Source organism: Cupriavidus sp. SS-3 (assembly GCF_035818815.1).
GTDB lineage: Bacteria > Pseudomonadota > Gammaproteobacteria > Burkholderiales > Burkholderiaceae > Cupriavidus > Cupriavidus taiwanensis_C.
The window spans coordinates 1-114894 of sequence record NZ_JAYLVT010000009.1; the positions used below are offsets into that span (position 1 = coordinate 1).

93 protein-coding genes and 1 pseudogene (1 of these 94 only partly in view) are annotated in these 114894 nt (G+C 68.4%); 38 read left to right on the forward strand and 56 right to left on the reverse strand.

Translation table 11 applies throughout. The features are described from left to right. The 4 genes from U9J39_RS15295 to U9J39_RS15310 all read left to right on the forward strand — a co-directional run. On the forward strand, positions 1-1242 hold a 1242-nt coding region (locus U9J39_RS15295), incomplete at its 5' end, for a thioesterase domain-containing protein (RefSeq protein WP_326347430.1). Between the two features lie 177 nt (positions 1243-1419). Continuing rightward, positions 1420-3549: a TonB-dependent siderophore receptor gene (locus U9J39_RS15300; RefSeq protein ID WP_240987829.1), complete on the forward strand. Its 2130-nt coding sequence runs from the start codon at positions 1420-1422 to the stop codon at positions 3547-3549. Between the two features lie 96 nt (positions 3550-3645). Then, positions 3646-4806, forward strand: a complete 1161-nt coding sequence (locus tag U9J39_RS15305) for a PepSY-associated TM helix domain-containing protein (protein WP_326347431.1) — start codon at positions 3646-3648, stop codon at positions 4804-4806. Beyond that, positions 4803-4997, forward strand: coding sequence for a hypothetical protein (locus U9J39_RS15310; protein ID WP_115713255.1), 195 nt, complete (start codon positions 4803-4805; stop codon positions 4995-4997). The genes U9J39_RS15305 and U9J39_RS15310 overlap by 4 nt, the downstream gene beginning before the upstream one ends. Here the strand turns inward: U9J39_RS15310 and fhuF are convergent. Next, entirely contained in the window at positions 4939-5730 is a 792-nt protein-coding gene (gene fhuF, locus U9J39_RS15315; RefSeq protein ID WP_326347432.1) for a siderophore-iron reductase FhuF, read from the reverse strand. The genes U9J39_RS15310 and fhuF overlap by 59 nt on opposite strands. A 154-nt stretch (positions 5731-5884) precedes the next feature. Between fhuF and U9J39_RS15320 the strand changes: the two genes are divergently transcribed. The 4 genes from U9J39_RS15320 (at position 5885) to U9J39_RS15335 (ending at position 11064) form a co-directional block, all read left to right on the forward strand. Next, positions 5885-7525, forward strand: coding sequence for a cyclic peptide export ABC transporter (locus U9J39_RS15320; protein ID WP_326347433.1), 1641 nt, complete (start codon positions 5885-5887; stop codon positions 7523-7525). A 26-nt stretch (positions 7526-7551) separates the two neighbouring features. Beyond that, positions 7552-8577: an alpha/beta hydrolase gene (locus U9J39_RS15325; RefSeq protein WP_326347434.1), complete on the forward strand. Its 1026-nt coding sequence runs from the start codon at positions 7552-7554 to the stop codon at positions 8575-8577. A 61-nt stretch (positions 8578-8638) separates the two neighbouring features. Continuing rightward, the gene (locus U9J39_RS15330; protein ID WP_326347435.1) at positions 8639-9709 is read left to right on the forward strand and encodes a GNAT family N-acetyltransferase; all 1071 of its coding nucleotides are present in this window, start codon (positions 8639-8641) and stop codon (positions 9707-9709) included. After that, positions 9706-11064: a lysine N(6)-hydroxylase/L-ornithine N(5)-oxygenase family protein gene (locus tag U9J39_RS15335; protein ID WP_115713250.1), complete on the forward strand. Its 1359-nt coding sequence runs from the start codon at positions 9706-9708 to the stop codon at positions 11062-11064. The genes U9J39_RS15330 and U9J39_RS15335 overlap by 4 nt, the downstream gene beginning before the upstream one ends. Here U9J39_RS15335 and U9J39_RS15340 read toward each other — a convergent pair. Next, on the reverse strand, positions 11028-11801 hold the full coding sequence (locus U9J39_RS15340) for a 4'-phosphopantetheinyl transferase family protein (protein ID WP_326347436.1): 774 nt from the start codon (positions 11799-11801) through the stop codon (positions 11028-11030). The genes U9J39_RS15335 and U9J39_RS15340 overlap by 37 nt on opposite strands. Positions 11802-12022: 221 nt before the next feature. Here U9J39_RS15340 and U9J39_RS15345 point away from each other — a divergent pair, with 221 nt between their 5' ends. Further along, positions 12023-12574 (forward strand): RNA polymerase factor sigma-70, encoded by a 552-nt coding sequence (locus tag U9J39_RS15345; RefSeq protein ID WP_115713248.1) that lies wholly within the window; start codon positions 12023-12025, stop codon positions 12572-12574. 22 nt (positions 12575-12596) lie between these two features. Here the strand turns inward: U9J39_RS15345 and U9J39_RS15350 are convergent, their stop codons facing one another. The 3 genes from U9J39_RS15350 to oxlT form a co-directional block, all read right to left on the reverse strand. Further along, entirely contained in the window at positions 12597-13346 is a 750-nt protein-coding gene (locus U9J39_RS15350; protein WP_115713247.1) for a dienelactone hydrolase family protein, read from the reverse strand. A gap of 82 nt (positions 13347-13428) precedes the next feature. After that, positions 13429-14256, reverse strand: coding sequence for a helix-turn-helix domain-containing protein (locus tag U9J39_RS15355; RefSeq protein WP_326347437.1), 828 nt, complete (start codon positions 14254-14256; stop codon positions 13429-13431). Between the two features lie 157 nt (positions 14257-14413). Next, entirely contained in the window at positions 14414-15736 is a 1323-nt protein-coding gene (gene oxlT / locus U9J39_RS15360) for an oxalate/formate MFS antiporter (RefSeq protein ID WP_115713246.1), read from the reverse strand. Between the two features lie 1046 nt (positions 15737-16782). Here oxlT and U9J39_RS15365 point away from each other — a divergent pair. Next, positions 16783-18306: a Fic family protein gene (locus U9J39_RS15365; RefSeq protein WP_115713245.1), complete on the forward strand. Its 1524-nt coding sequence runs from the start codon at positions 16783-16785 to the stop codon at positions 18304-18306. 22 nt (positions 18307-18328) lie between these two features. On the opposite strand, the gene U9J39_RS15370 is transcribed toward U9J39_RS15365, so the two are convergent. The 4 genes from U9J39_RS15370 to U9J39_RS15385 form a co-directional block, all read right to left on the reverse strand. Further along, entirely contained in the window at positions 18329-29005 is a 10677-nt protein-coding gene (locus U9J39_RS15370; protein ID WP_326347438.1) for an LWXIA domain-containing protein, read from the reverse strand. Between the two features lie 184 nt (positions 29006-29189). Continuing rightward, positions 29190-29993, reverse strand: a complete 804-nt coding sequence (locus U9J39_RS15375) for a putative hydro-lyase (protein ID WP_115682471.1) — start codon at positions 29991-29993, stop codon at positions 29190-29192. A 119-nt stretch (positions 29994-30112) separates the two neighbouring features. Next, positions 30113-31063, reverse strand: coding sequence for a LysR family transcriptional regulator (locus U9J39_RS15380; RefSeq protein ID WP_115713243.1), 951 nt, complete (start codon positions 31061-31063; stop codon positions 30113-30115). 152 nt (positions 31064-31215) lie between these two features. Then, positions 31216-31821 carry an SRPBCC family protein gene (locus tag U9J39_RS15385; RefSeq protein WP_115713242.1) on the reverse strand — a complete coding sequence of 202 codons (606 nt, stop codon included), beginning with the start codon at positions 31819-31821 and terminating at the stop codon, positions 31216-31218. A 537-nt stretch (positions 31822-32358) separates the two neighbouring features. Here U9J39_RS15385 and U9J39_RS15390 point away from each other — a divergent pair. After that, positions 32359-33651: an MFS transporter gene (locus tag U9J39_RS15390; protein WP_115714237.1), complete on the forward strand. Its 1293-nt coding sequence runs from the start codon at positions 32359-32361 to the stop codon at positions 33649-33651. Between the two features lie 390 nt (positions 33652-34041). Further along, a complete protein-coding gene (locus U9J39_RS15395) occupies positions 34042-35016 on the forward strand; it encodes a helix-turn-helix transcriptional regulator (RefSeq protein WP_116314445.1) in 975 nt (324 codons plus the stop codon). 223 nt (positions 35017-35239) lie between these two features. On the opposite strand, the gene U9J39_RS15400 is transcribed toward U9J39_RS15395, so the two are convergent. The 13 genes from U9J39_RS15400 to sctV form a co-directional block, all read right to left on the reverse strand. Further along, the gene (locus tag U9J39_RS15400; RefSeq protein ID WP_116314446.1) at positions 35240-36274 is read right to left on the reverse strand and encodes an EscU/YscU/HrcU family type III secretion system export apparatus switch protein; all 1035 of its coding nucleotides are present in this window, start codon (positions 36272-36274) and stop codon (positions 35240-35242) included. A gap of 26 nt (positions 36275-36300) precedes the next feature. Then, a complete protein-coding gene (gene sctT, locus U9J39_RS15405) occupies positions 36301-37116 on the reverse strand; it encodes a type III secretion system export apparatus subunit SctT (protein WP_025584980.1) in 816 nt (271 codons plus the stop codon). Next, positions 37109-37621: a type III secretion protein HrpD gene (locus U9J39_RS15410; protein ID WP_326347439.1), complete on the reverse strand. Its 513-nt coding sequence runs from the start codon at positions 37619-37621 to the stop codon at positions 37109-37111. The genes sctT and U9J39_RS15410 overlap by 8 nt, the downstream gene beginning before the upstream one ends. Then, positions 37618-39000, reverse strand: coding sequence for a FliI/YscN family ATPase (locus tag U9J39_RS15415; protein ID WP_326347440.1), 1383 nt, complete (start codon positions 38998-39000; stop codon positions 37618-37620). Before U9J39_RS15415 ends, U9J39_RS15410 begins: the two co-directional genes overlap by 4 nt. A gap of 17 nt (positions 39001-39017) precedes the next feature. Beyond that, positions 39018-39626, reverse strand: coding sequence for a type III secretion system stator protein SctL (gene sctL, locus U9J39_RS15420; protein ID WP_012356073.1), 609 nt, complete (start codon positions 39624-39626; stop codon positions 39018-39020). Continuing rightward, the gene (locus U9J39_RS15425; RefSeq protein WP_326347441.1) at positions 39608-40459 is read right to left on the reverse strand and encodes a type III secretion system protein SctK; all 852 of its coding nucleotides are present in this window, start codon (positions 40457-40459) and stop codon (positions 39608-39610) included. Before U9J39_RS15425 ends, sctL begins: the two co-directional genes overlap by 19 nt. Next, positions 40456-41253, reverse strand: a complete 798-nt coding sequence (gene sctJ, locus U9J39_RS15430) for a type III secretion system inner membrane ring lipoprotein SctJ (RefSeq protein WP_326347442.1) — start codon at positions 41251-41253, stop codon at positions 40456-40458. The genes U9J39_RS15425 and sctJ overlap by 4 nt, the downstream gene beginning before the upstream one ends. Next, positions 41250-41726: a hypothetical protein gene (locus U9J39_RS15435; RefSeq protein WP_115713235.1), complete on the reverse strand. Its 477-nt coding sequence runs from the start codon at positions 41724-41726 to the stop codon at positions 41250-41252. The genes sctJ and U9J39_RS15435 overlap by 4 nt, the downstream gene beginning before the upstream one ends. 58 nt (positions 41727-41784) lie before the next feature. Beyond that, positions 41785-41985, reverse strand: coding sequence for a hypothetical protein (locus U9J39_RS15440; protein WP_018007336.1), 201 nt, complete (start codon positions 41983-41985; stop codon positions 41785-41787). A 105-nt stretch (positions 41986-42090) separates the two neighbouring features. Further along, positions 42091-43227, reverse strand: coding sequence for a type III secretion system protein SctD (locus tag U9J39_RS15445; RefSeq protein WP_115713234.1), 1137 nt, complete (start codon positions 43225-43227; stop codon positions 42091-42093). Next, positions 43227-44999, reverse strand: coding sequence for a type III secretion system outer membrane ring subunit SctC (gene sctC, locus U9J39_RS15450; protein WP_326347446.1), 1773 nt, complete (start codon positions 44997-44999; stop codon positions 43227-43229). Before sctC ends, U9J39_RS15445 begins: the two co-directional genes overlap by 1 nt. 53 nt (positions 45000-45052) lie before the next feature. Next, complete coding sequence (locus tag U9J39_RS15455) at positions 45053-45319, reverse strand: EscS/YscS/HrcS family type III secretion system export apparatus protein (protein WP_018007333.1); 267 nt, start codon at positions 45317-45319, stop codon at positions 45053-45055. 1 nt (position 45320) lies between these two features. Beyond that, positions 45321-47468 carry a type III secretion system export apparatus subunit SctV gene (sctV, locus tag U9J39_RS15460; RefSeq protein WP_326347447.1) on the reverse strand — a complete coding sequence of 716 codons (2148 nt, stop codon included), beginning with the start codon at positions 47466-47468 and terminating at the stop codon, positions 45321-45323. Between the two features lie 204 nt (positions 47469-47672). Here sctV and sctQ point away from each other — a divergent pair, with 204 nt between their 5' ends. Together sctQ and sctR are read left to right on the forward strand one after the other, a co-directional pair. Beyond that, positions 47673-48860 carry a type III secretion system cytoplasmic ring protein SctQ gene (sctQ, locus tag U9J39_RS15465; RefSeq protein WP_326347448.1) on the forward strand — a complete coding sequence of 396 codons (1188 nt, stop codon included), beginning with the start codon at positions 47673-47675 and terminating at the stop codon, positions 48858-48860. A 43-nt stretch (positions 48861-48903) separates the two neighbouring features. After that, entirely contained in the window at positions 48904-49563 is a 660-nt protein-coding gene (gene sctR / locus U9J39_RS15470; protein WP_115682486.1) for a type III secretion system export apparatus subunit SctR, read from the forward strand. An 18-nt stretch (positions 49564-49581) separates the two neighbouring features. On the opposite strand, the gene U9J39_RS15475 is transcribed toward sctR, so the two are convergent. From U9J39_RS15475 to U9J39_RS15490, 4 genes are all read right to left on the reverse strand, one after another. Then, positions 49582-49968: a type II toxin-antitoxin system VapC family toxin gene (locus tag U9J39_RS15475; protein WP_326347449.1), complete on the reverse strand. Its 387-nt coding sequence runs from the start codon at positions 49966-49968 to the stop codon at positions 49582-49584. Then, the gene (locus U9J39_RS15480; protein ID WP_115713229.1) at positions 49965-50225 is read right to left on the reverse strand and encodes a type II toxin-antitoxin system Phd/YefM family antitoxin; all 261 of its coding nucleotides are present in this window, start codon (positions 50223-50225) and stop codon (positions 49965-49967) included. Before U9J39_RS15480 ends, U9J39_RS15475 begins: the two co-directional genes overlap by 4 nt. Before the next feature lie 88 nt (positions 50226-50313). Further along, the gene (locus tag U9J39_RS15485; RefSeq protein ID WP_326347450.1) at positions 50314-50832 is read right to left on the reverse strand and encodes a GNAT family N-acetyltransferase; all 519 of its coding nucleotides are present in this window, start codon (positions 50830-50832) and stop codon (positions 50314-50316) included. A 65-nt stretch (positions 50833-50897) separates the two neighbouring features. Beyond that, the gene (locus U9J39_RS15490; RefSeq protein ID WP_115713227.1) at positions 50898-51545 is read right to left on the reverse strand and encodes a TetR/AcrR family transcriptional regulator; all 648 of its coding nucleotides are present in this window, start codon (positions 51543-51545) and stop codon (positions 50898-50900) included. Between the two features lie 69 nt (positions 51546-51614). On the opposite strand from U9J39_RS15490, the gene U9J39_RS15495 reads away from it, so the two are divergent. Beyond that, on the forward strand, positions 51615-53090 hold the full coding sequence (locus U9J39_RS15495) for a phytoene desaturase family protein (RefSeq protein WP_326347451.1): 1476 nt from the start codon (positions 51615-51617) through the stop codon (positions 53088-53090). Between the two features lie 58 nt (positions 53091-53148). On the opposite strand, the gene U9J39_RS15500 is transcribed toward U9J39_RS15495, so the two are convergent. The 17 genes from U9J39_RS15500 to U9J39_RS15580 all read right to left on the reverse strand — a co-directional run bounded on the left by U9J39_RS15500 (position 53149) and on the right by U9J39_RS15580 (position 74637). After that, a complete protein-coding gene (locus U9J39_RS15500) occupies positions 53149-54354 on the reverse strand; it encodes an MBL fold metallo-hydrolase (protein ID WP_326347452.1) in 1206 nt (401 codons plus the stop codon). Positions 54355-54390: 36 nt separating this feature from the next. Beyond that, a complete protein-coding gene (locus U9J39_RS15505; RefSeq protein ID WP_326347453.1) occupies positions 54391-55347 on the reverse strand; it encodes a Bug family tripartite tricarboxylate transporter substrate binding protein in 957 nt (318 codons plus the stop codon). Between the two features lie 151 nt (positions 55348-55498). After that, positions 55499-56305 carry a TetR/AcrR family transcriptional regulator gene (locus U9J39_RS15510; protein WP_326347454.1) on the reverse strand — a complete coding sequence of 269 codons (807 nt, stop codon included), beginning with the start codon at positions 56303-56305 and terminating at the stop codon, positions 55499-55501. An 84-nt stretch (positions 56306-56389) separates the two neighbouring features. Then, positions 56390-57649: an MFS transporter gene (locus tag U9J39_RS15515; RefSeq protein WP_326347455.1), complete on the reverse strand. Its 1260-nt coding sequence runs from the start codon at positions 57647-57649 to the stop codon at positions 56390-56392. Positions 57650-57712: 63 nt separating this feature from the next. Next, positions 57713-58471 carry a maleate cis-trans isomerase family protein gene (locus tag U9J39_RS15520; protein ID WP_326347456.1) on the reverse strand — a complete coding sequence of 253 codons (759 nt, stop codon included), beginning with the start codon at positions 58469-58471 and terminating at the stop codon, positions 57713-57715. 19 nt (positions 58472-58490) lie between these two features. Continuing rightward, on the reverse strand, positions 58491-58940 hold the full coding sequence (locus U9J39_RS15525) for an acyl-CoA thioesterase (RefSeq protein WP_326347457.1): 450 nt from the start codon (positions 58938-58940) through the stop codon (positions 58491-58493). Continuing rightward, positions 58937-60097 (reverse strand): FAD-dependent monooxygenase, encoded by a 1161-nt coding sequence (locus tag U9J39_RS15530; RefSeq protein WP_115713219.1) that lies wholly within the window; start codon positions 60095-60097, stop codon positions 58937-58939. The genes U9J39_RS15525 and U9J39_RS15530 overlap by 4 nt, the downstream gene beginning before the upstream one ends. Continuing rightward, entirely contained in the window at positions 60094-60972 is an 879-nt protein-coding gene (locus tag U9J39_RS15535; RefSeq protein WP_115700682.1) for a VOC family protein, read from the reverse strand. Before U9J39_RS15535 ends, U9J39_RS15530 begins: the two co-directional genes overlap by 4 nt. 13 nt (positions 60973-60985) lie before the next feature. Continuing rightward, on the reverse strand, positions 60986-62692 hold the full coding sequence (locus U9J39_RS15540; protein WP_326347458.1) for an AMP-binding protein: 1707 nt from the start codon (positions 62690-62692) through the stop codon (positions 60986-60988). 44 nt (positions 62693-62736) lie between these two features. Next, on the reverse strand, positions 62737-63924 hold the full coding sequence (locus U9J39_RS15545) for an alpha/beta hydrolase (protein WP_442784901.1): 1188 nt from the start codon (positions 63922-63924) through the stop codon (positions 62737-62739). A 232-nt stretch (positions 63925-64156) separates the two neighbouring features. Then, on the reverse strand, positions 64157-65215 hold the full coding sequence (locus U9J39_RS15550) for a porin (protein ID WP_326347460.1): 1059 nt from the start codon (positions 65213-65215) through the stop codon (positions 64157-64159). A gap of 209 nt (positions 65216-65424) precedes the next feature. After that, positions 65425-65934: a poly-beta-1,6-N-acetyl-D-glucosamine biosynthesis protein PgaD gene (pgaD, locus tag U9J39_RS15555; RefSeq protein ID WP_326347461.1), complete on the reverse strand. Its 510-nt coding sequence runs from the start codon at positions 65932-65934 to the stop codon at positions 65425-65427. After that, the gene (pgaC, locus tag U9J39_RS15560) at positions 65934-67268 is read right to left on the reverse strand and encodes a poly-beta-1,6-N-acetyl-D-glucosamine synthase (RefSeq protein ID WP_326347462.1); all 1335 of its coding nucleotides are present in this window, start codon (positions 67266-67268) and stop codon (positions 65934-65936) included. The genes pgaD and pgaC overlap by 1 nt, the downstream gene beginning before the upstream one ends. After that, positions 67265-69295, reverse strand: a complete 2031-nt coding sequence (pgaB, locus tag U9J39_RS15565; protein ID WP_326347463.1) for a poly-beta-1,6-N-acetyl-D-glucosamine N-deacetylase PgaB — start codon at positions 69293-69295, stop codon at positions 67265-67267. Before pgaB ends, pgaC begins: the two co-directional genes overlap by 4 nt. Before the next feature lie 15 nt (positions 69296-69310). Continuing rightward, entirely contained in the window at positions 69311-71809 is a 2499-nt protein-coding gene (gene pgaA / locus U9J39_RS15570; protein WP_326347464.1) for a poly-beta-1,6 N-acetyl-D-glucosamine export porin PgaA, read from the reverse strand. A 780-nt stretch (positions 71810-72589) separates the two neighbouring features. After that, positions 72590-73900: a sensor histidine kinase gene (locus U9J39_RS15575; RefSeq protein ID WP_326347465.1), complete on the reverse strand. Its 1311-nt coding sequence runs from the start codon at positions 73898-73900 to the stop codon at positions 72590-72592. Beyond that, complete coding sequence (locus tag U9J39_RS15580) at positions 73897-74637, reverse strand: response regulator (RefSeq protein WP_018007320.1); 741 nt, start codon at positions 74635-74637, stop codon at positions 73897-73899. Before U9J39_RS15580 ends, U9J39_RS15575 begins: the two co-directional genes overlap by 4 nt. Positions 74638-74873: 236 nt before the next feature. Between U9J39_RS15580 and U9J39_RS15585 the strand changes: the two genes are divergently transcribed. The 3 genes from U9J39_RS15585 to U9J39_RS15595 all read left to right on the forward strand — a co-directional run bounded on the left by U9J39_RS15585 (position 74874) and on the right by U9J39_RS15595 (position 77735). Beyond that, positions 74874-75587 carry a cytochrome c biogenesis CcdA family protein gene (locus tag U9J39_RS15585; RefSeq protein WP_115682506.1) on the forward strand — a complete coding sequence of 238 codons (714 nt, stop codon included), beginning with the start codon at positions 74874-74876 and terminating at the stop codon, positions 75585-75587. 3 nt (positions 75588-75590) lie between these two features. Then, a complete protein-coding gene (locus U9J39_RS15590) occupies positions 75591-76130 on the forward strand; it encodes a thioredoxin family protein (protein ID WP_115713211.1) in 540 nt (179 codons plus the stop codon). 273 nt (positions 76131-76403) lie between these two features. Next, a complete protein-coding gene (locus tag U9J39_RS15595) occupies positions 76404-77735 on the forward strand; it encodes a nucleobase:cation symporter-2 family protein (RefSeq protein WP_115700708.1) in 1332 nt (443 codons plus the stop codon). A 27-nt stretch (positions 77736-77762) separates the two neighbouring features. Here U9J39_RS15595 and U9J39_RS15600 read toward each other — a convergent pair whose 3' ends face one another. Next, positions 77763-78338, reverse strand: coding sequence for a M23 family metallopeptidase (locus tag U9J39_RS15600; protein WP_115713210.1), 576 nt, complete (start codon positions 78336-78338; stop codon positions 77763-77765). A 148-nt stretch (positions 78339-78486) separates the two neighbouring features. Here U9J39_RS15600 and U9J39_RS15605 point away from each other — a divergent pair, with 148 nt between their 5' ends. Continuing rightward, a complete protein-coding gene (locus U9J39_RS15605) occupies positions 78487-78801 on the forward strand; it encodes a TFIIB-type zinc ribbon-containing protein (RefSeq protein ID WP_115700712.1) in 315 nt (104 codons plus the stop codon). Positions 78802-78859: 58 nt separating this feature from the next. Here U9J39_RS15605 and ggt read toward each other — a convergent pair whose 3' ends face one another. Further along, positions 78860-80476 (reverse strand): gamma-glutamyltransferase, encoded by a 1617-nt coding sequence (gene ggt, locus U9J39_RS15610; protein ID WP_326347546.1) that lies wholly within the window; start codon positions 80474-80476, stop codon positions 78860-78862. Between the two features lie 368 nt (positions 80477-80844). Here ggt and U9J39_RS15615 point away from each other — a divergent pair, with 368 nt between their 5' ends. After that, complete coding sequence (locus U9J39_RS15615) at positions 80845-81654, forward strand: AraC family transcriptional regulator (protein WP_115713209.1); 810 nt, start codon at positions 80845-80847, stop codon at positions 81652-81654. Positions 81655-81663: 9 nt separating this feature from the next. On the opposite strand, the gene U9J39_RS15620 is transcribed toward U9J39_RS15615, so the two are convergent. Further along, the gene (locus U9J39_RS15620; protein WP_326347466.1) at positions 81664-83304 is read right to left on the reverse strand and encodes a hypothetical protein; all 1641 of its coding nucleotides are present in this window, start codon (positions 83302-83304) and stop codon (positions 81664-81666) included. Positions 83305-83449: 145 nt separating this feature from the next. On the opposite strand from U9J39_RS15620, the gene blaOXA reads away from it, so the two are divergent. Both blaOXA and U9J39_RS15630 read left to right on the forward strand, forming a co-directional pair. Then, a complete protein-coding gene (gene blaOXA, locus U9J39_RS15625; protein ID WP_326347467.1) occupies positions 83450-84289 on the forward strand; it encodes an OXA-1206 family carbapenem-hydrolyzing class D beta-lactamase in 840 nt (279 codons plus the stop codon). Positions 84290-84691: 402 nt separating this feature from the next. Beyond that, a complete protein-coding gene (locus U9J39_RS15630) occupies positions 84692-85414 on the forward strand; it encodes a hypothetical protein (RefSeq protein ID WP_326347468.1) in 723 nt (240 codons plus the stop codon). A gap of 71 nt (positions 85415-85485) precedes the next feature. Here the strand turns inward: U9J39_RS15630 and U9J39_RS15635 are convergent, their stop codons facing one another. Beyond that, positions 85486-86199, reverse strand: coding sequence for a hypothetical protein (locus U9J39_RS15635; RefSeq protein ID WP_326347469.1), 714 nt, complete (start codon positions 86197-86199; stop codon positions 85486-85488). A 607-nt stretch (positions 86200-86806) separates the two neighbouring features. Between U9J39_RS15635 and U9J39_RS15640 the strand changes: the two are divergent. Next, positions 86807-87037 (forward strand): annotated as a pseudogene (locus U9J39_RS15640) (alpha/beta fold hydrolase); the annotation flags it as partial. A 528-nt stretch (positions 87038-87565) separates the two neighbouring features. Beyond that, positions 87566-89179 carry an alkaline phosphatase D family protein gene (locus U9J39_RS15645; RefSeq protein WP_116314465.1) on the forward strand — a complete coding sequence of 538 codons (1614 nt, stop codon included), beginning with the start codon at positions 87566-87568 and terminating at the stop codon, positions 89177-89179. A gap of 163 nt (positions 89180-89342) precedes the next feature. On the opposite strand, the gene U9J39_RS15650 is transcribed toward U9J39_RS15645, so the two are convergent. The 5 genes from U9J39_RS15650 to U9J39_RS15670 are packed head-to-tail and all read right to left on the reverse strand — an operon-like array spanning position 89343 to position 95606. Beyond that, entirely contained in the window at positions 89343-91073 is a 1731-nt protein-coding gene (locus U9J39_RS15650) for an acetyl/propionyl/methylcrotonyl-CoA carboxylase subunit alpha (protein WP_116314466.1), read from the reverse strand. Between the two features lie 5 nt (positions 91074-91078). Beyond that, positions 91079-92689 carry a 5-oxoprolinase/urea amidolyase family protein gene (locus U9J39_RS15655; protein WP_326347470.1) on the reverse strand — a complete coding sequence of 537 codons (1611 nt, stop codon included), beginning with the start codon at positions 92687-92689 and terminating at the stop codon, positions 91079-91081. Between the two features lie 27 nt (positions 92690-92716). Beyond that, positions 92717-93529, reverse strand: coding sequence for a putative hydro-lyase (locus U9J39_RS15660; RefSeq protein ID WP_326347471.1), 813 nt, complete (start codon positions 93527-93529; stop codon positions 92717-92719). Positions 93530-93562: 33 nt separating this feature from the next. Next, complete coding sequence (locus U9J39_RS15665; RefSeq protein WP_115682526.1) at positions 93563-94318, reverse strand: LamB/YcsF family protein; 756 nt, start codon at positions 94316-94318, stop codon at positions 93563-93565. 40 nt (positions 94319-94358) lie between these two features. Next, a complete protein-coding gene (locus U9J39_RS15670) occupies positions 94359-95606 on the reverse strand; it encodes an MFS transporter (RefSeq protein WP_115682527.1) in 1248 nt (415 codons plus the stop codon). Between the two features lie 299 nt (positions 95607-95905). Here U9J39_RS15670 and U9J39_RS15675 point away from each other — a divergent pair, with 299 nt between their 5' ends. Both U9J39_RS15675 and U9J39_RS15680 read left to right on the forward strand, forming a co-directional pair. Next, a complete protein-coding gene (locus tag U9J39_RS15675) occupies positions 95906-96574 on the forward strand; it encodes a GntR family transcriptional regulator (RefSeq protein ID WP_115700743.1) in 669 nt (222 codons plus the stop codon). Between the two features lie 33 nt (positions 96575-96607). Next, entirely contained in the window at positions 96608-96859 is a 252-nt protein-coding gene (locus U9J39_RS15680) for a hypothetical protein (protein WP_326347473.1), read from the forward strand. Between the two features lie 4 nt (positions 96860-96863). On the opposite strand, the gene U9J39_RS15685 is transcribed toward U9J39_RS15680, so the two are convergent. Then, complete coding sequence (locus U9J39_RS15685; RefSeq protein ID WP_326347474.1) at positions 96864-97835, reverse strand: Bug family tripartite tricarboxylate transporter substrate binding protein; 972 nt, start codon at positions 97833-97835, stop codon at positions 96864-96866. A gap of 1190 nt (positions 97836-99025) precedes the next feature. Here U9J39_RS15685 and U9J39_RS15690 point away from each other — a divergent pair. Next, positions 99026-99952 carry a LysR family transcriptional regulator gene (locus U9J39_RS15690; RefSeq protein ID WP_115713198.1) on the forward strand — a complete coding sequence of 309 codons (927 nt, stop codon included), beginning with the start codon at positions 99026-99028 and terminating at the stop codon, positions 99950-99952. Positions 99953-99959: 7 nt separating this feature from the next. Here U9J39_RS15690 and U9J39_RS15695 read toward each other — a convergent pair whose 3' ends face one another. Further along, positions 99960-100868, reverse strand: a complete 909-nt coding sequence (locus U9J39_RS15695) for a LysR substrate-binding domain-containing protein (RefSeq protein ID WP_115682532.1) — start codon at positions 100866-100868, stop codon at positions 99960-99962. A gap of 185 nt (positions 100869-101053) precedes the next feature. Between U9J39_RS15695 and U9J39_RS15700 the strand changes: the two genes are divergently transcribed. The 9 genes from U9J39_RS15700 to U9J39_RS15740 all read left to right on the forward strand — a co-directional run bounded on the left by U9J39_RS15700 (position 101054) and on the right by U9J39_RS15740 (position 109378). Further along, a complete protein-coding gene (locus U9J39_RS15700) occupies positions 101054-102088 on the forward strand; it encodes an ABC transporter substrate-binding protein (RefSeq protein WP_326347475.1) in 1035 nt (344 codons plus the stop codon). A 68-nt stretch (positions 102089-102156) separates the two neighbouring features. Beyond that, positions 102157-103236, forward strand: coding sequence for an ABC transporter ATP-binding protein (locus tag U9J39_RS15705; RefSeq protein WP_115713195.1), 1080 nt, complete (start codon positions 102157-102159; stop codon positions 103234-103236). Between the two features lie 34 nt (positions 103237-103270). Continuing rightward, positions 103271-104152, forward strand: coding sequence for an ABC transporter permease (locus U9J39_RS15710; protein WP_198036102.1), 882 nt, complete (start codon positions 103271-103273; stop codon positions 104150-104152). 12 nt (positions 104153-104164) lie between these two features. Beyond that, complete coding sequence (locus tag U9J39_RS15715) at positions 104165-104959, forward strand: ABC transporter permease (RefSeq protein ID WP_115682536.1); 795 nt, start codon at positions 104165-104167, stop codon at positions 104957-104959. 12 nt (positions 104960-104971) lie between these two features. After that, a complete protein-coding gene (locus tag U9J39_RS15720; RefSeq protein WP_326347477.1) occupies positions 104972-106108 on the forward strand; it encodes an NAD(P)/FAD-dependent oxidoreductase in 1137 nt (378 codons plus the stop codon). After that, complete coding sequence (locus U9J39_RS15725) at positions 106098-106460, forward strand: (2Fe-2S)-binding protein (protein ID WP_115713192.1); 363 nt, start codon at positions 106098-106100, stop codon at positions 106458-106460. Before U9J39_RS15720 ends, U9J39_RS15725 begins: the two co-directional genes overlap by 11 nt. Then, the gene (locus U9J39_RS15730) at positions 106453-107832 is read left to right on the forward strand and encodes an FAD/NAD(P)-dependent oxidoreductase (RefSeq protein ID WP_326347478.1); all 1380 of its coding nucleotides are present in this window, start codon (positions 106453-106455) and stop codon (positions 107830-107832) included. Before U9J39_RS15725 ends, U9J39_RS15730 begins: the two co-directional genes overlap by 8 nt. Continuing rightward, positions 107822-108979, forward strand: coding sequence for an NAD(P)/FAD-dependent oxidoreductase (locus tag U9J39_RS15735; RefSeq protein ID WP_326347479.1), 1158 nt, complete (start codon positions 107822-107824; stop codon positions 108977-108979). Before U9J39_RS15730 ends, U9J39_RS15735 begins: the two co-directional genes overlap by 11 nt. Before the next feature lie 45 nt (positions 108980-109024). Beyond that, positions 109025-109378 carry a RidA family protein gene (locus U9J39_RS15740; RefSeq protein WP_326347480.1) on the forward strand — a complete coding sequence of 118 codons (354 nt, stop codon included), beginning with the start codon at positions 109025-109027 and terminating at the stop codon, positions 109376-109378. Positions 109379-109528: 150 nt separating this feature from the next. Here U9J39_RS15740 and U9J39_RS15745 read toward each other — a convergent pair whose 3' ends face one another. Together U9J39_RS15745 and U9J39_RS15750 are read right to left on the reverse strand one after the other, a co-directional pair. Further along, entirely contained in the window at positions 109529-109954 is a 426-nt protein-coding gene (locus tag U9J39_RS15745; RefSeq protein WP_116314475.1) for an SRPBCC family protein, read from the reverse strand. A gap of 35 nt (positions 109955-109989) precedes the next feature. Next, on the reverse strand, positions 109990-111009 hold the full coding sequence (locus tag U9J39_RS15750) for an aldo/keto reductase (RefSeq protein ID WP_115700785.1): 1020 nt from the start codon (positions 111007-111009) through the stop codon (positions 109990-109992). Positions 111010-111134: 125 nt separating this feature from the next. Here U9J39_RS15750 and U9J39_RS15755 point away from each other — a divergent pair, with 125 nt between their 5' ends. Beyond that, entirely contained in the window at positions 111135-112061 is a 927-nt protein-coding gene (locus U9J39_RS15755; RefSeq protein ID WP_115713187.1) for a LysR family transcriptional regulator, read from the forward strand. A gap of 134 nt (positions 112062-112195) precedes the next feature. Then, positions 112196-114894, forward strand: the 5' portion of a protein-coding gene (locus tag U9J39_RS15760) for an adenylate/guanylate cyclase domain-containing protein (protein ID WP_326347481.1). 775 nt of this gene lie beyond the right edge of the window; the window shows 2699 of its 3474 coding nt (coding positions 1-2699); its start codon is at positions 112196-112198; its stop codon lies beyond the right edge, outside the window.

The following is a 114894-nucleotide window of genomic DNA, read 5'->3' on the forward strand; positions in this document are numbered from 1 at the left end:
GCGCTGGCTGCCGAGCTGCCCGACTACATGGTGCCGGCCGCCTTCGTCGTGCTCGACGTCCTGCCGCTGACGCCCAATGGCAAGCTCGATCGTCGCGCCCTGCCGGCGCCCGGGGCGGAAGCGTCAGACCAGCATGTGCCGCCCCGAACCGAAGCGCAACGCTGGCTCGCACAGGTATGGCAGGACGTGCTCGGCGTGCCGCGGGTGGGGCTGGACGACAACTTCTTCGCGCTCGGCGGCGATTCACTGCTGAGCCTGAAGGTGATTTCCCGCGTCCGCGCCAACCGGGCGCTGGGGCTGGACCTGAAGCTGCGCGACCTGATGCGCACGCCTACCATCGGGCAGTTGCTGCCGGACGGCGAGCCTGCCGCCGCCATGCCCGCCGCCACGCTGCGCGTGCTCGCATCGGGACCGGCAAGCGCCACGCTGCCGCCGGTGGCCTGCGTCCATGCGGCGCTGGGCACCTTATTTGACTACGACGCCATCGTCGCGCAATTGGGCACGCAGCGCACGGTCTATGGCTTCCAGGCGCGCGCGCTGGCCGATCCGGCATGGCGCGATGCCTCGCTGGCATCGATCGCGGCGGACTATGTGCGGGAATGGCGTGCGGCGCAGCCGCAAGGGCCTTACTTGCTGCTGGGCTGGTCGCTCGGCGCGGCGCTGGCCACGCTGATGGCGCGCGAACTGGAAGCACAGGGGCAGACGGTCCAGTGGCTGGGCCTGGTCGATCCGTTTGTACCGGAGGCGCGTTCGCACGCCGGCGCGGCGCCCGGCTGGCCCGCCGCCCTGGCGGCATTTGCCGATCGCCTGTTGCCCGCTGCGGAACCGCTGGCGCTGCCGTCCAATGCCGCGCCCGAGCCCGACGCAGAAGCCGTACGCGCCCTGCTGGCGCCGCGCATTGCAACGTCGTCGGCGCCGCAGGCAACGCTGGGTGCCGACGAGCTGGCCCACATGTTCCTGGCAGCGCACCGGCTTGGCTTGCTGGCCGCGGCGCAGCGCGCGTTACCGGTGGTACAGGCACCCCGTGCGGTCTGGTGGCGCACCGGCCGTGACGGCGCAGCCGCGCGGCTGGCCGCCTGGCTGGGCGCGCCGCGCGAAGAGACCGTGCTGGAGGCCGTGGACCACCACGCCATCGTCCGCGACCCCCGATTGCTGGCGCAGTTGCAGCGCAGCGTCGAGTCACGCCCGGAGCCGGACACGGAAGCGCGGCACCCGGCTACAGGGGCCACCCTCCCGACGTAGGAGGCTGCGAATGAAATTTTTTAACGCAAATAACAATGATTTGCATTTACACTACGGCCGAAATCAAGAAAGCCGAAATCCAGGAGGAATATGTACACGGGTAGAACGGGTCGCCCGGGCCGGGGTCGGCCAGGCCATCAACCATTTGCGCTGACGGCGCTGGCGCTGGCGGTCTCCATGCAGTGCGCGCAGGCGCAGGACAGCGGCACGGCGCAGGCGGGCAGCACCGCCGTGGTACAGCTGCCGACCGTGAGCGTGCGCGCCGACGGCGTGGAGAACTACGGGCCGGCGAACAAGAAGTCGGTGTCCGCCACCAAATCCGACGTGCCGATCGCCGACACGCCCCAGTCGATCAGCGTCATCACCGCCGACCAGATGCGCGCCCAGGGCGCGCAGCGGGTCGAGGAAGCGCTGCGCTACAGCGCCGGCGTGCGCACCGAGCCGATCGTCGATACGCGGCGCAGCACCTACATGATCCGCGGTTTCACCGTGTCCCAGAACAGCCAGTACTGGGACGGCCTGAAGCTGCCGGCTTCCGGCGGCTACGGCGGCTGGGAACTGGAGCCGTACAGCCTGGATCGCGTCGACGTGGTGCGCGGTCCGTCGTCGGTGCTGTACGGACAGACCTCGCCCGGCGGCCTGATCAACCAGATCAGCAAGCGGCCGCAGGCGGAGACCGCCAACGAGATCAACCTCAGCTTCGGCAACTATGACCGCAAGGAGGTCTCCGGCGACTTCACCGGGGCACTCGACAAGGACGGCAAGGTGCTGTACCGCCTGACCGCGCTGGCGCGCGACAGCGGCACGCAGACCAATATGGCCGGCGACGACCGCTTCTTCATCGCGCCGCAGATCACCTGGCGCCCCACCGATGCCACCAGCTTCACGGCCTACGCGCAGATCTACCACGACAATGCCGGCAACAGCGCCAATTTCCTGCCGGCGCTGGGCACGATCACGCCGCTGGCCAACGGCTCCAGGATCCCGACCGACCTGTTCACGGGCGAGCCGGGCTTCGACCGCTTCAAGCGCGAGCAGTACCTGGCGGGCTATGAATTCTCGCATCGCCTGAACGACACGGTGACGCTGCGCCAGAACCTGCGCTACGGCCACATGTATGTGAGCTACGAGAACATCGGCGGCAACGGCGGGCTGGTGGCGAATCCGCCCAACGGCCCTTACCTGCTGCGCCGTATCGGCTTGCGCTCGAACGAGTCGTTCGACCTGTTCACGGTCGACAACCAGGCGCAGATCAAGGTCAGGCATGGCATCTTCGACCATACCATCCTGACCGGCATCGACTACTCGCGCTCGACCTTCGACCGCCTGCGCGGCCTGACCGGCAACACGCCGGCCGCCCAGCCGCCGCTGAATATCTTCAACCCGGTCTACGGCAATTTTGTCGCGCCGAACTACCAGACCGACGAAGACACCACGCGCAGCCAGATCGGCTTCTACCTGCAGGACATGGTGCGGATCTCCGACCGCTTCATGCTGCAGCTGGCCGGGCGCTATGACAAGGCCAAGGTCAGCACCGACACGCGCGCCCTCTCGACCAACGCGGTCACTCGCACCGGCAGCGACGACGGCAAGTTCACCGGCCGTGCCGGCCTGCTGTGGGAAGGCCCGTACGGCCTTTCGCCCTACGTGAGCTATTCCACCTCGTTCGAGCCGGCCACGGCCGTGCCGCTGTTCGGCGGCGGCACGCCGCAGCCCACCACCGGCAAGCAATACGAGGCCGGGCTGAAGTGGCAGCCCGCGGGCAGCCGCAGTTTTGCCCAGCTGTCGCTGTTCGACCTGACCCAGGCCAACGTGCTGACGACATCCCCGGTCAGCGGCTTCTCGTCGCAACTGGGTGAAGTCCGCTCGCGCGGCGTGGAACTGGAAGGCACGTGGTCGGTCACGCCCAACTTCAACATCCTGGCGTCGTACACGTACACCGACGCCGAGGTCACGAAGGCCGGCCCGAACGCGCCCAACGCCGGCAAGACGCCGCAATACGTGCCGCGGCACATGGCCTCGCTGTGGGCGGATTACCGGCTCTCCAGCGGCTTCCTGGCGGGCGTCTGGCTGGGCGGCGGGGTGCGCTACGTCAGCAAGACCTACGACCAGACCAACGTGACCGAGGTGCCCGGCTTCACGCTGGTCGACCTGGCCGCGAGCTATTCGTTTGCGCGGCACTACACGCTGCGGCTGAACGTCAACAACCTGTTCGACAAGACCTACGTCGCCGCATGCGACAGCGCCACCAACTGCTACTACGGGCGCCGCCGCACCATCATCGGCACGGTGACGTACCGCTGGTAAGCCGGGCATGGCCTGGCATGCCAACTCATGGCGGCAGGCACGGCCCCGCACCCGCAACACGGGTGCGGGGCCGCGGCCTTGCAGGAGTCCCATCACATGAAAGCCCCCACGCTACGCTTCTGGTACGCGATCCACCGCTGGACCAGCCTGCTCTGCACCCTGAACCTGCTGGTGCTGTGCCTCACCGGTCTGCTGCTGATCTTCCACGAGGACATCGACGCGCTCGCCGGCCAGGAACACCACGGCCTGGTGTCGGCCGAACGCACCCTGCCCGTGCCGGCGCAGCGCCCGCCGCTGCAAGGCATGGTCGATGCGGCGCGCGCCGCCCATCCTGGCCAGGCGCCCAAGTCGATTGCCTTCGCCGAGGATGATGCCGATGCCGTCGGCGTGCGCGTCGGCCCGCCCGGCGAGGCCAAGTTGCGCCACGGCACCACGGTCCAGTTCGATGCCGCCACCGGCGCGCCGCGCAAGCCCGGCCCGGCCGGCGAGACCGTCAGCGGCTTTATCCTCAAGCTGCACCTGAACCTGTTCCTGGGCCTGCCCGGCCAGTTCTTCATCGGCTTTATCGGCGTGCTGTTCGCGCTCAGCCTGATCAGCGGCCTGGTGCTCTACGGGCCTTTCATGCGCAAGCTGGCCTTCGGGCTGGTGCGCTTCGGCAAGCCGGTGCGCGTAGTGCAGGCGGACCTGCACAACCTGTTCGGCATCGTGGTGATGGTGTGGGCCCTGGTGGTCGGGCTGACCGGCACCTTCCTGTCGTTCTCGCCGCTGATCATCGGGCTGTGGCAGAAGACCGAGCTGCAGCACCTGATCGCCACCCTGCCCGGCCCGACACCGCCAAAGCTGGTGCCGGTCGACCGCGCGCTGGAGGCGGCCCACCAGGCCGTGCCGGGCAAGGATCCGGCCTTTGTGTTCTACCCCGGCACCGAGTTCTCCACCGGCCGCCACTACGGCGTGGTGCTGCGCGGCCATACCGAGCTGCAGAAGCGCGTCTATGCGATCGCGCTGGTCGACGCCGGCGACGGCAGCGTCGCCGCGGTGCGCGGCATGCCGTGGTACCTGCAGGTGCTGCTGCTGTCGGCGCCTTTCCACTTTGGCGACTATGCCGGCCGGCCGCTGCAGATCCTGTGGGCGTTGCTGACCGTGATCACGGCGGGGGCCACCGTGACCGGACTGATCTTCTGGCTCAAGCGGCCGCGGCGCAGCCGCGAGGAAGCGCGCACACCGCTGCCGCCGCAACTGTCGGGAGACCAGGCATGAAGCTGATCGACGATACCTGGCCGATGCCGGTGCTGCTTGGCGCGCTGTCGCTGGGCGGCCTGGCGGCCGGCATTTTTGGCGACGGCGCGTGGGATGCGCTGTGCTGGATCGGCCTGGGCGTGCCGGTGGCGGTCACCGCGGGCTGGCTATGGCGGCAGTGGCGCGCACCGGAGCAGTCTGCGCGGCGCTGAGCGGCGCGCGTGCCCGCGCATCCGCCACCAGCGGGCACGTGCCGCAATACCCCTCGCCAGGCAAGCGGTGGTTCAGGCAGCAGATGCGCCGTACCGCCGCCACGCCGGGCAGCCCGGGCTCCGCGCCCGGACGGAAGGCACCGTGGAACGGATTGCCGAAGCCATCGGCGGACACGGCATTGCCGCTCCATGCCAGCACTTCCGCCCGCGGCGCGGCGGCCAGCGCGGGATGTGCGGCCAGTTGCCGCGCCACGCCGGCGGCGGCAACGCCGCCAGTACACCAGAGCAGCCGCGGCGACACGCGCGCGGCGGCGGCAAACGCCGCCACCACCTGCGGCAGGTGCCGCACCAGCAAGGGCGACAGCAGGCATGGCAGCGTCGCCGCGGCCGGCGCGCCGTCATCGGGCAGCACCAGGCGGGCGAGCCGGCCGTCCGCCGCGCCTTGCCATCTGACGGCCGGATGATCGAACGGCAGGCTGCGCCGATGCAGCGTAGCGGCCACCAGCGCGCCCGGCAGCACCGCCAGGGTGTAGTCCCGAAACCATGCCGCGGCCAGCGCGCGCCGGTCATCGCAGCCCAGCGCCTGCGCCAGGCTGACCAGGCAGGCGTCCGCCCAGCTGCGGTCCAGCGCCATGGCGCGCACTGAGGGCTGCGCCGACTGCGCGGCAATGGCCAGGCGCTCGCCGAACGGGCGCAGCGGTCCGGTAAAAAACGGCGCAAGCAAAGCGATCATCGGGTTCCTGGTGCGCACACCCGCGCCAGATGCGGGCCTGCACCACGCATGACGAATGCGCCGGCCGGGAAATTACCGGCGCGCCGGGTTGCCGCTAATTTTCCCGGGCGGCCGCACGTCATCCGGTCAGTAACGACCCTCCCTCCAAGCCCGCATGACGCTATTTGCCTCCCTGCCGCGCACGCTGCGCCTTACCATCGTCCTGGCCGCCGCGGCCAGCCTGGCCGCCGGCCTGTGCGCGGTCAGCATGGTGGCGCTGATCAACCGCGTGCTGGCCACGCAGGGCGCCGAAGCGCCGCGGCTGGCGCTGCCGTTCGCAGCGCTGGCGATCGCCGTGCTGGCGTGCCGCACGCTGGCGTCGACCCTGTTCGTGCGCGTCAGCCAGAGCGCGCTGGCGCGCATCCGCGCGCAGATCTGCGAGCGCTTTATCGGCGCGCCCTATCCGCATATCGAGCAGACCGGCAATGCGCGCGTGCAGGCGGCGCTGGCGGACGACAGCACCCATGTCGCCAACGGCCTGTCGGTGATTCCCGTGGTGCTGACCAACGCCATGGTGGTGCTGGGCTGCCTGGGTTACCTGGCCTGGCTGTCCTTGCCGACCTTCGCCATTGCCTGCGCGATCCTGGGCGTGGGCTCGTGGATCTATCACCTGAACCACCGCCGCGCGCTGGTGCACCTGAAGCAGGCCGGCATTGCCCAGGACTCGCTGCACGGCCAGTTCAAGGCGCTGGTGTCCGGCGCGCGCGAACTCAAGCTCAACCATGACAAACAGCTCAGCTTCCTGCGCGACAGCCTGGGCGCCACGCTGGAAGCGGTGCGCGCGGCGCGCACGCGCGGCCTGTCGATATTTTTCGTGGCGCTGGGGTTCGGCAGCTTCCTGTTTTTCGCGGTCATCGGCGGCGTGCTGTTCGCGCCGCGCGCAACGCCGCTCGATCCGGCGGTGATGACGGGTTTCACCATCATGTTCCTCTACATCATGTCGCCGCTGGAATCGCTGCTGAACGCGTTGCCGGCGCTGAGCATGGGGCGCGTGGCCTACGCGCGCATCGAAGCGCTGGGCGCCGATGCCGATCCCGAAGCGCCGCCGGGCGCCCCGCCCGCGGCGCCGTTCTCGTCGGTCGCGCTCGACGGCGCCAGCCACCGCTATTTCCACGAGGGCGAAAACAGCTTCTTCGCGCTCGGACCGGTCGACCTGGTGCTGCGCGCCGGCGAGATCGTCTTCCTGGTGGGCGGCAACGGCAGCGGCAAGACCACGCTGGCCAAGCTGGTCGCGGGCCTGTACCCGCCGCTGTCGGGCCGCCTGCTCCATAACGGCAAGGCGGCCGACCCGGCGCGGCTGGCCGACTACCGGGCGCTGTTCTCGGCCGTGTTCTCGGACTTCCACCTGTTCGACACGCTGCTCGCGCACGATCCGCAGGACGAGGCCCTGGCCAACCGGCTGATCGAGCGCTTCCGGCTCGGCCACAAGGTCAGCGTGCGCGCCGGCCGCTTCACCACGCAGGCGCTGTCGCAGGGCCAGCGCAAGCGGCTGGCGCTGATCGTCGCCTGCCTGGAACGCCGGCCGGTGCTGATCCTCGACGAGTGGGCCGCCGACCAGGACCCGCTGTTCAAGGATATTTTCTATCGCGAGGTGCTGCCGGAACTGCGCGCGCAGGGCAAGGCGGTGCTGGTGATCTCGCACGACGACCGCTACTTCGGCCTGGCCGACCGCGTGGTCAGGATCGAGAACGGGCAGATTGCGGGCGACGCCGCGCCGCACGACGCCACGCCGCTGCCCGCAGCGTCCGCCGCCTGACTCCCTTTTTCCCAACCGCATCGATCATGGCACTGCACCCCGATCTCGAAGCGCTGCTCGACATGGTGGAAATCGCCACCGCGACCGGCAAGCGCCCGGTCATCCATCGACTCACGCCGGCGCAGGCGCGGCGCGAATTCGACGCCGCCTCGGCCGCGCTGGACCTGCCGCCCGAGCCGCTGGCGCGGGTCGAAGCGCTGCTGCTCCCCACCCGCGACGGCCAGCAGCTCGATGCCCGGCTCTATGCGCCGCGCGCGCACGGCGACGGGCCGGCGCTGCCGGTGCTGCTGCATTTCCATAGCGGCGGCTTCACCGTCGGCAGCCTGGACTCGCATGCCGCGCTGTGCAGCGCGCTGGCGCAGCGCACGCCCTGCGCGGTGCTGTCGGTGGCGTACCGGCTGGCGCCGGAGCATCGCTTCCCCACCGCGGCCCACGATGCCATCGACGCGCTGGCGTGGCTGGGCGCGCATGCCGCCACGCTGGGACTGGATCCGGCCCGCATTGCCGTGGGCGGCGACAGCGCCGGCGGCACGCTCAGCGCGGTGCTGGCACTGGCCGCGCGCGACAACCCGGCGCTGCCGCAGCCCTGCCTGCAGGTGCTGTGCTACGCGGGACTGGGCGGGCGCACCGACACCGATTCGCACCGCCGCTACGGGCAGGGCTACCTGCTCGATACCGAAACCATCGAATGGTTCTACCGCCAGTACCTGCGCGATGCCGGCGACCGGGGCGACTGGCGCTTCGCGCCGCTGCTCGCGCCCGATCATCGCGGCGTGGCGCCGGCCTTGCTGGTGCTGGCAGAGTGCGATCCGCTGCGCGACGAGGGCCACGCCTACGCGCGCAAGCTGGCCGATGCCGGCGTGCCGGTTACGGTGCGCGAGTATGCGGGCATGGTCCATGAGTTCCTGCGCATGGGCAATGTGGTGGCCGATGCCGCGCAAGCGCATGAAGATATCGCGGAAGCACTGGCGCAGGCATTCGGGAATCTGCCGGGCCGCCCGCACCCGCTCGCGGCGAACCTAAATCCGGCGCCCGCTGCCTCGTCTCGATAGGCATGACGGAAAGCGCCCAGTGCGCCGCCCGCAACGTTCGCTTCGCCTGCACAGGACTTCGATGCCGACTACGCTCTCTCCCTTCCCTCGCCACGTTTCCTTCGCCGCGGACGCCGCACTGCGTTGCGAAAGCCGCTTCGACGGCGCGCAGCTTACCGTCACGCAAGTCGCCGCCGCGCCGGTCCGTTTTGCGCTCGACGGCGACGCCCTGCGTCTGCTCGATACCGAGGCCGATGCCGCCGCGCTGGCGCATGCCGCGATGGCGGCGCTCGACGCTGCGTTCGCGCACGGCGCGCCGCGTGCGCTGCGCGTCCAGCTCGAGTCCCGCGACGCCGAGCGACGGCTGCATGCGCTCGGCGTGCTGGTGCGCGACGCGTCCGGCGCGCGCGGCAGCGTGGCCCATGCCGAGCTCCTGTGGCAGCGCCCCGAGCTTTACCTGGCGCCATCGGCCGGACCGTATCCGTTGCGCTATGCGCTGACCGACGGCAAGCGCCACCCGCAACGCGCGCCCAAGCCGCAGGGCGTGGTCTATGCCCGCCATATCCCGTGGCTGGACCGCACGCTGACGCTGCGCGCCGCCGAGCTCGAGCTCGACCTGCCCCTGCTGCACCGCTGGATGAACGACCCCGAGGTGGCGTACTTCTGGAACGAGGAAGGCGACGAGGCCAAACATCGCGCCTACCTGCAGGGGCTGATCGACGACCCGCACATGATCCCGCTGATCGCCGCGTTCGACGATGCTCCGTTTGGCTACTTCGAGGTGTACTGGGCCAAGGAGAACCGCATCGCGCCGTTCTACGACGCGCACGACCACGACCGTGGCTGGCACGTGCTGATCGGCGAGCCGGCATTCCGCGGCAAGGCCTTCCTGACCGCATGGTTTCCCGCGATCCAGCACTACCAGTTCCTCGACGATCCGCGCACCCAGCGCATCGTGGGCGAGCCGCGCGCGGACCATGTGCGCCAGATTGCCAACCTCGACAAGGCCGGCTTTTCCAAGGTCAAGGAGTTCGACTTCCCGCACAAGCGCGCCATGCTGGTGATGCTGCTGCGCGAGCGCTTCTTTGGCGAACACCTGCTGCTCCCCTCCCTGGCCTCTTTTTCGACTGCTCAGCAAGGACCGAACCCATGACGCTACGCGAGATTTCCCCGGCCACCCATGACCTGATCGGCATCGGCTTCGGCCCCTCCAACCTGGCCCTGGCGATCGCGCTGCAGGAGCAGGCCGCGGCCGGCCGCCCGCTCGACGCGCACTTCATCGAGAAGCAGCAGGACTACCAGTGGCATGGCAATACCCTGGTGGCCCAGAGCGAGATGCAGATCTCGTTCCTGAAGGACCTGGTGTCGATGCGCAACCCGACCAGCCCCTACAGCTTCATCAACTACCTGCACCGCCACGGGCGGCTGGTCGATTTCATCAACCTGCGCACGTTCTACCCCAGCCGCATGGAGTACAACGACTACCTGCGCTGGGCCGCCAGCCACTTTGCCGGGCAATGCAGCCACGGCGAGGAAGTGGCGCGGATCGAGCCGGAAGCCCTGGGCGGGCGCATCGGGCGCGTGCGGGTGGTGTCGGTCGATGCGCAGGGGCGCGAACGCACCCGGCTGGCGCGCGCCATCGTGTTGTCGACCGGCGGCACGCCGCGCATTCCGGAAGCCTTCGCCGGCCTGCGCGGCGATCCGCGCCTGACCCACCACAGCGGCTACCTCAACTGGATCGGCACGCAGCCCTGCGCCAGCGGCAAGCCGATGCGCATCGCCGTGATCGGCGCCGGCCAGAGCGCCGCCGAGGCCTTTATCGACCTGCACGACAACTATCCTTCGGCCAAAGTGGACTGGATCATCCGCGGCGCGGCGCTGAAGCCGGCCGACGACAGCCCCTTCGTCAACGAGATCTTCGCGCCGGCCTATACCGATGTGGTGTTCGAACAGGCGCAGGCGGGCCGCGACCGGCTGATCGACGAATACCTGAACACCAACTACTCGGTCATCGACGCCAACCTGATCGACCAGATCTACGCCATGCTGTACCGCCAGAAGGTGTGCGGGCAGTTCCGCGTCAACCTGCTGACCGGCAAGGCGGTGCAGGCCGCGCAATGCGGCGCCGGCGGCATCGAGCTGGCCATTGCCGTCACGGCGCCGGGCGCGCCGGCCGACACCGACACACGCCGTTACGACGCGGTGGTGCTGGCCACTGGCTATGAGCGCGAAAGCCATCGCCGGCTGCTGGCGCCGCTGGCCCGCTACCTGGGCGACTTCAGCGTGGACCGCAATTATCGCGTGCTGGCAGCGCCGGAACTGGCGGTGCCGGTGTACCTGCAGGGCTTCTGCCAGAGCAGCCACGGCCTCAGCGACACGCTGCTGTCGGTGCTGCCCGCGCGCGCCGAGGAAATCGCCAGCGACATCCACGACGCGCTGGCCGGCGAGCGCCCCTGGATGGCCCAGCCGGCTCAGGCGGGCGGCACCCAGGCGATCGCCGCCGCGTAGCCGTCCGGAGCCGCAAGCCGGTACAGCCGCATCCGGGCAAGTGCCGCCGCATGCCCGGCGAGCTGGCCGGCTTCCGGCACTACGGCAAGGCGGCCCGCGCCGCCCCGCCCATCCGCCACCACCGACACATGCTGCAGGTGGTCGGCGATCCCCAGGCCCAGCGCCTTCAGCAGGGCCTCCTTGGCCGTCCATAGCAGGAAAAACGCGCGCGGCCAGGCGTCGGCCGGCAGCAGCGCCAGCCACGCGCGCTCGCGCGGCGTGAGGCAGTGCGCGGCCAGCTCGCGCATCGCCGCCCGCCCCAGGGCCGGATCGATCCGCTCGATATCGACGCCGACCTGCCCGCCTGCCTCCGCCAGCGCAATCCACGCGTAGTCCCCCGCATGCGCGACGTTGAACACCGGTGCCGCGATGCCCTCGAGATAAGGCTTGCCGTGGCTGCCCGTGCGGAAACGCAGGGTGGACGGCAGGCAATCCAGCCGCTGCGCCAGCACGGTTCGCAAGGCCACGCGCGCGCCCGTGAAACGCCGGCGGTCAGCGGCTTGCCGCAGCGTGGCGCAGTGCGCGTGCTCGGCATGGCAAAGGCAGCTGGCCGCCGCAATCGCCGCCGCATGCACCGGATCGGCCAGATCCACCTGCCATAGCCAAAACTGCGGCAGCGGCGCCGGGAGGCGGCGTGGAAACCCGGCATGAGGAAGTTTTGGACAGTCCATCCGAGTCAGGACGAATGGCGGCGACAAGGATTTAGGGAGCCTGCACCGGACTGGGAAACCGCCTAGCGCCAACGGGGCTCGCACCTAGACGAAGCATCCCCCGGGAAATTTAATTTCTCTCGTATCCCGAAACCGTGGCATTAATTTCAATCCCGATAACATCTGCGTTACGTTTTTCTTTATTGCGAATCATTCGCATTCGTATTACCGTACGACTCCGCACTGCAGCAATCCGAGGAGCCGCCCGCATGATTTCCATCACCGACCCAGGCTTACGCCCCGCCCCCGTGCTGGCCGGGGACTCCCTGCTCGGATTATTCGTAGCCAACCGGCGCGCCCTGGTGGGTGCCGCCGCCCGCATCGTAGGCACCCGCGACCAGGCCGAGGACGTGGTCCAGGACGCCTTCCTGCGCCTGCGCGGCATGGCCGACGAACCATCGATCCGCTGCCGGCTCAGCTACCTGTTCCAGGTGGTGCGCAACCTCGCCATCGACACCTACCGCCGGCAGACGCTGGAGCAGAAATGGATGGCCCCCGAAGACGAAGGCATCAACGCCCCTTCGCCGACGACAACACCCGACATCATCGCGATGGACCGGCAGGCGCTGTGCGCGCTGGCCGGCGCGCTGGCGGAACTGCCCGAACGCACCCAGCGCGCCTTCGAGATGTGCCGCCTGCAGGGCATGACGCAGAAGCAGATCGCGTCGGAGCTGGGGGTCTCGCCGACGCTGGTGAACTTCATGGTGCGCGACGCCTGCATCCATTGCCGCGCCAGGCTGACACGGCAACAGGCGATCTGACCGTGCGGCGCCGGTCCTGCCGCTAGGCCGATGCCGCGAACCGCTCGGCCAGGAACGCCGCGCATGCCGCCCACGAGCGCCGGTCGGCCGCGGCGTCATAGACAATGCCCCGCTCCGGGAAGTTGGCGCCCTCGAAAGTAAACGCATGGCGCGCATGGCCATAGGCATGCAGTTGCCAGTCGGCTCCGGCCTGTGTCAGCTCGGTGGCGATGGCGAGCACGTCCGCCGGCGGCGCCACGGGGTCTTCCCAGCCATGCAGCAGCAGCACGCTGGCACCGATGGGACCTTGCGGGCCGAGCCGCGGGGGCTGCAGCACGCCGTGGAAGCTGGCCGCGGCCACCAGCCCGGGCGCGGCGGCGCGCGCCAGGTCCAGCGCGCACAGGCCACCGAAGCAGTACCCCACCGCGGCCATCCGCCCCGGATCTACGTCCGGCAGTCGCCTGGCCGCTTCAAACCCGGCCAGCAGCCGCTGCCGCAGCAGCCGGCGGTCGGCCAGCAGCGGGTCCATCAGGTGCGCGTTGTCGCCCCGCTCGTCGCCGCGCACGCCCTTGCCGTACACGTCGGCGGCAAAGCACAGATAGCCCAGTGCCGCAAAGCGGTCGGCGCAGCGACGCATCGCCGCGTTCAGGCCGCTCCACTCATGGGCCAGCACCACGCACGGCGTGCGTGACGCGGCCATGCCGGCAGGCCTGGCGAGGTAGCCCTCGAAGACCGTGGTGCCATCCGTGTAGGTGATCAAGCCGCGCTCCGGCGGCAACTCTGCAGCGTTCATGGTTTCCTCCATTCAGGCGGCCAGCATGGCGCTGCGCGCAAACGCTGTATTGAACGTTTGGGACGTGGCTGGCACGCGCCGCTCAGAGATAAAAGGCCGGCGCGCCGGCCGGACGCTGCCCGAAGGACACCGCCAGCGGTGACTGACCGCTGCGCGCATACGTGCCCGGCGTCTGCGCCATGCGGCGGCGCCATGCGCGGATCTGGTGGGCCTGGTCGCTGTAGCCGTCCAGCGCAGCGCACGTGCCGCGCTGCAGTGCCTGGATGCTGTGCTGCAGGCGTTCCAGCTCCATCAGCTGCTTTGGCCCCAGCCCCAGCTGCTGCGCGAACCAGCGGTTCAGCTGGCGCCGGCTGACCGCCATCAGGCTGGCGACTTCCTGTACCTGCCGCCCCTCGCGCAACAGCGCGTGGGCCGCGCGCATCGATTGCAGCGCCGTCGGCTCCCGCAGCGCCGCGAGCCGCCGCAGCAGCCACGCATCGAGCCGGGCAACGATGCGTGCCGGCATCCAGGCGGCGCTAAGGTCGGCGCTGAGCGCATGGCTGGCCCGGTCTCCCAGGTACCCCGCGAGGTCCAGCAACTGGTCCTTGCACTCAGGCCCGACGCCGGGAAACAGCCGCGCCAGCCCGGCGCCGCTGAGCATGGCCATGACGAAGTACGTATCGGACCACGACTGCCAGCGCCGGCTGGCCGACTGCAAGCCCAGCAGCGACACCGTCGGCACGGCAGGGCCTCCCACCATCGCGTTCGGACGGCCGAAGTTGACCGACAGCACCGCACCCGGGTACGGACAGGTGGTGATATCGCTGCCGGCGTAGGCGCCTTCCAGGTCCTGTACGAACCAGTAGCCGTCGACATAGGGCGTCAGGGATGGGCACGGGGCGAGGACCTGGAACATGACGGCGGCGCGCATGGGAGGCGCTGGGGTGGGCACGGGCATACCTTTATCACAGGCGCCCCGCTGCCGTCGCAAACACCCGGCCCCATGAAAAAAGCGGGCTTCCGAAGAAGCCCGCCTTTTGTTGCTGCGAAAGCCCTGCAATGACTGGCGTCGCCGCCGTCATCCCCGCTCAGGCCGGTACCTGCGATCCGGCTGCCGCCGCCTCCTTCGAGAACAGGCTCCGGGCGTTGGCAACGTGGCTCTTCAGCACCGGCCGCAGCACCATGATCGCCAGGAAGGCCGCGGTCAGGTCCATCGCTGCCACCGTGTAGAGCACGGTGGACCAGGTGCCGGTCGCTTCCATCATCAGGTTGCCGATCGGCACGAACAGTGCGCCGATACCCTTGGCGGTGTAGAGCACGCCGTAGATCTTGCCGATGTGCTTGGTGCCGAAGGCATCGCCGGCGAGCGCCGAGAACAGCGAGTAGACCTCGCCCCAGGCCAGGAACACCACGCCGGACAGGATCAGGAACGCGTACGGGTTGCTGCCGAAGTAGCCCAGCGCGATGATGCCCAGCCCTTCCAGCGTGAAGGCGATCACCATGGTCTTTTCGCGGCCGATGTTGTCCGAGATCCAGCCGAACAGCGGACGCGAGATCCCGTTCATGATCCGGTCCAGCATCAGCGCCAGCGGCAGCGCCGCCATCACGAAGAAGTGGAGGTCGACCTTGAACTCCTTCACGCCGAGGTCCTTGGCGATCACGCCCAGCTGCGCCACGGCCATCATGCCGCCGGTGACCACCAGCACGAACATGATCAGCATCAGCCAGAACAGCTTGGTGCACAGCGCTTCCTTGAGCGTGTAGTCGCGCGTGGCCTGGACCAGCTTGGCCGACGCCTTGACTTCATGCGACTTGGGCGAACGCAGGAACCACGCCGCGACGAAGGCGAGCGAACCCTGCAGCAGGCCGAAGAACAGGAAGGTGTGCTGGAAGCCCTGCGACTCGATCATCGCCGCGATCGGCAGGATGGTTGCCGCCGAGCCCGCGCCGTAGCCGCCGGCGGTCAGGCCCACGGCCAGGCCGCGGCGGTCCGGGAACCACTTGAGGGCGTTGTTGATGCAGGTGGCGTAGATCGAGCCCACGCCCAGCCCGCCCACCGCCGCGCCGACGTAGAAGCCCATCAGCGTGGTCGCCTGCGAGTTGATGCACCAGGCCGCGCCGATGAACACCGCGCCGAACGCCACCATCATCCGTGGCCCGAACTTGTCGATAAAGTAGCCTTCGATCGGTGCCAGCCAGGTCTGCACCAGCACAAAGACGGTAAACGCGATCTGGATGCTGGCGCGGGACCAGCCGTAGGTGTCCTGGATCTCCGGGACGAACAGGGTCCAGGCGTACTGGATGTTGGCGGTGGCGATCATGCAGACCACCCCCACGATCAGCTGCATCCAGCGTGTACCTTCCGGGACCTGGTGATTGACGCCCATCCCCATTGCCGATGGATTACTCATTGCGCGCTCCTTGAATAGATTGGCCATTAACTCGCGACAGGGCGGAGGAATATACGGTCGCGCTGCGCCTCAGCTTAGGGATGGCTGCTGGCATTTCATGTCTCCTAATGTCATTGGCATTTGTTTGCCTCTTATCACGACGCGACCTGAGGTCTCCGCCCTCACCTCTCTCACAAACTAGGAGCGGCGATGGGATACACAGTATGTGATATATCAACGAAGTCAAGCGAAAGCCGGGGCAGGGTTTTCACTGAATTAATGCGGGCCATGGATGGGCGCCTTATATTCACGACAAAACCGCATCAGAAGCTGTATGCAAAACCCGGCGGCGGTAGCGACCGCCGGCTGCAATCCCTTTGCTGGCGGGGAAGTCCGGCGCACCCTCCGACATCAATGAGTATTGCTTCTGAATCTGGCGCGGTCACAATGGCGCATTATCATTACAACATTGTCATGATGACGGCAGCGTCATGATGACAGAATTGTCATGATTTTCCCCCGCCGCCCCGGCAGATTCAGGCTAAATGCCTCCGATTAATCTCGTGCCGACATATAAAAAAAATGCCCGCAGGCGAACCTGGCGGGCTGAGGCATGGTGCGTGACATCGGCCGCAACATGTAGTTGCAGTTATAGGCGATAAATGGAGTTGGTCAAATAACCGAAATGGGTTTTACGCCGATTAATTGGCAAACTCAGAGAAAACCCTGAGCTACTCCTTGGGCCATGCCGGCGATTATGTGGCAATACGGCTTGATTATGACAAGGCTGTCATTTTCAGGTGCCATTTACAAGTCCTTGGCCGCTGGCGGCGCCGGTTGACCCATGTAGACGAAAACGTCATCGCCTGCGCCTGGAATAGACAAAACTGCAAGCGCAGTAGAGCGCCTCGTAAAGCCGGCCTGCTGGCCGGCTGGCCTGCCCCGGTGGCGCGCCGGCTTCATAGATGAAATTGCCAGAATCCGGCGCGAAGTAGATGTTTTGGTAAGTCCGGTAGAAGCTATGGTAAGCTCCGCGGGCATCAGCCCCACGTTTCACCGACCTCCGCATGGCTCATGCACCACTAGGCTACGACGCCCTGATCCGCCAGTTCGGCCTGCGCGTGCCGCCGCTGCGCTGCACCTCGGCGCTCGGCGACAAGACCGGCGTGCTCAGCACGCATACCGGCCCGGATGGCACCACGCGCACGGTCTACCCCCGCAACCGCTACCGCGGCGGCGACACCACGGTGGACCACCTGACCTTTGCGCTGAAGAAGGAACAGCTCGACCTGACCGTGCTGGCGGCGCTGTTCGAGCAGCCCCAGGCGGTGCAGGATGTGCGCGCCTGGCTGGCGGCCACGCCGACCTCGCGTTATGCCCGGCTGAGCGCCTTCTATGCCAAATGGCTGGCCGGGGCGCAGTTCGATTACAAGCTGCCGGCCGGCGCGCCGCGGGTGCTGGCGCTGGATGAGGCGGAATACGTGACCGGCCCGTCAACGCCGGACCTGCAGTTTGGGATCCAGAACAATCACCTCGGGCCGGCGGCATTCTGCCCGGTGGTGCGCCGTACCGAGAAGCTCGCACGCTGGATTGCCGCCGACCTGCCCGGCCGTGTGGGCAGCGCCATCCGGCGCCTGGAGCCGGAGTTGCTGGCGCGCGCGGTGGATTATCTCTACCTGGCCGAGACCCGCTCCACGTATTCGATCGAGCATGAGATTCCCGATAACCAGCGCGTCGCCAAGTTCCGGCGGCTGCTGGAATATGCCGGCCAGCGCGCGCCGCTGACCGAAGCGCAGCTGTGCGAATGGCAGAACGAGATCATCTCCGGCCTGCGCGCCGAATACAGCTTCCGCGACCAGCAGAACTGGCTGTCTCGCGGCGGGCGGCTGCGCAATATCGCGGACTATATTCCGCCGCCGCCGGCGCAGCTGGGCGCGATGATGGACGGCATTGCCGCGGTCGCGGCACTGGTCGAATCCCACGCGGCAAACCCGATCGTGGTGGCGGCGTGCGTGTCGTTCGGCTTTGTCTTTGCGCACCCGTTCTATGACGGCAACGGCCGCCTGCATCGTTTCCTGATCCACCACCTGCTGCGCCAGGCCGGCGTCACGCCCGAAGGCGTGGTGCTGCCGGTGTCGGCGCGCATGCTCAAGCAGCTCGACGTCTACGCCGGCCTGCTCAAGGCCTATTCCGCGCCGCGTACCGCGCTGCTCAATTACGCGCTGGATGCGGACAGCGACACCATCCTGATCAAGTCGCCGCAGCCCTACTGGCTCTATGCCTCGTTCGACGCCACCGCGCTGTGCGAATTCGTGTTCGAGTGCATCGAGCAATGCGTCGAGCAGGACCTGGCGCAGGAAATCCAGTACCTGCGCGCCTACGACGCCAGCGTGACCCGGCTCGAAAGCTGGCTCGACCTGCGCCAGTCGCGGCTGTCCAACCTGATCGACCTGGTCGTGCAGAACCACGGCGAGCTGTCGCGGCGCAAGCGCAAGCTGTTCGAGGACATCACCGACGACGAGCTCGCGCGCATCGAAGCGGTGGTGCGCGACGAGTTCGCGGACTACCTGGAGCGCCACGGCAGCCGCTGAAGCGAGCGGCGCCCCCGATGCCCTATCGCGTCACGTCGAGCTCCCAGCCTGGCTCCAGGTGGTCCGGGTTGTCTGCCAGCCGATAGCGCGGATTCAGGTTGATCAGTTCGCGCAGCGCGAAGTTGGCCACCTGCTGGTCCGGCGTCATCGCCTGCGCCCGGGCCTCGGCCTTCTGGCCGTCGGACAGCAGCGTGTCGAGATGCGCGCCGGCGATGCCCCATAGCGTGGAACCGGCGACGTGGTCCGGGCTGTAGGGCTGCACCCGTACCGATCCGGAGGCCGGGCGCTCCCTCGGGGTCTCGCTGGGCGGTTCTGCCGGGGTCTCTTTCGGTGGCTCCTTCGGCGGCGCCGGCGGGGTCGACGGGCCGCCGCTGGGCGTCGGCGTCGGCGTTGGCGTCGGCGTTGGCCGCGGCGCGCCCTTGTCCTCGTCCTTGAGCAGCTCCACCAGGATCTTGGCGCCGAAGTTGACGATCACGCCGCCGCCCAGCAGCACCAGCCCCTTGGGCATGGCGCGGCCGAAGAAATCCCATTTCTGCGCCAGCCATGGCGTGACCGGCTTGTCCACGGCGTCGGGATCGGCGGCCTTCGCCAGCCGGTTTTTCTCGGCATTGATGAGCTTCTGCTCGTTGCGCGACTGCAGGTGCGCACCGATGCCGAACACCGCCAGGCTGCCCGCCTCGATCGCGCCCACCACGCCGCCGGTATGCACCATGTCGGCCACGGCCAGCGGCACCGCGCCGACCGAATAGGCATTCATCACGAACTTGCGCAGCCTTGCACCCAGCAGCGCGGGCTGGGACAGGCCGGTGTGATAGCCCGCGCGGGCGGCAAAGTTGACCGTGCTCAGCACCGAATTGGCCGCCAGGAACACCGCGCTGCTGTAGGTCAGCGGCTCGCCGATCTGGGTCACGCCGTGCTCGCCGAACCACAGCATGGTGTTGCCGTTGTTGATCGCCAGCGTGGTCAGCTGCAGCGCGTCGTTGACCTGGCCGGCCCGGGTATCGGGCGTCAGCAGCGAGGCGCCGATGGTGCCGATCACCGCCTGCGCCTCGCGGATCTTGTCCGGGGCCTCCGCCAGGTCCTTCTTGTCGGCGTGGTGGGCGTAGGCCTCCAGCTGGTCCAGCGCCTTGGCAAACTTCTGCTGGTTCTTGTCGTTGATGCCCCACACCGCGGTGCCGGGCTTCTCGGTCAGCGCGCGGCGCAGCCAGGCGATATCGGCCGGCGTGTGCGTGCCGGCGCGCCGGATCACCTTGTTGGCATGCACGGTGCGCCCCATCGCCACGCTGCCGCGGTAGATAAAGCAGCCGGCGCTGGTCAGCACCAGGTTGGCACCGGTCTGCGCCGAGATCGCCGCGGCGCCGGAGGCGGCGGCGAAGGTGCCGGCCGCCGACACCGCCAGCGCGGTGCGCACCTTCCACGGCCGCGGGCCATTGCTGCCGGGCGGCGGGGCATTGCCGGCCGGGCCATGCGAGATGGTCGCGCGCACCACTGCGCCCTCGCCGCCCCGGGTGCCGTCGTCACCCCTGGCGCGCCCTGCTTCCTGCATCCGGTCCAGCATGCGGTACACCGCGCTCCCTTGCGACGCATCCGAGCCGGTCTCGACATGGGTCAGGTCGGCCACCTTCACCGTACCGTCCGGGAACAGCGCGAACTCCACGTCGCCCAGGTGCAAATTGCGCGTCTTCATGGTGTCGACCAGCGCAGCGATATCGCGCGCGGTGCGGCCATTGAGCAAGGCGGCATGCTCTGGCCGCAACTGTCCGGCGGCGTCGAACAAGTCCTTGGTGCTGGCCGCGTAGCGTTCATAGCCGATGGCCGGGCGCCCGAACGCCTCGAACGACGCCGGCCCGAAGCTGCGCACGGTTTTGAGCCCGTGCGTGCCGGCGGCCTCGGCCATGGCGGCGCGCTCGCCGTGCACCATGTCGCCCAGCCAGGCTTCGTTGGCAATGCCGACCGCCAGGTCCTTGCCCAGCGCAAACACGGTCTTGGCGCCGCCGCTGCCCAGACGCGGGCCGAGGTAGGTTTCCAGTTGCACCCGTTCGCGGGTGCCATCGGGCCGGCGCAGGAACACGTTGCCGTGGTGGTCGATCTTGAAGCTGTGGCCGGCGTAGGGATCGGGCTGCGGCGACAGGCGGCGCCAGCGGCCCGGCTGCGCCAGGTCGATCTGGCTCCTGGCCGGATCCTGCGCGTAGGCGCCGCGGCGCAGCGCGAACTCCGGCACCAGCACCTCGGTGCCCATCACGTCGGCCACCTGCTGCGCCAGCATGCGTCCCTGCGGTGCATGCGCGCCGTCCAGCGCCAGCACGATGGGCTGGCCGGGCTCCCAGTCGTGCGCCAGCAGGAAGGCAAGCTCATGGGCGCCAACGCTCTCGCCCCCCTCGCCCCGCAGCCCGCCCTCCGGGCGCACGGCGCCGACTACCACCAGATGATCCCTGGGCGCGTTGACGCGCACCGCCGGCTCGCCCAGCGCCAGTTCGGCCCAGCGGTCCGGCATCTGCTGCCAGCCGGCCGGCGCGGGATCGCCCGCGGCACGCGTGCCAGGCTGGCGCACCGGCTTGCCGCCGCCGGTGACGGATACCATCGGCAGCGCCGGCATGGCGCCGTGGAAGCGGCCGCCGTCCCGGACATGCACCGGCGCACCCGAGCCGGCCATGGTGGCAGGGTCGGCGGCCACGCGCAGGCGCGCGCCATAGGCCAGGTCGCTGCCCGGCGCGCGGAATGCATCCACGTCGAGCCGGCCGTCGGCGCCGTAGACGCGCGCGTTCAGGCCGGTGGCCAATTGCTGCACCAGCGACACCGCGCCGTCCTGCCCGTAGCAGCCGTACAGCACCACCGGCATGCCCTGCTGGTAGTCCGGGTGCGAGCGGATGCGGTCGATCACCGCCGTGGCGTCGATCAACGACGCCGGACCGTCGCCGGCCCGCATCGCGATGCCGCCGAACAGGCCCTCGGCACGCACCGTGAAATGCCCGGGGATCTGCGGCACCGACACCGCCACCGCCTCGTCGCCAAAGGTCTTCTGGCCGGCCTGTTGGGCCAGGTCCAGGTCGGCACGCCCGCGCGGAAACTGCTCCAGCCGGGCCAGCACGTCGATGCGACGGCCGTCCTGCTGGCGCACCAGCGGCAGGCCGGCGCGGAAGTCGTCGGGCAACGCGGCGCGGATCTCGCCGTGGTAATCCGGATTCAGCGCAAACCCGTCCGCGTGCGGCTGGTGCCCGCGCAACGACAGCGGCACCGTGCCGATCACGCTGCGCGCGTCGACCGCGCCGTGCCGCGCCGCCTCGCGCTGCGAAACGATGGCGATGCGGAAGTTGCCCCCTGCCTGCAGCGCCGGGCCGAGCTCGCGCATGGCCTGCTGCAGCGACAGGAACGATGCTTCCGGCAGCCCCGCGCGCAGCGGCACCGACAGCCCATCGCCATGGGTCACCACGTAGTGCACGCCGGCCAGGCGCCCGCCGGAGGCATGGATGCCGTCGATAGTGGCCGCTATCGCGCCGCGACTTGGCGCGCCGTCGCGCACCGACCAGCTGCCGTCGCGAATCTCCGGCCGCGCCGCGGGCATCGCCGCCGGCTGGCTGCCCGCGTCATCGGCGCGGCTTGCGGAAGCGGCCTTGCGCGGCAGCTGCCCGCCGTGCGCGACCACCGCTTCGGCGGCGTCGGCCAGCGGCGTGCGCGCCAGCGCCGGACCGCCCGGCAACGGGGCGCGCGCGGCACCCGGTCCGCGCGGCTCGCCGCCGGCGGCAGCGCGTCCGTACAACGTGATCACCGCCTGGTGCACCTCGGTCGAGAAGCCATCCACCGTTGCCACCCGCTCGCGCGAAACGCCGTCGACGGCGCCGGCATCGGCCGCGGCCTGCAGCACGCGGCCCAGTTCCTCGGGGCTCTGGAAGCGTTCCGGCATATTGCCCCGGCGCAGCAGCAGCGCCGAGACCGCGTACGCGCCCCAGTTCGACACGCTGGCGGTGACCACATGGTCCACCGGCACCACCGCGGCGATATCGCTGCCGTCGAGCGCGCGCGGGATCAGCCCGCCGACGCCACCCATGCCGGCCTCGTTGCCGCCATCGCCCACGCCCAGGGTCTCGATGCCGTCGATGGCATTGGCTTCCAGCACGATCTGGTCCAGCGCCGGGTTGAAGTCGTCGATGCCGATGCCGCGCATATTGTGCTTGGTGCCGCGCGCGCTGCGCGACGGCAGCTCGATCGCCATCACCCGGTCGGGGCCGACCTCGCGCAACAGCGCGCGCGCCGGCTCGGCGGCGCTGGCGATCGGTTCATCGAACACGCGGATATTGTCCAGCGGCTCGCCCATCTCGCGCAGGATGCCTTCCAGGATCGGCCGGTTGGCCGAATCCACCACGTAGGTCACCTGCTTGCCGCGCAGCCGCAGCGCGCGCCCCAGTTCCGCGGTGCCCGGGGGGCCGTCGGTTTCGGGCATGTCCTTGGCCACCGAAAAGCCCGTCACCAGCATCACGTTGCCGGCGTCCTCCAGCGACGCGGCCGCGCGTTCGGCGCCGCCCGGCATGTAGAACTCGCGCAGGCCGCGGCCGATGTAGTTGAAGCTGACGCGGTCGACCGGCGACAGGTGGCGCCCGCCGTCGACCAGCGCCAGCGCCGGCGACACGTCGGCGGCCTCGCCGAAGGCGGTCTTGAACACGCGGATATCAGGGCGCCGCCCCATCGCGTGCGCCAGCCCGGACACCCGCGACGGCTGGCCGGTGGTGAAGACGATGGTCGGCAGGGTCTTGTCGTCGGGCACCGCCGACGGGTCCAGCGGCTGCTCCAGCAGTGCGCTGCGGTCGATCAGGCCCTGGTCGACCAGCATCTCCACGCCCTTGCGCGCCTGGTACTGCATCGGGTCGATCAGCCTGACGTCGCTGCGGCCAATGGCATCGAGCTGCTGGCGCACCAGCGTCTCCAGGGCCGGGTAGTGGGTGCAGCAGAACCATAGCGAGGTGGCGTCGGCCGGGATCTGCTCGGCGTTGATGTACTTGGCCACCAGCCCCTTGAGCTGTTCCAGCTGCTTGCCGTCGGCCAGGTGCATCAGGTTGTTGACCGCATCGGCCCACTCGGTCGCGCCGATTTCCTTGACCGTGACGCTGCCGCCGCTGGCCTCGGCCACTGCTTCCAGGTAGGCGTGCAGCTTGACCGTGCCGGGCGTGGCCACCACCACCGGGCGCGCCCCGCCCTCGGTGACGATCTTGGGCGCGGTCTGCATGATCAGGTTGACCACCTTGGCCTGGTGGGTGCCGGCCAGCGCCTCGGGAAACGCCGTGCAGGCGGTGTTGCAGGCAAACAGGTCGACCGCGCCCCTGGCCTTCTGCGCCGCAATCACGCCGGCATGGACCAGGTTCACCAGGTCACCGCGCTCGCGCCCGCCGTAGGTGCCGGCGGCATGGTCGGTAAAGGCCACCACCTGCACTGCCTTGCCGGTCATGGCATAGGTGTGGCGCGCGATGTTCTGCGCGGCCAGCAGGCCGCCGTTGCTGGAATCAAAGGCGGTGATGACGATTGCATCGTCCTGCACGCGGATGCCGAAGTCGGCCGGGTCGATGCCGTCGGGCAGGAAGCGCCGCTGGATGCCCTCGAACAGCTGCGCCATGTCCAGGCCCGCGGGCAGGCGCTCGGACGCCTTCTGCAGCAGCTCGTAGACCCCCTTCTGCACGGTCTTGTCGTAGCCGCGCACGCTGGTGGCGCCAACTTCCAGCGTGACGCCGTCGCGCGCCTTGTGGCGCGCCATGGTGTCGAGCAGCGCGCCCACGGTTTCCACGCTGGGCATGCCGCTGTCGCGGCCCAGCGCGCGCTGCACGCCGAAGCCGATCGCCTGCGCCGCCAGGTTGGAATTCATGCCAGTCACCAGGTGGTCGGCGCCGACGTCGGACCAGCTGTCGGCCAGCTGCTCGGTCACCGTCATGTCGCGCAGCAGGCGGTCGCGCGCGGCGCGCATGCCGGCCTCGTTGCCGTGGTCGCCCACGGCAATGGTGACCATGTCGGCGATGTCGTTGGCGTCGATCAGCAACTGGTCGAGCATGGCATTGCCGCGCACCCGCTCGCCGTTCTGCAGCCGGTATTCGTTGTTGGTGTTGCGCCCGGCCACTTCCACCGCCACCACCGCCTGCGGCTTGTGCATCGCCAGCAGCGCGCGCGACTGGCGCCCCGCGCTGGCAAAGTCCCGTGCCGAGAAGGTCTCGACGCGCGCATTGGGCTGGTTCAGGTCCTGGCGCAGCATCTTGCGCAGCGTGCGCGCATGGGCGCGGTCGGTGACATAGACCACGTCCTTGCCCAGCGAGGCCAGGTAGGCGCCCAGCGAGGCCGCGCCAACCGGGCCGTTGGTCTCGGCGCGGCCATGGGCGGTCAGCGGGCCGGTGACGATCATCACCGAGTCCAGGTCCGCCAGCGCGCGCGCGGCCATCTCGGCGCCGTAGGGCACGCCGATGTTCTCCATGCTGCCGTCGATCCACAGCACGTTGTCCAGCGGCGAGATCGCGTTCTGCCGCAGCGACATGCGCGCGGGCGCTTCGGGCCCGTCGGCATGCGCCACCACCGCGGGGCCGTGGCTCACCGTGCGGCGCTGCACGCCGGCCTCGCCCTCGCCCGCGGGGTGGCGCGGCGCGCGCGCCGGCGCCGGCGTGCCGTGCGTGCCACGGCGGCGCGACGCCGCCACCGGCGCGTCGGTGCGGCCGCCGCCGCGCTCGCCCGACGGGTTGCGCGCGGCGGATTCCGTCACGTAGCGCGCCATGGCGCGGCTCATGGCGCGGTCCATCATGCCGTGGATCACGCGTTCCTGCAGCATCGTCCCGCGCGTGACCGCCATGTCGAAGGCCGCGGCGGTGCTGAGCCTGGCCGATTGCCAGGGCGTAAGGCGGTGCGGGGTGCGCAGGTCGCGCGCCGGCGTGGCAGCGCCGTCGGTGGTCGGCCGGCCGCCGTTGCTGCGCGCCGGCGTCGCGGGCCTGGCTGCGCCCGGGGCGGGTTCACCGTCGGCCTGCCTGCCGGAGCGGCCGGACTGGCCGTCGGCATCGGTGCGCGCGAGCGGCTGGCCCTCGGCGTCGCGGCCGGCCGGAGCCTGGCGCGTGGTCGGCCGCGTCGCGGCTGGCACGCCATCGCCGTCGCGGTACGCGCCCAGCGCGTCCGGTGCGACGCCCCGCGCCGCTCCGCCGATGCCGGCTGGATCGCCGGCGCCGCGCCCGCGCATGGCCTGGTAGCCGTCGCGCACGGATTCCCCGATACGCTTCTGCACCGCCATCGGCAGCATCTGCGTGGCGCCCATCAGCAGCATGGCGCCGTTCTGCAGCTTCTCCGACACGCTCATCTCGCTGCCATGCTCGGCGAACATGGCGGCCTGCTGCAGCGTCTGCACGCCGCCGATGCCGAAGCCCACGCCATTGAGCACGCGGCTGGCGCTGCCGTAGTGGCCGGCGCTGTGGGTCAGCATGCCGCCCGCCATCTGGCGCAGCGGGTTGGTGCCGCCGGCCAGCCGGGTGCCGGCGTTCATCGCCAGCGCGCCGGTCTTGGCCAGGCCCATGCCACCCATGCCGGCCAGCGAGCCGGCGACGTTGAGCCACTGCGCCATCGCTTCCTGGCTGGCGAAGGGATTGACCGAGCGGCCATGGTCCGAGATATTGTCCAGCGCGGCCCACGAGGTGCCGACCCCGTAGCCCATGCTGCCCACCATGCCAACCCAGGCCGCGGCCACCAGCGGCGTCAGCGTGCCGCCCGAGGCCACTGCCAGCACCCCGCCCGCGACCGCGCCGACGGCGGCCACGCCGAGGTTGACCCAGCCCCACACCTTCTCGCTGGTGGTGACGATATGGGCGTCCATCGCGGCGTAGTCGACGTGGCCGTCACGGCCAAGATCCAGGTTTTCGGCGAAGTAGACCGTGCCCTTGTCGGAGAGCAGGTTGTTTTCCTGGAAATCGCGCTTTGCGTCCAGCTCCTCCTTGCCGTAGACCGCGCCCTGGTCGTCCACCCACAGGGTCTTGCCGTCCTTGCCCTCGAACTCGAACACCGCGGTCTGGTACGGCACCCCGCCGGGGCCGGCCACGTACATCGGGATGGCCTTGACGGTGGTGCCCGGCTTCGCATCGTCGGCGATCTGTTCGCGGATTGCGTTCGCGTCGCCCTGCGGCGCGCCCAGCGCGATGGCTTCGGACAGCCCTTTCTCGTCCGAGGCCTTCGCGCTGAGCGCTTCCTTGCGCATCGCCAGGCTGTCGAAGGTCTGCCGCAGGATCTCGTCCTTGTCGAGCTCGAAGCGCTGGTTGGCTTCCTTTGCCTCGTCGGTGCCGGCGTAGTCCTCGCTGCCGCGCTGCACCGCGTTGCGCAGGTAGACGTCGGACATCACCGGCGCCTCCTTGCTCGACTTCAGCGACTGCTCGAAAGCGGCCGACAGGCCGATGTGGCCCTTGGCGGCGGCGTCCTGGGCCCCGCCGTAGATGCGTCCCTGGCGCGACGAGCCGCCCTGGTTCATCATCATCAGCATGCTGACCTCGTTGTCGCGGTCGGTCAGCCAGCTGGCCGTGCCGGTCGCGGCCGGGGCCGTGCCGGCCTGGGCCTGCGGATTGCGCGCGTAATACCCCGCATCGGCCGCATCGACCACCGCCGACAGGCCGTGATAGAAGTCGTCCCAGTCGTTGTAGCCCGGCGACTGGCTGTTGTTGCGCCCGGTCCAGTCGTTGCTGTATTCGGTCTTCACCGTATCGAGCAGCGTGCCGGCGTCTTCCTCGATCAGGTGCGGCGCCACTTCCTGCAGGTAGACGCCGACCTTGTCGGCGTACATCTTCTCCTGGCCGATGATGGGCCGGCCCTGGTCGTCGTGGGTCTTGTTCTTCAGGTCCTTGTCCATCGACGCTTCGATCTGCGCCTTGAACAGGTCGCCGCTGAAGCGGTCGTTGTGCACGTCGACGTAAAGCTGCCGCTCCTCGGGCGTCTGCGCGGCATCGGCACCGGCCTTGCGGATCTGCAGCGCGCCGGTGACGTCGCCGCGGTCCAGCTTCTGCGCGATGCCGCGGGTCATGGCGTCCACGCGCAGCGGCACCGAGCCCTCCATGAAGCCGAGCATCCGGTTCAGGCCGCTGGCGGCCTGGTCACGCTGCGCCTGGCTCAGCTTGGGGTCTTCGCTGCGCGCCTTGAGCTGCTCGACGGTGTAGCCGAGCAGGCCTTTCTCGGCAACGCCCTTGTCGTAGGCGGCCCGGGCCGGGTCGGTCGCCGGCAGGTCCGCGTCCGGCACCAGGCTGTCCGCGCCCAGCGCCTTGTACATGACGTAGCCGGCCGGGTTGTGTTCCATCAGCGCGCGCTCTGCCTGCGGCAGGTCGCGCGGCGTGGCGGCGTTGGGATCGGTCTTGGCCTGGGGATCCAGCGTCAGCCCCTGCGCCTGCGCCATCGCCAGCGTGGTGGGGTCGTTCTGCGCCAGCTTGCGCTCGAACTCGGTGGACGGCGTCAGGTGGTCCATCTCGCCGGCGATGCGGCCGCGCAGGTCGATCCGGTCGATCAGCTGGCCCATGCCGCCGTCGGTGCCGTAGCGCGCCTTCAGGTCCTGCACCGCCTGCTGGCGATAGCTGTCCGGCACCTTGACGCCCTGGCCCGACGCCAGCGCCTGCAGCTGCGCGTCGGCGTCGCCGACCTTGCCGTTGGCCAGGGTCAGGTCGTACGAGCGGTCCGCCATCGAGAGGGTGCGGTCGTGCGGATCGTTGCGCAGGTCCTTCAGCGCCTGGTCGGCGTCCTGCTTGTAGCCGTTCGCCGCGATCGTGTCGATCTCTTTCTGCATGGCGGCGAGGAAGGTATCCTCGGCCTTTACCCGTTCCTGCTGTGCTTGCTCGTGGGCGTCGCGCGCGGCCACCAGCTGGTCGTCGGCCTCGAGCTCGAAGCGCCGGATGCCGCCGGGGATCTTCAGGTAGGCGGCCTGTTCCTGGTCGACCCTGGCGGCGGCCTGCTGCTCTTTTTCCTGCGCCAGCACCACGTTGAAGCGCGCGCCCTGGGTGTCGCGCGCCTGCTGCGTGCTCTCGTTCTTCAGGAATTGCGTCTTGGTTTCTTCGATATTCAGCGCGACATTGGGATCGTCATAGCGCTTGCGGATCTCCTCGGCCTTGGCCTCGACCGCGGCCTTGACATCCCCGCCGGTGGCCGCGGCGTTGTTGGCGGCCACGCGCAGCTCGTTCTGCGCGCCGCCCATCACGTTGCCGTACTTCAGGCCCAGCGGCTGCCACTGCTTGTCGGTCATGGCGCGGCCGTCGAGATCGGCCACCACCTTGTCATAGGCGTCCTGCGCTTGCTGCTGCCAGCCATCGGTCAGCGCCCTGGCATCGTTTTCCTTCTTCTTGCGCGCTTCCTCGGCGGGGTCGGTCTTGGGCTTTTCCGGCGCCGGCGCATCGACCTGCGTCGCCTTGGGCGACTGTGCGCCGGGGGCGTTGGCGGTGTAGAGCGCCGGCGTCACCACCACCGCCTGCGGCTTGTCGGGCTGGTCCGCGGGCCTGGCCTGCTGATCTTGTTGGGTTTGTTGCGACTGTTGCGACTGTTGCGCCTGCTGCGTGTTCTGGGTGTCTTGCTGGCGCTGGGTCTCGCGCGCCTCGGCGGCGCGCTGGGCGCGTTCGGCGGCTTCGCGGGCGGCGCGTTCGGCCGCCTCGCGCGCGGCTTCGGCGGCGGCGCGGGCCGCGGCCTCGGCGGCCGCGCGCGCGGCAGCCCGGATGGCATCCATGAAATCCAGCATGACGCAAGTCTCCTGGCGAGGCCGGCGCGTGCCGGCAGGTCAGACGGTTGCCGATGCCCTGGCACGCGGCCGCGGCCACGCGCCAGCAGCGGGCAAGCCGCGGGCATCATGCGCGCCGATTCTGCGCGCGTCGGCGGCGCAGGCCAACTATGGGAATTCGTAGGGCCTGCGCGGGGCAGGTTGGCTACAGGCGGTTGTTGTCGAGGTCGGTCACCAGCATGCAGCCGGGCGCATGGGTGATGCAGATCTCGGGCCGCGCCTCGCGGATCACCGCCTGGGGCGTGACCCCGCAGGCCCAGAACACCGGGATTTCATCGGCGTCGAGCGGCACCGCGTCGCCGTAGTCGGGCGATTCGATATCCTCGATGCCGATCAGCCGCGGGTCGCCGATATGCACGGGCGCGCCGTGCACGTCGGGGTAGCGCGCGGTGATCTCGGTGGCCAGGATCGCATCGGCGGCCTTGAGCGGGCGCATCGACACCACCAGCTTGCCCGACAGCCGGCCGGCCGGGCGGGTCTCGATGGCGGTGCGGTACATGGCGACGTTGCGGCCCAGGTTGATATGCTTGAGCGGCACGTTGGCCGCCAGCAGCGCCTGCTCGAACGAGAACGAGCAGCCGATGGCAAAGGCGACGAAGTCGTCGCGCCACAGCTCGGTGATGCCGGTGGTCTCGTGGTACGCGCTGCCGTTGCGATAGACCCGGTACATCGGCACGTCGGTGCGGATATCGACATCGCGCCCGAGGTTGCGGAACACCGGGTCGCCCGGATCGGTCACGTCGATCAGCGGGCAGGCCTTGCGGTTGAGCGCGCAGAACTGCAGGAAATCATAGGCCCAGTCGCGCGTCAGGATCACGATATTGGCCTGCACGTGGCCGCGCGCCAGGCCGCTGGTATGGCCGTGGTAGCGGCCCGCGCGGATCAGCTGGCGCAATGCGGCGGGGTCTTCGGGCAGGAGCGAGGCGGCGTGCTGGAGCGGCTGGTTCATGGTCGGCAGGCAGGCGCCGGGCGGCGCGCAAAGTCGGGTTGACCTGCCGATTCTGGGCGCCCGCCGGCGCCGGCGTCCAACAAATCTTTCGGATCGAGCGCGATAAAGGAATCCGATGACTACGAGCCCGCGTGGGGCCCCGCGGCTTGCGGCTGCGCCGCCACCGCCATGTCTTCGCCCACCTCGGCACAGAACTCCGCCACCACGCCGGTGGCCAGCCCGACGATCGACTCGTTGACCTCCAGCCCTGCGCCGATGCGCCACGAGGCGACGATGTCGAGCGCGGGCGGATGGTTCTCCACGTCCACCACCGACAGCGTGCCGTCGGCCAGCTCCTTGCGCACCAGTGCCGGCGGCACCGCGCCGATGCCGAAGCCGTCGCCGATCAGCCGGGTCATCGCCGCCACCGAGTTCACGCAGTTGATGCGCGGCGAGGCCACGCCGTTCAGGTGGAACAGGCTCAGGATGTCCTGGTGCGGGCGCGAGTTCTTGACGAAGGTGATGACGCGTTCGGCGGCGAGTTCTTCGAGCGAGGCATAGGGCCGGTCGCAGGCCGAGCCGGTGGCGACGATCCAGCGGATCGGGTAGCGCGCCAGTTCGATATTGCGCACCGTTTCCAGCCGCAGCAGGTCGGTCTGGAAGATCACGTCGAGATAGCCCTTCTGCAGCTGGTCGCACAGGTTCAGCGCGGCATCGGCGGTCAGTTCGATCTCCAGCGCCGGGTAGGCCTGCATCGCGCGCTTGACCACGGTGGACAGCCAGGTATGGATCACCGAGTCCATCGCGCCGATGCGCACGCGCCCCGCAATGGCGCGCGAACGGTCCAGCGACTGCCGCATATGGTGCATGGTGTTCACCATCTTCTCGGCGTACTCCAGCACGCGCTGGCCCTCCGGCGTCAGCGTGACGCCGCGCGAATCGCGCAGGAACAGCTTGACCCCCAGGTCTTCCTCCAGCACGGCGATACGGCTGGAGATCGAGGCCTGCGTGCTGAACAGCTTCTCCGCGGTCAGGCGGAAGCTGCGCAGGCGTGCCACCCAGACGAAGGTTTCGAGAAAGCGCAGATTCATGGGCGATGGGAGGCGGGACAATCGCTGCGGCGGCGCATCAGGACAGAATCCAAGCCACAGAATCTACGCGATGGCACGGCGGCAAACAAGCGTTTGATAGCAGCGCTCGGGAGCATGCCATGCTGCCGCGCAGCATGGCCGGCGCGCCGCGCTCACGCCCCCAGCGGCGACGGCTGCGACGGCGTCGGCGGCTGGCGCGGCGGGATCAGTGCCGGACCGCGCGCGGCCTCCTCTTCGGCCTCATGCTGCGCCGCTTCGGCCTGCGCCTTCAGGCGCTGCAGCGCGGCCAGCATGTCGTCGCCCAGCGCCGCCGGATACTCGGCGCGCGCGCCGTCGGGTACGGCCGACGGGTCCAGCCACATCTGCCAGGTCACGTGCGTGGTGCCCACGTCCTGCCCCGGCGCTGCCTGCAGCCGCCCGCGCGTATGGCTTGAGAGCTTGCGGTAGCTGTAGGAGAACGGCCCCCTGTCGGTCAGCACGTCGACCGCAGGCAGGCCGCCGGCCTTGTGGGCCATGCGGCGTACCGTGCCCGGGCTGCCGCTGCCCAGCACCACGCGGCAGTCCTTGTAGAGGCTGTCCCAGTCCGGCACCGCGCAGTAGCCGCCGGCCAGGTCCCAGACGCGCGCCGGATCGGCCAGCACCTCGACCGAGCGCTCCACGGGGATCAGCTGCGCGTGCGCCGGCGCCTGCCACGCCAGCAGCAGCGCAGGCACGGCGAGCCGGAGCGTGGACAGGGTCAGGCGGGCAATCATTGACATAGGCTAGGCGGCACGCGCACGGTCGGGGCAATGGGTGCAAGCCTAGCCGAGCGCGGCGGCATGTGCCATTACCGAAGGCTCGTAGCGGCCGCGCCGCGCACCGACCGGCCCTACGTGTTTCCGTAGGGCCGCGGCCAACCCGTGCGCGCTGGCGCGCCGTATGCTTATGCCCTCGCGGCTGCGCCCCGCGCACGCCGCCCCGGCATCGGGGAAAACCCGCGGGCCGTGGCGATGGCGCCACGGGACGAAACGGCGCCAGCCGCGCATTCACGGGCGTTCAGCACAGGAATCAATTTTTCTTATCGGCCGCCGCCCGAAAAACTAGTTGGACGCGGGCCGCCGTGCCTTTCAAGAATGCTGTCAGCGGGCGCACCACAGGAGACGCTGCAACCGCGCACTGCCGCGCCATCGATGCGCGCCGGCGGCAAGCCGGCAGCGCACGCCGGGACATCAAGGCTGGCGCCGCGCCCAGCGCGCCCCGCCAGGGCCGAGCCAGACATAGCACGAGAGGAATGCATGGAAACGCAGATCGGCAGTATCCAGAGCCCCCAGCCATCATCACCCGCCAGCGCCGAGGCAGCACCGTCGCGCGGCTTTTTCTCCTGGTACCGCGACATCACCGCCAATGAGCGGCGCACCTTCTGGAGCTGCAAGGTCGGCTATGCGCTCGACGCCATGGACACGCAGTTCCTGAGCTTCGTCATCCCCACGCTGATCGCCACCTGGGGCATCAGCCGCGCCGATGCCGGCTTTATCGGCACCGCCACGCTGCTGACTTCCGCCGCGGGCGGCTGGGTCGCGGGCATCCTGTCCGACCGCATCGGCCGGGTGCGCACGCTGCAGCTGACCATCCTGTGGTTTGCCTTCTTCACCTTCCTGTGCGGGCTGGCGCAGACCTATGAGCAGCTGCTGGTGGCGCGCGCGCTGATGGGCTTCGGCTTCGGCGGCGAATGGACCGCCGGCGCGGTGCTGATCGGCGAGGCCATCCGCGCGCAGGACCGCGGCAAGGCGGTGGGCATGGTGCAGGCCGGCTGGGCCGTGGGCTGGGGCCTGGCGGCGCTGCTGTATGCGCTGGTTTTTTCGTTGCTGCCGGCCGAAACCGCATGGCGCGTGCTGTTCCTGATCGGGCTGCTGCCGGCGGTGTTCGTGATCGTGCTGCGCCGCCTGGTCAAGGAGCCCGAGGTCTATACCGAGCACAAGGCGCGCGAGGCCCAGGCCAGCGAGAAAACCTCGTTCGCCGCGATCTTCTCCCCGCGCCTGCTCAGCATCACGCTGCGCGCGGCGCTGCTGACCACCGGCGCGCAGGGCGGCTACTACGCCATCACCACCTGGCTGCCGACCTTCCTCAAGACCGAGCGCGGCCTGACCGTGCTGGGCACCGGCGGCTACCTGGCGATGGTCATCGTCGGCTCCTATATCGGCTACGTCACCAGCGCCTACCTGACCGACCGCATCGGCCGCAAGCGCAATTTCATCCTGTTCGCGCTGGGCTCGATGACGATCGCGCTGGCCTACACGCACATCCCCGTCAACGACACCGTGATGCTGCTGCTGGGCTTTCCGCTGGGCTTCTTTGCCTCGGGCATCTTCGCCGGCATGGGCGCGTTCCTGACCGAGCTGTTCCCGACCAGCGTGCGCGGCTCGGGCCAGGGCTTCTGCTACAACGTGGGCCGCGCCATCGGCGCGTTCTTCCCGTTCCTGATCGGCCATGTCAGCCAGCAGATGTCGCTGGGCCACGCGATCGGCATCTTCGCCGCGGCCGCGTATGGCGTGCTGATCCTGGCCGCGCTGACCTTGCCGGAAACACGCGGCAAGGCGCTGGAAGCATAGTGGCGCGAAAAACCCTACCTGCGGCAGGGATGCCGCCGCAGGAGATCGACAACCGCCGGCGACAACTGCCAGCATGACACCGCCGCGGCCTGGCGCCGCGGGCGGCACAGATCACAACAACAATCACGGCGGCCCCGCACGGGGCCAGCCCAGTCTTCTTCCGACGGGAATCGGGTCAGCAGTATGTCGGGCTTGCCAGCTCGACGGCAATGCAGCGCAGCAGCGATACGCGCTGGCGATGGCCAGCCGCCGTGCAGCACCGGCGGGCGGCCACGACCGGCACGACGCGCCGCGCCCCGCAGCGCCGCCGCGCAGGCCAGCCCCATTTGCACGCGTGGACCGGCTCACAAGGCCGTGCTCGCACGCCAAGACTCGTTGTCGGAGGCCTACATGATCAAAGATGTGGAAGTCGTGCCGTACCGTGACGCGGGGGCGTCCGGGCATGGCACCGCAGCAACCGCCGCACGCCCGGCCACCGCGCCTGGCAGCGCCCCGGCACTGGTGGCCAACAACGGCATCAAGGTATTCGGCGAGCGCCACCTGGTGCCGGTCAGGCAGCGCGTGCGCCATGGCGCCACCCCCGGACTGGTGACCGCGCTGCAGGCCGAGCCGACCCACGAAGGCCGCAGCGCCGTGATGCAGTCCGCCATCCGCGCGATCGGCTTCGACTGGCTGGGCTACGCCACCGCCGCGCATGTCGGCGGCCAGCTGCAGCCGCGCACCTTCTTTGAAAGCTATTCCCCGCCGGGCTGGCGCGAGCGCTATTTCCGCGAGCGCTACTACGAGATCGACCCGCGCACGCCGCAGCCGGGCACGTTCTGCCTGCCCACCGTGTGGGACGCCGACGACCTGGCGCAGACGCCGCTGGGCAACGTGCCGCCGCTGCGCCGCCGCCGCTTCCTGGAGGACCTGCGCGACGCCGGCGTGCGCAGCGGCATCTTCCTCAACCTGCCGATGCCGGGCAACAGCGAGTTCGTGCTGATCAGCTTTATGTCGGGCATCGAAAGCCGGCGCTGGATCGGCGATTCCGTGGTGGGCCAGGCGCTGGCGATGGGGCTGGCGCTGCATGAATTCCTGACCTGCCACGTCGAGATCCCCGCATTTGCCGGCCGCCATCGCGAAGGTCTGTCGGAGGTGCAGCGCGATATCCTCGCCTGCCTGGCGCAGGGCCTGTCGGACAAGGAGATCGCGCGGCGCATGGACATGTCGATCTTCAACGTCGACTACCACATGCGCCGGCTGCGCAGCCACTTCGGCGTGCGCAACCGCGTGCAGCTGGCCAGCGCGGCGACATTGCTGCGGCCGCCGGGGGCACCGCTGTCGGTGGACAGGGACAAGGATGCGGCGGGGGTGATCGCGGCTTAGTTTGCTGGTTTTCGTTTTGGCATTGGCATTGGCATTGGCATTGGCATTGGCGTTGCCTCCACCGACGGTGTACTCCCTCTCCCGCTAGCGGGAGAGGGTTGGGGTGAGGGCCGGAGCATCAACGAAGTGAAGGCCGTCGCTATTGGACGCGCCCGCCCTCACCCCCGCCCCTCTCCCGCTCGCGGGAGAGGGGAGAAAACCGGCAGCGTCGACATGCCCCCCCTCACTCCCCCTTCGCCCACCGCATCAACTCCGCCACCCGCTCGAACAACGTCCGGTCGATAAACCGGTCCAGCGGAACATTCAAGTACAGCCGCTGCGCCAGGTCCGAATCGAACGCCGACGGCACCAGGTAGTCCGCCGCGGCCTGGCGGATGCGTGCCGCCACCTGGCCGCTGCCCTTGGCCACCACCCGCGGCAGCGTGCCGGGGCCGTCATAGCGAAGCGCCACCGCGTACTGGGTGGAATACACCACCGCGGTCGAGACCCGCACCCGTTCGCTGACGCCAAAGAACGCGGCCTCGAAGAAGGCCGCGCGGCGGCGCCCGGCCATGATCGGGTCGCCCTGGGTCTCCTTGTATTCGCGGCGGTACTCGTCGACGCTCATGCGCTGGCGCTTCATGAACTGGTGGCGCTCGTGCACGTAGTCCACCACCGCCATCACCAGGTAGATCACCGCGGCCCAGCAGCACATGCGCAGGATGATGTAGGCGACCAGCAGCAGGATTTCGGCGGGGCGGGCATAGCCGGTGCGCACGCCATCCTCGATCGCGCCCAGCGCCAGCACATAGACCAGCCCGGCCAGCAGCGCGATCTTGACCAGGATCTTGGCCAGGTTCACCAGGTTGCGCACGGCGAACATGCGCTTCAGGCCCTCGGCCGGGTTCAGCCGCGCCAGGTCCGGCTTGATCTGCTCGAACGCCACCAGCGGGCCCACCTGCAGGAACGCGCCGACGATGCCGCATACCAGCGCCAGCGCAACGATCGGCAACACGCCCATCAGCAGGAAGCGCGCCGCGGCCTCGCCCAGCACCAGCATCTGCTGGTCCGCCAGGTGCTGCGGCACGCTGCCCATGGCGCTGTGCCACAAGGCCTGGAACAGCCGCACGAAATAACGGCCCAGCAGCCACAGGCCCGCCAGCACGCCGAGAAACACCACCGCCGAGGTGACGTCGCTGCTGCGCGGCACCTCGCCGCGCTTGCGCGCCTCGTCCAGCTTGCGCCGGGTTGCCTCGAGGTTCTTTTCGCTGTCGCTCATCGGGTGTCGATATGCCGCCGCCGATGCTAGCGTGCCGCGCCCCGGCGCAGCATCTCGATCAGGATATTGTCCGGGCGCAGGAAGCCCTGCAGCGTATCCACCATCACCGCCAGCATCAGCACCAGCATCAGGAACGCCACCGAGATCTTGACCGGCTGCGCGAACTGGAACACGTCGAACTGCGGCACGAAGCGCGCGATCAGCGCAAAGCCCAGCTCGACGATCACCAGCAGCAGCAGGATTGGCGCGGCCAGCTTGACCACCCACGAGAACAGCGTGCCGGCGTAGAGGTTGGCAAAGCCCATCGACGCCAGCGACATCTCCGGCCCGAACGACATCACCGGCCAGAACGCGAACGACTCCACGATCACGCCGGTCATGGCGATAAAGCCGCCCAGCGCCGCGAACAGGGCGATGCCGAAGTGCGACAGCAGGTTCTCCATGGGCCCGTCCTCCTGCTGCGTCACAGGATCGAAGAAGGTGGCGTTGCCCGAGCCGGTCTGGAAGTCGATCAGCTCGCCGATCATCTGCAGGGCCACGAAGAACAGGCCGAACGCCATGCCCAGCAGCAGCCCGATAAAGGCTTCCTTGAAGATCAGCACCAGCCACAGCCCACCGGCGACGGCGTCCAGGTCGATGCGCGCGCCGGGCGACACGAACAGCGCGATGGCCAGCACGATGCCGTTGCGCGCCACCCCGGGGATGGCCTGCTGCGACAGGAACGGCAGCACCGTAAACGCCGTCAGCAGCCGCGGCATCACCATCACGATCGGCATGATGACCTCGCGTCCCCACTGGAACAGCAAGGCGGGATCGAGCAGTTCGCCTTGCATCTCAGGCATGCCGCGCGTCGTGCCGGGCAGCGTGCCAGCGGCGCGCCGCGGCTTCGTCGATGGCCTCGTCCTCGCGCCGCCCGGCGCCCGCGCGCAGCGCGCGGTGCTCGCGCAGCGCCAGTTCGCGCGCGCCGTCCAGCCGCGCCTGCGCGCGCAGCAGCGCGCGGCGGGCCGCGTCGAAGGCGGCGCGCCGCTGTGCCACGTCGTCGAGCACCGTGGCCAGGTTGGCATTGGCGCGGGCAATGCGGGCGTCGAACGCACTCTGCCAGCCTTGCGCATCGAGCAACCCCGATACCGACACCCCGCCCTGCGATGCGCCCTGGCGCAGGCGTTCGATGAACGCCGCGCGCTCGGCCAATGCGGCCTGCACCGCCTGCTGTGCGGCCTCGGCCTGCCGCAGCCCGGCCATCACCTGCGCGCGCTGCTGCTGCAGCGCACGCAGCGCCTCTTCCTGGCGGCGCTGGCGCACCGCCTCGAGCTGGCCCAGGCGCGGGTCGGCGCCGGCGGCCGTCATTGCGCGGCTCCGGCAAGCGGTGCGGGCTCGCGCACGCGCAACGCCTGCGCCAGCTTGGCGACGGCGCCGGCGAAGGTATCGAGCCGCGCCGCCGGCTGCGCCAGGTAGGCGCGGATATCCGGCATCGCCGCCACGGCGGCGTCGGCGACCGGGTCGGCGCCGGGCCGGTACTCGCCGATCTGCAGCAGCAGCTCCAGCTCCTGGTACCGGGCCAGCAGCTGGCGCAGCCGCGCCGCGTCGCGCGCGTGCGCGCCGGCCGCCACCTGCGGCATCACCCGGCTGACCGACTGCAGCACGTCCACCGGCGGATACTGGCCGGCGCTGGCCAGCTTGCGCGACAGCACGATATGTCCATCGAGGATCGAGCGCACCTCTTCGGCAATGGGATCGCTGTCGTCCTCGCCTTCGGTCAGCACGGTATACGCCGCGGTGATCGAGCCCTGCACGCCGGTGCCGGCGCGCTCCAGCAGCTGCGGCAGCATCGAGAACACGGACGGCGGATAGCTGCGCCGCGTCGGCGGCTCGCCGCTGGCCAGGCCGATCTCGCGCTGCGCGCGCGCCAGCCGCGTCAGCGAGTCGACCAGCAGCAGCACACGCCGGCCCTGGTCGCGGAAATGCTCCGCGATCGCGGTGGCGGTATAGGCGCAGCGCACGCGCTCCATCGGCGAGCGGTCGGAGGTCGAGACCACCAGCACCGTGCGCGCCATCCCTTCGGGGCCCAGGTTGTATTCGATGAACTCGCGCACCTCGCGGCCGCGCTCGCCCACCAGCGCGACCACGTTGACATCGCTGGACGCGCCGCGCGCCAGCATCCCCAGCAAGGTGCTCTTGCCCACGCCCGGCGGCGCGAAGATGCCCACCCGCTGGCCCTCGCCCAGCGTCAGCAGTCCGTCGATGGCGCGCACCCCGGTGGCCAGCGGCTCGCGGATCAGGCGGCGCGTGAGCGGGTCGGGCGGCTCGTTGTCCACCGGCACCCGCGCCACGCCGTCGAGCGCGCCCTTGCCGTCGATGGGCTCGCCCAGCGCGTCCAGCACGCGGCCCAGCAGCGCGGCGCCGGCCGGGCACTGGTGGCCATGGGCGGATGGGATCACCTCGGTCAGCGCCGATACGCCGGTGGTGCGCCCCAGCGGCGTGAGCAGCGCGGTCTGCTGCACGAAACCGACCACCTCGGCCAGCAGCGGCGGCTCGCCGGGCGTGACCAGCTGGCACAGCTCGCCCACATGGGCCTGGATGCCGGTGGCGTTGATCAGCATGCCCACCGCCTTGCTGACGCGCCCGCGCATCGCCACCGGCGTGAAATGCTCGAACGCGCGTTCCAGGTCAGCGGCGGCATGCTGCAGCGCGGCTTCGATATCGGAGGCAGGGAGTTCGCTGGACATGGGTATCAACGTAGGAATCAGCCCGCCCGCAGCCGGCGCGCAAAGGCTTCGAGCTGGGCCTGCAGGCCCACTTCCATGGTGCCCGAAGGGGTCTGGATACGGCAGGCATCGGGTTCCAGCCCCGGCTCGACCACCACGTTGGCGCGGCGTGGCCACTCCTGCGTCTCGGCCAGCCGGTCGAGCAGGCTGCGCACGGCCTGCTCGCGGCCCAGCGGGATCTGGATGGTGATGAAGGGCTCGGCCCGCACCAGCGCCTCGACGCGCTGCAGCGCCACCTCCAGGATGATGTCGGGGTCGAGCTCGCCGGCGATCTGCTGCACCGCCTTCATCACGATCTCGGCCATGGTGCGGCGCATCGCGCCCAGCTGGCGCTCGGCCTCGGCGGCGGTGCTGACCTGTGCCGCGGCATGGTCGGCGTGCGCGCGCGCCCAGCCTTCGCGGTAGCCATGCTGGCGCCGTTCCTCGGCCTCGCGCTGGGCTTCGCTGCGGATGCGCACGGCCTCGCTGCGCGCGGACTCGATCACCGCGGCGGCGTCGAGCAAGGCGGCATACTCGGCCTCCTTGAGCACCTTGCGCTCGGACAGCAGCTGCAGGTTTTCGCTGGTGATCAGAAAAGCCAGTGCCATGCCGGGAACCGTTCGGGGATCAGGTTGAGCAGCAGCAGTTCGCGCAGCTGCGCGGCCTGCGCCGGGGTCAGCGGTGCCGGCGACAACGCCGCCAGGCGCCGGGGAAACTTGCGCCGCAGCGCTTGCAGCAGCGGCGCCGCGCAGGCTTCGTGGCGCGCCTCGGCGGCCAGCAGCCCGCACAGGAGCCGATAGCCGCGCTCGGCCATCAGCCGGCCGGCGCCTGGCGGGTGTGCGCGCAACGGTGCCAGGTTCATCGGCAGCGCCGGCAGGGCCGGCACGCGCTTCAGGATAAAGGCCACGGCGTGGCGGTCGAGCCGGCGCGCGGCACGGCGCATCGCGCGCGGCGCGCTGCCGATCAGCGGCGCTGCCAGGGCCCCGGGCAACGGCGCGATGCTGTCGGCCAGCTGCGCCGGCAGCATGCGGCGCTCGCTGGCAAAGCCCGCCTGGTGCACCGCCAGGCCCAGCCACCACGCCAGCAGGCGCAGGTCGCTGCGTGGCATCAGCACCAGCCGCGCCAGCGAGGGCGGCGCCTGGAGCAGGCGGTGGATCGCGGCGTCACGGTCGCCCTCCGCGCCGAGGCCCAGCGGCTGCGCCAGCACGTCGGCGGCGGCGGGGCCGAAGCGGTCCGCGCGGCGCCAGGCCAGCGGCCAGTCCGCCGGCAGCCAGCTGGGATGCAGATGCGCCAGCGGCCGCTGCGCCAGGTTGGCCACCGCGCGCGCCAGCGCCGGATCCGGCAATGCCGGCGGCGCGGGTGCCAACGCGGCGGCCAGCGCGCCGGGCAGGTAGGCGCCAGGCGCAGCCTCGGCGGCGGCAACGGTGGATAGCAGCGTCAATTTGCGCTCCGCGGCGTGCCGCGCCGCTGCGGCCAGCGCAGCACGCCGCGCTGCCATGCCACCACGGCCGCGACGGCCAGTGCAATCGCCACCGCCGCGCCGACCGCGATCGCGGCGAAGCGTCCCACTGCAAAGCCGGGCGCCGGCCCGGGTGCGCCCGCCTGCGGCGCGAACGGGCGCGCCTCGACCAGCGACAGCGACACGTTGTCATGGGTCACGCCTTCGATGCTGTGCGCCACCATGTCCTTCACGGTCGGCACCAGCAGGCGCAGGTCGGTATCGGCGCGGTGCTTGATGAACACCGCCGCCGACGACGGCCGGATCTTGTCCGAGAGCGGATCGGTGGCGGGGATCACCACATGCACGCGCGCGGTGACCACGCCGTCGATATTGCGCAGCGTCTCCGACAGCTCCTGCGACAGCGCGAAGATATAGCGCATGCGCTCTTCGGTCGGCGTCGCCACCAGCCCCTGCTTCTGGAACACCTGCCCCAGCGACGCAAAGCGTTCGCCCGGCAGGCCTTCGCTGCGCAGGATCTCCAGCGCGGCGGGCAGTTGCGATTCCTCGACGCGCACGCGCCACTGGCCCTCGCCGGTGCCGCCGCTGGTCTCGGCGCGCGCCTTCTCCGCGTCGATGCCCTCCGCGGTCAGCGCGGCCAGCACCTGGTTGGCCTCGGGTTCGTTCAGCGACGCGTACAGGTCGACCTTGCATGCGGCCAGCGCCAGCGCCATCAGCGCCGGCGCCAGCCGGGCCGCGCGCGCAAGGCGCCGGCGCAGCGGTGGCGTGGACATCATTGCTGGTTCTTCAGCAGGCTGTTGAACAGGTTGGTGCCGGCGCTGCCGATGCTGGAGGTCACGTGGATCGACGAGAACAGCTCCAGCGACTGCGTCTGCAGCAGCATGGCCTGGTAGACCACCTCGCTGGTGCTGCCCTCGTAGATCGACGCGAACATGCCGTCGCGCAGCTCCTGCAGGCGCGCGGCCTGGCGCGCCGATTCTTCGCCGGCGGAGACGTAGCTGGCGCGGATGGCGTTGCCGAGCGTGGTCGAAGTCGGGTCTGCCGCCTGGGTCACGTGCGCGGTGCGCGAGCCGTCGGCGGCGCGGCCCTGCTGGACCATCTGCGCGAACTGCCGGGCATCGGCCGGGTCGGGCTGCGCGGCGGGGGCCGCGGCCGGCGACTGGTGCGCGGCGACGGTGGCGCTGTCGGGCGCGGCGCCGGCGGCGGTGGCGGCATTGGCGGCGGCAATGGCGGCGGTCGGGTCCATCATGGCTCTCCTTGCAAGGCGTTGGGCGCCCCGGCATGCCGGGGCGCGTGGCGGCGTGCCGTCAGTTGGTGCGCGAGGTCTGCTTGACGTCCTGCATCGCGCCCTGGACCAGGTTGGCCTTCTGCGTGTTGTGGGCCATCTCGCTGCTGACCACCGCGTTCTGGCGCGTCAGCGTGTCCTGCAGGCCCAGGATGTTCACCGAGAACTCCTGCGCTTTCTGCTGGATTTCCTGCATCTTGGCATTGAGGTCGACTTCAGCCATGACAATCTCCTTCAGGTAGGTTGGCGTCAAACACCTGCCCTCCGGGGGCAAGCGGCATCTGCGCCCGCGGGCGCAAATCCAGTGGCACGGCGCCGGCGTGCGCCGTCATCGCCGTGCCTGCGGCGGCACCGGGCTGTCCTTCAGCACCACGCCGTCCGCGTCGATCCGTTCAATCTCGGCGCCGTTCTTCAGCACCGCCCCTTCGAAATAGCGCGCACCGTTGGCCAGCTGCACCGAGCGCGTGCCGTTGCCGTCCTCGGTAATGCTCACCACGCGCGCCGGGAACACGCCCTGCCAGTTTTCCATGTGGCCGTCGCGCACCTGCCGGCGCCGGCTGTCGGCGGTTTCGCGGTAATCGATCTTGTCGGACACCAGCACGCCCGGGTGCAGGTCCTCGATCACGCGCCGCACCTTGTCGCGCCCGTGCACCGGGTCGGCGGTGCCGCTCAGCAGCACCCGGCCCTGGCCCTGGTAGGCAATGCCCACGCCGGGCTCGTCCAGATAGCGCTGGATATGCTCGATCAGGTCGTCGGCCGAGCGCACCTGCTGCTGCACGCCGCGGCCGAACGGCGCCAGCGCCTGCACGATGCGTTGCCGGTCCACGCGCGAATTGACGAAGCCCTTGACCGTGACCGTGCCGTTGGGCAGCGACACCACCTCCAGCTCCGGATAGGCCGCCACGGTCTTGCGCACCGCGGCGGGATCCGCCTGCTGCGTGCGCGGTGCGAGCCCGCCGTTGGCATAGGTGGCGGCAAGCCAGCCGGCGCCGATGAGGCCCACCACGCCGGCCACGCCCAGCGCCGCCAGCAGCGCGCGCCCGGGCCGGCGCCCGCCCTGCTGCTGCGCGTCGGCATCGCGCGCGGCGCGCCGGCCGGATTCGGCCCAGGCGAAGAGCGTGTCGGTGGCCTCTGACATGCCCGGCTGCGCGCGCAGCAGCTCCACGTCGAGCGCGCCGATGGTGAGGATGTCGCCGCCCGCCAGCGCGAACGCGCGCTGCGTGGTGGCACGGCCGTTGACGTTGACCGCGGCCTCGCCGACACGTTCGGCCGAAACCGCCAGCTCGCCCACCTTGAGCACCAGGTGGCGCGGCTGCACCTCGGCGCCGGGGACGCTGATGTCCACGTCCGCCGCCGTGCCCAGCACATTGGCGCCACGCCGCAGCGTGACCTGGCGGCCGTAGACGTCGCCGCCGAGAAAGCGCAGCGTCCAGCCGGAAGCGTGAGAGTCGTGCAGGTCGGCCATCAGCTCATCCCCGGGATCACCAGGCGCGGCGTCAGCAGGTAGAAGCGCTCCATGTTGTTCTGGCGCTTCTCCTGGTACTTGAACAGGCTGCCGATGATCGGCACGTCCTGCAGCAGCGGCACGCCGGACGAAGCGTTGATCTTCTCTTCGGTGGTGTAGCCGGCGATCAGCAGGCTCTTGCCCTCTTCCACCATCGCCTGCGTGGTGATGGAGCGGCGCCGCACCACCGGGATACGGTCGACGGTCTCGCCGGACAGGTTGCCGTCGGCGATGTCGATGGTGAGCATCACCGCGCGGTTCTGCTGCTCGTCGACCACCAGCGGCGTCACGCGCACCGCCGTGCCGGCGGTGACGTTGAACAGGCCCGCATCCTGGAAGCCGTCGACGCGCACATAGAACTCCTGCAGGTTCTCCAGCGCGGCTTCGGTATTGTCGAGCGTCAGCACCTTGGGCCGCGCCACGAAGTTGGCCTGGCCGCGCTCGGCCAGCGCCTTGACGCGCGTGAGCAGGTAGCGGGTGACATCGCTGCCGATGGCGCCGGTGAACTGCAGCCCGCTGCCGATCGTCGCCGCGGTGGTGCCGGCCTCGTTGGCGAGGTTGCCGAAGCTAAGCCCGGCGTTGCCGTTGCCGCCCCCCAGTTGCAGGTCGACATGGGGCGTATGCAGGCGCCAGTCGACGCCCAGGCTGTCCAGGTCGGCCTGGCTGATGTCCATGATGGTGACCTCGATCTCCACCAGGCGCGGCTTGACGTCGAGCGATTCGATCAGGCGCCGGTACTGCGCCATCTTGTCCGGGGTGTCGCGCACGATCACCGCATTGAGGCGGGTATCGGCCTGGAACTGCGGCAGCTGGCCACTGCCCCAGTTGTTCTGCATGCCAGGGCCCAGGCCGACGCCGCCGCCCATGGCATCGAGCATCTGCGACGGGTCCGCGCTGGGGATGCCCATGCCGCCCCCGCCGCCCTCACCCATGCGCAGCTTGGCCTGGCGCGTGGCGCCGCGGCTGGTGCCCAGGCTGGGGCCGGTGCCAGTGGCCAGCGTGCGGTTGCGGCCGTACAGGTTGCGCAGCACGGTGACCACGCCGGGCACGGTCATCTCCTTGCCGGCGCGGTTGATGCGGAAGTCCGAGGCCCACGAGTACTTGAGCGGGAACAGCTGGATCTCGGCGCGCTCGTCGGCGATGGAGCGGTCGTCCACCGCGCGCACCGCGGCGCGCACGGTCTCGACGTAGCGCTTGGGGCCCGACACCATCAGCGTGCCTTCCGCATCGTTGATGGTGATGGGGTAGCGCGAGTCGGGCACCTGCATGCGTTCCAGCGAATCGCGCAGGCGCGCGCCGGAGCCGCGCGCGATCGGCAGCACCTCGCTGCGCGCCTCGCTGGCGACGTCGATATAGAGCAGCGAACCGTCGTAGTAGTAGGTCAGCCCGAACATCGAGCACACGCTCTTGAGCACGTGCTGCGCGGACTCATTGAACTTGCCGCTGATGGTCCCTTCGACCTTGGGATCGATCACCGCCGTGGTGCCCTGCGAGGCGGTCAGCTCGCGCAGGAAATCCGCCAGCCGCTTGTCGCTGGCCGACGCCTGGAACGGCTTGTTGGGCCAGCGCAGGTCCGCCGCGCGCGCCGCCTGCGGTCCGCACAGCAGCGTCCCCGCCAGGCACAGCAGCGCCGCCGCGGCGCGCCATGGCCGCCGTGGCGCGCCTTGGCGCCATGCCGGCCGGCGCATGGCGCGGCCCGTCGATCCGTGTTCCCCGTGGTGCCCCAGCATCATGTCCGTTTGCTTGTCCGTTGTTCCTGCGTGGTTGCCTGCATGGATTCCGCCCCTTACAGGAAGGTCAGCATGGTCTGCAGCGCGCGCTGCGCGAAGCGCATCACCTCGCCGCCCAGCCAGCCGCCCAGCAGCACCAGCGACACCAGCACCGCGATCAGCCGCGCCGAGGTGCCGATGCTCTGGTCCTGGATCTGCGTCACTGCCTGCAGCACCGCCACCACCAGCGCCACCAGCGTGCCGATCAGCACCACCGGCAGCGTGACCCACAGCACCACCAGCAGCGCCTGGCGCGTGATGTCGAGGATGGTGTCGGCGCCCATCTCACTCTCCGGCCGGGTTCTGGATCCAGCCCACCGGCACCAGCGTCACGTCTTCATCGACCTCCTGGTATGACAGCACCGGGATGCGCGGCGCGACCGGCTCGATCAGCCGCTTGATATAGCGGCGCACGTCGACGCTGACCACCACCACCACGCGCGCGGCGCCGGCACTGCCCGCCGCACCGGCCTTCTCTGCGGCCTTTTCCAGCAGCACGCGCAGTTGCTCGCGGATATCGCGGGTGACGTCGTGGCTGAGCAGCAGCAGGTTGCCGCGCGCCGCCTTCTCGATCGCGCCCTGCACGCGCGCCTCCAGCGCGGGCTCGAACAGCACCGCGTCCAGCGAGCGGTTGGCGCCGACATGGCGGCTGGTGATCAGCCGGCCCAGGTCCACGCGCACCAGCTCGGTCAGCGCGATCGCATCGGTTTCCTTGGGCGCCCAGGTCACCAGGCTTTCGAAGATGGTGCGCAGGTTGCGGATCGGCACGCCCTCCTGCAGCAGCCGGCGCAGCACGTCGGTGACGCGCTGCAGCGGCACCACCCGCGCCAGCTCCATCACCAGGTCCGGCGCCTCGGCCTGGATCACGTGGATCATCGCCTGCACGTCCTGGATGCCCAGCAGCGGCGCGGCATGCTGCTTGATCACCGCGCCCACGTGCACCGCCAGCACTTCCTCGCACGACAGCGTGCGCACGCCGTCGGCGGCGCCAGCCTCGGCCGGCACCCACACCACTTCCGCAAACGGCCCGAACGGCGCGCCGGCCTCGGCCACGCCCTGGTCGACGCGCGCGCGGGCGCCCGGCTCCAGTAGCCGCTTGCCGGGGCGCAGCACGCCGCCGGAAGCCACCACGTCCTGCACGCGGATGGCATACGCATCGGGCTCGCCCAGCGCGCGGTGCTGGATGCGCAGCCGCGGGAACACCATGCCCAGTTCGGCCTCGACCTCGCCCTTGGCGGTGGTCATGCGCTGCTCGAACAGCCGCAGGTCGATGCGCCCGCGCAGCGCTTGGTCCAGCTCCAGCGCCAGCGCCGGCGCCACCGCCGCCTGGGTGCCGGCCGCCGCACCGTCGTCCGCGTCGGCCATCTCGATCCAGGTGACGGTGCCGGTGCTGCGCCGCGCGCGGCGCAGCAGCAGGTAGCCGCCGCCGGCCACCACCAGCGCCATCAGCCCGAAGGTCCATTTGGGAAAGCCCGGCACCACCAGGAACACCGCAATGGCCAGGCCCGATACCACCAGCGCCTTGGGCTGGGCCAGGATCTGCTTGCCGATGACTTCGCCCAGGTTGGGCGCGCGGGTGCGCTCTTCGTCGGACGACACCCGGGTGATCACCACCCCGGCCGCGATCGAGACCAGCAGCGACGGGATCTGCGACACCATGCCGTCGCCGATGGTCAGGATGGCGTAGCGCTGCAGGGCCTCGCCGATGCTCATGTCCTTCATCAGCGTGCCGATGGCGATGCCGGCCAGGATATTGACCAGCGCGATCACCACGCCGGCGATGGCATCGCCCTTGACGAACTTCATCGCGCCGTCCATGGCGCCGTGCAGCTGGCATTCCTGCTCCAGCGCGCGGCGGCGCTCCTGCGCCTGGCCGGCGGTGATGGTGCCGGCGCGCACGTCGGCGTCGATGCTCATCTGCTTGCCCGGCATCGCATCCAGCGCAAAGCGCGCGCCTACCTCGGCCACGCGCTCCGAGCCCTTGGCGATGACGATGAACTGCACGATGGCGATGATCAGGAACACCACCCCGCCGACCACCACGTTGTTGCCGACGATCAGCTTGCCGAAGGTATCGATGATGTGGCCCGCGTCGGCATGCAGCAGGATCAGCTTGGTCGAGGCGATGTTCAGCGACAGCCGGAACAGCGTGGTGAACAGCAGCAGCGACGGGAAGGTCGACAGCGACAGCGCCGACGGGATATAGGTGGCGACGATCAGCAGGGTCAGGCTCATGCCCAGGTTGATCGTCAGCAGCAGGTCCAGCAGGAAGGTCGGCAGCGGCAGCACGAACAGCGCGATCACGGCAAACAGCAGCAGCGTCAGCGCCAGGTCTGACTGGCGCGACGCCGCCGCCGCCATCTGCTGCAGCCCCGGCGCGCCGGGGCCGAGGCCGCGCGGGAACGCTGGGAGGTTTGCCGGGAGTTTCGCCATCGTCCTTGCCGGTGGGATCAGTGGGGGGCAGTGTATGGCCGCCCCTGCACAGCGACCAGTACCGAGGATTCGTAGCGCGTGCCGCACATCCGGCCTGCGCGGCCGGGGCCTGGCGGTTTCGGCCGCCGGCCTACAAGGCTTCGTAGTGGACGCGGCTGCACCCCGCTGCTTATCGTTGCGTCTCGAGCAACCGAGCCTCCCAACATGTCTTCCGTCCTGCCTCGCCCTGGCCGCGCCCCGTCCGCCCAGGCGCCCGCCGCGGCGCCGCGCGGTGACGCGCGCGTGCTGGTACACAGCGCCGCGGCGGCGGCACGGCTGGCCACCGCGGGGCTCGATGCCGCCCCGGCGCTGCCGCATATGGAGCCCGATATCGCGCGGCTGTCCGGCTGGCTGGCCTGCCGCGCGGCCGCCGTGCCGGTGCGGGCGGGCGGGCACGACTGGCAACTGCGTTTTGTCCCTGCAGACCCGGAGATCGCGGCGCGGCCCGGTGCCGGCTATGCCTTCACCTTTGGCGCCAGCCACGGCGTGCTGCGCTGGGATGTGGCCAGCGAACGCCTGCTGCTTGCGGCGCCCGGCGCCGCCGAAGCACTGCCTGCGCTGCTGCGCTACGCGCTGATGGCGGACGCGCTGGCCGAAGCGGTGGCGGCACTGGGCCATGCCGTGCCCGACGCCTTCAGCTGGCAGCCCGATGGCGCCCGGGCGCAGGCAGTGGCTGCGGCCCATGCCTTTGGCTTCGAGCTGCGGCGTGAGGCATCGCCGGCGCGGCTGCGCGGCACCCTGCAGCTGGACCAGCCCGAGCGCCTCGCGGCGCTGCCCGCAGGGTTGCCCGCGCCGGCACCGGCGTGGATGGAGCGCCTGCCGGTGCCGCTCGCGGTGCGCATCGGCACCACGCGGCTGGCGCTGGGCGAGATGCACGGCATCGAGCCCGGCGACATCGTCGGCATCGACGACTGGCATTCGCAGGGCAGCGCGCTGGTGGTGCGCTGTACCACCGGGCGCCACGGCCCGGGCTGGACCGCGCTGGCCGAGGGCCGGCGCCTGGTGGTGCAGGCCGGCGCCGACAGTACGGACGTTTCAAACGGAGCGCATATGGAAGAGCAAGATCCCGCACGGCAAGACCAGCCCATGCCCCATCCGGACGCGGCGCAGCCGACCTTGTCGCGGCTGGACCGCCTGGAGGTGACGCTGCGCTTTGAAGTCGGCGACGTCGCGGTGCCGCTGGCCGAACTGCGCGCGGTGGCCCCGGGCTATGTGTTCGAGCTGCCGCAGCCGCTCAAGCAGAGCGAGGTGCGCATCGTCGCCAACGGCAACCGCATCGGCACCGGCACCCTGATCGCGGTCGGCAACCGCCTGGGGGTGCGCATCACCACCTTTGCCGGCGGCGACGCATGAATCGCGGCAGGCCGCCTCATCCCGTTCCGGCCGGGTGCATGCGATGAACAGCGGACTCTACAATCCGGTCCTGATCCTGACCATCATCCTGACGTTCGGCATTGCGCCCTTCGTCGCGCTGATGGTCACCAGCTACACCAAGCTGGTGATCGTGTTCGGCCTGCTGCGCGCCGCGCTGGGCCTGCAGCAGGTGCCGCCGAACATGGTCCTGAACGGCATCGCCATCATCCTGACCGCCTACATCATGGCGCCGATCGGCTCCGATGCCTTCGATGCCATCAAGCGCCGCGCCGACGCCAACGCCGCCTTCAACGTCAACGACGTGGTCACCGTCTACGACTCGGTCAGCGGCCCGCTCAAGGAATTCCTGGTCAAGCACACCGAGGAGCGCAACCGCACCTTCTTCGTCCAGTCCGCCAAGCGCATCTGGCCCGAGGGCCGCGCCGACGACCTCAAGTCCGACGACATGATGGTGCTGATCCCCAGCTTCACGCTGTCGGAGCTGACCCGGGCGTTCCAGATCGGCTTCGTGGTCTACCTGGTATTCGTGGTGGTCGACCTGATCGTCGCCGCCATCCTGCTGGCGCTGGGCATGTCGATGGTGGCGCCGACCACGATCTCGGTGCCGTTCAAGCTGCTGCTGTTCGTGATGCTGGAGGGCTGGACGCAGCTGATCCAGGGGCTGGTGCTGTCGTATCGGTGAGGGTGGGTGCCGTCGCGTCTATACCACTCTCGTCACCGGGTGGTAGCCCGCCATTTTCGCGTCGGCCGTCAGCAAGGTCATGCCTTCGCTCAGTGCCTGGGCCACCAGCATCCGGTCGAACGGGTCTTTATGCTGCGCGTGCAGAATGAGGCCGTCGAGCGTTCGTGGGTGCTGTTTGCTCAGATCCAGGCTCTTGTAGCCGCACAAATCAAACACCGCAGATGCCTGTGTCGCCGTGACCGGAAGCTTGCCAAGCGAAGCTTTGATGCCGATTTCCCACAGGCTGACCACGGAAACAAAGATCTCGTTGGCCGGATCCGCGATGACTTGCCGGGCGACGGCCGGCAATTGCGGGCTGGCCAAGGCCGCCCAAAGCGCGATATGCGTGTCGAGCAGAACTTTCAACCGTGTTCTCCCAGGAAGAGCTTGCCGACCTCCTCGTCGCTCTCGTTGAACCGGTCAAGCGTCAGATCATCGAACGCATCGCCAAGAAGCGCCCTGCCTCCACCGATACGTTGCGACTGCGGCGACGGGACCGGTACCAGTTGGGCAGCCGGCTTGCCGTTGCGGGCAATGATCACGACCGATTCCGCGCCCGACTCGACCGCGTCGACCAGTCGGGAGAGCTGGCTCTTCGCGTCATGCATGTTGATCGTCAGCATATAGCCTCCTAGCTAGGACAGTTAGCTAAGTATAGCCCAGGCGAACCCCATCCGGACCGTGTGCTCTTGCCCCGATCCTGCTCCGGAGCTAGCTTTTCACGCCAAATGACTCGTGATACCTGACCACGCCCGAGGGCACGTGCGGGCCGAGCGCAATGGCTTGAAAGTACTCCGCCGGAACCCCGGGTAATACGAGCGTCGACTGTGCCGAAAAACCAAAGCGGGAATAGTAGGCCGGCTCCCCGAGTACTACGCAGCCTTGCGCGCCTGACTGTCTGAGGCGATCCAGGGCCGCACGTATGAGCTGCGAGCCTGCCCCAATGCCTTGATGAGCAGGCAGCACCGATACCGGACCAAGTCCGTACCATCGCGCACTTCCGTCTGAGATTTCGATCGGGGAAATGGCGACATGCCCGACAACCTTGCCGGACAGTTCCGCGACAAGCGAGATCTCCAACTGTCCGGCCGCCCTCAGGGCCGTGATGATCAGTGGTTCCGTGCCACTGGCGTGGGTGGCGACGGCGAAGGCGGCCTGTGTCACCTCGGTAATTGCGTGTGCGTCGTCCGGACGCTCGCTCCTGATCAGGAGCGCATCAGTCGTGGTCATTCAGTTTCCTAAAATCGATACGCATGGAAGCCCAACCGAAAGGCACTGAGTGTTGTACCGAACGTTTATCGCCTTCGCGATCCCGTTTGGGGCCTGATACCGGGCGCAGTGTCATCAGCATGGGCGGCGCCCTGCATAAAGAAATCCAGGGCTTTGCCAAGCTCGTCCTCCAGGTGCACGTCCAGGCCGCTCAACCAGGCCATGACGGCCCCAAGGTATAGGAAATGCAGATAGTGCGCCAGGCGCTCGGCCGCAGTATCAGGCCGGAGCTCTCCGGCCTGTTGTGCCTGTTCGATGAGTTGCACATACAAGGGGAGCATGTCCGAACTGGTCTGCTGCTCCATGCCATCGCGCACTTGCTGGAAGCGGAAGCGGATATACGGCGCCGCATACTGGCGATGGTGTTCCCACCAGTTGGCCGAGCCATGCCACAGCGTTGCCACGCGTGCGACGAAGGACTCGCGACTCAGAACGTAGTCCTCCACCGCCGCTTGCAGGTCTTCCTCGAGTTCGTTGTGCATCCAGTGCACCAGCACCGCCTCTTTGACGGGGAAGTGGTTATAGAGCGTGCCTCTCGCAACATCCGCCTCTGCCGCGATCTGTTCCATCGTGACCGCTTCATAACCGTCGCGTTCAAATAACGTATGCGCGATGGCAGCGATGCGGTCACGCGTCTGCTTTCTTTTACGGGCAATGCGATCGTCTTCGCTCATGGCAGTTGCGACTTAATTGGACATTGTCTAGGATTGTACATTGTCCAATCTCGCAAGGGGAAGTCGTCGATGCGCGCAAGGAAGGAAGTTCCCACGGTGGTCATCGGGGCTGGGCTGTCAGGACTGGCCGCCGCGCTTTCGCTGTCTAGTCGTGGCATCCCGGTGATGATCGTGGAGGCGCTGCAGAGCGCGGGCGGATGCTGTTCGACCGAGGTGTCCGACGGATATACCTTCAACAATGGCGCGGTATACGTGGCCGTGCCCTCATTGCTTCATGCTGCCTTCGGGCGCCTGGGCCTGAGCTTCGATGACGAAGTCGAACTCGTCGGCATAGCCAGGCCCCACGCGACTTATCTGGACAATGGCACTGCAGTGCACCTCTCGACAGCGGAACACTCGTACGTGGACGGCGCCGACCACCACCGCCGCACGCAGGCGCTGCGGGACGGGCTGGCCAAGCTACGGGACGATTGGCGTCCGATCTACGCAACCTTGGTCCGCGACGTGCTTCCGGAAGAACCATCGCTGCTACGTACGATCGGCAAACTCTGGAGGCACCTGCCGCGAATGGGCGGGCACGTAAACGGCCTGATCGCGTCCTATTTTCCGGACCGGGATCTGCAGGCTGCTGTCGCGTCCACGTTGCTCTACACGGGCCTCGCACCCGACCGGCTCCCGGCGACACAGATCATCGGCTTGCTGGCCTTGCTGGAGGAAGGCTTTCACCTGCCGCGCGGCGGCATGGGCGCCATTAGTGCTGCCCTGCTGCGAGCCCTGCAGGGTCAATCCGTCTCGGTGCGTTTCGGTACCAAGGTCAGGGAAATCGTCGTCAGCGACGGTCGGGTGCATGGCGTTGTGCTAACCGACGGAGAACACATCCCGGCCTCGCACGTCGTCGCCACGTGTTCGGGATTGGGTGTCGTGAAGAACCTGCTGCGTGCCGCCGATATCCCGCGAAGCCTGGCCGCAAAGGCGGATAAGGCTCCGTTGTCACACAGAGCCATCTCCATCCAGATCGGATATTCCGGTGCTGCGGCAGCCGACGCGTTCATCGTCAACCATGTACCGGCGATGGAAAAACAAGGCGCCATGCACGTTCCGAGATCCGACGTCCCGCCATGGATTGCGTACACGCAGCCTACGCGGGTGCTACCGGAACTGGCACCAGGAGGCAGGCATATCATCGAGCTGTACGCGCCCGCCAGCGATATTCGCTCGGTATCCGAATGGAATCCGGCATGGAGCGATTCGGCACTGGAGAGATACCTGGACGCGTTGCAGAAGCGAGTCCCCGGCATGGCCATCGAAAGGACCCGCGTGCTCGACCCGCAGGACTTTGCCCGGGAACGACAACTGTATGAGGGTGCGCTGTATGGAATTGCCCCGGGTTCTCCACCCCACCGCTTCCTTCCGCATCGGACATCGATCAGCGGGCTATACCTGGGCGGACAGACGACGTTCCCGGGCTATGGCGTGCCGTCGGCAATGCTGTCTGGCATTCAGTCCGCGGAGTCGCTGGTTGCGGACTTGTCTCGGTCGAGCTGACTTCATTGTCCAGGGTGCGCCGGCCAGGCGCGCGGACGCCTGGGAAAGATGCGAGACGTCAGGGCGCTGCGCTGCTCGAGCGCTGCTCCCGGGTGTGCACAGCCGTTGCAAGGGGGATCCACTGCAGATCCCGCCCCACGATCACCTTCCCCGAAAAGCCCTTGCTGGCTGACTCCCACCGACTGGGATCGTTGTCGGCAGGCGCGAGATGGGACAGAACAAGCGTTCTGACGCCAGCGGCTTCCGCCACGGCGCCCACTTCGGTCGCCGCGGTATGGGAATGCACCAGGTGGTGCGCCTTAGCCTCTTGTGCGGGGTTTCGAGGCTTTGGATACAAGGCGTCAACCCACGCGGTGTCGATCACTTCGTGCACCAGTATGTCGGCACCGCGCGCCAGCCTGATCAGGTTCGCATGCGGACTCGTGTCGCCGGAGAAGACAACGGAGCCGTGAGCCGTATCGAACCGGTACGCGAATGCCGGAAATACCGGTGCATGGTTGACTAACGTTGCTGTGACCTTGACGTTCTCGTCACGGTAGACCTCGAAAGGTTCCATCACAGGGGCGGGATCGCGGTCAGGATCCACCCTGAGACTGGCCGGCAGCGCGATGTCCATCACGTCGACACGGCTATGAGGATTCGGTTTGCGACTATCCAGGATGTTGTCATTGATGTCCGCCGCAAAGGCCCGATAAAGCGCCTCCGTCATGGCAACGGTGCCCGGCATCGGCTGCTCGGGGGCAACGATTTCCGACACCCCTTCTTTGCCTCCACTCGCAGGCGGCAACTTCCCCCGTGGGCCCGGACCGAACACCTTGAGTTTCTGACGTCGCTCCGCCAACCCGTCGGATGCACCGAACAGTACCAGCGACGGATAGTCCACGATGTGGTCCGCATGCATATGGGTGATAAACGCGGCCCGCAGCGATTCAAGCCCGCGCCCCGGCGGCGGTGCTCCCAGGCCCGCCTGGAAATAGCGTCGCAGCCATCCCGCTCCGAAGTCGACAAGGTAAACCTGGCCGTTGACTGCCAGGGCGGATGAGATGCCCGCCGATTGCGAGCCCCGCCATGATGTCCGACCGCCTGCCGTTCCCAGAAGGACAAGATTGGGACCAGGATCGGCCAACGATGGCGTCTTCGGTTGGCTGGCTGGATCGGCATGGGAAGCCGAGGCCAGAACGCCGAGCGCCACCGTGGCCGCGGCACAAAGTTGACGAAGGTAGAGAGCCCGGCCAGCCAGTACCCGGGTTAGAACGATAGGCATATGTTCTCCGAAGGAAGGTTTAGTGGTGGCGTACCGTCATTCCGGCTTTACGCCGGCATCGGCAATCACCTTTTCCCAACGGAGCTTCTCGGCCTCGATGAACTTCGCGCCTTCCGGCCGCGACATCGGCATCGGATAGGTGCCCAGATCCTTGAGCCGATCGACAAATGGTTGCTGCTTCAAGGTCTGATTGACAGCCGAATTGACGCGATCCAGCACTGACACCGGCGTCCCCTTTGGCGCAAAGATCGTGAACCATCCCTTGGCCACCAGCCCGGGCGCGACATCCTTTGCAAGCGGAATGCCTTCCAATCCCGGCAAACTGGCGTCCGACGTCACGGCAAGCGCCTTCAGGCGTCCACCACGCACCAGAGGCACCAGCGGCGCAATGCCGTCGACGTAGACGGGGATATCGCCCTTGACCACCGCCTGGATCGCCTGCGTCGTTCCGCTGAAACTAACCTGGCGGAACCTGGCCTGCTGCAACTGCCCCATCATTTCCGCCGTGAGATGCGGAACAGAGCCACGCGTCGGACTGCCGATCACAACATCGTCCGGCCGCCCTTTGGCGTCCTTGATCACCTCGCCAAGGCTCTTGTACGGAGTGGCCGGTCCCGCCACGAACATCATCGGCGTGTACGCCAGCGTGGCAGCCACTTCCGTATCACGCTGGATATCGAACTTCGCTTCCTTGTACATCACCGGCGTCGTGACGGCCGCCGCTGCGTGAAACAGCACGAGCGTATAGCCATCGGCCGGAGCCTGCTTCAGCGCGCTCATTGCGACGATGCCATTGCCACCGGGCTTGTTCTCGACGATGACCTGTTGCTTCCAGGAATTGGCGAGGCGCTCGGCAACCTGGCGCGCAATGATGTCCGGCGCGCTGCCCGCGATGGATGGCACGAGCAGCCGAACCATCTTGTCGGGGTAGGTGCTGGCTGCGGCCGGAAGCGCCATAGCCAACAGCGTCAATGCGAGAAAGGGGCGTTTCATGTTGTCTCCGCGTCTGGCGTGCCGGCGACCCCATCGTCGCGGCACTTATTTGATACACAATCAAATAAGCATTGTAGTTTTATTGACTGCATCTCAAATAAGGAGATACCACTAGGGACGCGGTACTGCGCGCGATCTACCCCCTCGGGCGCTAAGCGGAACGAACGCTTTTCTTCCTTGCAGGCTTTGCGTCGCGTTGCCAGGCTTCGATGCCGTCAAGGGTGATGCGCAGCCCTTCCTCGAACGCCGTATCAGACGACAGTTGGGAAAACGACTTGCTCACGAAGCGCGCGCCGGGATACTGCTCGGCGGAGACGGAATCCAGCTTCTTCTGTATGAAAGCCTGATGGTATGCCGGTAGCTGGCGTGAGGCTTCCGCCATGCTTGCCGCAACCAGGTACTGGGCGAGCAAGTGGTAGCCCAGCGCGACCTGTTCGGCGGAAAAGCCCCCCTGCATGATGGCCGACGTCATGCGGTTGAAGAACTCCAGGCCGTAATCGGTTTCGCCCGGTTGCACATCCTGGAACAGGCGATACCTGTTGTGCGACGCCACATAGTTGCTGACGCCCGGATTTTCCACAGCGACCTGGAAGCTGAGGCGCGCGATGCGCTCGACATCCGCGCGCCAATCGCCTGTCAGCGGCGGAATGCGCAGCGTGCGCTGGCGATAGTAGTCGTTAAGGACGCCCGAAACCAGTTGATCACGGCCACCCAGGTAGTAGTGAATCAGCCCGGGCGCCACGCCAAAATCCTTGGCAAGCTGGACCATCGAGATCTGGTCCAGCGGCACCGTTTTCGTCAACTGAATCGCATGCTGCAGGATTGTGGTGCGGCTGAGCATCGGCTCGGCACCGATCGGCGATTCTGTCTTTGGCGGACGGCCACGGCGGCGCGGTGCCGCGGTGGTCGTTTGCTGGGGGGCGGCCTTTGAGACGGGCGACTTGCGGGCGGCAGGCATGAGCGTGGGAGGATGGAACCAGCGAAAATTGGTAGTCTGCCAATTCTATCCGCTAATCCCGTTGACGCCATCGTCCGCATCGCGTTATGCCGACGCGGCCACCGGTGCCCCCTCCCCTGGCGCGCCCACGCTGTATCGCCCGAGCGACAGGACGAGCATGGCGGAGATCACGAGCATGCAAGGCAGCACAAACAGCGGGACATCGTAGCTGCCATGCCGGTCAAACCACGCACCCAGGGCAATGGGTCCGATGACCGCGCCCAGACCGTAGCCAGAGAAAGCGATACCGAACAGCGAGCCGAACGACGAAAGCCCAAAATATGACCGCACCAGGTAAGAGATCAGATCCCCCTCGGCGCCGATGGTCAGGCCGATCAGCGTCGCGGCGATCAGGAGCGCCGTGTAATCGTGCGCCCCGCGCAACAGGAATACGCCAATGGCGCCACCAACAAAGAAAACGCTCGCTACCAGCGGTGCATGAATCCGGTCGATCAGCAATCCCGTGAGCAGACGGCCGACCAGCAGTCCGACACCCACCATTGACGCGCTCCGCGCGGCCATGGCCGCATCAAATCCGCGATCTGCGAACAGCGAAGGAAGATGTGGCCCCAACGACAACGTGGCTGCCGAGCTCAACACAAAGACCAGCCAGATCGCCCACAGACGGTAACTGCGCAACGCTGCTGCCAGTGGAATCCCTTGCGGTGCGACTGTCATCGCATGCATTGCGTTGCGCGTGCCAGGGAATCTTTCACGCAGAAGACTGCAAGCTACCAGCGACAGCAGGACCGAGCCGATGCCCAGCCCGACGTAAGCCATACGCCAGCCGAAGCTCGTCACCAGGAACTGCGCGGTGATGGGCAATATCACCGTACCGGCACCGAGGCCGCACATCGCAATCCCCAGGGCAAGACCCAGGCGACGGTCGAACCACTGTGGCAGCACCGCGAGGTACCCCAGCACCGACGTCGCCGCGCCGGACACGCCGACGACGATCGACAGGGCGACCCACATCAGCATGCTGCCATTCTGCAGCGCCATCGCCGCGGTGGCCAGCCCGAAAACGATTGCCGAGCAGCCGATCACCCGTCGAATGCCGAACCTGTCCATCATGGCGCCGACGATCGGGCTGACGATTGCAAGCCCAAACATTGACGCCGCGTACGACAGTGAGGCCTGCGAACGTCCCCAACCGAACTCGTCAGCCAACGGCCTGACGAAGACGCCGGCCGTGGCATTGAACAAGGGCGCGTAACCGGCCAGCATGCCAAGGGCGGCGCCCAGGATCACACTGGCGTAAATCCGGCCCGATACGCGGGGCAATGCCGTGGGGGCGTTGTGCATGGTCTCGTCTCCGTGGTCGGGGCGCCGCTTCCGTGAGCGCCCGCCTTATCGTTGTGGGTACGTTTAGCGCAAACCGGTCTGGCTGCCCAGGTAGGCACCGGCTCCAGGTGCCATGGCTTCCAGACCGAGCCTGCGCAACATCTGGCGTGCGGTACAGGCTGCCGTGGACGTCACCGGGATGCCCAGCGAGTCCTGCGCGGCCTCGAGCGCCGCGAGCGATGGCATCTGGACACAGGCAGACAGCACCACGGTATCCACACCCCTGGTATCCAGGCGCTTGACGTCCTCCAGCAACTGCAACGGATCCCGCTCGCCGACTTCCAGATTGTCGAGAATCGAGAAATTAATCACGTCCTTGACCTCGATGCCCTCGTGCTCGATGTACTCGACCACGGTCTTGGTCAGGGCATCGCTGTAGGGCGCCATCAGCGCAATCCGGCGCGCCCCGAAATCCTTCAGTTCATCCACCAGCGCTCCCGCCGACGTCATGATCTGCGGACGGTACGGCGCGTCGCCGATGACTGCGCCCAGATCATCGATGACCTGGCGGTGATAGCCGTGACCCATGCACATGGTCGCCACCAGGCACGCCGTGCTCATCACGTCGACGCGGGCGTCCGCCAGTTCGACGGCGCAGCGGCCCATATCCCGGTTCATCCTCTCCAGCTCCTCCGCCACCACGCGATGCATGCGGACGCGGCTGGAGTGGAAGCTGAACTGTTCCGGCCGCACCTGCATGCGAGCGTTGAAGATGGCCGGCACTTCGCGCTCCATCGTGATATTGGAGCTGGGCACGATTTGCCCGATTCGATACTTCGACATTGAGGGTTTCCAGAACAGTTCAGAGAGCTGGCGACAGGAAGCGGTTGAGCACTGCGCGCAGCGAAGCGGGGATGGGAGTGCCTTCGCGTCGGTCCAGCCGTACGCAGATCGGCGAGAACATCGCGTCGAAGACCGGTGTCCCATCCGGACGCCGGGCCATGCAGCGAATATCGAACGACCTGGTACGGATGGCTTCGACGCTGCAGCGGATGTCGATCACGTCGTCGGGCCAAAGCGTCCCGATGAATTCGAAACGCATCGCCTTGCATGGCGTTCCCACGCCATACCCTTCTCCCAGTCTGCCGTTACCGCCGGCCATGTGGGAGGTGTAGAGACCGACAGCCCCTAGCAAGTAATCGGTGAAGCGTCCGGTGTAAACCACTCCCGCCGGGTCACAATCGCCCCAGCGTACCGTTCGCCGTACCACAAACGGGGTCTCACTGATGACGTACTCCGTGGCGCGGATCATGACTGCCCTTGCGCCGCCACCGCCGTGACACCGCCGGCGGCGAGTTCGGCCATCAGGGCCGGAAACTGTGCCCGCAACCGCTCGGCGTCAACCCGGCCCGTACGGGTCATGAAACGGAATACGAACTCGTGCGGCGTGGGAAGCTCCATCCACTCGCGGATGCGCTCGTACCAGTTGTACGAAGCCTCGGAAGCACTGATCAGCTTGGCCTTCTCCGGCTTGCGAACGGCCTCGTATTGCTCCAGGGCCGCGGCGACATTGCCGGGATTGGCCACAATGGCGTCCGCCAGCGCCATCGCGTCCTCCATGGCAATCCGGGTACCCGATCCGATCGAAAAATGGGCGCTGGTCAGCGCATCGCCGATGAGCACCTGGTTCCCGACATGCCAGTTGGCATTCAGAATCACCGGAAACTGCCGCCAGATCGAATTGTTGGATACCAGGCCGTGCCCGCCCAGCTCCGGAGCAAAGACGTTCTCAAACAGTGCCTGGCGCGCTTCGGCACTCATTTCTTCCATGCCAAAGTCGACCCACGTCTGATGATCGCACTCCGCCACGAAGGTGCTCATCGAATCGGAATAAGGATAGTAGTGGGCCACGAAATAGCCGCCTTGGTACTTGCGAAACACCAGCGCGGGGCTGGCGAATGGCTTCGCCACGCCAAACCAGGCGAAGTGGTTGGTCAGCGTGCGGCGGGTCGTGCCAAAGGCGGCCTCATTGGCCGTGCGCACTTGCGAGCCGATGCCGTCCGCCCCCACTACAATGTCGGCGTCCAGCGCATCAAAGTCCGCGATGCGTTGGTTGCAGGTAACCCGTACCCCCAGCTCCTTCGCACGCTCCTGGAGCACCGAGAGCAGGCTGATACGCGGAATCGCACCACCACCCGCGCCGGGCTTCTTCATGACAATCGGATGTTCGTGGCTGATGATCGAATGCTGGTCATTGAATCGCATCACCTTCGCCAGGCGATCCACCACCAAGGGGGAAGCCGAGCGGAGGTTGGACAGACCAGTATCCGCAAGAACCACGCCGAAACCAAAGGTCGCATCCTCCGGATTCTGCTCGAATACATCGATGTCGACCTCGGCCATCCGTTCCTTCAGCAGGATCGAGAGGAACAGGCCCGACGGTCCGCCGCCAATGATTGCGACCTTCATTGCGCGTCTCCCGGAGCGACCACCAGGGCATCCATGTCGAACTGGCGAATCTTGCCGGCCAGCCCGCCCGTCAAGGCGCCGTACCACACCGCTGGCTTGAAGCCGAGTTCCTTGCGCCGGAATTGCAATGCCGGATTGCCATCGATGCGTACATAGCCGTTGCCCAGCGCTGTGGTCTTGTAGCCTTCCGTCTTGCGCGCCACATCGATCAACGGCGCAAACTCGGGCACATCCAGCACATACACCGACGCCTTTTTGCCATCAGGCACGGCCTGCTCGATCCGTTCGGCCTTGCGCTGCCAGACAGGTTCGATGGAGCCGAAGGCCGCGCCCTTATCGCGAGCGCGTTCGAGTTCAATGGCGGAGTCGATGGTGAAAGCAGCGTCCTGCCTGTCGGCGCTGCTGAACGGGCGGACCTGCCATGTGATCTCGATCGGATAGCCGTTCGGATCGTTGAAGTAGATCGATTCGATGACTTCGTGGCGGATCTGATAGCGCAAGGGAATGCCAACCGCCTCGACCCGCTGGCGCCACTGCAGCAATTCCGCCTCGTCGCGCACTCGCCATGCGGTGTGCGTGGCGCGGTCCTGGTAGTGCTCGCGGACGGTCAGCCAGTCGGGACGTTCCGTACCGATGTAATAGAAGAACGCGATGGTGCTGCCGTTGCCGCTATCGAAAAAGAAGTGCAGGAAGTCGGCATGGTTGTCGGGACCCCAGCCTTTTGCGGAAATCGCGTGTACCAGAGGCAGGCCAAGCAGGTCGCGGTAGAAGTGCACGGTCTCTGCAAGCTTCCAGGTCGGCCGGGCCGTGTGATGAACGCCGTGCAGTTCAACAACGGGGGCGTTCGCTTGCGCGCCTTGGGTGGATTGGTTCATGTCTCGTCCTTCTTCACTTCGCTTGTTCAACGGTGTTCTTGTCTGCTTCCGCGCGCAGCATCTGGACGATGCGGTCACGCAGCAGCACCTTGCTGAGCTTGCCCGATGCGGTCAGTGGAAACTCGGGAATGATCTCCAGCCGCTCGGGCCATTTGAACTTCGCCAGGCCGGCCTGCTGCAGGTATTGGGTCAGTTCGAGCAATGTCAGGCCCGCTGCGGCCAGCGTCGGCTTCAACATTACGAACGCACATACCCGTTCGCCGTACACCTTGTCCGGCATGCCAACGACAGCCGAGGCCATGACCGCAGGATGCAGGTTGATGACGTTCTCGAGCTCTTCGGCGTTGATCTTCTCCCCGCCGCGATCAACCACATCCTTGATGCGACCACGGAAGAAGTAATAGCGCTTGCCGTTCACCACCTGCGACGACATAAGGTCGCCCGATCGGTAGAAGCCGTCAGAGGTAAAGCGCGTGACGTCCTCCTGCTCTGACTTGTAGTAACCACGGATCGTGTAGGGACCGCGGAACAGGGCCTCGCCGGTCTCGCCTTCGGCCACATCGTCTTCCGTACCCGGATGGACGATGCGAACCTCATCTGCGTCAGACACCGGATAACCAACCGACTCCTCACGTATTTGCGCCGGATCGTCCGGGCGCGTGAACATGATCACGCCTTCGGTCATGCCGAAAATGTGATGCGTGGGCGAGCCCGTGAGGCGTGTCAGGTTGGCCCCGTTCTTCGGGGCAATGAACGTGCGCCGCGCCTTGTCCGTCGCCGTGCCGCGAACCAACTCCGGCGCAATGCGGTTCAGGATCGGCCCGGCCACGCCGAACCAGGTCGGTTCATAGTCGCGGACCAGGGACTGCAACGTGTCTTCGCCGATATCCGGCGCCACCGTCACCTTGGCGCCGCAAAGCAGAAACGGTCCGAAGAAGCAGCCCATGTTGAGGTTATGCATGTACGGCGTGGGGAAGAACAGCACGTCGTCCGGTCCGTAACCGTTACATGCGGCCACCGCACGCATGTTGTACAGATATTCGTTCTGGAAGCGCGGAATGATCTTGGGCACGCCCGTGGTGCCGCCCGATAACTGGAACACGGCCGCCTGGAACGGCTCGTGCCTGACCTCTGACAGGATCTGCTGCGCACGCCCCAGCGACATGTCGCGAATCAGGTCAGCCAGCAGGACGGCACGGCCCCGGCGCTCGCCGCGAGCCTGCAGGATGAACTGCAGGCTTGGCACTTCGGCTTGCATCTCTTCCGCAAAGGCCACGTCATCGAACTTCGGATCATCGCCTTGCACGAAATGCAGGCGGGCCTCGCAGAGGTTGCCGAGGTAGCCAACTTCGAGCTTGCGGAATGCCTGAAGCGAGCACAGAGGAATGATGCCGGCCTTCAGGCAACCGAGGAACGCGAACAGCAACTCGTTGCTGTTGCCACATTGAAAGATGGCCCGGTCCAGCGGCTTGAGACCCAGGGCGAGCAAGGCGGCACCCAGCCGGTCCGTCTGTTGATCCAGCTCTCCGTAAGTGAATTCACCCTCGGGACCTACCAGCGCCAGACGGTCATGATGTTCTAGAAACGATTGGCGCAGGGCTCCGACCAGCGTCTCGGCCGTGAGGTAGCCCTCGCCCACATATCGGCGAAGACGATCTTCATCGGGGTAGCGCACGCCTTCCAGCAAGATGGACGGGCGCACATGGGTGGGTTGCAGCATGTTTTGTCTACCTCTATGTATATTTGTGGTCCAGCGTAGTGCGCTCAGACCATCGTTTCGCGCAGCCATTCGACGATGTGCCGGCCGGCAACTTGCTGCCCGGGCTCTTCTTCGCGGCTCAGTGCCATGCCGTGGTGATTGCCGCGCACGCGGATGTGGCGCTTGTGCTGCGCCGGAATCTGATCGTAGATGGCGCGGATATCGGCAGGAAAGGTGCACTGGTCGCCGGTGTATTCAAGCAGCAGCGCCGGCTGATGCAACGCGCCAATGGTTTTGTCCAGTGACGCATTCGACGACAGCCCGGACCATGTGGAAAGCCAGGACTCCGGCGTGACGACGCGTCCAAAGCCCACGCTGCCCCAGTTGGACACGAACGGGTCCTTGCCCCAGAGCGAACCGGTCTTCCGGTCAGACGGGTCCAGGGAGATGTCCCAGGAACGCAGATCGGCATCGGTACGCCAGACTTCGAAAACCGGCGCGTGGGCGGCCAGGCGTCGGTCGGCATCGGTGCTCGAACCGGACTTCACCTGTCGACGCGCTTCGAGCTTGGCACTCAGCATGGCCTTCGCCCGGGCGTCGATGCGGGCCACACGGTCGACCTGCGCGGCGCGGTATCGTTCGATGAACGCCGGTGCATAGGTTGCCTTCCCCGTTTCGACATCGAAGCCATTGCCCCTGGAGAAAGGGTCAAGCGCGGGGTCTGTCTGCAGCGGGTCGTCTTCATCCGTGACCGACGGGTCGATGCCGCTCATCAACAGCTTTCCCTGACCTGGATGGGGCGATACCAGGATGAAGGCGTCCACCTCCGGCATATGCAGGTCACCCAGATTGGTCGGGCGGCCAGCCGGCGTGCGGGCGATGCGCATTTCGCGTGGCGTCAGCGACTGCTGGTTGTAGAACGTGTACAACCCGGCGCCACCCGAGTTTCCGAGCAGCACGATCTTTTCATAGCCGAGCTCGCGCAGATGCGTCATGCCGGCAGCAACGTCGAACAGCGCGATCTCATGCTCCAGGCGCAGGTCGTTGCCGATGGACCGTGGACCCTGCACCCAGCAGGCGCATCCGGCATCGAGCACAAATGGCACGAGGTAATGGGTAATGGCCATCTCGCGCGGGTGCATCAGCGAGACTACCGTCTTCTCCTTGCCCGTCACGCTGAACAGAAAGCCGAGCGTACGCTGTCCGTCGGCCGTGCCAAGCGCATACGGCACCATCTGATACGGGCGATCCATCAAGCGGGAGTCCCATGATGCACCCCGCATCCCTGCCGTCACCTGCGGCTTGTCTTGTTCAGTCACTGTGCCTCCTTCGTAAATGCCACCGTCTCAATAATCTAGTCATTATTTGATATGCTGTCAAATAATTCCGTATGTCCGAGGGGACTGCCCAGAACGTGAAACAGAGTGTGCCGCGAAGGCGGCACACTGCCAGACGCTACGTAGCCGGCAGGTCTGGCAACAACGATCAGAAGTTGTGCCGAAGGCCGACCACGGCGCCGAACTGATTCGCGCCTGGCACCACGGAGCCATCGTACCCATTTGCAGCCAAGGCGGAACCTCCCTTGTTCAGGGTGTATGAGGCCGTCAGATAGGCATCCGTGCGTTTTGAGAACCGATAGTCAGCCGACATGACGATCGACATGGGATCCTTGGCCGAGGTCCGGTCATTGGTCTTGTAGACCGCGCCAGTCAAAGCGAACGCCTGGCCGAAGTTGTAGGTCGCGCCGGTCCAGTACAGGTCAGTGCGCGACATCGACGCCAGCAACTGGCTGACGAGTCGGCGGTAGCCGAAATAGGCAGTCACGGGACCGAAGTCTCCCGCGATGGCCGCTACATAGCGTCGCTCAGTCGCGCTGGCCGTGGCCACCGATCGCCCGTTCAACTGGTCATAGACGGCGCCGAAACGTATGTTGCCCATGCCATAGGAGAAGCCGGCGCTCATCTCACGGCCCACACGACTGTTGCCAGGTACCTCGCTGCCGTTTGCGATCGTCGAGTCAACGCCAAAACTGTATAGCGCCGATGCCGTCAACCCGCCGAACTTGCCGGTGTATTTGACGGCGTTATCCGTTCGTCCGGCGAGCCAGGAATCGTGTGAGAACGACGAGTACTTCGGCGCGAAGTACATCGGGTCGAACGGAATAATGAGATCGAACGTCAGGTTGTGATGGCGTCCCATGGAGACCTGACCATATGGCGTGTCGAGGCCGACGTAGGCACGGCGCCCGAACAGCCTTCCGCCCTGAGCGGCCATGCCGGAATCGAGCACCATGCCGCCTTCGAGCAGGAATACCCCCTTCAGTCCGCTGCCCAGATCTTCCACGCCCCGCAAGCCCCAGCGGCTGCCGGCGATGTTGCCCGAGGTCATGCGCACCAGGCTTGAACCTTGCCTGGCGGGATCCGGTACATGGTTCAGATATTCGATACCCGCATCCGCAACGCCGTATAGCGTGACAGATGACTGGGCGTGCGCGGTCGCACCGGTGGCCAGGAGCACACCGGCGATGGCCAGGCTTCGTGTCATTTCTCCTCCGTAATTTGTCTTCGATCGCGGCCATCAACGGCCTGCGATGTGCTGTCTTTTGCGGGCCGCCATGGGGGCATGCGCACCGCATAAATTGACACCAGCACAATTAAATTACGTTGTTTTTGACACCCAGTCAAATAATGGTTTTCCCGAGCCGACCTGAACCAGGGCTACCGGCCCGAGCGACAAAGCGGCGTGAGCACGCGCTAGAACATTGCCGCAGGCGCTGTCGCTTCTTCAGGCATCGTTTGTGCCCTGGGCTTGGTGTTCGCTGCGCTCGTGCTCGCCACCGCCCTCACCTCCGCCACCTCCCCCTCATGCGTATGGTCCACCACCGCCACCTTGGCCAGCTGCAGCGACCGCACGCGCTGCCCGGGCAGGCCGAAGCTGCGCGCCAGTTCATCGATGCGCAGCGCAGGCAGCGGCTTGCGTCGGTCCAGGCCGGCGAAGCGATACTGGTTGTAGAGCGCCCATGACAGCAGCACGATGCCGTTGAACAGCCCCACCAGCACGTAGACCGTCAGCGTGCCCATGGTAGGCAGCAGCGCGGCCCAGAACGGCACGCCAGGGCCGGCGGACGCTTCCTGCAGGATGGCGCGGATGCCGCTCGCGCCCAGGTAGAAGAAGCCGACCCAGGCCAGCGCCGTGAGCACGGCGTCGAACAGCCAGCGCAGGCGCGAGCCGCGGGTACGGATGATCATGGTTTCGGGTTTCATCACGACCTCGTGGTGTGGATGCCCCGGTCGGGGCTGGTCCAGCGCGCGCGCTGGCGCCGGGTCTTGAGCATGACCTTGGGAAAGGCCAGCAGCGTGGTGAGCATGCCCACCATCCAGTACGCCAGCGGATACCAGATGATCCAGTACAGCGTGCGCGCCAGGCGCGGCTCGTAGCGGCGGTCGATCAGCACGCTCAGGGCAAACTGCAGCAGGCACACCGCGGCCAGCACCATGCCGGTAAAGCCCGGCGGCATCAGCTTCTGGATGCGGATATTGGGCGGCAGCTCGATGAAATGCCCCAGCGCCCACAGCAGGATCGACATGGCGAAGGCAAAGGCCCAGCCCGCCGACAGGCAGTACTCCGCCATCAGCGGCCACAGCCGGCGGTGGCGCCAGATCCAGATCGACCGGACGTTCTTCATGAACACCTCGGCGCCGCCCTGGGCCCAGCGCAGGCGCTGCTTGAGCAGGCCGCGCACGGTCTCGGGCATCAGGATCCAGCACAGCGCGCGCGGCTCGTAGAAGATCGACCAGTGGTCGCGCTGCAGCTTCCAGCTGATGTCGATGTCCTCGGTGATCATGTCCAGGCTCCAATAGCCCACGCGGTCCAGCGCGCGGCGCCGGAACGCCGCGACCACGCCCGAGACGGTGAAGACCTGGCCGTAGACGCGCTGGGTGCGCTTGATCAGGCCGATGATCGACGAGAACTCCCCTACCTGGATCCGCCCCACCAGCGTCGAGCGGGTGCGGATGCGCGGATTGCCCGTGACCGCGCCGACGCGCGGATTGGCCACCATCGGCGCGACCAGGTAAGCGGCCGCGTCGGGGTCCAGCGCGGCATCGCCGTCGATGCAGACCAGGTATTCGCCGCGCGCGGCCAGTGCGCCCATGCGCAGCGCCATGGCCTTGCCCTGGTTGTGCGCCAGGTGCACCACGCGCAGGCGGGGATGGCGCGCCGCCAGTGCGTCCAGCAAGGCGCCGGTGCCGTCGCGCGAGCCGTCGTTGATGGCGATCACCTCGAAGTCGGGATAGCGCTGGGCCAGCGCCGCCAGCAGGGTTTCCTCTCCGTTCTTTTCCTCGTTGTAGCACGGCACCAGGATCGAAATGAACGGCTCGCCGGGCACCGCGGGCGCCTCGCGTTCGGCGGCCCAGCGCCACTGGCGCTCCCAGTGCCACCAGAAGTACAGGCCGCCGGCGATCCACAGGCCGGACATGAACAGCGGATAGAAGAACACAAAGGCCAGCAGCAGGTCACCGGTGGCAAGGGCGGCCAGCGCGAACGGCAGCGCCAGCGCAAGGCACAGGATGACCAGGGCAAACAGTCGTTCGATCATGGTGCGGGGTACCAGGCGTTGGACAGCGCCGGCCGGATCAGCTCGAGCCGGGGCTGGTTGTTGTGGAAGTCGTCCGGGTAGTAGCCGAAACTGCGCGCGCCACGGCGCTGCAGGCGCTGCATCCAGCCGGCCAGCACCGCGCTGTCGACCGCGCTGTCGACCGAACGGGCCGCGGGACCACGCCAGTCGCGCGCCTGCAACTCGAACACGGTGCGCCGCAGCGCGCCCGGGCGCCGGGCGATGGTGTCGACCATGCGGTCGAGCCATGCGTTCTCCTGGCCGGCGGGCACCTGTTCCATGTACGGCATCGCCATTGGCGCGGTCCAGTCGTAGGCGGCGAGGAAGTCGTCCAGGTTCTGCGCGAACCATGCCTCGCTCTCCGGCTGCAGCACCGGCAGCGCGAAGATGTTGCGCGCCGTCTTGATGGCCGGCCCGCGCACCTCGCGCACGCGCGCGGTCAGCTCGTGGGTAAAGTCCACCAGCGCCCGGCTCTTCATGCGGGTCCAGCGCTGCATCTGTTCGGGGCTGGCGCGCAGTTCGGCGATCGAACCAGGCAGGCCCGCGGCGCGATACGCGGCCAGCGCCGGCGCGCTGGCATCCTCGAAGTCGCCCAGCAAGGCGTCGTCGTGGAACAGGATGCCGTCGAAGAAGGCATGGCGCGCCAGGTCTTCATAGAGGTCGCCGATGCGCGCCCGGGCCTGCGGATCGAACGGCGACAGGCGCCGGTACTGCTTCGGGTCGACCGCCGCGGTGCCGGTGGCGGGGTCCCAGCGCGCCACGCGCGCCAGCGACGGGTCGAGGTCGAAGCTCAGCACCGGCATCCACGCATACACCTTGACGTTGGCGCGGTTGTCGAGCTGCCAGGCCACCCGGTTGAACAGGTCGGCGCGCACCGGCAGCCAGCGATTGGGGAAGTACACCGACCTGACCAGTCCGTCGCCGTCGTCGTCGGAGAACGCCTGCAGGAACACGGTGTCGATCTTCAGGTCGGCGATGCGCTGCACCAGCAGGCCCAGGTTGCGTTCGACCTGGGCGGGATCGGGGTCATAGACATAGTCCAGGTCCACGTGCGCGACGCGCATGCCGTTGGGCTCTTCCATCGCGACCACCGAGCGGGCGAAGCCGCGCAGGCCGGGATCGTCGCTGAGCAGCAGGCGCGCGCCCGACATCATGCGGTCCACCGTGGCCAGCCCGTCTTCCAGCGTCAGCGCCATCTGGTAGCCGTTCTCGGCGACGACGCGCAGCGCCGCGCCGCCCTCGGCACCGTACGGCCAGATCCACACGCGCACCGGCTTGCCGGTCACGGCGCGCACCTTGGCGGTGATGCGGGCCACGTCGGCACGCAAGCGCGCCTGCTGCGCGGCATCGCTTTCATAGCGGCCGGTGCCGGCATCGAAGACGCGCACCGCCGCGGCCGGCTCGGTGTTGCCCTGCGGGTTGGCGCGCACGCCGTAGTGCAAGGCATCGGTATGCGCGCCGATTTCCACCAGGCCCGACGCGGCGATCTCGCGCACCTGCTGCCAGTCGAGCAGGCGCTCGCGCGCCGTCGGCGTGCCGCCGAAATCCACCGGCTGCCCCGGCGGGGTATCGAGCCAGCTGCCTACCGGCGCCAGCACGGCCGGCCAGCGGTAGGCCTTCAGGATTGGCAGCACGCGCGTGTAGAAGCTGCGGTAGCCGTCGTCGAAGGTCAGCAGCACCGCGCGCTCGGGCAGCGGCGGCCCGCCGCGGCGCGCCGCCAGCACCTGGTCGACCGAGACCGCGCGGTAGCCGTTCTCGCGCAGCCAGGCCAGCTGGCCGACCAGGTGGTCGGTGCGCACGCTCAGGTAGGCCTGGTCGGGGTCCTTGTCTTCGACGTCGTGATAGGCCAGCACCACCACATGGTTGCGCGGCCACGGCTGCTCGGCGGCCGCGGCCGGGCGCTGGGCGGGCGGCGTGAACACCGGGATGTCCTTGGCGCAGGCGGCCAGCAGGCACGCGGCCAGCGCCAGCCAGAGCAGGCGGCAGGCGCGCCGCAGGGTTGCGTTCATGGCTTGCATTCCTGTTCAGAAGCGGTAGGTCATGTCAAAGACGATGCGCAGCTCGCGCTCGCGCTGGCCGTCGTAAGGGCGGCTGGTGCCGGTAACGGTGGCGCCGACCTCGAACACGTCGTTGGTGCGCAAGCGCTGGCCGTAGCCCACCAGCAGGATCGCGCCGGTGCCGAAGCCGCGCTGGCTGTAGGCGCCGGTGCCGGCCAGGAACTGCTGTTCCCAGACGGTCTGGTAGCGCCGGTACAGCATGTGCGTCACGCGCACCGACGGCAGCACGGTCAGGTCCGAGCGCGGGTTGTAGTACGGCGTGTCGGCGCGGCTATTGCGCGATGCCCACAGGTCGACCAGCAGGTCGGCCTTCAGGTGCGGCGCGGTATAGAAGCGCTGCACGCCGGACACGCCCGCTTCGAGCCGGTCGTTGCCGTCGCTGAAGCGCGACGGCGCCACGGTCAGCATCCATTCGCTGGCCTCGCTGCGGCGCCAGCGCGCGTAGGCCTGCACGGTGTCGGCATAGATGCCGTGCTTGAGCGCCTGCAGCGGCGTGCCGGTCGAGCGCAGCGCCGCCGACGCGCCCACGCGCCAGCGGTCGTCGATGTCATAGTCCGCGGCGATGCGCCCGCCCTGGCGTGCGCCCTGGCCATAGCCGTGCAGCGACAGCTCGCCCTCGACGGTCAGGTCGCGCACGCGCCATTGCGCGCCGGCGCGCGCCCAGCGGTAATCGACGCGGCCCTCGTCGAAGCGGCCGGTGGCATAGCCGATGCCGCCGAAGGCGCGCCAGTCGTAGTTGACCGGCGGCGTGTACAGCACCGCTTCGATGCCGAAGTTGCCGTTACCGACCACGGCGCTGTCGTTGGCCAGCCCGCGGTAGCCCTCGATGCGCAGCTCGGCCTTGTTGTAAACCTGCCACTCGCGGTCGAGGCGCCGCGCGGTGAGGTCTTCGGGGAAGCGCGCCAGGGTGTCGTCGCGCAGCAGCTCGGCCTGGCGCCATTCCTGCAGATCCAGCGCGGCGTGACCCTGCTGCACCTCCACCGGCAGGCTGCGCGGGGTCAGGGTCTCGGCCAGCTTCAGCTCGCCCTCGGCCGCGCGCGGCCAGCCGCGGGCGCGGTAGACGTCCGCCAGCGCGGCGCGCAGGCCGGAATGGCCGGGTGCCTTGCGCACCAGGTCTTCCAGCCTCTGCTGCGCCGATTCAGTGGCGTCGGCCTGCAGGTCGGCGCGGGTGGCGGTCTGCTCCGCCTGCAGCCACAGGTCGTTGGGCTGGCGCATCGGCTGGCCGCGCACCCAGCGCCAGCGCGGCTGCTCGGTGCTGGCCTGCGCCACGGCCTGCGCGGCGGGATCGAAGGCCTCGGCCTCGGCGTGGGCGTAGTAGAGGCCGGTCTGCGCCTTGAGCCGGGTTTCGGCATCCAGGCCGTGCGGGTAAGCGTCGCGCACCTGGCGAAACAGCGGCGCGGCCTGCTCCGGCTGGCGCAGGTACAGGTAGGCGGCGGCGACATCTCCCAATGCATAGGCCGGGACCTCGACGCCCTCGGCGCGCAGCGCCTCGTATTCGTTCACCACGTCCTGCATCCGGACCCGCGCGTGCAGCGCGGCGAGGCGGTCGATGCGCGCGCGGCGCAGTTGCGGCGCGGCCGGCGGCGCCAGCGCCTGCAGGGCGGGCAGCAATGCGTCATAGCGTGCCAGCGCGCGATCGGCAATGGCAAAGCGCTCGGCCTCGGTGCGCGCCGGCATGTCAGCCAGGCGCACCAGCTCGGCCGCGGCATCGAGCTCCAGCGCCAGGCGCGCGCGCTGGTCGAACAGTGCCGGGTGCTCGCCTGCGACGCGCAGCGCCGCCTCCGGCAGTCCCGCGCGCTGCAGCGTGCCGACATATTCGCGCACGACATCGGCGCGCTGCGGCGCGCGCAGGTACGCTTGATCCGCCTCGAACAAGGCGGCGTACGGCTCGCCGGCGCGCGTCTGCGCGTAGGCCAGTGCCAGGCGGCTGTCGACGGCGACGGGATCGCGCTGCACCAGCGCCTGCCCCAGCGCCACCGCCTCGGCGGCCTGGCCGCTGTCGGCCAGCACCTTCACCTCGCCCAGTGCGAACACCGCTTGTGCAGGGAAGCGCTGCCGGCCTTCGCGATAGCGCGCCAGCGCCTCGTCCCAGCGTCGCTCGTCGCGCAAGGCGCCGGACACGGACGCCAGCACCTCCGGCGGCAAGGCGCGCGTTTCGTCGAGGTTGCCATAGGCTTCCAGCACTTCGCCCGGTCGTCCCGCCCAGCTGGCGATGACGATGCGGTCCCACGCGGCCCGCTGGTCCGACGGTGCGCGCTCGCGCAGCATTGCCAGCGCGGGCGCATAGTCGCCGGCGCGGGCGCGCAGGATCAGTGCGTCATAGTCGGAATTCGCGTGCGCGAGTGCCGGCAGCCAGCACATTGCCGCCAGCCCCGCGGTCAGTCCGGTACCCAGCGCGGCCCGAGCGCGCCGACGCCTCCCCTGCCGCCGCAGCGCCCCGTCGCGGGCACGCTCACGGCGCTTCATCAGTGAATCCATGGGATCCGCAGCCTGTCTCTGTGTTGCCCAAGCTGGCGCCGCGCACCGATGACACAGGCGCGCGCGGGCTTGAACTCCGTTATCGGCTTATCGCATGGCGGCACCAGGACACGGAACCCGATCGGGCCTGGCCGGGTGCGAAAACCGGCAGAACAGGCCTACGGGATCCGGCGCGGCACCGAGGAACTGCGCCGGATGGCCATTCGCAGCGGGAATGGCGTCGTGCAACCGCAGGGGCCGATAAATCGGGCTGCGTTGCCGCTAATGCGAAGGCGATTGTAAGGAGAGTGCGGCGGACAGATTGTTAATTTTCGCAAACGAATTGGTGATTGCATGAATTATCTCAATCACTAATTCGTTTATGTCGCGCACGAAATATCCGGATGCGGTTGCGCGATACGGAGCCTGGCGGGGCCTGCAATGCAGCCCGCATCCCCAGAGCAGGCAAGGCTTTCACGGGAATTTGCACACGCCGCTTGCGCTATCCAGATTCAACAGCTTTCCGCCGATCGCAGACAATAAATCAATGCGTCGATGGACATCGCTCTAGCAATAATTTATTATGATTTTAATGTCATAACCCAAACAGGCCAAATGGCGTTTATCCCCCGATCAGGGGATGGAATGGGATTTTTGCCTAATGAATTTCGGAAATTGGCGCCGGGAGGACGGTGCCTGAAATATCTGTGGGGACTGACTTCGTGGAGGCGCCGGCCCTCTCCCTCGCCCCTCTCCCGCAGGCGGGAGAGGTGAGAAAAAAACATGCTCTCAGGCGGGCAGGCGCAGTGTCGCCTGCAGGCCGCCGCCCTCGCGATTGGCCAGTTGCAGCGTGCCGCCCAGCGCCTGCGTCAGCTGCAGCGCGATTGCCAGCCCCAGGCCGGTGCCGCCGGTGCCGCGGTTGCGCGAGGTTTCGACGCGGTAGTACGGCTGCATCACGCGCTCCAGTTCCGCCTCCGGAATGCCCGGGCCGCGGTCCTGCACGGCGATCTGCAGCCAGCCATCGTCCTGCCGTGCCACCGCCAGCGTGACCTCCGCGCCGAACTTCAGCGCGTTGTCGATCAGGTTGGTCAGGATGCGCCGCAGCGCCTGCGGGCGTGTCAGCAGCGGCGCGCCCGCCTGGCCTTCGATGGCGATGGTGTGGCCGGCGTCGAGGTAGTCGCCGGCCAGGCTGTCGAGCAGCGCATCGGGATCGATGCGGGCCGGGGTCTCGGTGCCGCCCTGCAGGGTGCGCGCATAGGCCACGCCTTCGCGCACCAGGTGCTCCATCTCGCGCAGGTCGTGGTAGAGCTTCTGCTGCGTGGGCGAGTCTTCCATCAGGTCCACGCGCAGCCGCATGCGCGTGATCGGCGTCTGCAGGTCGTGCGAGATCGCGGCCAGGATCTGCATGCGCTCATCCAGGTAGCCGGCAATGCGGGCCTGCATGGCGTTGAAGGCGGCGGCGGCGTGGGCCACCTCGGTCGGCCCGGTTTCGGGCACGCGCTGCGCCTTCAGGTCCGGCCCCAGGTTCTCGGCGGCGCTGGCCAGCTGGCTGAGCGGACGCGTGACCACGCGCACCGCCAGCCAGGCACAGGCCACCAGCAGCGCCAGCTGCGCCGCCAGCATCGCCAGCAGCCACGGCGAGACCAGCGAGCGTTTGGGCCGCACGTCGATCGTCAGCGGGCTGCCGTCATGCAGCCGCAGGTGTACCTGGAAACCGCCGCCCGGCTGGCTGCTGGCCGAGACCGGATAGCGGCCCTGCAGCGCCTCGGCAATGGTGTCGACGGCCTTGCGCGCCAGCGGCGCGCGCGGCGGCTCGCCCGGCGTGCCGGCATCGAGGCGGTAGCTGTAGTTGTCGCGCCGCACCCGCTCCAGCCAGGGCGCGCGCTGGTCCGCCGGCAGCATGTCGAGCATCGCCACCGAGCTGGCCACGTCGCGCTCGAGGTTGCCCAGCATCAGCCGGTCGGCGGCGCTCTTGCGCTCCATCATCACCAGGCTGTACGACAGGCTCTGCGCCAGCACCAGCCCCACCAGCAGGATCACCATCAGCCGCGCGAACAGCGTGCGCGGCCATGCCAGCCCCTTGCGCGCGTGCCCGTTCATGCGCGCTCCTGACGGATTTCGACGGCAGCGCTGAAGACATAGCCGCCGTTGCGCACGGTCTTGATGTAGCGCGGCTCGCGCGCATCGTCGCGCAGGCGCTGGCGCAGGCGGCTCACCAGCAGGTCGATCGAGCGCTCGAACAGTTCGGCGTCGCGGCCCTGGGTCAGGTTGAGCAGCTGGTCGCGCGTCAGCACCCGCTGCGGGTGGTCGACGAAGACGCGCAGCAGCCGGTATTCCGCGCCGCTGAGCGCGACGATCACGTCCTGCTCGTCGATCAGGTGGCGCGCGTTGGTGTCCAGCCGCCACGGGCCGAACGCCAGCACGCTGGCGGCCTCGGTGACCTGCAGGTTGGGTGGCAGCATGCGCGTGCGCCGCAGCACCGAGCGGATCCGCGCCAGCAGTTCGCGCGCGGCGAAGGGCTTGACCAGGTAGTCGTCGGCGCCCATCTCCAGCCCCAGGATGCGGTCGGCCTCCTCGTTGCGCGCGGTCAGCATCAGCACCGGCAGGTTGCGCCGCTCGCCCGCGCGCAGGTCGCGGCACAGCGCCAGCCCGTCTTCGCCGGGCAGCATCAGGTCCAGCACCACCAGGTCGACCGAGCCCTTGTCCAGCGCCGCGCGCATCTCGCGCCCGTTGGCGGCCAGGGACACGCGCATGCCGCTGCGCTCGAGGTAGGCGGCAACCAGTTCGCGGATTTCGCGGTCGTCGTCGACGATAAGGATATGGTCCTGCGGGGTCATGGCGGGTCCCGGAATCGAAGAAGGAGAAAAAGAAAAAGCGGTGCGGCCGGCGCTGCCAGGGATGGCAGTCGCCTGGCCCGGTGCCGCCATTATGCGGCGCTGGCGGCGCGCTTTGTATCGCTGTGTATCCGGGCCGGGTCCGGACAAGAAACATTGCACAGCGGGCCGCAAGCGGAAACAACGCGGATACGCCGGGACGGTGCAATGCAGCCATACCAATCCGGGAGTCCACCGCCATGATCGATGCCTACCTTGCCTTTGCCGCCGGCGTGCTGACGATTGCGTCGCCGTGCGTGCTGCCCGTGCTGCCCATGCTGCTGGGCGCTTCGCTGGGCGAAACCAGCCGCCTGCGCCCGCTCGCGATCGCGCTGGGTTTCGTCTCCGCCTTTTCCGCGCTGGGCATCGTCTTCGGCGCGCTCACCAGCGCCTTCAGCGACGCCCCGGGCGTGGTGCGCAACGTCGCCATCGCGATCCTGTTCGCCGCAGGCCTGGCACGGCTGTGGCCGGCCGGCTTCGGCCGCCTCACGGCACCGTTCGCCGCGCCATTCGCCGCGCTCACCGACCGCGCCGCCGGCGCCGGCAACCGGGCCGGGAATGGCCTGGCCGGCGGTTTCGTACTGGGCATGACGCTGGGCGCGGTATGGACCCCGTGCGCGGGCCCGGTGCTGGCCTCGATCCTGGCGCTGGTGGCCAAGGCGCAGGACCTGCACCGCGCCGCCGGCCTGCTCGCCCTGTTTGCCGCCGGCGCCGCGGTGCCGATGCTGGGCATCGCCTACGGCGGCCAGTTCGCCACCACCCATGTGCGCCGGCTGGCGCGCCATACGCCGCGGCTGCAGCAGGCCTTCGGCGTGCTGGTGGTGGCCACCGCCATCGCCATGTACTTCCAGTACGACACCCTCGCCGTCGCCTGGCTGACCTCGCTTTTCCCCGCCACCCAACCTGGAGCCTGAACCATGCCCCGCATCCTTCGCACCCTGTTTGCCGCAGCCGCCTTTGCCGCCGCCCCCCTGGCGATCCAGCCCGCCGCCGCAGCGCCCGCCGCGCCCGCCAATTACGGCACGGCGCCCGAGTTCACCGGTATCGGCAAGTGGCTGAATTCCGAACCGCTGACCCTTGCCGGCCTGCGCGGCAAGGTGGTGCTGGTCGACTTCTGGACCTACAGCTGCATCAACTGCATCAACACCCTGCCCCATGTGCGCAAGTGGTACGACAAATACCGCGACCAGGGCCTGGTCGTGGTGGGCGTACACACGCCGGAGTATGCGTTCGAGCGCTCCACCAGCAACGTCCAGGCCGCGCTCAAGCGCTTCGACATCCGCTACCCGGTAGCGCAGGACAACGCCTATGCCACCTGGAACGCCTGGCGCAACCAGTACTGGCCCGCGCTGTACCTGGTCGACGCCAACGGCAACGTGGTCTACAAGCACTTCGGCGAAGGCCAGTATGCCGAAACCGAGGCGGCGATCCAGAAGGCGCTGGCGCAGCGCCGCTGAGCCCGGGAAGCCGCCATGCAGGCGGCTTCCGGGGCATCCGCCTTGTCTTCCAGCGCATGGGAGTTGATACAAATTGTATGCAATCTTTGTATCACGGTTCGCTGATCCCTGTTATTCTTGCACGCCTGTTGAGGCGGGATGCAGATCCTGCCCGCCTCGCTCGCGGAGCTGCCGCACCTGGCCCGCGAGCGTGCACGAGGGCGCCGGGTTCCCCGCCCGGCGCCAGAAGAACAAGACAGCCCGGAACATCCGGGCAGACGACAGGAGACTCGAATGGCGCCCTTGCTGTTCCAGGTGGAAGACCGTCCCCCACGGTTGACGACGTTCTTGCTGGCGCTCCAGCATCTGCTGGCCGCGCTGGGCGGCATCATTGCGGTGCCGCTGGTGATCGGCGGCGCGCTGCGCCTGCCCTCCGACCAGGTGGTGGCGCTGGTCAATGCCGCGCTGCTGGGCTCGGGCATCGTCACCATCATCCAGTGCAAGGGCGTGGGCCCGGTCGGCATCCGCATGCCGTGCGTGATGGGCACCAGCTTTGCCTTTGTCGGCGCGGCGATCAGCGTAGGCGTCGAGCACGGCGTGGCCGGCATCCTGGGTTCGGCGCTGGCGGGCTCGCTGGTGATGATCCTGGGCAGCTTCTTCATGCCCGCGATCCGCAAGCTGTTCCCGCATACCGTCACCAGTGTGGTCGTCACCATGATCGGCCTGTCGCTGATCCCGGTGGCGATCGACTGGGCCGCCGGCGGCCAGGGCAGCAGCCGCTACGGCGCCCCCGGCAACCTGGCGATTGCCGTCGCCGTGCTGGCGCTGGTGGTGGCGGTGGTGCAATGGGGCAAGGGCATGCTGTCGGCCTCGGCCATCGTGGTCGGCATTGCCGGCGGCTACCTGCTGTGCCTGGCGCTGGGCCTGATCGACTTCACCCAGTTCCACCAGGCGCCGGTGTTCGCGGTGCCGCAGCCTCTGCACTTCGGGATGTCGTTCCCGATCTCCGGCATCGTCGCCATGTCGATCGCCTTCCTGGTCACCATCGTGGAATCGACCGGCACCTTCATGGCGCTGGGCTCGGCCACGCAGCGGCCGGTGTCGGGCAAATGCCTGTCGCGCGGCATCCTGTGCGACGGCTTTGGCTCGGCCTTCGCGGCGCTGGTTTGCAGCCCGCCGCTGTCCACCTTTGCCCAGAACGTCGGCGTGGTGTCGCTGACCGGCGTGGCCAGCCGCCATGTGGTGGCGCTGACCGGCGTGATGCTGCTGCTGGCCGGGCTGTTCCCGGTGCTGGGCGCGCTGGTGGTGACGATTCCGCAGCCGGTGCTTGGCGGCGCCGGCCTGATGATGTTCGCGATGATCGTTTCCGGCGGCATCCAGATGCTCAGCACGGTAAAGTTCACGCAGCGCAATACGCTGATTGTCGCGGTGTCGATCGGCTGCGGCCTGGCCGTGACCTTCCGTCCGGAACTGCTGGCCAAGCTGCCCGCCTTTGTCCACGAGGTGTTCGGCTCAGGCATCACGGTGGGCTCGCTGTCCGCGGTGTTCCTGAACCTGCTGCTGCCCGGCGGCAAGGAAGCCGCCGCCGACGAAGCCGGCCACGGTACGGTCGGCGAGGCCGCCTGAACCCCGATACTCCACACGCCGGCTGCGCTAGCGCGCGCCGGCGGCCATGGCTGGCTTCAGCAACAGGTAGGGATTGATCGCCCCGCCCGCGGTGTAGATGCCGTAGTGCAGGTGCGGCGGGGTGCCCCGCGCATTGCCGGTGGTGCCGACATACCCCAGCACGGTGCCGGCGGCGATGATGTCGCCGGCACGCACGCCGGCATACCGGTCCAGATGGGCGTAGTAGTGCAGCTGCCGCCCCGGCCCCATCACCCACACCACGTTTCCCCCCAGCTGGTTGGTGCCTACGCGCGTGACAATGCCTTCGGTGGCCGACACCACTTCCCGGCCACGCGGCGCGAAGATGTCGATGCCTTCATGCTTGCGCCCGCCGGAACGCGCGCCGTGCCAGGTGTCCCGCAGCGCCCCTGGGGCAACCCCGGTGACCGGCATCGGCAGCGTCGCCGGCGCGGGCCGGGCGGACAGCCGGGCCGCGTAGATGGCGCGCTCCAGCGGCGGCTGCAGCCAGGGCCAGGCCAGCCAGCCCAGGCCGATCCACAGCGCCAGCCACGCCAGCCGGCGCACCAACGCGAGCACAGGGGGAAGGAGATGCGAGGCGGCCATATGCCTTCGACGGCGGCCTGGCATGCAAATTCCCGGCCCTCGCCCCCTTTATGAGCCGTACGCACCACTTCCGGCCGCCGTGCTGGCCGAACCATCGGCGCCGCGGCCAGTCATAACTGGACCGTTTTTCATTGCAACAGGAGAACCCATGGACTGTCCGGTGTGCCCGCAAACCCAACTCGTGATGTCCGAACGCCAGGGCATCGAGATCGATTACTGCCCCAAGTGCCGCGGCGTCTGGCTGGACCGGGGCGAGCTCGACAAGATCCTGGAACGCTCGGCAGCGGCCGCCCCGCAACAGGCTCCGATGCAGCAACCGCCACAGCAGCAGGCCCCCATGCACAGCGCGCCGCCACCGCAGGGCTACCAGCGCGGCTACGGTGATCGTGACCGCGACCGCCACTACGAGCGCGAGCAGAAGCATTATCGGAAGAAGAGCATCTGGCACGAGCTGTTCGACTAAGCCGGCCGGCGATTGAAAGAAAGGGCGACCGTGGTCGCCCTTTCCTGTTTACGCCCCGCTACAGCCCTGCCGCGAGGCCGTCGCCGCGCGGATCGGCCGCGCCATACATCACGCCGGTGACCGGGTCGATCAGGATCGCGCCGGCATGGCCCATGGTGTCGGTAAAGGCCTGCACCCGCTTCACCGGATGCCCGCGCCGCGCCAGTTCCGCAGTCACCGCTTCCGGCACGCGGCCCTCGATCTTGAGATCGTTCGACGACACGCCCCAGTTGCGCCCATAGAGCAGGCGCGGCGCATTGACCGCGTCCTGCGGCGACATGCCGAAATCGACGATGCGCGTCACCAGCGCGGCCTGCGTTTGCGGCTGCCCCTCGCCGCCCATGGTGCCGTAGACCAGGAACGGCTTGCCGTCCTTCAGCAGCAGCGCCGGGTTGAGCGTATGGAAGGTGCGCCTGCCCGGCGCCAGGTGGTTCACATGCGCGGGATCGAGCGAGAAGAACGCACCGCGGTTCTGCAGCAGCACACCGGTGCCCCTGGGCACGATGCCCGAGCCGAAGTCGTGATAGACGCTCTGGATCATCGACACCACGTTGCCGTCCTTGTCGGCGGTGCCGAACCATACCGTATCGCCGTGCGGATCCATCGGCTTCACGTCGGCGCCGGCGCGCAGCATGCTGATGCGCCCCGACTGGGCCTGCCCGTGGCGCGACGACAGCAGCCGTTCCAGCGGGATTTGCACGAAGTCCGGATCGGCGAGGTAGCGGTCGCGATCGGCAAACGCTTGCTTGGTGGCCTCCACCAGCACGTGGTAGTAGTCGGCCGTGCCCTCGCCCAGCGCACGCACGTCGCGCTTGTCCAGGATGTTCAGGATCTCCAGCGAGGCAAAGCCTTGCGTGTTGGGCGGAACGTTGACGGCCTGGTAGCCGCGGTAGTTGACGGTGATCGGCTGGACCCAGTCGGCGCGGTGGCGGGCAAAGTCGGCCTGGGTCAGCACGCCGCCGTGCGCCTGCAGGTCGGCCACGATCTTGCGCGCGATCTCGCCCTGGTAGAACGCGGCGGCACCACCGGACGCAATCTGGCGCAGCGTGCCGGCCAGGTCAGGCTGGCGCAGCGTTTCGCCCATCCGGTAGGCCGATCCGTCCGGTTTCAGGAAGGTCTGGCGAAAGCCGTCGAAGCGCTGCAAGGCGCGGAATTCGGTGTCGGCCGGATCGAGATTGACGCGGCTCCACGACGCCAGCGACGCCGACACCGGGAACCCGCCCTCGGCATGGCGGATGGCGTCGGCCATCAGCTCCGGCCATGGCAGGCTGCGCCCCATGCCCTGGCGCGCGTACTGGTACGCCGCTTCCCAGCCGGCGACAGTGCCGGGCACGGTGATCGCCGACAGGTAGCCGCGCGCGGGAACCCGGTCGAGTCCCTTGTCCCGGTAAAGCGCGATGGTGGCGCGTTCGCCGGCGCGGCCGCTGGCATTGAGCGCGCGCACCTCGCGCGTGCGGGCGTTGTAGATCAGCCAGAAGGCGTCGCCGCCGATCGAGTTCATGTGCGGGTACACCACCGCGATGGTCGACGCCACCGCGATGGCGGCATCGACCGCATTGCCGCCGCGCTCCAGCACGCGCAGCCCGGCCTGCGTCGCCAGGCGGTTGGAAGAGGTCACCATGCCGCCGGTGGCCATCGGGTTGATACAGGTCGAAGGCGTGTCGCAGTACTTGCCGGCCTCGTCTACGGCCCATGCCGGCGCGGCGGCCAGCGTCAGTGCCGAGCACATGCCGGCCAGGCGCAGAGCGGTGAAGAATCTGGTGCGGTGCATCGCAGGCTCCCTGGGTAACACAGCGAAGTTGCATGCCGGAGCGGACGCAACCGGCACGAGCGGTAGAGCGGATTGCCCGGATTGTCTTGTGGGGCGAGCGCAAGTTAGCCTGCGCCAGACAATCTGGCTAACGGCAAAGTCGCATCCGGTGTCGGCAATCGGACATGAGCGGACCTCCGCCGCCGCGCTGCCCGTTCCGCCAGTGATCGCCCACCACTACCACCGGACCACGCATGCCTGCCCATGATCCCGCCCTGCGCGCGCTCGCGCGGCTGCCTCGCCCGCTGTACGGCCACATCGAAGCCCTGCCCAACCGCGTGCTGGGCTACCGCCACCGGCATCCCTGGTGCCAGTTCGCCTATGCCTTGCAGGGCGTGCTGGAGGTATGGACCGAGCGCGGGCGCTTTGTCGCGCCACCGCAATGGGCGGTGTGGATTCCGGCCGGCGTGGCGCACCGCGTGCGCTGCGCGACGGGCACGCGCATCCGCAGCCTCTACCTGGACAACAGCGTCGACAACAGCGTGTGCGCCGCGGCGCGGGCCCGTTGCCGCGTGCTGACCGTCAGCCCGCTGCTGCGCGAGCTGATTCGCACCTTCAGCCACCTGCCGGCGGAATACGACGAGCGCGGCGCCGACGGGCGCCTGGCGCGCGTGCTGATCGACCAGCTTGGCACCGCACCCGAAGTGGAATTCATGCTGCCGCTGCCCGCCGACCCGCGCGTGCGCCTGGTCTGCAATGGCCTGCAACGCCATGCCGACCGCGACACCAGCCTGGCGGCATGGAGCGCGCGGCTGGCGGTCTCGGGCAAGACCCTGACGCGGCTGTTCCAGCGCGAAACCGGGCTGACCTTCCGCGCCTGGCGCCAGCGGCTGCGGCTGCTCGACGCCGTGCCCCGGCTGGAGCGCGGCGAAGCCGTGACCGAAGTGGCGCTGGATTGCGGCTATGAGTCGCTGTCGGCGTTTATCGCGGCGTTCCGGCGGCTCTACAACATGACGCCGGGCGAGTTGTCGCGCGCCAACCGCGTCGTTCCCGCGGCCAGTTAGCGAACGCCGTCAGGCACGCTTGCGGTGGCGCCGCGCCGCTTCCGCCGCGGCGTCGCGCAAGGCCGGGGGCAGCGCGCGCAGCTCGGCCGTGAAGAAGGCCCGTTCCGCCGGACGCAACCCGGGCAGTTGCCCGGCCAGCCGCTCCACCGCGGCGCATGCGGCGGCGGTGGCGCCCTGTTCATGGGTCAGGTACCAGGCCGATTCCAGCAGCAGGTTGGCCAGCTGCAGCGGCGCCAGCCTGACGTGGCCGGCGTCGTGGTCTTCCAGCGCGAAGGCGGCCACGGCGGACCAGCGCACGAAGCCCCTGGCCGGCGCAAACGGCGCATGGAACGGCCGCAGCGCCTCGACCGCGTCGGCCACCGAAAGCGGCCGCTGCCGGCGGAACATGGCCATGCTGTCGCTGGCGCTGGCCGGGCGGTCCAGCGGCGGCGCATCGGGCCCGCAGCTGCCGCGCGCGATGCGCAGCAGGAAGATCGCGTTCCACGCCGTGCCTCCGCCAACGCCAAAGCGGTCGCAGATCCATTCCGACAGCCCCAGCCAGCGCATCGCCTGCCGCTGCACGGCGCTGGCGGACAGGCTGCGCCCGCCATCGATCAGCCCATGGCGCCAGAACAGCCACAGGCTCAGCCCGATATTGGCCGCGGCATGCTGCACGGCATCGACCGAATCGGCCTCATAAGCGGCCTGCAGCGCCACCGAGAACGCGTCCAGCGCGCGCTGCGCCGCCGTGGCCGCTGCCGCATGCGCGGGGCGCATGGCATCGGCCTTGTGCAAGAGCGCTTCGAGGTTCAGCACCTCGAAGCGCACGCGCGGGTTGTAGCGCACCACCAGGCGCAGTTCCGCATCGGCGTGCAGGTGTTCCAGCCCGGCGCGCGCACCCTCGCCGTCGCCGCGCGTATAGCGCTCCCAGGCGCGCACCACCTGCGCCATGGCCTGGAACGCCGGCGTGGCCGCGCCCGCGTCGGCCGCCTGCGCCAGCCGGTCGAAGCGCCGGAGCGCGGCGCGGCTCTGGTCGAGGCGCCCGCAGCGACGCCACGCCTGGCTTTCCTTCAGCAACGACAAGGCCTGCTGGAAACTGTCGCCGGCCAGCCGGCGCGCCGCGCCGAAGGACTCCGCCACGGCAAAGCCGTGGGCGCCCGCGTGGCCGTCCTGCGCGCTGCGCATGGCCTGCGTCAGCTCGCTCCAGAAGGCCATGTCGCGCATCACGTAGCCCGTGCCATCGCGCTGCGCAGGCGGCACGGGATGCGCCCGGGCCGGAAAGCCGAAATGCCGCGCCAGCGCAACCGGGCCCAGCGTGCGGCCATTGGCGACGAAGCGCAGACGGCGCGCGCTGGGGGGAGCCAGCCAGAACGGCCCGCGGCTGCGCTGCGCCGGGTTGGCCGCGGCCGGATCGCGCGCGCGCTCAGCGCCCCATCCCACCACGATGCCCCAGCGGGCGAAGTCTGCAAACGCGCGCGACACCAGCATGCGCAGGTTGGCCGCCGCGGGGAACGCGCTGCGTACCGCGGCGGCGGTGACCATGCCCTCGCCGCTGCGATGCGCATGCCAGGCACGCGCCAGCAGCCAGACCGACTGGTAGCGCGCGGGCTGGCCGTCTACGCGGTAGGGACTCGACACATCGATATGGATCGGGGCAGGCGAAGCGGACATCAATCTGGAAGGCAGCATCAGTGGCGACGTCCGCCATGTTACGCAAGTTACAGGGCACGCGGTTGGCGCTGCGCAAGCGCTCTCCTATGCTGCGCATCACGGTCCGGGCCCGGATTGTCATTTCCCCAACTTCCCACGCATAACCATGAACAATCGTCTTGCCCGTCTGCTGACGCCGGTGGCCTTGAGCCTCGGCCTGCTTGCCGCCCACCTGCCCGCGCTGGCCGCGCCAAAGGAAGCGTCGCTCGACGCCGCGGCACTGTTCCGCCAGGCCGAGACCACCGGCACCATGGTGATCTACGACCTGCGGCGCGAGCGCATGCTGACCTACAACCCCTCGCGCGCCGCCACGCCGTATTCGCCGGCATCGACCTTCAAGATCATGAATTCCCTGATCGGCCTCGAGACCGGCGCGGTGGCCGACGTCGACCACGACAAGCTGCCGTGGGACGGCAAGGTCTGGCTGGTCGGCGGCAAGGCCGTGCTGCCCGAGACCTGCAACGCCGACGTGCCGTTGCGCGTGGCCTTGCCCAATTCCTGCGTGCCGGCCTACCAGGCGCTGGCGCGCCGGGTCGGCAGCGCGGCCTACCAGCGCTACCTGACCGCGTCGCACTATGGCAACGCTGACAGTTCCGGTCCGGTCGACCTCTTCTGGCTGAACGGCAAGCTGCAGATCAGCGCCTACCAGCAGATCGAGTTCCTCAAGGGCCTGGTGCAGCGCACGCTGCCGTTCTCGCCCGCCACCTTCAAGGCCGTGGACGACATCACCGTGCTGGAGCGCACCGCCAATTACACCCTGCACGGCAAGACCGGCTGGGCCAACTCGGCCAAACCGGCGGTGGGCTGGCTGGTCGGCTGGGTCGAACGCGGCAATGACGACTACCTGTTCGCACTGAATCTGGATCTGCTGCGGCCGGAACATGCCAGGGCGCGGATGGAGATTGCGCGCGCGGCGTTGCGCAAGGTGGGGGCGTTGCCGGAGTGAGACCGGCCTGGCGCTGTAGCGCCGCAATGACTGAAGCAATTTTAGGATTGCGCTGATTTACCGCAGTGCATTGGACCTCTAGCTTGACTCGGCCGGCGATTCCCGCGTCTTCCAGCCCTGCTTGTCGCGGGAACCTGCCGGCGTCCGAGCAACGGGACGGCCAGGACCGTCCCCATCCTGAGGTGAAATCCAATGAGACAACTGGTCATGCCGGCAGCCCTGCTGTCGGCTCTCGCTTTGCTGGCTGCCTGTGGCGGCGGCGATGACGGCACTGGCAATGCGGCGCCACAGACGCCGCCATCTGACAACAAGCCCGCGCCGGCGCCAGCCCCCGCCCCAGCACCCGCACCGTCGCCTGCACCGTCGCCTGAACCCACGCCAGCGCCCGCACCCAAGGGAGAGTTGCTGCCAAGCCTGAACGCCCCGCAAGCGGGCTCGACCGCCGCGGTAGGCAATGGCAGCGAAGGGATCTGGGTCAGCTTCGCGACGACCACGCTGGTCGGCCCCGGCGGAAATTTCGTCCAACCGCGATTGCTGGGCGTGCTGGGAGGCACGTTCCAGTTCTCGGGTTCGACCTGGACGCTGGGCCCTGGCACCTTGTATGAGACCGGACTCGCCATGCCGGTCACCGGGAGCGGCACCATTACCCCCGGCCAGCGCCTCGATGGCAGCTTCGTCATTCCGCCGTCCAACGATGCCAACGATCTGTCGGGCACCTACCATGCGTCCAACGCGCTCGCCGTGGACCAGGCCGCCATCGCCGGCAGCTGGAAGCAGAGCGGCTTCGCCATGCAGATCGACGACGCCGGCAATGTCACCGGCACCCATACCAACGGCACCCGCGTGTGCGACCTCCAGGGCACGGCCACGCTGGCCACCCCCGGATCGGCAAAGAACATGTATACGGTGCGCATGGTCGCCCAGGTCTCGACGCAGCCAGGCACCACCGGCTGCTCCCTGTCGACCGGCATCCCGCACAACGGCCTTGCCGCGCTGCGGCTGATGCCGGCCAACGGCGAAATCGTCGTGAACAGCAGCACGCGCTATGTGCGCACGTTGGTGATGGTCGCCAGCACCGGTACGGGCGGGTACTTCGCCACGCAAATGTCGAAGCCAACGCAGTAAGAGGGACTCCGGCGGAGCGGCGACCGGCACTCGCCGCCCGCCCCCACGCGGCAAGAGCCGCCAACCGTCCGCTACGGCAGGAACGGCGGCGACAGCAGGCGCAGGCCCACCGTAAAGAAGCGCGCGCCGGTGCCGCCGCCGAACACGTTGCCATAGGTGGTGTCGACCTGCACCCGGTCCTGCACCACCCAGAAGCGAAAGCCCGCCTGGAATGACGGCTTGCCGCGGTTCTCGCCGAAGGTCTCGGCGATCAGGAACACGCGCGTGTGCAGCTGGGTCTCGGTGCCCACGCCCCAGGTCATGCGCGTCTGGCGATTGCCGGTGTCGCGGTTGGCGCCCAGGTTCAGGTGCGCGACGAAGCGGTCGTCGGCGAACGAGAACGACACCGGCACGTTGACATAGAGGTTGCCCAGCACCTTGCCGGGCTCGGCGCCGGGATGGTGGATCGCCCCGCCCGACAGCGCGATGCCATAGCCGTTGGTTTCCAGCGGCTTGAGCAGGGTCTTGGCCTGGAACTGCACGTTGGTGCCGTCCCAGCCGCCATCGACGCGCTGCAGCGACCCGCCCAGCGTCAGTTCGAGGTTGCCGGTGGGATTGCAGCCGGGCAGCGCCCACAGCTCATTGCCCCCGGACTGGAACTGCATCCAAGATTCCAGCTGGCAGGCTTTGGGATCGACGATGCGGGCATCGTCGGTGATAAGCGGCCGCGCCGCCAGCGCCGGCCGGCAGGCCGCGGCCACGATGACCACCGCGGCCAGGCGTACGAAGAACTGGTGCCACACCATTTGGCAACCTCCTGAGCAAATACAGCCATATGGCTGGCGACGATACACGCCGGCCATGACAAGACATCGAAAGGCAGCAAGGGAGGTCGGGCACCGGCGGCCGCAGGCGTGGGCCTGGCCGCATGGGCGTGGCAGCGCCGGGCGGCGGCACTGCAGCGGATGACCGCAGTGTCTCAGCGCGCCGGCGCGCCCGGGGAATCTCCCGTTGCGCAAGAAGGACTGGGACAACTGTCCACGGATAGCTCCGTTGGGAAGAACGCGGCGCAGTGTAATCCCGGCCCAGGGTGCGGTCAACCCGATCCATGCGCCACGCGCATGGCGGCATGCGGAGATATCGCTACCGCTCGCCGGCCACCCTCTCCTAACATCGTCGGCACCATCTGCCCGGCCGGTGCGAGACGCAAGCGCCCGGTCCCCGCCCCGGCAGCTGCCACCGAGGAGGAAGCCCCATGCCAAACAGTGCCGCGCCAACGAGCGCGCCGTACGTGCCGCCCACCCAGGCGGCGCCCGCCATGACACCGACGATGCAATGCTGGCAGCGATCCCGATGCAAGGGCTGACCGCCTACTGCCTGCTGACAGCATCAACGGTGCTTAAGGCAGGCGTGATCGACGCCTTCCGGGCGCAGGCCATGACCGGCGGCATCCTCGGCCAGTATGCGTGCGTACGCCAGTTTCCGGAGGCCGACTTCACCGACGACCTGCGCGCGATCACCGTCCCCGCGCTGTTCCTGCACGGCGACGATGACCAGAACGTGCCGCTCGAGATGTCCGCGCGCCTCGCCGTAGAGCTGGTGCCGAATGCCGTGCTGAACGTGTACCGCGGCGGTTCGCACGGAGGCGACGCAGTACAGGGCTTCGCGCCGGGCGACCGCGTCATGGGCATCGTCGGCGGTGGCGGCTATGCGGAACTGGCGCGGATCGACTATCGCATTGCACCTATTGCTTTCCGAGCAAAGATCAGAGGCCGTTTTTTGCCGATCCAATAATATGGGCCGCTGCGGCGGGCGATAAGACCTTCGCACTGCCTAATGCCTTTGCGGCCATAGCAAAGATATTGGCACTGGGCCTGCCTTCGGCCGCGCGCTCCCGCGAGCGGGCTGGCCGATATCACGGGCGGCGTCTGCTGGTGCAGTCGACCGCGCGCGAGCCGGGAGAACACCATCGTTAGCGCCATCCACAAGAAGGGTGCGGGCGAGTTCACCCTGCCGGGCCTGTTCAAGGTCTCGGCCATCCAGGTGCCCGCCACGAAGAAGCGCTTCGGCAAGAAGCGGGACGACTTCCCCTGTCCAGAACCGGTAGAACGGATTGGCTATAGTTCTGCACATCGACAGCGCGACACCAACCACCGACATCCCGGAACCGGCATGCAAAGAAGAACCTTCCTGACGCTGGCGGCAGCCTCTGCCCTCGCCACCCAGCTGCCCCGCTGGGCCATCTCCGCCACGCTGCGCGAGCACGATCTGTTCCAGCTGGGCGTGGCCAGCGGCGCGCCGACGCCCGATGGATTCGTGCTGTGGACGCGCCTGTTCGCCGGCGCCATCCCCGGCACGCCGCAGGCCGATGCCCTCGGCACCACGCCGCTGCAGGGGCCGCTGACCGTCGGGTGGGAGGTTGCCGAGGACGACGCATTCCGGCGCATCGTGCGCCGCGGCCATTCGCAGGCGCTGCCGGAACTCGGCCATTCCGTGCATGTGGAAGTCGACGGGCTGCGCCCCGACCGCTGGTACTACTACCGCTTCATGCACGGCGACGCAGTCACCACCCCGGCCCGCACCCGCACCACGCCGGCGACAGACACGCTGGCGACGCGCGTGCGCTTTGCCTTTGCCTCCTGCCAGCGCTGGGAGCAAGGTCACTACGCCGCGTACAGGCAGATGCTGCAGGAAGAACTGGACCTGGTGGTGTTCCTGGGCGACTACATCTACGAGGGCGCGGTGCCGGCCAGCGCGCGGACGCACCTGCCGCGCACGCACAGCTTGCCCACCGCGACCAGCCTGCAGGACTTTCGCGACCGCTACGCGCTGTACAAGAGCGACCCGCTGCTGCAGGCTATGCATGCTGCGTGCCCCTGGCTGGTAACCTGGGATGACCATGAGGTGCAGAACGACTATGCGGGACGCGCGGGCAGCGAGCCTGCCACCGCATTTCTTGCAAGGCGCACGGCCGGATACCAGGCGTTCTATGAAAACATGCCGATCCGCGCCAGCACGCTGGTGCACGGCACGGCGGGCCTTGGCAGGCCCGATGCGCTGAGCATCCATGCACGCCATCGCTGGGGCCGGCTGGTCGATTTCCATGTGCTGGACGACCGCCAGTATCGCGATATCCAGCCCTGCCGTGAACCTGGACGGCCTCGCAAGGGCGCAGTGTCCCCCGGTGAATGCAGCGCGCTCTACGATCCGCGCCGCACCATGCTGGGCAGCGCGCAGGAGCGATGGCTGGCACAGGGGCTGGCGCAGGACCAGCACGACCAGACGCGCTGGAGCGCGATCGCGCAGCAAACCATCTTCTCGCGGCGGAACTACAAGGCGCCGCCGGAAGAAGCCTTCCACAGCGATACCTGGGATGGGTATCCCGCCGCGCGCCAGCGCCTGCTCGACAGCATCGCCGCGGCGGCGCCGCGCAATACCGTGTTCATCGGCGGCGATATCCACCAGCACTACGCTTGCAATGTACTGGCGGACTTCGGCGACCCGTCATCCCGCGTGATCGCCAGCGAGTTCTGCACGACCTCCATCGCCTCGGCCTCGGGCAGCAGCGAGCGGAGTGTGGCAAAGATCGTGGCCCACAACCCGCATATCGTGCATGCACAGCCGGACCAGCGCGGCTACAGCGTGGTCGAGGCCACGCCTGCGCGCTGGGCCGCCACGCTGCGCGCCGTGGAAGACGTGGCGCGCGCCGACAGCGCGGTCGGCACGCAGGCGGCGTTCGTGGTAGAGGATAGGCGGCCGGGCGTGCAGCGGGCCGGGGCGGGCTAGGTCGGCGCCCGCAGCACACTGCGGTGGCACGAACCTGCTGATTGTTTGCTACCTCTCCCGCTTGCGGGAGAGACCACCGCCCGCTTGCACGTGCCCGATCGGACAAAAATCGGCCAAATAATCGGCAAACGAATCGACAAACCAGGCCGGCGGCCGTCCGCTCTCACTCCACGCTGGCCAGCCGCGCCCCCACGGTCAGGTACACGCCCGTTTCAGCCTGCCACGTGACGCTGCCGCTGCGATGGGCGTGGACCTGCACCTCCATCTTCATCGCTTCCATCACCGCGATCAGGTCACCTTCCCTGACCTCGTCGCCCGCGTTGACTTTCCAGGCCTGCACGGTGCCGGCGATCGGCGAAGGCAGGTCGGCGGCGTTGGTGGTCGCAGCCGGCGCGGGTGCGGCCGCACCGCCCTGCCCCGGCGCTTCGGCCAGGCCCCGCAGCAGCTGCGCCGGCAGGCCAAGCACCATGCGGCGGCCGTCGATCTCGATCGCGGTGCGCAGCAGGCTGCCATCCGGCTGAGGCTCGGCGCGCGCGGCGGCGGCCAGCGGCTCGGCGAAGTCGGACTCGATCCAGCGCGTATGGACCTTGAAGCCATCGGCGCCCAGGAAATCGGCATGGTCGATCACGGCGCGATGGAACGGCAGCACCGAGGCCACGCCCTCGATCCGGAACTCGCGCAGCGCGCGGCGCGCACGCGCCAGCGCCTGCTCGCGCGTGGCGCCGGTCACGATCAGCTTGGCCATCAGCGAGTCGAAGGTGCCGGGCACCACCGAGCCGGTCTGCACGCCGGAATCGACGCGAACGCCCGGGCCGGACGGTACCTCGAAGCACTGCACCGGGCCCGGCGTCGGCAGGAAGCCACGGCCGACGTCCTCGGCGTTGATGCGGAACTCGATCGAATGGCCCAGCGGCGCCGGCGTTTCGGTGATCGACAGCGGCAGGCCGTCGGCCACGCGCAGTTGCTCGACCACCAGGTCGACACCGGTGGTCTGCTCGGTCACCGGGTGCTCGACCTGCAGGCGGGTGTTGACCTCCAGGAACGAGATCGCACCACCGGCGCTGAGCAGGAATTCGACCGTGCCGGCGCTAGTGTAGCCCGCGGCGGCGCAGATTTCGCGCGCGGCGGCGTGGATGCGGGCGCGCTGTTCGTCGCTCAGGAACGGCGCCGGGGCCTCTTCCACCAGCTTCTGGTTGCGCCGCTGCAGCGAACAGTCGCGCGTGCCGAGCACCACCACGTTGCCGTGCCGGTCGGCCAGCACCTGCGCTTCGATATGGCGCGGCTTGTCGAGGAACTGCTCGACGAAGCACTCGCCGCGGCCGAAAGCCGTGACCGCCTCGCGCACGGCTGACGCGTACAGCTCTTCGACCTCATCCATGCGCCAGGCGATCTTCATGCCGCGGCCGCCGCCGCCGAAGGCTGCCTTGATGATGATGGGCAGGCCGTGGCGCTCGGCAAAGGCCAGCACTTCGTTGGCATCGCTCACCGGGTCGGACGTGCCGGCCACCAGCGGCGCGCCCACCTGCAGCGCGATCTTGCGCGCTTCCACCTTGTCGCCCAGCCGGGCAATGGTTTCCGGCGACGGTCCGATCCAGGTCAGGCCGGCATCGATCACCGCGCGGGCGAAGGCTTCGCTTTCCGACAGGAAGCCATAGCCCGGGTGCACCGCGTCGGCGCCGCTGCGGCGCGCGATCTCCAGCAGCTTGGGGATATTCAAGTAGGTGTCGGCCGGGCGGTCGCCGTCGAGGCCGTAGGCTTCGTCGGCCAGGCGCGCGTGGATCGCGTCGATATCGGCATTGGCATAGACAGCGACGGAGGCCACGCCATAGTCGGCGCAGGCGCGGATGATGCGAACGGCGATCTCGCCACGGTTGGCAATCAGGACTTTCTTCATGGCAGTTACGGTTGCAGTTCTTCGAAGGCGCCGACGGGATGGAAGCGCAGCCAGGCACCGACGGGAATTTGTCCGGCGCGGTCGAGGTGATAAGGCGCCACGGAGCCGATCACGGGATAGCCGCCGGTGAGCGGATGGTCGGCCAGGAACAGGACGGGCTGGCCGCTAGGCGGCACCTGCAGCGCCCCGAGCGCTGTGCCTTCGCTGGGCAATTCGCCCGCGATGGCGCGTTCCAGCGCCACTTCGCCGGCCAGGCGCAGGCCCACGCGGTTGGATTGCGGCGTGACCTGCCAGCGCTGCGCGGCAAGCCGTTGTACGGACTCGGCGGTGAACCAGTCGGTGCGAGGGCCGAGCACCACGTCGAGCACGACTTCCTGCTCCACCGTGGGCAGGTTTTCGGCGGGCGTTTCGGGGGCGCCGACGATGGCACCGGCCGGAGCCTGCCGCAGGTTGATCACATCCCCAACCGCCAGCGGCGCCGGGCCGACCTTGGCCAGCGTGTCGGTGGCACAGCTGCCCAGCACCGGCGTGACCGCAAAACCGCCGCGCGCCGCGACGTAGCAGCGCGCCCCGGCCAGCGGCTGGCCGACGGACAGCGTGTCGCCATCGGCAAGCGCCACGGCCTGGTGGTTCGGGACGTCCCATTGACGGCCATCGGCCGTGCACACCGTCAGCGGCGCATCCGCGCCGGTGACGGCCAGCACGCTCTCGCCCACGCTCTGCAGCTGCAGGCCGGCGCCGATGGTCTCGAGCGCCGCGGCATCGCTGCGGTTGCCCACCAGCCGGTTGGCCGCCTTGAGCGCCGCCTGGTCCATCGCGCCCGAGGCCGAGACGCCCTGTCCCGCCTGGCCGTGCCGGCCCAGGTCCTGGAACAGGGTCTGCAGGCCGGTGCCCTTCACCTTCAGCGCCGCGGCTGCAGGCGCGCTATCGGACTGCAGGGACTGCACGGGCTGGCGCACCGGCGTCGCGGCAATGCTGCCGGGGGGATGCGCCCCGCCATTGAGCGTTGCGATATCGACAAAGCGCACGCGATAGCCGGGCTGCAGCAGCGCGGGCTGGTCGCGATCCAGGTCCCACATCGGCACCGGCGTCACGCCGATGATCTGCCAGCCGCCGGGGCTGGCCTGCGGATACACGCCGCTGAAGGTGCCCGCCAGGCCGACCGCGCCAGCGGGAATGCGCGTGCGCGGCGTACCGCGGCGCGGCACGTCAAAGCTGGGATGGCCGCCGCTGAGGTAGGCAAAGCCCGGAGCAAACCCGGTAAAGGCCACGGTGTATTCTCTGCCGGTATGGCGGCGCACCACTTCCTCCGGCGTGATGCCGAGCAGTTGCGCGACCTCGGCCAGGTCCTCGCCGTCATAGCGCACCGGGATCTCCACCAGGACGTCGCTGCGCTCGACGCGCTGCGACAGGTCACGCACGGCGATGGCGCGCACCAGCACGGCGGCGCTGGTCGCCGACGGGCGGAAGTGAACGAGAATGGTGCGCGCGGCGGGCACCAGCTCGGCCACGCCAGGCAGCGGATCGCGCTGCAGGGAGGCCAGCAGGGCCAGGGTCTGGTCGAGATCGGGCAGCTCTACCAACAGGGCATTCGAGGTGACGGGCAGGAAACGCAAGACTAGCTCCGCAGAAGACCCGGGGTCTCAGACGTGGTACGTGCTGTCCGGCACGTCGGTGATGAACATATGGCCCGGCGCGTGGGTCACGGCGAACGGCACGCCGGACGCCATCACGGCCGCCTGGGGCGTCACGCCGCAGGCCCAGAACACGGGGATCTCGCCCGGCTCGATGCGCACGGCGTCGCCGAAGTCGGGCTTGCCGATATCGGCGATGCCCAGCGCGGCCGGGTAGCCCACGTGCACCGGCGCGCCATGCACCGAGGGGAAACGCCCGCTGATGGAAACGGCATCGGCAACGCGGTGCGCTGGGATGGGCCGCATCGACACCACCAGCTCGCCATGCAGGCGGCCGGCCGGACGGCACTGGCGGCTGGTGCGGTACATCGGCACGTTGGAGCCGTCGGCGATATGGCGCACCTCGATGCCAGCCTCTTGCAGCGGCGTCTCGAAGGTAAAGCTACAGCCGATCAGGAAGGTGACCAAGTCCGGATGCTCGGCCCACAGCGGCGTGGCGTCGGCCACCTCTTCCGCCAGATTGCCGTCGCGCCAGACGCGGTACAGCGGGATGTCGCTGCGCACGTCGGCGCCTTCGGCCAGCTGGGTCTGGTGCGCGCCCGCCTCGATCACATCGAGCACGGGACAGGCCTTGGGATTGCGCTGCGCGTACAGCAGGAAATCCCAGGCCCAGTCGCGCGGCAAGGCGATCATGTTGGCCTGCGTCATGCCTGGCGCGACGCCGGCGGTGGGCTGCACGGTGCCGGCGCGATAGCTTGCGCGCGCTTCGCGGGCGGCGTTCACCGAGGCGATGCGGGCGCGTTCCAGTGCGGATGCTTGCATGGGTATTTCTCCAGTGTGTTCAGGGTCGCGGGCTCACGCAAACGCGCGGATCGCGATGCCGTCGCGCTCCAGCGCGGCGCGCACGGCGCGCGCCATCTCGAGCGCGCCGTCGCTGTCGCCATGCACGCAGATCGATTGCGCTTCCACGCGCGCGACGCTGCCGTCGATGGCAAGCACCGTGCCCTCGCGCGCCAGGCGCAGCATGCGCTGGGCCACGTCGGCGGCGTCGTGCAGCACCGCGCCCTTCTCGCGGCGCGACACCAGCGTGCCCTGCGGCGTGTAGGCACGGTCGGCGAACGCTTCGGCGATGACACGCAGGCCGGCCTCGCGCGCCCAGGCCACCAGCGGCGAGCCGGCCAGCGCTACCAGCGCCAGCTCCTGGTTCACCGCGCGGATCGCGGCGATCACGTCTCGCGCCTGGCGTTCGTCGCTGGCAATGGTGTTGTAGAGCGCGCCGTGCGGCTTGACGTAGCGCACCGCGGTGCCGACGGTGGCGGCCATGCCCGACAGCGCGCTGATCTGGTAGATCACGTCGGCCACCAGGTCGGCGCTGGCCACGTCCATGTTGCGGCGGCCGAAGCCCTGCAGGTCGGGATACGAGACGTGCGCGCCCACGGACACGCCGCGCTCCGCTGCGGCCTTCAGCGTCTGCAGGATGCCTGCCGGATCGCCGGCATGGAAGCCGCAGGCCACATTGGCGCTGCTGACGATATCCAGCATGGCGGCATCGTTGCCCATGCTCCAGGCGCCGAAGCTCTCGCCGAGGTCGCTGTTCAGATCGATTTGCATAGGTGATTCCGGTGCTTCAGGACTTCAGTGCTGCGGTGCTTCAGTGCGCGGCCTCGGCCTCGCCCAGCAGTTCGCGGCCACGGGTCTCCGGCAGCATCAGGCACGCGACCACCACCAGTGCGTAGGCGCCGGCGGCCATGTAGCCGATCGCCACGCCCAGCGACATCTTTGCGCTCAGGTGCCCGATCAGGGCCGGGCAGATCGAACCGACCGCGCGGCCGAAGTTGTAGCAGAAGCCCTGCCCCGAACCGCGGATATGGCTGGGATACAGCTCGGTCAGGTAAGCCCCCATGCCCGAGAAGATGCCCGACAGGAAGAAGCCGAACGGGAAGCCCAGCAACAGCATCGCCGCGTCGGTGATGGGCAGCTGCGTGTAGCAGACCACCAGGATGGCCGCGCTCACGGCGAACAGCATGAAGCAGCGGCGGCGACCCAGGTGGTCGGACAGCCAGGCGCTGGTCAGGTAGCCAGCGAACGAGCCAGCGATCAGCACCATCAGGTAGCCGCTGGTGTTGAGAACGGACAGGTTGCGCTCCATCTTCAGGTAGGTGGGCAGCCAGGTGGTCACCGAATAGTAGGCACCCTGCATGCCGGTCGCCAGCAAGCTGGCCAGAACGGTAACGCGCAGCACGCCGGGCTTGAAGATCAGCATGAAGTTGTTGCTTTCACCGGTGCGGGCCAGCTTTGCCTGGGTTTCGCGATACACCTTGGGCTCGCTGATATTGCGGCGGATGTAGAGGATGAAGATCGCGGGCAGCACGCCGATCCAGAACAGCACGCGCCAAGCGTATTGCTGCTCGACCAAGGCATAGACCGCCCAGAAGGCGACGGCCGAAAGCCCCCAGCCGACTGCCCAGCTGCTCTGCACCAGGCCCACGGCCTTGCCGCGGTGGCGGGCGCGGATCATCTCGGCGATCAGCACCGAGCCGACCGACCATTCGCCGCCGAAGCCCAGGCCCTGCAGCATGCGCGTGACGAACAGCTGCTCGGGAGAATTGGTGAAGCCGCTCAGGAAGGTGAATAAGCTGAACCAGAGCACGGTCAGCTGCAGGATCCGCACGCGGCCGTACTTGTCCGCCAGGATGCCGGCCAGCCAGCCGCCGACGGCCGAGCTGATCAGCGCGCCGGTCGCGATATAGCCGGCTTCGGCCTTGGTCATGCCCCACACGAGAATGAATGTGGGGATCATGAAGGTGTAGATCATGTAGTCGAAGGCATCGACGCCATAGCCGACGAAGGCGGCAAAGAGCGTCTTGCGCTCCTCTGCGGTAGTTTCTTTAAGCCACATGGTTGCGCTCACTAGGACAAGGACAAAGCGTGGGAAAAAGCTCGCCGCACTGACTTGGCGACGACTTCGTTTCATCGGCGTTGTTTAGCAACTCGCATGCCATGTTGACCTATCGGCACGTATCACTCAACCAACACGATACTATTGTTGAACAATCTTTGGCGTTGATCGATCATGGTATACACCTAAGCCACCGCATGGGCCATCGCCCGCACCAATTCCGTGCAAATTGTTGAACAAAGTGCGTTAACATCCGGTCACGTGCGCACCGGAATGAGCCGGTGCCCGATCCAGTCACCATGTCCTCAACACCTGACGTCAAGAATCTGGCCGAACGGGTCACAGAACAGATCCGCCAGCGCATCGTGCATGGCGAATTCGAGCCGGGGCAGCGCCTGTCGGAAGCGGCGCTGAGCGAAAGCCTGCAGATATCCCGCAATACGCTACGCGAGACATTCCGCGTGCTGACCAAGGAAGGCCTGCTGAAGCACGAGCCCAACCGCGGCGTGTCGGTGGCGATTCCGAGCATTGCGTCGATCATCGATATATATCGGGTGCGCCGGCTGATCGAATGCCAGGCCATCGCCCAGGCCTACCCCAGCCATCCGGCCCGCAAGCATCTGCGCCAGGCGGTGGAGGCCGGTCTGCGCTGCCGCGACAGCGGCGACTGGCAGGGCGCAGGCACCGCCAACATGGAATTCCACATGGCGATCGTGGAGCTGGCCGACAGCGAGCGCCTGAACGTGATGTTCTCCCACCTGCTCGCGGAACTGCGCCTGGCGTTCGGCATGCTGCACGACCCGGAATTCCTGCACGGCCCTTACGTCGAGATGAACCAGCACATCCTGGAGCTGTTCGAGGCAGGCAAGCTGGCCGAATGCGCGGTCGCGCTGAACGACTACCTGACGCAGTCCGAGCGCATCGTGCTGTCGGTGTGCGCTCGGCATCCGGTGTTCAAGGGGCGCTGAAGCGATCGCACCATTATCGAAGCCAAGGAAGTCATGGCCGGCAAGAAGCGGATCGGCTTCAAAAACCGCTACCGGCACCAGACCGGCAGCGGCGTCCCCAAGAGGTGGCCGGTTACGTCAGGCTGCTACCGCCTGGCGAGACATAAGGCGCAGCTGGTATTCGGTGCGCCATTGATCGCAAAAGTCAGTGCCCCGGATTTTGGGGCGATGCACCACGGTGACCGGATGGAACCGGCCGCGGCGCGCGCGTTCCGCAACTGGCTGGTGCGCCAGGCGGCGTCGTGAAGGCTCAGGAACCCGCCTTGTAATTCGTTTCCCTGACGATCTTCGCCCACCTTGCCGCGTCCTCGGCGATGGTGGCCGCGAACTGTTCCGGGGTGCCGCCCACCACCTCGTAGTCGATCGCGGCCAGCCGTTGCCGGATCTCGGGCTGCGCCAGGATGCGGTTCATCTCCTGGTTCAGCCGTGTGACGATCTCCTTGGGCGTGCCGGCCGGCGCGAGCAGGCCGGCCCACGAGTTGAACGCCATGCCGTCGAAACCGGCCTCCTGCATGGTCGGGACATCGGGCAGCGCGGGCGAGCGCTTGGACGCGAACACCGCCAGCGGGCGCAGCTTGCCGGCCTTGATCATTGCCATGCCGTTGAACGGGTCGATGGTCATGTCGACCTCGCCCGAGACCACCGCCTGCATCTGCGGGCCGGTGCCGCGGTACGACACGCTGACCACGTCGGGCGTGCCCGCGGCGCTCTTGAAGGTGGCGCCGATCAGCTCGATCATGCTGCTGCCGGCCGACAGGCTCAGCGGCCGGGACTTTGCCCTGGCCAGCGCGACGAATTCCTGCACGGTCCTGGCCGGCACCGAGGGGTGCACCACCATCACGAACCCGATATTGCTGATCTGCGAGATCGGCGCAAAGCTTTTCAGCGGCTCATAGCCGGCCTTGTACAGCACCGGGCTGAGGGTCTGCGCGCCGGCGGTATTGAGCAGCAGCGTATAGCCGTCTGGCGCCGCGCGGGCCACCACGTCGGTGCCGATGATGCCGTTGGCGCCGGGACGGTTCTCCACCACCACCGACTGCTTCAGCGCCTCGCCCAGCTTCTGCGAAATCAGCCGCGCCACCACGTCGGTGGCGCCGCCGGGGGCGAACGGCACCACCATGCGGATCGGCTTGCTGGGGTAGCTGTCGCCCCAGGCCAGCGCGGGCATCGCGCTCAGCACGGCGGCGCACAGCATCAGGCGGCGGCGCGGATTGGGTTGCATCGGGGTGTCTCCTGGATGGCGGTGGTCGGAAGCGGTGCCGGCATCGGGGCGGGCACCTGCCATTATTCATAGTTATGAATTAAATTTTACGCACATAAACTTCAGCGTCAATTAGGGGTATGTGCGGACTGCGCAGACGGTGAGGTGCCGTGCGGCGGACGCCGGCAACACAGTGCCCCGCGGGAGCCCGCCATGGCGCGTGCCTTGCGTTTCGATCAGGCGTGGGACGTCAGGAATCAGGCCGCGGCGCCAGGCGCCGGGATTTTGAAATGCGGGGAGAATCCAGATCGGGGCACGTAGCAGAGACCGCCCCGCATGCCATAGCCTGCGCCCGGGATTTCAGCGTCGATCGCTGTACAGCGGATCCAGGTCGTGCCGGAACAGTTTCCGCAGCGGCACGGGATACTGGAATGCCAGCACTGGCTCCAGGGCGCCCTGCTGGTTCCGGAACACCTCGAACAGGCGGCGCCTGCCGCGCTGTCCCAGCCAAAGACATAAACGTAGGCGCTGCCCCGCCACGCCAGCGTTTCGGCGCCGAACGGCGGGCACACGTCCGCGAGCCGGCAATAGCGGGCACAGAGCGCCAGGGCGGTCCTTTCCGGTTCGGTGGGCTCGTGGTTGATGGCTGTTTCAAACGTCGCGCGCAGGCCGGGGGCGAGCGACAGCGGAGGACTGTTGGGGTGTGCCGGCGCAAGGCGGTGAACTGGCGACTGGTGGGCAGGCACTGTCTCACTCCTTTTTCTTGAGGGTTCCATATCGCGCGCCGACGGCTCCAGCCGATCAAACGCAAATGATTCGCGCCTTCATATCGCTTTGCTGCTCCCCAAAAGAAAGCGCCCGCGGGTGGGACCTGGCGGGCGGACTTTCCTCGATGCGGATGGGCGCATTCGGACCGTGCCGATATTGCCCTGCTATGTCGGTCGCAGCATATCCCTCTAAAGCACTACGGCGGCAACTGTACATCCGGTCGCGGAACCAGCCTTCCTGTCAACGGCCGCGAGGTCAGCCCGGACGGCCTGGCGCCGCAATGGGACTGAGCGACCCGACGCGCCGACCGATGCAGCCATTCTGCCCGCCGGAACTGATGAGATAAACGCCTTTACTGGACAACAATATTTGATTTTTAATCAAGGATTGCCACGCGCTGGCGCATCGTCTATAAACCAATCTGTCTTGATTCCGGCGCACTCATGAAAATCACGCTCGACGAACTGCTGGCCTTTGCCACCGTGGTGGACAGCGGCTCGATCACGGCCGCCGCGCAGCAGCTCGACCTCACCGTCTCGGCAACCAGCCGCACCCTCGCCCGCCTCGAAGAAAAGCTCAAGACCACGCTGCTGCGCCGGACCACGCGCCGCCTCGAGCTGACCGAGGAAGGCCAGGCCTTCCTGCACGATGCGCGCGCCATCATCGACTCGGTCGAAAGCGCGGAAGAACAGATGCTGGCGCGGCGCGAGAAGCCGTCCGGGCGCCTGCGCGTCGACGCCGCGTCGCCGTTCATGCTGCATGTGATCGTGCCGCTGGTGCGCGGCTACCGCGAGCGCTTTCCGCAGGTAGAGCTGGAGCTGAACAGCAACGAGGGCATCATCGACCTGCTCGAGCGGCGCACCGACGTGGCCATCCGCATCGGCCGCCTGAAGGATTCCACGCTGCATAGCCGGCTGATCGGCAACAGCCGGGTGCGCATGCTGGCCAGTCCGGCCTACCTCGACGCGCACGGCCAGCCGCGCAAGGCGCAGGATCTCGGCAAGCATGCGCTGCTGGGCTTCAACCAGCCCGAATCGCTGAACGTGTGGCCGATCCTGGGTGCGGACGGAGAGCCCTATCGGATCGAGCCGGCGGTGTGGTCGTCGAGCGGCGAGACGCTCAGGCAGCTGGCGCTGGAGGGCGCGGGGATCGTATGCCTGTCGGACTTCATGACCGCGCAGGATCGCGAGGCGGGCCGGCTGGTGCAGGTGCTGGCGCGCCAGACGCAGGACGTGCGCCAGCCCATCCATGCGGTCTATTACCGGAATACCGCGATCTCCGCGCGGATCGCGTCGTTCGTCGACTATCTGGTCGAAGCGATCGGCGGCAAGGGCGGCGCGCGCCAGGCGGCGGCGTGGACCCAGCCGTGACGATGTCCTAGGCCACCACGAACCTGGGATCCAGCCGCGCCAGCGCAAATGCGCGAGTGTGCGCGACAAAGGCCTTGAGCAGGATCGAAGGCGCGCGCTGCGCCGAGAACAGCACCGAAAAGTCGGTGGTCAGCAAGGGGTCGAACATGCGGAAGCAGACCCCGTCGCCCTTGTACTCCAGCGCCGTGATCGGGTCGATCAGCGCCACCCCCAGCCCCTCCTCCACGAACGCGCAGATGCTCCACGACACCTGCGTTTCCACCTGCACCTTGCATTCGATGCCGTAAGAGGCAAAGAGCGCATCGATCTGCAGCCGCGAGTCGAGCATGCGCGGATGCGACACGAAGCGCTCGCCGGCGAGGTCCGGCGGGCGGATGACCTCCTGGCTGGCCAGCCGGTGCCCGGCGGGGATGGCGCACACCATCCGGGTCGACAGCAGCCGCTCGCCGTGCGTGCTGGGGTGGTTCATCGACAGGATGGCAAAGCCGACGTCGCAGCGTTGCTCGGTGACCATGTTCACCACCGTGCGCGACGAGTGCGGCAGCATCGTGATCTGGATCTGCTGGTGGTCGGCCATGAACGCCGCGATCGCGCGCGGCAGGAACGACAGCGCCAGCGCCGGCGCGGCGGCGATCTGCAGCGAGCCGCGCTGCATGTCGCGGATATCGAGCGCGGTCTGCGCGATGCGGTCGATGCCGACCAGCGAGCGCTGCACTTCCTCGAACAGCGCCTGCGCCTCGGCGGTGGGGTGCAGGCGGCCGCGCATGCGCTCGAACAGGGAAAACCCTAGGGCCTCTTCAAGATCGGCGATCAGCCGGGTCGTCGCCGGCTGCGAGATGTGGAGCATCTCGGCGGCGCGCGTGACGGTCTGGCAAAGCATGACGGCCCGGAAGGCCTCGAGCTGGCGGATTTTCATGCCGCGAGTCTATAACACAATGTTATTGACGGCCCAAAAAAAAGAATTTTTCACGCGCAGGGCATCCTCCTAATCTATCCCGACACCGCATGTTTGCGCAGTTCTTCGTTGCGGTGCAACGATAACCACCCTGCATGGTTTTGGGGATCGATGGCAAGTTGACGGTGCATAACAGGGAGGAAAGCATGAAACAGCAAGTTCTCGCCGCGGCCGTGGTCGCGTTGTGCGGCACCTCGGCCGCGCTGGCGCAGCAGCCGACGCTCTACGTCGGTTCGTACGGCGGCTCGACCGAAAAGGTGTTCAAGGAAAAGATCATCCCCGCCTTCGAGACCCGGCATAAGGTCAAGGTGGTCTATGTCGCCGGCAATTCCACCGACACGCTGGCCAAGCTGCAGGCGCAGAAGGCGCGCCAGGAACTCGACGTGGTGCTGCTCGACGACGGCCCGATGTACCAGGCGCTGCAGCTGGGCTTCTGCGATGCCGTCAAGGATGCGCCGGTCTACAAGGACCTCTACCCGCTGGCGAAGCTGGGCGACAACAAGGCCACCGGCATCGGCGTGGTGGCGACGGGCCTGGTCTACAACACCGAGGCATTCCGCAAGGCAGGCCTGCCGAAACCGGAATCGTGGGAGGTGCTGGCCGACAGGAAATTCCGCCAGAAGGTCGCGATCCCGCCGATCAGCAATACCTACGGGCTGCAGACGCTGATCATGTTTGCCAAGCTGCGCAAGGGCGGCGACCAGAATGTCGAGCCGGGCTTCGCCGCGCTGACCAAAGAGGTCGGGCCCAACGTGCTGGCCTGGGAGCCGTCGCCGGGCAAGATGACCGAGCTGTTCCAGAACGGCGACGTCACGCTGGCGGTGTGGGGCAGCGGCCGCGCGCAAAGCCTGAAGGACACCGGCTTCCCGGTGGAATTCGTCTATCCGAAGGAAGGCGCCCCCGCGCTGCTGACCGCCGCCTGCCCGGTGGTGCAGAGCGACGTGGCCGAGGCCTCGCAGGCCTTTATCCAGTACCTGCTCACGCCCGAGGTGCAGACCGTGCTGGCCGACAGCCAGGGCTGGGGACCGGTCAATGCCAGGGTCAAGCTCGACCCGAAGGTGGCCGCCAAGGTGCCGTACGGCAAGGCCCAGATCGACACGCTGCTGCCGACCAACTGGACCGTGGTCAACGAGAAGCGTGCCGAGTGGACCAACCGCTGGAACCGCACGGTCGAGCGCTGAGCCGGCGCGCCAGCGGCACCCCGCCACCACTGCCCCACGATCGCCACCACGACTGCCCCCGCAAAACCATGAGCTTCCTCACACTGAGCGGCCTCGCGAAGGCCTTCGGCAGCTTCCATGCCGTTGAAAACCTGAGCCTCGAGGTCGAGCGCGGCGAATTCCTGTCGCTGCTCGGCCCGTCCGGCTGCGGCAAGACCACCACGCTGCAGATGATCGCCGGCTTTGTCGAACCCACGCGCGGCCGCATCGTGCTCGACGGGCGCGACATCACCGCGCTGCGCCCCGAAAAACGCGGCATGGGCGTGGTGTTCCAGAGCTACGCCCTGTTTCCGCACATGACCGTGGCCGCCAATATCGGCTTCGGCCTGGAGATGCGCGGCGTGGCCGCCGCCGAGCGCGGCCGCAGGATCGACGAGGCGCTAGAGCTGGTGCGGCTGGGCGGCCTCGGCCAGCGCTATCCGAAAGAGCTGTCGGGCGGCCAGCGCCAGCGCGTGGCGATTGCCCGCGCGCTGGCGATCCGGCCAGAGGTGCTGCTGCTCGACGAGCCGATGTCCAACCTCGACGCCAAGCTGCGCGAGGACATGCATATCGAGTTGCGCGCGATCCAGCGCCAGCTCGGCATCACCACCATCCTGGTCACGCACGACCAGGTCGAGGCCATGACCATGAGCGACCGCATCGCGGTGATGCATGGCGGCCGCATCGTCCAGCTGGCCACGCCGTTCGAGGCCTACGAGCGGCCGCAGTCGGCCTTCGCCTCGGGTTTCCTGGGCAAGACCAACAGCCTCGCCGGCGTGGTCGAGAAGAGCAACGCGCGCTGCTGCGAAGTGCGCCTGGGCGACACGCTGGCGTACGTGCCGCATGAGGGCCGCCAGGTCGGGCGCGAGGTGCAGGTCTACGTGCGTCCCGAAAAGATCCGGCTGGGCCAGTCCGGCGACGGCGGCATCCCCGGCACGGTTCACACGCGGCTGTTCCTCGGCAACCACTGGATGCTGGAGATCGACAGCGCGCTGGGCCGGCTGCGCGTGAGCCAGCCCAACCTGGGCGAGACGCCGCCGGCCGAAGGCGCGGCCGTCAGCGTGCTGTGGCACGACCAGGACCTGCGCGTGCTGGCCAGCGAAACCGCCACGGAGGCGCGCCATGCCTGATACCGCCACGCCCAACCTTGCTGGCGCGCACGCGATGGCGCCACGCCTGCCGCGCAGGCCGTTTGCCGGCGCGGCCCCGTGGCTGCTGTCGGGCCCGGCCCTGCTGCTGTTCTGCGCGATGCTGCTGGTGCCGCTGCTGCTCACGGGCCTGCTGTCGCTGCACGTCTTCGACGGCGCCCGCGGCGTGCTGCCGGCGATGACCGCGGCCAATTATCTCGAGATCCTCGGCGACAGCTATTACCACGAGATTTTCCTGCGCACGGCCGGCATGGCACTGGCGGTAACGGTGCTAGCGGTGGTGTTCGGCGTGCCCGAGACCCTGATCCTGTCGCGCATGCGCAGTCCGTGGCGCGGCCTCTTCCTGATCGTGATCCTCGGGCCGCTGCTGATCTCGGTGGTGGTGCGTACGCTCGGCTGGGCCATCCTGATGGGCAACAACGGCCTGATCAACGAGACCCTGCAGTGGCTGGGCCTGGTCGATGCGCCGGTGAAGCTGGTCTTTACGCAGGCCGGCGTGATCATCGCGTTGACGCACGTGATGATGCCGTTCATGGTGATCTCGGTATGGGCCTCGCTGCAGAAGCTGGACCCGCAGGTCGAGCAGGCCGGCCAGGCCTTCGGCGCCTCGCCCTTCACGGTGTTCCGCCGCGTGATCCTGCCGCAGATCCTGCCGGGCATCCTGTCGGGCAGCATCATCGTGTTCGCGCTGTCGGCCTCGGCCTTCGCCACCCCGGCCATCCTCGGCGGGCGGCGGCTAAAGGTGGTGGCCACGGCCGCCTACGATGAATTCCTGAACACGCTGAACTGGCCGCTCGGCGCCGCCATCGCGGTGCTGCTGCTGATTGCCAACGTGATCGTCATCGTCGGCTGCAACCGGCTGGTGGAGCGCCGCTTCCGCCAGGTCTTCGAAGCCTGAGGAGCTGATGCCATGCGCAAGAACGGTCCCCTGTCCCTGCTGTACCACGCCTTCTTTATCGCCTTCATGGTGGCGCCGCTGCTGGTGGTGGTCGCGGTGTCCTTCACCGGCAAGGGCTATATCTCGATGCCTACCGACGGGCTCTCGCTGCGCTGGTTCCGCGCCATTGCCGATGCGCACGAGATCGTCGATGCGATCTGGCTGTCGCTGACGCTCGGGCTGGTCAGCGCCACCATCGCGGTGGCGCTGGCGGTGCCCGCCGCGCTGGCGCTGATCCGCCATCGCTTCCCCGGCCGCGGCGCGCTGATGGCCTTCTTCCTGTCGCCGCTGATGATCCCGCACGTGGTGCTGGGGGTGGCCTTCCTGCGCTTCTTCACCACGCTGGGCGTGACCGGGTCGTTCTTCTGGCTTGCGCTGACGCACGTGGTGGTGGTCATGCCCTACGCGCTGCGCCTGGTGCTGGCCGCCGCCACCGGGCTCGACCGCGATGCCGAGCGTGCCGCGCTCTCGCTCGGCGCCAGCCGCTTCACGGCGTTCCGCCGCGTGGTGCTGCCGCTGATCCTGCCCGGCGTGGTGGGCGGCTGGATGCTGTCGTTCATCCAGAGCTTCGATGAACTGACCATGACCGTCTTCGTCGCCACGCCGGGCACCACCACGCTGCCGGTGGCGATGTACAACCAGATCGCCCAGACCATCGATCCGCTGGTGGCCTCGGTGTCCACGGTGCTGATCGTCGGCACGCTGGTGCTGATGGTGCTGCTGGACCGCATCGTCGGCCTCGACCGGGTGCTGATCGGCAAGAACTGAACTTTGACTGACATGACCACATCCGATCTGATCGTGATTGGCGGCGGCCTGGTCGGCACCGCCATCGCTTACGGCGCCGCCGGGCGCGGCCTGCGCGTCACCGTGCTGGACGAGGGCGACGACGCTCTGCGCGCCTCGCGCGGCAACTTCGGCCTGGTCTGGGTCCAGGGCAAGGGCCTGGGCATGGCGCCCTACGCGCGCTGGACACTGGGCTCGGCTCGGCTGTGGCCGCAGTTGCGCGATGCGCTGCGCGACGAGACCGGCATCGACGTGTGCCTGCGCCAGCCCGGCGGCTTCCACCTGTGCTTTTCCGAGGCGGACATGGCGGAGCGCCGACAACGCCTGCAAAGCATCCAGGATGCGCTGCACGGCGACTATCCGTTCGAGATGCTCGACCACAGTGAACTCGCGCAACGGCTGCCCGGCGTGGGCCCGGAGGTGGTCGGCGCCAGCTATACGCCGATGGACGGGCACACCAATCCGCTCAAGCTGCTGCGCGCGCTGCATGCCGCCTGCCAGCGGCGTGGCGTGCGTATCGTCGGCCGGCATGGCGCGCACTCGATCACGCCTGAAGCGGGCGGCTTTACGGTCCATGCGGGCGAAGGCGGCCGGACGCGCTTTGCCGCGCCGCGCGTGGTGCTGGCCGCCGGCCTCGGCAACCGCAAGCTCGCCGCGGAGGTCGGCCTGCACGCGCCGGTGGCACCGAACCGTGGCCAGGTCCTGATCGGGGAGCGCGCCACGCGCTTCCTGGACTTCCCCACCACCTACGTGCGCCAGACCGACGAAGGCACGATCCAGCTCGGCGACTCGATGGAAGACGTCGGCTTCGACGACGGCACCACCGCCGGCGTGCTCGCCGACATTGCGCGCCGCGGCGTGCGCAGCTTCCCCGCGCTGGCCGGCCTGAAGCTGGTGCGCGCCTGGGGCGCGCTGCGCGTGATGAGCCCCGACGGCTATCCGATCTACCAGGAAAGCCCGACCTGTCCCGGCGCCTTTGTCACCACCTGCCACAGCGGCGTCACGCTGGCCGCGGCGCACGCACTGCGCGTCGCTCCCTGGATAGCCGGCGGCGAGCGACCGCAGGAGGTCGACGTATTCACTGGCGACCGCTTCCTGAACTCCAACCAGACCTTCCACCATGCCCACTGATCGCCTGTTCAAGCGGCGTGCCACCTCCGGCGCCGGCGCGGATACCGTCACCATCGAATTCAACGGCGCGCCGCTGCGCGTGCCGGCCGGTTGCAGCGTTGCCGCGGCGCTGCTGGCCAGCGGCGTCACGCGCATGCGCAACTCGCCAGTCAGCGGCGAGCCCCGCGCGCCGTATTGCATGATGGGCGTCTGCTTCGAATGCCTGATGGAGATCGACGGGCAGCCAAGCCGGCAAAGCTGCCTGGTGACCGTGCGCGAAGGCATGCGCGTGCACACGCAGGACGGCGCGCGCACTCTGCCCTTGCCCGCGCCGGTAGCGGCTGGCCACGCTCCGGAGGTGGCCCATGGCTGAGCGTGACGTCGACATCGCCATCATTGGCGCCGGCCCGGCCGGCATGGCGGCCGCGGTGGCCGCCGCCGCCAGCGGCGCGCGCGTGGCCCTGCTGGACGAGCAGGAAGCCTGCGGCGGCCAGATCTACCGCGCCATCGAGAGCGCGCCACCGGAACGACAGCGCATCCTCGGCCCCGACTACGCCGCCGGCCGCGCGCTGGCGGACCGCTTCGCCGCCAGCGGCGCGCAGCACATCACCGGTGCCGCGGTGTGGCAGGTCACGCGCGAGCACGCCGTGCATTACCTGCGCCAGGGCCGAGTTGCGACCCTGCAGGCGCGGCAGGTGATTCTCTGCACCGGGGCCATGGAGCGCCCCTTCCCCATCCCTGGCTGGACGCTGCCCGGCGTGCTGACCGCCGGCGCCGCGCAGATCCTGCTCAAGAGCGCCGACGTGGTGCCGGCCGAGCCGGTGGTGCTGGCCGGTTGCGGCCCGCTGCTCTACCTGCTCGGCTGGCAATACGTGCGCGCCGGCGTGCCGATCCGCGCCATCGTCGACACCACCGACGGTGCCGACTACCAGCGCGCGCTGGCCCATCTGGGCGGGGCCCTGGCAGGCTGGCGTTACCTGAAGAAAGGCCTGGCGCTGATGCGCACCCTCAAGCGTAGCGGCGTGCCGTTCTACAAGAGGGCCACGGACCTGTCGGTCGAAGGCGACGAGGCGGTGCGGGCGCTGCGTTTCACCAGTCGCGGGCAATCGCACCGCATTGCGACGCAGGCCGTGCTGCTGCACCAGGGCGTGGTGCCCAACACCCAGTTCAGCTGGGCGCTGCGCGCGGCGCACCGCTGGGACGACACGCAGCTGTGCTGGCAGCCGGTGGTCGACGACTGGGGCGCGCTCGACCTGCCGGGCATCTTCGTTGCCGGCGATGGCCGCGGCATCGGCGGCGCCGTTGCCGCGGCACTGCAAGGCGAGCTGGCCGGCCTGGCCGCGGCCCATAACGTCGGCCGCGTCGACGCCGCGCAACGCGACCGCCAGGCCGCGCCGCTGCGCGCCGCGCTGCGCTCGCACCTGAGCATCCGGCCCTTCCTCGATGCGCTGTACCGCCCCAAGCCGGCCAACCGCGTGCCGGCGGACGACGTGGTGGTCTGCCGCTGCGAGGAAGTGACCGCCGGCGCCATCCGCGGCTTCGTCGCGCTGGGCTGCAGCGGCCCCAACCAGGCCAAGTCGTTCGGCCGCTGCGGCATGGGGCCGTGCCAGGGGCGCCAGTGCGGATTGACGGTCACCGAGATCATCGCCGACGCGCGCGGCGTGCCGCCGCAGCAGGTCGGCTACTACCGCATCCGTCCGCCGGTCAAGCCGGTGACGCTCGGAGAACTGGCCAATGAAGGATGACAGCGGGGCCGATGCCGACGCGATCGTCATCGGCGGCGGGCTGCAGGGCACCTCGAGCGCGCTGCACCTCGCGCGCAAGGGCTTGCGCGTGACGCTGCTCGAGGCAGAGTATTGCGGCCGGCATGCGTCGGGGGTCAACGCCGGCGGCGTGCGCACGCTGGGGCGCCACATGGCCGAGATTCCGCTGGCACTGGCTTCGCTCGAGCTCTGGCACCGGCTGGCGGACCTGACCGGCGACGACGCCGGCTTCATCCCCAGCGGCCAGCTGAAGGTGGCCGAGACCGACGCCGAGCTGGAGGTGCTGCGCCGGCGCGTGGCCCAGCTCGAGGCCCTGGGCTTTACCCACGAAACGCTGGTCGACGCCCACACGGTACGTGCCCTGGTCCCGTCGATCGCACCCCATGTCACCGGCGCGATCTGGGCAAGCCGCGACGGCCATGCGCTGCCCTACCGCGCCGTCACCGCATTCCGCCGCGCCGCCGAAGCGGCCGGCGCCGCCATCCATGAAGCCACTCCCGCCGAACGCCTGGAATACGCGCGCGGCCGCTGGCACGTACACACGCCGCGCGGCGTGTTCCGCGCGCAGCGGCTGGTGAACGCGGCCGGCGCCTGGGCCGGCGCCTTCGCCGCTCAGCTCGGCGAGCCGGTGCCGGTCGAAGCCGGCGGACTGATGCTGATGATCACCCACCGCGTGGCGCCGTTCGTCAGGCCGGTGCTGGGCGCGACCGGGCGCGCGCTGTCGTTCAAGCAGTTCGACAACGGCACCGTGCTGATCGGCGGCGGCCTGCGCTGCGCCGCCGACGCCCAGGCCCGGCATGGCGAAGTCGACATGCTCGGGCTCGGCACCAGCGCGCAGACCGTCACCGCGCTGTTCCCGCATCTGGGCCCACTGGGCATCAATCGCGCGTGGGCCGGGGTCGAGGCCTTCCTGCCAGACCAGATACCGGTGATCGGACCGAGCCGGTCGGCACCGGGCGTGGTCCATGCCTTCGGTTTCTCCGCGCATGGCTTCGAACTGGGGCCGATAGTGGGACAGATCGTCGCCGACCTCGTCACCGAAGGCCGCTCCACCCTGCCGATCGACGCCTTTGCCATCGACCGTTTCGACAAACCCCGCAGTGCCACGGCCGGCGCGCTGCGCGACTAGCTTCCAGCCGGCTCCCTATCCAACTTTTTTCCCGAGGTCATACGGATGAGCAATATCCAGCGCTTCCAGTCCACCAAACGTCTTTCCCGCCTCGTCGTGCATAACGGCGTGGTGTATGTGGCCGGCGTCACGGCCACCGATCCTTCCGGCGATATCGGCGCGCAGACGCGCGATGTGCTGGAGAAGATCGACGGCTACCTCGCCAGCGTCGGCAGCGACCGCAGCCGGCTGCTCTCGGCGCAGATCTGGCTCAAGGATATCGACCAGGATTTCGCCGGCATGAACGCTGCCTGGGAAGCGTGGATCCCCGACGACGCGGTCCCCACGCGTGCCACCTGCGAGGCCCGGCTGGCGCGGCCAGAACTGCTGGTGGAGATCATCGTGACAGCGGCGGTCTGACGCGGCATCGCGCCAGACCGCCATCAGGCGGCATTACTCGCCGTACTGGCACAGCACGCGGCCCCCGCCCGGCACGGCGGCGGCCGCGTGGGCCTGCGTCATCGCGCCAGCCTGGGCCGCCAGGGGCCCTCCCTGGCGCAATCAGCCGCTTCATGAAGCCGCGCCGGCCAGCGTCGCTTGCAGGGCTGTCAAGCCATCGCGATAGATGCCCTCGAACAGCCGCGATGCGTAGTCATCGCTCACGCCGGCCGGCGTGAACTGGCCGGACCATTCGACGCGCGCGGCCTGGTCCCCGTCGATGCCGACCACGCGCAGCGTGGAGCGGTAGCCGGTGACCGGGAACGGCGCCCGCAGGATCGAGTAGGTGTAGCTGCGCGCGCTCTCGTCGAAGGCCTCGAGCCGTTCGACGATGGCGTCGCCGTCCGGGTTGACGAGGCTGCGCACGCGGCCGCCCTCGCTCAGCTGGCTCTTGGGGATATACGGCAGCCAGTCGGGCAGCGAATCGAAGCCGCCAATCAGTTGCCAGACGCGGTCCGGTGCTACCGGCAGCGTGATCGTTGCAGAAGCTTGTGCCATGGTTGGCTCCTTGAAATCAGATTGCAGTATTGGGATCAGACGCGGTCGCCGGGCAGCGGCGCATTTGCCGCGACCAGCTGCTGCGCGCGCAGCTCGCGCCAGAAATCGGCCGGAATCTTCTCGTTCAGCGCGGCGACGTCCTCGGCGATGCGCTCGGGCCGGCTTGCACCCGGGATCACGGCGGCCACCGCGGGATTGGCCAGCACGAATTGCAGTGCCGCGGCCTTGATGCTGACGCCGTGGCGTTGCGCGACCGCCTTGATGCGCTCGACCCGGGCGATGATCTCGGGCGGTGCCTTCTGGTACTCGAAATGCGAGCCGCCGGCGAGGATGCCGGAGCTGTACGGGCCACCGACAACGATCTCGGTCTTGCGCTCGGCCGCCTTCGGCATCAGGCGCTGCAGCGCGCGCTCATGGTCGAGCAGCGAATAGCGGCCCGCCAGCAGGAAGCCGTCGGGCTGCGCCTCGTCCAGGTCCAGCGTCAGTTCGATCGGCTCGACGCGGTTCACGCCCAGGCCCCAGGCCTTGATCACGCCCTCTTCGCGCAGCCGGGTCAGCACCTTGAAAGCGCCCTTGCGGGCCGTCTCGAAATAGGCCAGCCACTCGTCGCCATAGAAGTCCTGGGCGATGTCGTGGACCCACACGATATCGAGGCGGTCGGTCTTCATCCTCTTGAGGCTGTCCTCGATCGAGCGCAGCGTGGCGTCCGCCGAGTAGTCGTTGACCAGCTTGTTCGGGCGGCCGGCGGCAAACAGGCCGCTTTTCTCGCCCAGCGCCCGTGCGCTGGCGTCTTCGACTTCGTCCAGGATCAGGCGGCCGACCTTGGTGCTGAGCACGTATTCGTCGCGCGGGTGGCGGGACAGCGCTTCGCCCAGCCGGATTTCAGCCAGGCCCGCGCCGTAGAACGGCGCGGTGTCGTAGTAGCGCACGCCTTGCGCCCAGGCCGCGTCCACGGTGGCCTGCGCCTCCGCTTCCGGGATGTCGCGGAACATATTGCCCAGCGGGGCGGTGCCAAAGCCGAGCACGTTGCCGGCCAGTTTGTCTTTGATACTCATGACTGCTCCACAAAGTAAGTTGGGGTGAAGGCAGTCTAGGGTGGCCAGTTGAGTCTGTCCAAGACGGAATTTGAAATACTTGATACCCTATAGGTCTGAATTTCAAGTATCACTCAGGGGTAGACATGCTGGACATCCGTCAACTTCACTATTTCGTCGCCGTGGCCGAGGAAGAGCACGTCGGCCGCGCCGCCGAGCGCCTCCATATCTCCCAATCGCCACTTAGCCGGCAGATCGCCCAGCTTGAAGAGAAGCTCGGGCTGGTGCTGTTCGAGCGCTCCCAGCAGCGCATACGCCTTACGCGCGACGGCCGCACCTTCCTGGCCGAGACGCGGGCTTTCCTGACCCACGGCACCCGGCTCGAATCGCTGGCCCGGCGTCTTGGGCGCGGCGATGAAGGCGGCCTGTGCATCGGCTACCTCGAGTACGCGATGCACTCCGGCATCCTGCCGAACGCGCTGCGCGAACTGCGCCACGACCGGCCCGCCGTCCATATCGCGCTGTACAACCAGCAGTCGGCAACGCAGCTCGAAGGACTGCGCCAGCGCAGCCTCGATATCGCGCTGGTATGCGAGCCGCCCTTGCCGGACGATCCGGATCTCGAGGCCGCCCAGGTACTCAACGACCCGATGCTGCTGGCGCTGCCCGAGGGCCACCCGCTGGCCGGGACCGAGCCGCTCACTCCGGCCGATCTCGCCGCGCAGAAGTGGATCGGCGTGATGCACCAGGAGACCGCGCTGCGGCACGACGCCTTCATCGCGGCCTGCGCCCGGGCGGGTTTTACCCCCACCATCACCATGGAAGCGACCGAGCCGCTGGCCGCGCTGGGGCTGGTGGCCGCGGGGCTGGGCGTGACCACGATCCAGCAGAGCCTGCGCCACCAGGCACCGGCCGGCGTGGTGCTGCACGAACTGTCGTGGCTCGACTACCGCACCCCGTTGTGGGCTGCCTGGCACAAGGTCAACCTGCGGCCGCTGGTCGAAATCTTCCGCAAGACCTTGCTGCAGTCGAGCATGATGGCCACCGCGCACACCGCGGCACAGGCAGCGTGAGCCGCACCGGTCTTGCGCGGCCACGCTAGCCCCCATCCGTTGGTTGCCACGCAGCGGCGTCCTTGACACCCACGCGATCCCGCCTCTAATAGCCTTAGGTACCGTCAAGCTGGCAACGACGGCCGGGAGGCGAAATGCGCTGCAGCCAATGCGGCTTCGGCAATCTTGCTGGCGCCAACTTCTGTGAGGCGTGCGGGGCGCGGCTTGCCCGCGTGTGCCCGCAATGCGGCGCCGAGGCCACCGCGGCGGCACGGTTCTGCCGCGTCTGCGGCGTCGGCCTGCCGGACGCGCCCACCGCCGCCACGCCGGCGCCCGCCGCGCCGCGCCCGGACAGTCCGGCGCCGGTCCACTACACCCCGCCGCACCTGGCCGGGCGCATCCTGGCCGAGCAGGCGGCGATGGAAGCCCGCGGCGAAACCGCCGGCGAGCGCAAGACCATCACCGCGCTGTTTGCCGACATGGCCGGCTCCACCGCGCTGACCCAGGACCTGGACCCCGAGGACGCGCGCCGCCTGATCGATCCCGTGGTGACGCTGATGATGGAAGCGGTCCACCACTACGAGGGCTACGTCGCCAAGTTCCTCGGCGACGGCATCCTGGCGCTGTTCGGCGCGCCCATCGCCCACGAGGACCACGCACTGCGCGCGCTGTACGCGGCGCTGCGCATGCAGGATGCGATGCACCGGCACAGCGACCGCGTGCGCCTGGAGCAAGGCATTCCGCTGCAGGTCCGCATCGGCATCCATACCGGCGAGGTGGTGGTGCGCTCGATCCGCAAGGACGACCTGCACACCGACTACGATCCGGTCGGGCACACCATCCATATCGCCTCGCGCATGGAGGGCATCGCCACGCCGGCGTCGATCCTGGTGAGCGAGTCCACCCACAAGCTGACCGAAGGCTATTTCGAGTTCACGGCGCTGGGCACCACCAGCGTCAAGGGCGTGCGCGAACCGCTGGCGGTGTACGAGGTGATCGGGCCGGGACCCTTGCGCACGCGGCTGCAGGTGGCCGCGCACCGCGGCCTGGCGCGCTTTGTCGGGCGCCAGGACGAGCTGGCGCACCTGAACGCGGCGCTGGAGCAGGCCAAGGCCGGCCACGGGCGCATCGTCGCGGTGGTCGGCGAGGCCGGGGTCGGCAAGTCGCGGCTGTTCCATGAATTCAAGGTCAGGTCGCAGCAAGGCTGCCTGGCGCTGGAGACGTTCTCGGTCTCGCACGGCAAGGCCTTTGCCTACCTGCCGCTGATCGAGATGCTGAAGAACTATTTCCAGATCACGGCGCATGACGGCGACCGCATCTGCCGCGAGAAGCTGACCGGCCGGCTGCTGACGCTGGACCGCTCGCTGGAAGAACACCTGCCCTACCTGCTCTACCTGCTCGGCGTGGTCGAGCCCGACTCGGCGCTGCCGACCATGGACCCGGCGCTGCGGCGCCAGCGCACCTTCGACGCGATTGCGCGGCTGCTGGTCCGTGAAAGCCAGAACCAGCCGCTGGAAGTCATCTTCGAAGACCTGCAATGGCTGGACGGCGAGACCGAGGCCTTCCTCAACATGCTGGTCGACCACGTGCCCGGCGCGCGCATCGTGCTGCTGGTGAACTACCGGCCCGAATACCGCCACCGCTGGGACGCGGGCGCGCATTACTCGCAGCTGCGCCTGCAGCCGCTGGGACAGGCCGAGGCGCAGGAGCTGCTGACCGCGCTGCTCGGCGACGACCCCAGCCTGGCGCCGCTGAAGCGGCTGATCCTCGACAAGACCGAAGGCAATCCCTTCTTCATGGAGGAAGTGGTCCAGACCCTGGCCGAGGAAGGCGCGCTGCTGGGCCAGCCTGGCAGCTATCGCATCGAGAAGGCGCCGGCGCTGCTGCACATCCCCACCACCGTGCAGGGCGTGCTGGCCGCCCGTATCGACCGGCTGCCGCTGGCGCAGAAGGAACTGCTGCAGACCCTCGCCGTGATCGGCAAGGAGTTTCCGCTGGGCCTGGTGCTGCGCGTCACCGGCCTGCCTGAAGACCGGCTGCATCCGCTGCTGCGCGACCTGCAGGGCGCCGACTTCATCTACGAACGCCCTGCCTTCCCCGAGGTGGAGTACGCCTTCAAGCACGCGCTGACCCAGGAGGTGGCCGGCAGCTCGTTACTGACCGAGCGCCGCAGCGCCCTGCATGAAAGCTCGGCGCAGGCGATCGAGGCGATGTTCCACGGCCGGCTCAAGGACTACTGCAGCGAGCTGGCCCATCACTACAGCCACAGCGGCAATGTGCCGAAGGCGGTCGAGTACCTGCACTGCGCCGGCCAGCAGGCGCTGCAGCGCTCGGCGCAGGAAGAAGCGATCCGGCACCTGAGCGAGGCCATTGCCCTGCTCAAGCGCCAGCCCGACAGCAGCGAGCGCGCACGCCTGGAGCTGACGCTGCTGCTGACGCTGGGGCCCGCGCTGATCGCGGCGCGCGGCCAGGCCTCGCCCGAGGTCGAGGCCAATTACCGGCGCGCGATGTCGCTGTGCGAGCAAGGGCGGCAGACGCCCTATGTGTTCTCGGCGCAGCTGGGTATGTGGGCGTTCTACCAGCTGCGCGCGCAATACCAGGTGTCGCTGCCGCTGGCGCGGCGCCTGCTGGCGCTGGCCACCGAGTCGCAAAAGCCAAAGCAGCTGGCCGAAGGCCATCGCGCGCTGGGCGCCACGCTGTTCCGCCTGGGCCTGCTGGAAGAAGCGCGCGCGCATATGGAGGCCGTGCTGGCCGTGCCGCACCCGGAGCATTCCGCCTATGACTTCCTGACCGGCTACGGCCGCGACCCGATGGTCCATGCCACCAGCACGCTGGCCTGGATCCTGTGGTACCA

What these genes read in the sequence shown, in the direction of transcription:
- U9J39_RS15300 (WP_240987829.1), top strand. Translation starts at nt 1,420, where the DNA reads ATGCAGTGCGCGCAGGCGCAGGACAGCGGCACGGCGCAGGCGGGCAGC.
- U9J39_RS15305 (WP_326347431.1), top strand. Translation starts at nt 3,646, where the DNA reads ATGAAAGCCCCCACGCTACGCTTCTGGTACGCGATCCACCGCTGGACC.
- U9J39_RS15310 (WP_115713255.1), top strand. Translation starts at nt 4,803, where the DNA reads ATGAAGCTGATCGACGATACCTGGCCGATGCCGGTGCTGCTTGGCGCG.
- fhuF (WP_326347432.1), bottom strand. Translation starts at nt 5,730, where the DNA reads ATGATCGCTTTGCTTGCGCCGTTTTTTACCGGACCGCTGCGCCCGTTC.
- U9J39_RS15320 (WP_326347433.1), top strand. Translation starts at nt 5,885, where the DNA reads ATGACGCTATTTGCCTCCCTGCCGCGCACGCTGCGCCTTACCATCGTC.
- U9J39_RS15325 (WP_326347434.1), top strand. Translation starts at nt 7,552, where the DNA reads ATGGCACTGCACCCCGATCTCGAAGCGCTGCTCGACATGGTGGAAATC.
- U9J39_RS15330 (WP_326347435.1), top strand. Translation starts at nt 8,639, where the DNA reads ATGCCGACTACGCTCTCTCCCTTCCCTCGCCACGTTTCCTTCGCCGCG.
- U9J39_RS15335 (WP_115713250.1), top strand. Translation starts at nt 9,706, where the DNA reads ATGACGCTACGCGAGATTTCCCCGGCCACCCATGACCTGATCGGCATC.
- U9J39_RS15345 (WP_115713248.1), top strand. Translation starts at nt 12,023, where the DNA reads ATGATTTCCATCACCGACCCAGGCTTACGCCCCGCCCCCGTGCTGGCC.
- U9J39_RS15350 (WP_115713247.1), bottom strand. Translation starts at nt 13,346, where the DNA reads ATGAACGCTGCAGAGTTGCCGCCGGAGCGCGGCTTGATCACCTACACG.
- U9J39_RS15355 (WP_326347437.1), bottom strand. Translation starts at nt 14,256, where the DNA reads ATGCGCGCCGCCGTCATGTTCCAGGTCCTCGCCCCGTGCCCATCCCTG.
- oxlT (WP_115713246.1), bottom strand. Translation starts at nt 15,736, where the DNA reads ATGAGTAATCCATCGGCAATGGGGATGGGCGTCAATCACCAGGTCCCG.
- U9J39_RS15365 (WP_115713245.1), top strand. Translation starts at nt 16,783, where the DNA reads ATGGCTCATGCACCACTAGGCTACGACGCCCTGATCCGCCAGTTCGGC.
- U9J39_RS15370 (WP_326347438.1), bottom strand. Translation starts at nt 29,005, where the DNA reads ATGCTGGATTTCATGGATGCCATCCGGGCTGCCGCGCGCGCGGCCGCC.
- U9J39_RS15375 (WP_115682471.1), bottom strand. Translation starts at nt 29,993, where the DNA reads ATGAACCAGCCGCTCCAGCACGCCGCCTCGCTCCTGCCCGAAGACCCC.
- U9J39_RS15380 (WP_115713243.1), bottom strand. Translation starts at nt 31,063, where the DNA reads ATGAATCTGCGCTTTCTCGAAACCTTCGTCTGGGTGGCACGCCTGCGC.
- U9J39_RS15385 (WP_115713242.1), bottom strand. Translation starts at nt 31,821, where the DNA reads ATGTCAATGATTGCCCGCCTGACCCTGTCCACGCTCCGGCTCGCCGTG.
- U9J39_RS15395 (WP_116314445.1), top strand. Translation starts at nt 34,042, where the DNA reads ATGATCAAAGATGTGGAAGTCGTGCCGTACCGTGACGCGGGGGCGTCC.
- U9J39_RS15400 (WP_116314446.1), bottom strand. Translation starts at nt 36,274, where the DNA reads ATGAGCGACAGCGAAAAGAACCTCGAGGCAACCCGGCGCAAGCTGGAC.
- sctT (WP_025584980.1), bottom strand. Translation starts at nt 37,116, where the DNA reads ATGCCTGAGATGCAAGGCGAACTGCTCGATCCCGCCTTGCTGTTCCAG.
- U9J39_RS15410 (WP_326347439.1), bottom strand. Translation starts at nt 37,621, where the DNA reads ATGACGGCCGCCGGCGCCGACCCGCGCCTGGGCCAGCTCGAGGCGGTG.
- U9J39_RS15415 (WP_326347440.1), bottom strand. Translation starts at nt 39,000, where the DNA reads ATGTCCAGCGAACTCCCTGCCTCCGATATCGAAGCCGCGCTGCAGCAT.
- sctL (WP_012356073.1), bottom strand. Translation starts at nt 39,626, where the DNA reads ATGGCACTGGCTTTTCTGATCACCAGCGAAAACCTGCAGCTGCTGTCC.
- sctJ (WP_326347442.1), bottom strand. Translation starts at nt 41,253, where the DNA reads ATGATGTCCACGCCACCGCTGCGCCGGCGCCTTGCGCGCGCGGCCCGG.
- U9J39_RS15435 (WP_115713235.1), bottom strand. Translation starts at nt 41,726, where the DNA reads ATGATGGACCCGACCGCCGCCATTGCCGCCGCCAATGCCGCCACCGCC.
- U9J39_RS15440 (WP_018007336.1), bottom strand. Translation starts at nt 41,985, where the DNA reads ATGGCTGAAGTCGACCTCAATGCCAAGATGCAGGAAATCCAGCAGAAA.
- U9J39_RS15445 (WP_115713234.1), bottom strand. Translation starts at nt 43,227, where the DNA reads ATGGCCGACCTGCACGACTCTCACGCTTCCGGCTGGACGCTGCGCTTT.
- sctC (WP_326347446.1), bottom strand. Translation starts at nt 44,999, where the DNA reads ATGATGCTGGGGCACCACGGGGAACACGGATCGACGGGCCGCGCCATG.
- U9J39_RS15455 (WP_018007333.1), bottom strand. Translation starts at nt 45,319, where the DNA reads ATGGGCGCCGACACCATCCTCGACATCACGCGCCAGGCGCTGCTGGTG.
- sctV (WP_326347447.1), bottom strand. Translation starts at nt 47,468, where the DNA reads ATGGCGAAACTCCCGGCAAACCTCCCAGCGTTCCCGCGCGGCCTCGGC.
- sctQ (WP_326347448.1), top strand. Translation starts at nt 47,673, where the DNA reads ATGTCTTCCGTCCTGCCTCGCCCTGGCCGCGCCCCGTCCGCCCAGGCG.
- sctR (WP_115682486.1), top strand. Translation starts at nt 48,904, where the DNA reads ATGAACAGCGGACTCTACAATCCGGTCCTGATCCTGACCATCATCCTG.
- U9J39_RS15480 (WP_115713229.1), bottom strand. Translation starts at nt 50,225, where the DNA reads ATGCTGACGATCAACATGCATGACGCGAAGAGCCAGCTCTCCCGACTG.
- U9J39_RS15485 (WP_326347450.1), bottom strand. Translation starts at nt 50,832, where the DNA reads ATGACCACGACTGATGCGCTCCTGATCAGGAGCGAGCGTCCGGACGAC.
- U9J39_RS15490 (WP_115713227.1), bottom strand. Translation starts at nt 51,545, where the DNA reads ATGAGCGAAGACGATCGCATTGCCCGTAAAAGAAAGCAGACGCGTGAC.
- U9J39_RS15495 (WP_326347451.1), top strand. Translation starts at nt 51,615, where the DNA reads ATGCGCGCAAGGAAGGAAGTTCCCACGGTGGTCATCGGGGCTGGGCTG.
- U9J39_RS15500 (WP_326347452.1), bottom strand. Translation starts at nt 54,354, where the DNA reads ATGCCTATCGTTCTAACCCGGGTACTGGCTGGCCGGGCTCTCTACCTT.
- U9J39_RS15505 (WP_326347453.1), bottom strand. Translation starts at nt 55,347, where the DNA reads ATGAAACGCCCCTTTCTCGCATTGACGCTGTTGGCTATGGCGCTTCCG.
- U9J39_RS15510 (WP_326347454.1), bottom strand. Translation starts at nt 56,305, where the DNA reads ATGCCTGCCGCCCGCAAGTCGCCCGTCTCAAAGGCCGCCCCCCAGCAA.
- U9J39_RS15515 (WP_326347455.1), bottom strand. Translation starts at nt 57,649, where the DNA reads ATGCACAACGCCCCCACGGCATTGCCCCGCGTATCGGGCCGGATTTAC.
- U9J39_RS15520 (WP_326347456.1), bottom strand. Translation starts at nt 58,471, where the DNA reads ATGTCGAAGTATCGAATCGGGCAAATCGTGCCCAGCTCCAATATCACG.
- U9J39_RS15525 (WP_326347457.1), bottom strand. Translation starts at nt 58,940, where the DNA reads ATGATCCGCGCCACGGAGTACGTCATCAGTGAGACCCCGTTTGTGGTA.
- U9J39_RS15530 (WP_115713219.1), bottom strand. Translation starts at nt 60,097, where the DNA reads ATGAAGGTCGCAATCATTGGCGGCGGACCGTCGGGCCTGTTCCTCTCG.
- U9J39_RS15535 (WP_115700682.1), bottom strand. Translation starts at nt 60,972, where the DNA reads ATGAACCAATCCACCCAAGGCGCGCAAGCGAACGCCCCCGTTGTTGAA.
- U9J39_RS15540 (WP_326347458.1), bottom strand. Translation starts at nt 62,692, where the DNA reads ATGCTGCAACCCACCCATGTGCGCCCGTCCATCTTGCTGGAAGGCGTG.
- U9J39_RS15545 (WP_442784901.1), bottom strand. Translation starts at nt 63,924, where the DNA reads ATGGATCGCCCGTATCAGATGGTGCCGTATGCGCTTGGCACGGCCGAC.
- U9J39_RS15550 (WP_326347460.1), bottom strand. Translation starts at nt 65,215, where the DNA reads ATGACACGAAGCCTGGCCATCGCCGGTGTGCTCCTGGCCACCGGTGCG.
- pgaD (WP_326347461.1), bottom strand. Translation starts at nt 65,934, where the DNA reads ATGAAACCCGAAACCATGATCATCCGTACCCGCGGCTCGCGCCTGCGC.
- pgaC (WP_326347462.1), bottom strand. Translation starts at nt 67,268, where the DNA reads ATGATCGAACGACTGTTTGCCCTGGTCATCCTGTGCCTTGCGCTGGCG.
- pgaB (WP_326347463.1), bottom strand. Translation starts at nt 69,295, where the DNA reads ATGAACGCAACCCTGCGGCGCGCCTGCCGCCTGCTCTGGCTGGCGCTG.
- pgaA (WP_326347464.1), bottom strand. Translation starts at nt 71,809, where the DNA reads ATGAAGCGCCGTGAGCGTGCCCGCGACGGGGCGCTGCGGCGGCAGGGG.
- U9J39_RS15575 (WP_326347465.1), bottom strand. Translation starts at nt 73,900, where the DNA reads ATGAACGGGCACGCGCGCAAGGGGCTGGCATGGCCGCGCACGCTGTTC.
- U9J39_RS15580 (WP_018007320.1), bottom strand. Translation starts at nt 74,637, where the DNA reads ATGACCCCGCAGGACCATATCCTTATCGTCGACGACGACCGCGAAATC.
- U9J39_RS15585 (WP_115682506.1), top strand. Translation starts at nt 74,874, where the DNA reads ATGATCGATGCCTACCTTGCCTTTGCCGCCGGCGTGCTGACGATTGCG.
- U9J39_RS15590 (WP_115713211.1), top strand. Translation starts at nt 75,591, where the DNA reads ATGCCCCGCATCCTTCGCACCCTGTTTGCCGCAGCCGCCTTTGCCGCC.
- U9J39_RS15595 (WP_115700708.1), top strand. Translation starts at nt 76,404, where the DNA reads ATGGCGCCCTTGCTGTTCCAGGTGGAAGACCGTCCCCCACGGTTGACG.
- U9J39_RS15600 (WP_115713210.1), bottom strand. Translation starts at nt 78,338, where the DNA reads ATGGCCGCCTCGCATCTCCTTCCCCCTGTGCTCGCGTTGGTGCGCCGG.
- U9J39_RS15605 (WP_115700712.1), top strand. Translation starts at nt 78,487, where the DNA reads ATGGACTGTCCGGTGTGCCCGCAAACCCAACTCGTGATGTCCGAACGC.
- ggt (WP_326347546.1), bottom strand. Translation starts at nt 80,476, where the DNA reads ATGGCCACCGGCGGCATGGTGACCTCTTCCAACCGCCTGGCGACGCAG.
- U9J39_RS15615 (WP_115713209.1), top strand. Translation starts at nt 80,845, where the DNA reads ATGCCTGCCCATGATCCCGCCCTGCGCGCGCTCGCGCGGCTGCCTCGC.
- U9J39_RS15620 (WP_326347466.1), bottom strand. Translation starts at nt 83,304, where the DNA reads ATGTCCGCTTCGCCTGCCCCGATCCATATCGATGTGTCGAGTCCCTAC.
- blaOXA (WP_326347467.1), top strand. Translation starts at nt 83,450, where the DNA reads ATGAACAATCGTCTTGCCCGTCTGCTGACGCCGGTGGCCTTGAGCCTC.
- U9J39_RS15635 (WP_326347469.1), bottom strand. Translation starts at nt 86,199, where the DNA reads ATGGTGTGGCACCAGTTCTTCGTACGCCTGGCCGCGGTGGTCATCGTG.
- U9J39_RS15645 (WP_116314465.1), top strand. Translation starts at nt 87,566, where the DNA reads ATGCAAAGAAGAACCTTCCTGACGCTGGCGGCAGCCTCTGCCCTCGCC.
- U9J39_RS15650 (WP_116314466.1), bottom strand. Translation starts at nt 91,073, where the DNA reads ATGAAGAAAGTCCTGATTGCCAACCGTGGCGAGATCGCCGTTCGCATC.
- U9J39_RS15660 (WP_326347471.1), bottom strand. Translation starts at nt 93,529, where the DNA reads ATGCAAGCATCCGCACTGGAACGCGCCCGCATCGCCTCGGTGAACGCC.
- U9J39_RS15665 (WP_115682526.1), bottom strand. Translation starts at nt 94,318, where the DNA reads ATGCAAATCGATCTGAACAGCGACCTCGGCGAGAGCTTCGGCGCCTGG.
- U9J39_RS15670 (WP_115682527.1), bottom strand. Translation starts at nt 95,606, where the DNA reads ATGTGGCTTAAAGAAACTACCGCAGAGGAGCGCAAGACGCTCTTTGCC.
- U9J39_RS15675 (WP_115700743.1), top strand. Translation starts at nt 95,906, where the DNA reads ATGTCCTCAACACCTGACGTCAAGAATCTGGCCGAACGGGTCACAGAA.
- U9J39_RS15680 (WP_326347473.1), top strand. Translation starts at nt 96,608, where the DNA reads ATGGCCGGCAAGAAGCGGATCGGCTTCAAAAACCGCTACCGGCACCAG.
- U9J39_RS15685 (WP_326347474.1), bottom strand. Translation starts at nt 97,835, where the DNA reads ATGCAACCCAATCCGCGCCGCCGCCTGATGCTGTGCGCCGCCGTGCTG.
- U9J39_RS15690 (WP_115713198.1), top strand. Translation starts at nt 99,026, where the DNA reads ATGAAAATCACGCTCGACGAACTGCTGGCCTTTGCCACCGTGGTGGAC.
- U9J39_RS15695 (WP_115682532.1), bottom strand. Translation starts at nt 100,868, where the DNA reads ATGAAAATCCGCCAGCTCGAGGCCTTCCGGGCCGTCATGCTTTGCCAG.
- U9J39_RS15700 (WP_326347475.1), top strand. Translation starts at nt 101,054, where the DNA reads ATGAAACAGCAAGTTCTCGCCGCGGCCGTGGTCGCGTTGTGCGGCACC.
- U9J39_RS15705 (WP_115713195.1), top strand. Translation starts at nt 102,157, where the DNA reads ATGAGCTTCCTCACACTGAGCGGCCTCGCGAAGGCCTTCGGCAGCTTC.
- U9J39_RS15710 (WP_198036102.1), top strand. Translation starts at nt 103,271, where the DNA reads ATGGCGCCACGCCTGCCGCGCAGGCCGTTTGCCGGCGCGGCCCCGTGG.
- U9J39_RS15715 (WP_115682536.1), top strand. Translation starts at nt 104,165, where the DNA reads ATGCGCAAGAACGGTCCCCTGTCCCTGCTGTACCACGCCTTCTTTATC.
- U9J39_RS15720 (WP_326347477.1), top strand. Translation starts at nt 104,972, where the DNA reads ATGACCACATCCGATCTGATCGTGATTGGCGGCGGCCTGGTCGGCACC.
- U9J39_RS15725 (WP_115713192.1), top strand. Translation starts at nt 106,098, where the DNA reads ATGCCCACTGATCGCCTGTTCAAGCGGCGTGCCACCTCCGGCGCCGGC.
- U9J39_RS15730 (WP_326347478.1), top strand. Translation starts at nt 106,453, where the DNA reads ATGGCTGAGCGTGACGTCGACATCGCCATCATTGGCGCCGGCCCGGCC.
- U9J39_RS15735 (WP_326347479.1), top strand. Translation starts at nt 107,822, where the DNA reads ATGAAGGATGACAGCGGGGCCGATGCCGACGCGATCGTCATCGGCGGC.
- U9J39_RS15740 (WP_326347480.1), top strand. Translation starts at nt 109,025, where the DNA reads ATGAGCAATATCCAGCGCTTCCAGTCCACCAAACGTCTTTCCCGCCTC.
- U9J39_RS15745 (WP_116314475.1), bottom strand. Translation starts at nt 109,954, where the DNA reads ATGGCACAAGCTTCTGCAACGATCACGCTGCCGGTAGCACCGGACCGC.
- U9J39_RS15750 (WP_115700785.1), bottom strand. Translation starts at nt 111,009, where the DNA reads ATGAGTATCAAAGACAAACTGGCCGGCAACGTGCTCGGCTTTGGCACC.
- U9J39_RS15755 (WP_115713187.1), top strand. Translation starts at nt 111,135, where the DNA reads ATGCTGGACATCCGTCAACTTCACTATTTCGTCGCCGTGGCCGAGGAA.